The 92,425-nt window shown below is 55.8% G+C and carries 88 protein-coding genes (1 of these 88 only partly in view); 11 read left to right on the top strand and 77 right to left on the bottom strand.

The annotated features are described in order from the left end of the window. From GT003_RS03065 to GT003_RS03055, 3 genes are all read right to left on the bottom strand, one after another. A partial coding sequence (locus tag GT003_RS03065) for an AAA family ATPase (RefSeq protein ID WP_161694226.1) occupies positions 1 to 1,801 on the bottom strand: 1,801 nt, incomplete at its 3' end. Beyond that, positions 1,798 to 3,159 (bottom strand): metallophosphoesterase family protein, encoded by a 1,362-nt coding sequence (locus tag GT003_RS03060; protein ID WP_161694224.1) that lies wholly within the window; start codon positions 3,157 to 3,159, stop codon positions 1,798 to 1,800. The genes GT003_RS03060 and GT003_RS03065, both read right to left, overlap by 4 nt. Before the next feature lie 14 nt (positions 3,160 to 3,173). Beyond that, positions 3,174 to 4,316 carry a glycosyltransferase family 4 protein gene (locus GT003_RS03055; protein ID WP_161694222.1) on the bottom strand — a complete coding sequence of 381 codons (1,143 nt, stop codon included), beginning with the start codon at positions 4,314 to 4,316 and terminating at the stop codon, positions 3,174 to 3,176. Between the two features lie 447 nt (positions 4,317 to 4,763). On the opposite strand from GT003_RS03055, the gene GT003_RS03050 reads away from it, so the two are divergent. Continuing rightward, on the top strand, positions 4,764 to 5,963 hold the full coding sequence (locus tag GT003_RS03050) for a GGDEF domain-containing protein (RefSeq protein ID WP_161694220.1): 1,200 nt from the start codon (positions 4,764 to 4,766) through the stop codon (positions 5,961 to 5,963). Between the two features lie 141 nt (positions 5,964 to 6,104). Here GT003_RS03050 and queC read toward each other — a convergent pair whose 3' ends face one another. The 27 genes from queC to GT003_RS02915 form a co-directional block, all read right to left on the bottom strand. Next, entirely contained in the window at positions 6,105 to 6,806 is a 702-nt protein-coding gene (gene queC, locus GT003_RS03045; RefSeq protein WP_161694218.1) for a 7-cyano-7-deazaguanine synthase QueC, read from the bottom strand. A gap of 1 nt (position 6,807) precedes the next feature. Beyond that, positions 6,808 to 7,518, bottom strand: a complete 711-nt coding sequence (locus tag GT003_RS03040; RefSeq protein WP_161694216.1) for a 7-carboxy-7-deazaguanine synthase QueE — start codon at positions 7,516 to 7,518, stop codon at positions 6,808 to 6,810. Beyond that, complete coding sequence (gene queD / locus GT003_RS03035; protein WP_161694214.1) at positions 7,508 to 7,990, bottom strand: 6-carboxytetrahydropterin synthase QueD; 483 nt, start codon at positions 7,988 to 7,990, stop codon at positions 7,508 to 7,510. Before queD ends, GT003_RS03040 begins: the two co-directional genes overlap by 11 nt. 74 nt (positions 7,991 to 8,064) lie before the next feature. Next, positions 8,065 to 8,886 carry a PhzF family phenazine biosynthesis protein gene (locus GT003_RS03030; protein ID WP_161694212.1) on the bottom strand — a complete coding sequence of 274 codons (822 nt, stop codon included), beginning with the start codon at positions 8,884 to 8,886 and terminating at the stop codon, positions 8,065 to 8,067. A gap of 217 nt (positions 8,887 to 9,103) precedes the next feature. After that, positions 9,104 to 9,985 (bottom strand): ABC transporter permease subunit, encoded by an 882-nt coding sequence (locus GT003_RS03025; RefSeq protein ID WP_161694210.1) that lies wholly within the window; start codon positions 9,983 to 9,985, stop codon positions 9,104 to 9,106. 16 nt (positions 9,986 to 10,001) lie between these two features. Beyond that, positions 10,002 to 10,907, bottom strand: coding sequence for an ABC transporter permease (locus GT003_RS03020; RefSeq protein WP_161694208.1), 906 nt, complete (start codon positions 10,905 to 10,907; stop codon positions 10,002 to 10,004). A 44-nt stretch (positions 10,908 to 10,951) separates the two neighbouring features. Continuing rightward, on the bottom strand, positions 10,952 to 12,565 hold the full coding sequence (locus GT003_RS03015) for a type 2 periplasmic-binding domain-containing protein (RefSeq protein ID WP_161694206.1): 1,614 nt from the start codon (positions 12,563 to 12,565) through the stop codon (positions 10,952 to 10,954). Between the two features lie 433 nt (positions 12,566 to 12,998). Next, on the bottom strand, positions 12,999 to 13,451 hold the full coding sequence (locus tag GT003_RS03010) for an effector binding domain-containing protein (RefSeq protein WP_161694204.1): 453 nt from the start codon (positions 13,449 to 13,451) through the stop codon (positions 12,999 to 13,001). A 177-nt stretch (positions 13,452 to 13,628) separates the two neighbouring features. Beyond that, entirely contained in the window at positions 13,629 to 14,846 is a 1,218-nt protein-coding gene (fdhA, locus tag GT003_RS03005; RefSeq protein ID WP_161694202.1) for a formaldehyde dehydrogenase, glutathione-independent, read from the bottom strand. A gap of 137 nt (positions 14,847 to 14,983) precedes the next feature. Then, entirely contained in the window at positions 14,984 to 15,742 is a 759-nt protein-coding gene (hisA, locus tag GT003_RS03000; RefSeq protein WP_161694200.1) for a phosphoribosylformimino-5-aminoimidazole carboxamide ribotide isomerase, read from the bottom strand. An 81-nt stretch (positions 15,743 to 15,823) separates the two neighbouring features. Continuing rightward, a complete protein-coding gene (locus tag GT003_RS02995) occupies positions 15,824 to 16,243 on the bottom strand; it encodes a VanZ family protein (protein ID WP_161694198.1) in 420 nt (139 codons plus the stop codon). Positions 16,244 to 16,565: 322 nt separating this feature from the next. Continuing rightward, the gene (locus GT003_RS02990) at positions 16,566 to 17,066 is read right to left on the bottom strand and encodes a GNAT family N-acetyltransferase (RefSeq protein WP_161694196.1); all 501 of its coding nucleotides are present in this window, start codon (positions 17,064 to 17,066) and stop codon (positions 16,566 to 16,568) included. A 75-nt stretch (positions 17,067 to 17,141) separates the two neighbouring features. Next, positions 17,142 to 17,621 carry a TcaA NTF2-like domain-containing protein gene (locus GT003_RS02985; protein WP_161694194.1) on the bottom strand — a complete coding sequence of 160 codons (480 nt, stop codon included), beginning with the start codon at positions 17,619 to 17,621 and terminating at the stop codon, positions 17,142 to 17,144. A 38-nt stretch (positions 17,622 to 17,659) separates the two neighbouring features. Continuing rightward, positions 17,660 to 18,136, bottom strand: coding sequence for a GNAT family N-acetyltransferase (locus tag GT003_RS02980; RefSeq protein ID WP_161694192.1), 477 nt, complete (start codon positions 18,134 to 18,136; stop codon positions 17,660 to 17,662). A gap of 109 nt (positions 18,137 to 18,245) precedes the next feature. Next, a complete protein-coding gene (locus tag GT003_RS02975) occupies positions 18,246 to 18,845 on the bottom strand; it encodes a GNAT family N-acetyltransferase (protein ID WP_161694190.1) in 600 nt (199 codons plus the stop codon). Between the two features lie 52 nt (positions 18,846 to 18,897). Next, the gene (locus GT003_RS02970; RefSeq protein ID WP_161694187.1) at positions 18,898 to 19,506 is read right to left on the bottom strand and encodes a LysE family translocator; all 609 of its coding nucleotides are present in this window, start codon (positions 19,504 to 19,506) and stop codon (positions 18,898 to 18,900) included. A 401-nt stretch (positions 19,507 to 19,907) separates the two neighbouring features. Continuing rightward, positions 19,908 to 20,708 carry a Cof-type HAD-IIB family hydrolase gene (locus GT003_RS02965; RefSeq protein WP_170312099.1) on the bottom strand — a complete coding sequence of 267 codons (801 nt, stop codon included), beginning with the start codon at positions 20,706 to 20,708 and terminating at the stop codon, positions 19,908 to 19,910. Between the two features lie 15 nt (positions 20,709 to 20,723). Further along, positions 20,724 to 21,494 (bottom strand): pseudouridine synthase, encoded by a 771-nt coding sequence (locus GT003_RS02960; protein ID WP_161694185.1) that lies wholly within the window; start codon positions 21,492 to 21,494, stop codon positions 20,724 to 20,726. Positions 21,495 to 21,677: 183 nt separating this feature from the next. Beyond that, positions 21,678 to 22,142, bottom strand: a complete 465-nt coding sequence (locus GT003_RS02955) for a DUF309 domain-containing protein (protein WP_161694183.1) — start codon at positions 22,140 to 22,142, stop codon at positions 21,678 to 21,680. Continuing rightward, positions 22,143 to 22,946, bottom strand: coding sequence for a GTP diphosphokinase (yjbM, locus tag GT003_RS02950; RefSeq protein WP_161694181.1), 804 nt, complete (start codon positions 22,944 to 22,946; stop codon positions 22,143 to 22,145). It abuts the gene before it with no gap. Between the two features lie 15 nt (positions 22,947 to 22,961). Next, positions 22,962 to 24,062 carry a quinone-dependent dihydroorotate dehydrogenase gene (locus GT003_RS02945; protein WP_161694179.1) on the bottom strand — a complete coding sequence of 367 codons (1,101 nt, stop codon included), beginning with the start codon at positions 24,060 to 24,062 and terminating at the stop codon, positions 22,962 to 22,964. A gap of 343 nt (positions 24,063 to 24,405) precedes the next feature. Beyond that, complete coding sequence (locus GT003_RS02940; RefSeq protein WP_161694177.1) at positions 24,406 to 25,821, bottom strand: L,D-transpeptidase; 1,416 nt, start codon at positions 25,819 to 25,821, stop codon at positions 24,406 to 24,408. A gap of 102 nt (positions 25,822 to 25,923) precedes the next feature. After that, positions 25,924 to 27,522 carry a stalk domain-containing protein gene (locus GT003_RS02935; RefSeq protein ID WP_161694175.1) on the bottom strand — a complete coding sequence of 533 codons (1,599 nt, stop codon included), beginning with the start codon at positions 27,520 to 27,522 and terminating at the stop codon, positions 25,924 to 25,926. Positions 27,523 to 27,544: 22 nt separating this feature from the next. After that, entirely contained in the window at positions 27,545 to 29,386 is a 1,842-nt protein-coding gene (locus tag GT003_RS02930; RefSeq protein WP_161694173.1) for a FecR family protein, read from the bottom strand. Beyond that, entirely contained in the window at positions 29,383 to 31,284 is a 1,902-nt protein-coding gene (locus GT003_RS02925) for a CHASE2 domain-containing protein (RefSeq protein WP_161694171.1), read from the bottom strand. Before GT003_RS02925 ends, GT003_RS02930 begins: the two co-directional genes overlap by 4 nt. A gap of 174 nt (positions 31,285 to 31,458) precedes the next feature. Next, positions 31,459 to 31,695, bottom strand: a complete 237-nt coding sequence (locus GT003_RS02920; protein WP_161694169.1) for a ferredoxin — start codon at positions 31,693 to 31,695, stop codon at positions 31,459 to 31,461. 77 nt (positions 31,696 to 31,772) lie between these two features. Then, complete coding sequence (locus GT003_RS02915; RefSeq protein ID WP_161694167.1) at positions 31,773 to 33,059, bottom strand: DNA polymerase IV; 1,287 nt, start codon at positions 33,057 to 33,059, stop codon at positions 31,773 to 31,775. A gap of 251 nt (positions 33,060 to 33,310) precedes the next feature. Here GT003_RS02915 and cimA point away from each other — a divergent pair, with 251 nt between their 5' ends. Continuing rightward, the gene (gene cimA, locus GT003_RS02910; protein ID WP_161694165.1) at positions 33,311 to 34,924 is read left to right on the top strand and encodes a citramalate synthase; all 1,614 of its coding nucleotides are present in this window, start codon (positions 33,311 to 33,313) and stop codon (positions 34,922 to 34,924) included. A 111-nt stretch (positions 34,925 to 35,035) separates the two neighbouring features. Here cimA and GT003_RS02905 read toward each other — a convergent pair whose 3' ends face one another. Next, positions 35,036 to 35,617, bottom strand: a complete 582-nt coding sequence (locus GT003_RS02905; RefSeq protein WP_161694163.1) for a TlpA family protein disulfide reductase — start codon at positions 35,615 to 35,617, stop codon at positions 35,036 to 35,038. Between the two features lie 149 nt (positions 35,618 to 35,766). Between GT003_RS02905 and GT003_RS02900 the strand changes: the two genes are divergently transcribed. Then, positions 35,767 to 37,071: an MFS transporter gene (locus GT003_RS02900; protein WP_161694161.1), complete on the top strand. Its 1,305-nt coding sequence runs from the start codon at positions 35,767 to 35,769 to the stop codon at positions 37,069 to 37,071. 98 nt (positions 37,072 to 37,169) lie between these two features. Then, entirely contained in the window at positions 37,170 to 37,652 is a 483-nt protein-coding gene (locus GT003_RS02895; protein ID WP_161694159.1) for a M67 family metallopeptidase, read from the top strand. On the opposite strand, the gene GT003_RS02890 is transcribed toward GT003_RS02895, so the two are convergent. The 3 genes from GT003_RS02890 to GT003_RS02880 all read right to left on the bottom strand — a co-directional run bounded on the left by GT003_RS02890 (position 37,626) and on the right by GT003_RS02880 (position 40,930). After that, positions 37,626 to 38,360, bottom strand: a complete 735-nt coding sequence (locus GT003_RS02890; protein ID WP_161694157.1) for an exonuclease domain-containing protein — start codon at positions 38,358 to 38,360, stop codon at positions 37,626 to 37,628. The two genes, GT003_RS02895 and GT003_RS02890, sit on opposite strands and share 27 nt — an antisense overlap. 20 nt (positions 38,361 to 38,380) lie before the next feature. After that, positions 38,381 to 39,451: a DUF294 nucleotidyltransferase-like domain-containing protein gene (locus GT003_RS02885; protein WP_161694155.1), complete on the bottom strand. Its 1,071-nt coding sequence runs from the start codon at positions 39,449 to 39,451 to the stop codon at positions 38,381 to 38,383. A 108-nt stretch (positions 39,452 to 39,559) separates the two neighbouring features. Next, positions 39,560 to 40,930, bottom strand: a complete 1,371-nt coding sequence (locus GT003_RS02880; protein WP_161694153.1) for an ammonium transporter — start codon at positions 40,928 to 40,930, stop codon at positions 39,560 to 39,562. 365 nt (positions 40,931 to 41,295) lie between these two features. Here GT003_RS02880 and GT003_RS02875 point away from each other — a divergent pair, with 365 nt between their 5' ends. Both GT003_RS02875 and GT003_RS02870 read left to right on the top strand, forming a co-directional pair. Further along, entirely contained in the window at positions 41,296 to 41,778 is a 483-nt protein-coding gene (locus GT003_RS02875; RefSeq protein WP_239565628.1) for a MerR family transcriptional regulator, read from the top strand. Positions 41,779 to 41,805: 27 nt separating this feature from the next. Next, positions 41,806 to 42,486 carry a zinc metallopeptidase gene (locus GT003_RS02870; RefSeq protein ID WP_161694151.1) on the top strand — a complete coding sequence of 227 codons (681 nt, stop codon included), beginning with the start codon at positions 41,806 to 41,808 and terminating at the stop codon, positions 42,484 to 42,486. 177 nt (positions 42,487 to 42,663) lie between these two features. Here the strand turns inward: GT003_RS02870 and GT003_RS02865 are convergent, their stop codons facing one another. The 14 genes from GT003_RS02865 to cymR form a co-directional block, all read right to left on the bottom strand. Then, entirely contained in the window at positions 42,664 to 44,814 is a 2,151-nt protein-coding gene (locus GT003_RS02865; protein ID WP_239565629.1) for a methyl-accepting chemotaxis protein, read from the bottom strand. A gap of 239 nt (positions 44,815 to 45,053) precedes the next feature. Then, a complete protein-coding gene (locus GT003_RS02860; RefSeq protein ID WP_338045854.1) occupies positions 45,054 to 46,304 on the bottom strand; it encodes a peptidase U32 family protein in 1,251 nt (416 codons plus the stop codon). A 52-nt stretch (positions 46,305 to 46,356) separates the two neighbouring features. Next, positions 46,357 to 47,301 carry a peptidase U32 family protein gene (locus GT003_RS02855; RefSeq protein WP_161694147.1) on the bottom strand — a complete coding sequence of 315 codons (945 nt, stop codon included), beginning with the start codon at positions 47,299 to 47,301 and terminating at the stop codon, positions 46,357 to 46,359. Between the two features lie 84 nt (positions 47,302 to 47,385). After that, complete coding sequence (gene mltG / locus GT003_RS02850) at positions 47,386 to 48,516, bottom strand: endolytic transglycosylase MltG (protein ID WP_239565630.1); 1,131 nt, start codon at positions 48,514 to 48,516, stop codon at positions 47,386 to 47,388. A gap of 91 nt (positions 48,517 to 48,607) precedes the next feature. Then, positions 48,608 to 48,907 carry a DUF1292 domain-containing protein gene (locus GT003_RS32400; RefSeq protein WP_338045855.1) on the bottom strand — a complete coding sequence of 100 codons (300 nt, stop codon included), beginning with the start codon at positions 48,905 to 48,907 and terminating at the stop codon, positions 48,608 to 48,610. Positions 48,908 to 49,063: 156 nt separating this feature from the next. Next, entirely contained in the window at positions 49,064 to 49,375 is a 312-nt protein-coding gene (locus tag GT003_RS02840) for a DUF1292 domain-containing protein (protein WP_161694143.1), read from the bottom strand. A gap of 8 nt (positions 49,376 to 49,383) precedes the next feature. Next, on the bottom strand, positions 49,384 to 49,800 hold the full coding sequence (gene ruvX, locus GT003_RS02835) for a Holliday junction resolvase RuvX (protein WP_161694141.1): 417 nt from the start codon (positions 49,798 to 49,800) through the stop codon (positions 49,384 to 49,386). Between the two features lie 26 nt (positions 49,801 to 49,826). Further along, complete coding sequence (locus tag GT003_RS02830) at positions 49,827 to 50,087, bottom strand: IreB family regulatory phosphoprotein (RefSeq protein WP_090642134.1); 261 nt, start codon at positions 50,085 to 50,087, stop codon at positions 49,827 to 49,829. Positions 50,088 to 50,136: 49 nt separating this feature from the next. After that, on the bottom strand, positions 50,137 to 52,773 hold the full coding sequence (gene alaS / locus GT003_RS02825; RefSeq protein ID WP_161694139.1) for an alanine--tRNA ligase: 2,637 nt from the start codon (positions 52,771 to 52,773) through the stop codon (positions 50,137 to 50,139). A 523-nt stretch (positions 52,774 to 53,296) separates the two neighbouring features. After that, positions 53,297 to 54,367, bottom strand: a complete 1,071-nt coding sequence (locus GT003_RS02820; protein ID WP_161694137.1) for an AI-2E family transporter — start codon at positions 54,365 to 54,367, stop codon at positions 53,297 to 53,299. A 184-nt stretch (positions 54,368 to 54,551) separates the two neighbouring features. After that, a complete protein-coding gene (locus GT003_RS02815) occupies positions 54,552 to 54,746 on the bottom strand; it encodes a hypothetical protein (protein ID WP_090641631.1) in 195 nt (64 codons plus the stop codon). A gap of 3 nt (positions 54,747 to 54,749) precedes the next feature. Continuing rightward, the gene (locus tag GT003_RS02810) at positions 54,750 to 55,226 is read right to left on the bottom strand and encodes a PRC-barrel domain-containing protein (RefSeq protein WP_420831394.1); all 477 of its coding nucleotides are present in this window, start codon (positions 55,224 to 55,226) and stop codon (positions 54,750 to 54,752) included. An 83-nt stretch (positions 55,227 to 55,309) separates the two neighbouring features. After that, positions 55,310 to 56,473 (bottom strand): cysteine desulfurase family protein, encoded by a 1,164-nt coding sequence (locus GT003_RS02805; RefSeq protein ID WP_161694133.1) that lies wholly within the window; start codon positions 56,471 to 56,473, stop codon positions 55,310 to 55,312. Between the two features lie 19 nt (positions 56,474 to 56,492). Continuing rightward, positions 56,493 to 56,912 carry a cysteine metabolism transcriptional regulator CymR gene (gene cymR, locus GT003_RS02800; RefSeq protein WP_161694131.1) on the bottom strand — a complete coding sequence of 140 codons (420 nt, stop codon included), beginning with the start codon at positions 56,910 to 56,912 and terminating at the stop codon, positions 56,493 to 56,495. 301 nt (positions 56,913 to 57,213) lie between these two features. Here cymR and mnmA point away from each other — a divergent pair, with 301 nt between their 5' ends. Then, positions 57,214 to 58,311, top strand: a complete 1,098-nt coding sequence (gene mnmA, locus GT003_RS02795; RefSeq protein ID WP_161694128.1) for a tRNA 2-thiouridine(34) synthase MnmA — start codon at positions 57,214 to 57,216, stop codon at positions 58,309 to 58,311. A 95-nt stretch (positions 58,312 to 58,406) separates the two neighbouring features. Here mnmA and GT003_RS02790 read toward each other — a convergent pair whose 3' ends face one another. The 16 genes from GT003_RS02790 to GT003_RS02720 all read right to left on the bottom strand — a co-directional run bounded on the left by GT003_RS02790 (position 58,407) and on the right by GT003_RS02720 (position 78,091). Continuing rightward, positions 58,407 to 59,744 (bottom strand): hemolysin family protein, encoded by a 1,338-nt coding sequence (locus tag GT003_RS02790; RefSeq protein ID WP_161694126.1) that lies wholly within the window; start codon positions 59,742 to 59,744, stop codon positions 58,407 to 58,409. 274 nt (positions 59,745 to 60,018) lie between these two features. After that, positions 60,019 to 61,323 (bottom strand): replication-associated recombination protein A, encoded by a 1,305-nt coding sequence (locus tag GT003_RS02785; RefSeq protein WP_161694325.1) that lies wholly within the window; start codon positions 61,321 to 61,323, stop codon positions 60,019 to 60,021. 148 nt (positions 61,324 to 61,471) lie between these two features. Continuing rightward, entirely contained in the window at positions 61,472 to 62,836 is a 1,365-nt protein-coding gene (locus tag GT003_RS02780) for an Nramp family divalent metal transporter (RefSeq protein WP_161694124.1), read from the bottom strand. 270 nt (positions 62,837 to 63,106) lie between these two features. Further along, positions 63,107 to 63,772, bottom strand: a complete 666-nt coding sequence (locus GT003_RS02775) for a YdeI/OmpD-associated family protein (protein WP_161694122.1) — start codon at positions 63,770 to 63,772, stop codon at positions 63,107 to 63,109. Then, entirely contained in the window at positions 63,769 to 64,524 is a 756-nt protein-coding gene (locus tag GT003_RS02770; RefSeq protein ID WP_161694120.1) for a tRNA threonylcarbamoyladenosine dehydratase, read from the bottom strand. The genes GT003_RS02775 and GT003_RS02770 overlap by 4 nt, the downstream gene beginning before the upstream one ends. A 78-nt stretch (positions 64,525 to 64,602) precedes the next feature. Beyond that, positions 64,603 to 66,417, bottom strand: coding sequence for an aspartate--tRNA ligase (aspS, locus tag GT003_RS02765; RefSeq protein WP_161694323.1), 1,815 nt, complete (start codon positions 66,415 to 66,417; stop codon positions 64,603 to 64,605). Positions 66,418 to 66,474: 57 nt separating this feature from the next. Then, positions 66,475 to 67,725 carry a histidine--tRNA ligase gene (gene hisS / locus GT003_RS02760; RefSeq protein ID WP_161694118.1) on the bottom strand — a complete coding sequence of 417 codons (1,251 nt, stop codon included), beginning with the start codon at positions 67,723 to 67,725 and terminating at the stop codon, positions 66,475 to 66,477. A 674-nt stretch (positions 67,726 to 68,399) separates the two neighbouring features. Then, positions 68,400 to 68,558: a hypothetical protein gene (locus tag GT003_RS32085; protein WP_170312097.1), complete on the bottom strand. Its 159-nt coding sequence runs from the start codon at positions 68,556 to 68,558 to the stop codon at positions 68,400 to 68,402. 144 nt (positions 68,559 to 68,702) lie between these two features. Continuing rightward, positions 68,703 to 69,146 carry a D-aminoacyl-tRNA deacylase gene (gene dtd, locus GT003_RS02755; protein ID WP_161694116.1) on the bottom strand — a complete coding sequence of 148 codons (444 nt, stop codon included), beginning with the start codon at positions 69,144 to 69,146 and terminating at the stop codon, positions 68,703 to 68,705. A 42-nt stretch (positions 69,147 to 69,188) separates the two neighbouring features. Then, positions 69,189 to 71,375, bottom strand: a complete 2,187-nt coding sequence (locus GT003_RS02750) for a RelA/SpoT family protein (protein WP_161694114.1) — start codon at positions 71,373 to 71,375, stop codon at positions 69,189 to 69,191. A 206-nt stretch (positions 71,376 to 71,581) separates the two neighbouring features. Beyond that, a complete protein-coding gene (locus tag GT003_RS02745) occupies positions 71,582 to 72,094 on the bottom strand; it encodes an adenine phosphoribosyltransferase (RefSeq protein ID WP_161694113.1) in 513 nt (170 codons plus the stop codon). After that, the gene (recJ, locus tag GT003_RS02740) at positions 72,091 to 74,523 is read right to left on the bottom strand and encodes a single-stranded-DNA-specific exonuclease RecJ (protein WP_161694111.1); all 2,433 of its coding nucleotides are present in this window, start codon (positions 74,521 to 74,523) and stop codon (positions 72,091 to 72,093) included. Before recJ ends, GT003_RS02745 begins: the two co-directional genes overlap by 4 nt. A 53-nt stretch (positions 74,524 to 74,576) precedes the next feature. After that, positions 74,577 to 75,488: a cation diffusion facilitator family transporter gene (locus GT003_RS02735; protein WP_161694109.1), complete on the bottom strand. Its 912-nt coding sequence runs from the start codon at positions 75,486 to 75,488 to the stop codon at positions 74,577 to 74,579. Between the two features lie 66 nt (positions 75,489 to 75,554). Continuing rightward, the gene (gene secF / locus GT003_RS02730; RefSeq protein ID WP_338045856.1) at positions 75,555 to 76,487 is read right to left on the bottom strand and encodes a protein translocase subunit SecF; all 933 of its coding nucleotides are present in this window, start codon (positions 76,485 to 76,487) and stop codon (positions 75,555 to 75,557) included. Then, on the bottom strand, positions 76,477 to 77,742 hold the full coding sequence (gene secD, locus GT003_RS02725) for a protein translocase subunit SecD (protein ID WP_161694107.1): 1,266 nt from the start codon (positions 77,740 to 77,742) through the stop codon (positions 76,477 to 76,479). The genes secF and secD overlap by 11 nt, the downstream gene beginning before the upstream one ends. A gap of 88 nt (positions 77,743 to 77,830) precedes the next feature. After that, a complete protein-coding gene (locus tag GT003_RS02720) occupies positions 77,831 to 78,091 on the bottom strand; it encodes a post-transcriptional regulator (protein WP_161694105.1) in 261 nt (86 codons plus the stop codon). Positions 78,092 to 78,257: 166 nt separating this feature from the next. Between GT003_RS02720 and GT003_RS02715 the strand changes: the two genes are divergently transcribed. Next, on the top strand, positions 78,258 to 79,883 hold the full coding sequence (locus tag GT003_RS02715) for a putative polysaccharide biosynthesis protein (RefSeq protein ID WP_161694103.1): 1,626 nt from the start codon (positions 78,258 to 78,260) through the stop codon (positions 79,881 to 79,883). A gap of 61 nt (positions 79,884 to 79,944) precedes the next feature. On the opposite strand, the gene GT003_RS02710 is transcribed toward GT003_RS02715, so the two are convergent. Next, positions 79,945 to 80,733, bottom strand: coding sequence for a YetF domain-containing protein (locus GT003_RS02710; RefSeq protein ID WP_161694101.1), 789 nt, complete (start codon positions 80,731 to 80,733; stop codon positions 79,945 to 79,947). 390 nt (positions 80,734 to 81,123) lie between these two features. Here GT003_RS02710 and GT003_RS02705 point away from each other — a divergent pair, with 390 nt between their 5' ends. Together GT003_RS02705 and GT003_RS02700 are read left to right on the top strand one after the other, a co-directional pair. Then, entirely contained in the window at positions 81,124 to 81,525 is a 402-nt protein-coding gene (locus GT003_RS02705; RefSeq protein ID WP_170312096.1) for a TIGR04086 family membrane protein, read from the top strand. 111 nt (positions 81,526 to 81,636) lie between these two features. Beyond that, entirely contained in the window at positions 81,637 to 82,497 is an 861-nt protein-coding gene (locus GT003_RS02700; protein WP_161694099.1) for a phosphatase PAP2 family protein, read from the top strand. Between the two features lie 73 nt (positions 82,498 to 82,570). Here GT003_RS02700 and GT003_RS32975 read toward each other — a convergent pair whose 3' ends face one another. Beyond that, a complete protein-coding gene (locus GT003_RS32975; RefSeq protein WP_346266552.1) occupies positions 82,571 to 82,666 on the bottom strand; it encodes a hypothetical protein in 96 nt (31 codons plus the stop codon). A 71-nt stretch (positions 82,667 to 82,737) separates the two neighbouring features. Here GT003_RS32975 and GT003_RS33105 point away from each other — a divergent pair, with 71 nt between their 5' ends. Then, positions 82,738 to 82,866, top strand: a complete 129-nt coding sequence (locus tag GT003_RS33105) for a hypothetical protein (protein WP_420831397.1) — start codon at positions 82,738 to 82,740, stop codon at positions 82,864 to 82,866. Between the two features lie 59 nt (positions 82,867 to 82,925). On the opposite strand, the gene GT003_RS32965 is transcribed toward GT003_RS33105, so the two are convergent. The 11 genes from GT003_RS32965 to GT003_RS32810 form a co-directional block, all read right to left on the bottom strand. Then, positions 82,926 to 83,144, bottom strand: coding sequence for a DUF421 domain-containing protein (locus tag GT003_RS32965; protein ID WP_338045858.1), 219 nt, complete (start codon positions 83,142 to 83,144; stop codon positions 82,926 to 82,928). 94 nt (positions 83,145 to 83,238) lie between these two features. After that, on the bottom strand, positions 83,239 to 83,562 hold the full coding sequence (gene yajC / locus GT003_RS02690; RefSeq protein ID WP_161694097.1) for a preprotein translocase subunit YajC: 324 nt from the start codon (positions 83,560 to 83,562) through the stop codon (positions 83,239 to 83,241). Between the two features lie 18 nt (positions 83,563 to 83,580). Then, entirely contained in the window at positions 83,581 to 84,720 is a 1,140-nt protein-coding gene (tgt, locus tag GT003_RS02685) for a tRNA guanosine(34) transglycosylase Tgt (RefSeq protein ID WP_204798880.1), read from the bottom strand. 20 nt (positions 84,721 to 84,740) lie between these two features. Continuing rightward, complete coding sequence (gene queA / locus GT003_RS02680; protein WP_161694095.1) at positions 84,741 to 85,787, bottom strand: tRNA preQ1(34) S-adenosylmethionine ribosyltransferase-isomerase QueA; 1,047 nt, start codon at positions 85,785 to 85,787, stop codon at positions 84,741 to 84,743. Between the two features lie 10 nt (positions 85,788 to 85,797). Continuing rightward, positions 85,798 to 87,969: a SpoIID/LytB domain-containing protein gene (locus tag GT003_RS02675; protein ID WP_338045859.1), complete on the bottom strand. Its 2,172-nt coding sequence runs from the start codon at positions 87,967 to 87,969 to the stop codon at positions 85,798 to 85,800. Between the two features lie 59 nt (positions 87,970 to 88,028). Then, positions 88,029 to 88,475, bottom strand: a complete 447-nt coding sequence (locus tag GT003_RS02670; protein WP_161694094.1) for a thiol-disulfide oxidoreductase DCC family protein — start codon at positions 88,473 to 88,475, stop codon at positions 88,029 to 88,031. Further along, positions 88,475 to 89,530: a Holliday junction branch migration DNA helicase RuvB gene (gene ruvB / locus GT003_RS02665; protein WP_161694092.1), complete on the bottom strand. Its 1,056-nt coding sequence runs from the start codon at positions 89,528 to 89,530 to the stop codon at positions 88,475 to 88,477. Before ruvB ends, GT003_RS02670 begins: the two co-directional genes overlap by 1 nt. Before the next feature lie 19 nt (positions 89,531 to 89,549). Next, positions 89,550 to 90,182, bottom strand: coding sequence for a Holliday junction branch migration protein RuvA (ruvA, locus tag GT003_RS02660; protein ID WP_161694090.1), 633 nt, complete (start codon positions 90,180 to 90,182; stop codon positions 89,550 to 89,552). Beyond that, a complete protein-coding gene (gene ruvC, locus GT003_RS02655) occupies positions 90,179 to 90,682 on the bottom strand; it encodes a crossover junction endodeoxyribonuclease RuvC (RefSeq protein WP_161694088.1) in 504 nt (167 codons plus the stop codon). Before ruvC ends, ruvA begins: the two co-directional genes overlap by 4 nt. 300 nt (positions 90,683 to 90,982) lie before the next feature. Continuing rightward, a complete protein-coding gene (locus tag GT003_RS02650; RefSeq protein WP_161694086.1) occupies positions 90,983 to 91,660 on the bottom strand; it encodes a BofC C-terminal domain-containing protein in 678 nt (225 codons plus the stop codon). 129 nt (positions 91,661 to 91,789) lie between these two features. Then, positions 91,790 to 92,425, bottom strand: partial view of a LysM peptidoglycan-binding domain-containing protein gene (locus tag GT003_RS32810; protein ID WP_161694084.1) — the end only. Its footprint extends 1,050 nt past the window's final position; the window shows 636 of its 1,686 coding nt (coding positions 1,051-1,686); its start codon lies off the right edge, out of view; the stop codon is at positions 91,790 to 91,792.

Below are 92,425 nucleotides of genomic sequence, written 5' to 3'. Positions count from 1 at the left end.
GCAGCGCCGGCACCGCCAGAGCTGCCGCGGCTGCGCCGGCAGCGGCCGCCGCGACGGGCAGGCCGCTGGCCGCGAGCGCCGCAGCGCCGGCGGCCAAGACCATCGCCGCAGCGCCATACGCAGCGGCGGAGCCGCCAAAAGCGCGGCGCCCCGTATCTACAGGGGCGGCCGCTCCCTCGTGCTGCTCGCGCAGCAGCGCAAGCTCCAGCTCCCGCCAGGCCTCTTCGAATTGGCGCGCGGCATACCGCAACGCATCGCCCGTCTGCGGGAGCAGCCGGAAGATCTCCGCCAATGCCTCGTCCTCGTAGACAGCTGCCCCGCCAGCGCTTTCAGCTCTGTCAGCTCTGTCAGCTCTGTCAGCTCTGTCAGCTCTGTCAGCTCTGTCAGTTCTTTCAACTCTGTCAGTCCTATAAGCTCTGTCAGCTCTATCAGCCCTGTCTATCCAATCAACCCTTTCATCCCTATCAACTCCTGCTCCCCGACCGTTCGGCTCGCCGGCTGCCGCCAGCGATTCCCGTTCCGCGGCTAGCCCTTCGGCTGCCTCCCGTTCGCGGCCGTGCGCGGCCCGATATTCGGCCTCCGCAAGGCGGAGCGCTTTCTCCGTTTCCTGGAGCACGGTCCGATGCTCGCGCACCGCTTCCCGTTCCGCGACGCCGGCTAGAAACCCGTGCAGCGTGGCCTCGGTCCAAGCCGGCGATATGCGCAGCAGCAGCCGCTTCGCAGCTTCCCGGTGCTCGTCCATCTCGGCAGCAAGCTCCGCCGCGGACTGCCGCGAAACCGATACTTGCTCGACGGAAAGCATCAGCGCTTCGATCTCTTCCCTTCGCGCAAGCAGCGCCGCATCGACATGCAGCCGCCCGATCCGGTTCTCCAGCACGGTCGAGCGGTCGTTCGCTTCGCGAATCGCTTCGTACGCGCGCCGCATTTCGCCCGCCAGCGATTCCCAGCGGCTTCTGGCGTCCGCGGCCATGCGCGGAGCGTCATTCAACCCTTCGAGCTCCTGCAAGAACGTCAGCCGCCGGATCCAGGACGATCTGACTTCCACGGCCCGCTCCAGCAAGGCGGTTTGCCTGCGAAGCGAAGGAAGGCTTTCATCCGCTGCGGCCAGCTTGCGTTCCGTTTCGTCAATGCCCGCCGAAAGCTCGTTGAACGCCGCGATGCCATCTTCCAGCTTCCGCAGCTGCGCTTCCGTCTCGTCCAGCTCCTTCAGCAGCTTGCTGATCTGCTGATTGCTGCCCCGCGGCCTGAACAGCTCGTCCAGCCGACCCTGCAGCAGCTTCTCCGTGCCGGCGATCGCGCTCCCCCCGTTCCAGCCGGCGTGATACAGCTGTTTGCCGAGCTCGTCGCCCTCGAGCATGCCGATCGCCTGCAGCTCCGTCAACGTGATGGCAAACAGCTCGCGGAATACCCGCTCGCCGATGCCTCCCAGATACTGCCGTTCCCACTGCGCCTGCGTCAGCGTTTCGATAAGCTCTCCGCCCGCATCGCCAACCGGCTGGCCTCCCAATCGCCGCACCGCGACTTTGCCGGACGAGCTGCCGTACCTCTCCATGACATAAGGCTGGCCACTCTTATCGGCGAAAAACAAACGGCCGCCGTGGCGCCCGCCGTTCACGGGCTCCAGCCTTTCGGTTCGGCTGCCTTTATGGGCGAAGCCGAACAACATCGAACGAACGAAGCCGAGCATCGTGCTCTTCCCGGCTTCGTTGGGCCCGTACACGATCGTTACGGGGGCATCCAGGCTGCACGTGACATCGCTCAGCTTGCCGAATCCTTCGACATGCAGCTTATGTAATCTCACTTCGCTTCTCCTCCTTGTTCCAGAACGGCAGCGCCGACGGAATTCGAGGCGCTTGAATCCGGCTCGGCGGCCGCCAGCAGCCCCGCCGAGAGCTCCCTGGCCTTATCCAGCCAGCCGTTCGCGTGCCGTTCCATCGCGGAACGGACAAGCTTGCGCAGCTTAGGCGAACCCAGCAGCGGCAGCATCGCCTCTTCCATCAGCGATTGGAGCGCTTCTCCGCTCTCCGCTTGACGGCTTTCCCGGATCAGCTCGCCGATAAAGCTGTCTTCTTCCGCCAGGGCGGCAAGGTCGATCGGCGCCCCCGTGGACGCCTCCAGTTCGCTGATCCAGCACCAGCCGTACTCCGAGTTTCCTGTGGAAAACAATCCGGAACCGTTCTCGGCAATCCGCTCCCGAAGTCCCTCCAGCAGCTCTTGCAGCCGCTCCGAATCTCCTAATCTAGCATGCAGGACGCCTCTGCCGACAAGTGAGAAGCGCGCCATAATAGAACGCCCGCCGCAATCGGCGGCCGCTCGGCACACTTCGTCTTCCATGGCATCGAGCAATTCCTGCTCCGAAGTCAATCCCTCGATCGCGGTCTGCACGTTCAGCCAGCGAACCGAATCGAGCGGCACGAAGCGCAGCTCCGTCTCGCGCGAAGCGGAAACATCCACGACATAGCAGCCCTTCGCCCCGGATTCCTTCGCATGCCTTCCCTGCGTATTCCCGGCATAGACGACATGCGGGTATTCGTGCAGCACCGCCCTGATATGGATATGGCCAAGCGCCCAGTAATGAAAACCCGCGCCGACGAGCTCGTCCAGCCTGCAGGGCGCGTAAGGATCGTGACCGTCAATGCCGTCCACGTTGCCGTGAAGGAGCGCGATGCCGTAGCTGTCGTCCATTCTGGCCTTATAGCCTGCCGCCAGATTGGCCGTTACCGATCGCGTGCCGTACGAGATTCCGGTAATGTAGGCCGCGAGTTCACCCTGCCTCGTATAGGCGGGGACCTGCTCGACGCGTTCGGCGCCGAAGAAATACACGGAGTCTGGCCAGCGCAGTGCAGCCTGCTGACCGGACAACGGGTCATGATTGCCGTGGATGACAAAGAGCTGCACGCCGTGCGCGTGCAGCCTCTGCCATTCCTTCTGAAGCGCCAATTGGGCGCGCAGCGAGCGGTCGGCGGAATCGTACAGATCGCCGGCGATGACGACGAAATCGACCGCTTCCGCGATCGCGGCGTCAACGAGCCTCGCAACCGCCCGGAACGTCGACGCCTGGAGGGCTTCCCGAACGTGGGAAGGCGCCTCGGACAACCCGCGGAACGGGCTGTCTACATGCAAATCCGCGGCATGAATAAACCGAAATGGGACGCCCATGCTCTCCTTCTCCCTTACTCCGCTGCTTCCGGCTCTGGTTGAATTTCCGTATAAACCTGTTTCAGCTGCGCGATGACCCGCTGCAGCGAATAAACCTTCTTCGCTTTGTTCCAAGCGGCCCGAGCCATATTGTATCGGTAATCCTGATCGGATACGACCTTCTCCAGCGCATTGCACAGTGCCGTCGGATTCTCGGGCTCCACCAGCAAGCCGTTCACGCCGTCGTCGATCTGCTCGGCGATCCCGCCGACGTTCGTGCCGATAAGCGCCAGCCAGCATAACGCCGCTTCGGCGAACACGGATCCGAACGCTTCCGCTCGCGAAGGAAGCACGAACACGTCGAAGAACGGCATGAATTCTTCCGGGTGCAGCATGTAGCCGTAGAAGATAATATCGTCGTATAAGTTCAGCTCGATCGCCAGCTGCTCGAGCTCCTGGCGGCTCGGTCCGTCTCCGATGATATGGAGCACGAAGTTATGGCCGCGGGCCTTGAGCTCCGCGCAGGCATGCAGCAGCACATCCAGTCCTTTCGCCGGGACGAGCCGGCAGACGGTGATCAGCTGGACGACCGCGTTTTCATGCGAGATCGGCTTGAAGCGCTTCTCGTCGAAGCCGTTCGGGATAATCTGAATCCGGTCCGCATCCTTCACGTACGGCTTCAGATACGAACGGAACGATTCCGACGGCGTCAGAATCCGGTCCGCCTTCGCTTCCAGCTCGCCGTAGATGGCGGTCAGGAACCGATGCTCCATGCCGCCTTCGATGATCTTCCCGTTCAGGATCAACTCGCGCTCGAAGCTGGAATGGATCGTCATGACCAAGGGCGTATCCGGATACAGCTGCTTCATGACCAATGCGGAGATCGGATGATGCGCATGGATGATATCGTAGCTTTTCTTGATTCGCAGCTTCGTCCACCAGACGTAGTCGCGGTACGTTTGCAAATATTTATCGACGATGGGATTGCCCTCGTAATTCGTAATGTCGAAGGTCTCGAAGGCGACAGGCTCCTGCCCCTTCCCTCTGACTCGTCTCGGAAGCGAAAACAATTCCATTGGCCAGCCAAGCTTGTTGAATCTTTCTTGAATGTAAGGAACCATGGAGGACACGCCGCCCGGCTGCTCCGGGGGGAAAAACAGTGCCTGCAAAATATTCATCTCAAGCCCTCCCAAACCACTGCGATTTGCTTCTCGACTTGCATGAATCACGATAAACGAGATCCGTCCAGCCTGTCGAACCGCCGTTTGTGTCTGTTCATTATAGTGTTATTTCGTCCGCAATTCCAATCTTTCCTCTTCTCGCTGCCGGCAAAGCCGGAGTAAGGATTTCAAAGCCCTCTCATCCATTTTCCGATCGCGCGGTTGATATTAGTCGAGGTCTTCTTAAGGTATGAGAGATGCCATCAAACTAGAAAGCATCCGCGGACGCGAGGTCATATGACCGCAGCGGCAAGCGCCGGATGCAGGGAAAAATAATCCTAATCGCCCGACGTTTCTCGTCTATAAATATGATATACTAGAACATACGTTTCTGTATACTCACGAAAAATCGGCTTTTTGCCGATAATCAACCTTGTTCGCACTCTCATCTTAGGTGGTTGAATTATGACGTTCATTCATTGGCTAGCCGGCCTATCCGGCCACATTTTCGCATCCGCTTGCGTCATGACCATCCTCGTTCTCATGCTCTTCATGGCGGTCAAGCTGTACCAGAGCTATCGGCGCAATCAAACCTACCTCATGCTGATCCTCGTGCTGCTGGTGGTTCTGATTCAGAACGCGGCCGTGCTCGGCATCGCCTGCTCCGGCCGGACGACGGCTCCTTACTGGGAGCTAGCCAGCGTCTTCCTCGATCTGCTGACGTTTATCATCATCAACTTCGTATTCATGAAATTATATACGGGCCGTTCGGCCAAATTGAAAGGTTTTCCGTTCCTGCTCATGTTTGCCGGCCTCGCGCTCGTGACGGCGGCGCAGGTGGCGTTCACGCCGGACATCGCGCTTGCAAGCCCGGATGCGGATGCGGTTAATTTTCTCGCGGTCGACTTCTACGGTCTCATCTTGAACTTCGTGATCCTGCTGAACCTGCGCGGAATCGACCAGCGCTTCACCTACTCCGCCAGCCTGATCGTCTACTTCACGCGGCAGCTGAGCGTGATGGCCGACCATTACGTATTCCACGGCAAAGTGCCGATGCTTGTCATCTTGAGCCATCTGCTCCCGGTCGTCTACTATGCGCTCTTGTTCCTCCTCTTGTTCGAATGGGTGCTGGAACGGCTGCTGATGACCTTCCAATCGTCGATTACCGATGGGTTGACCAGCCTCTACAACCGCCGCCACTTCACCAAGAAAGCCGACCAGCTGCTTCGGGAAAGCAAGCGGATCGCGATCATCTTCTGCGATATCGACAATTTCAAGAAGCTCAACGATACGCAGGGCCATCATAAGGCGGACGGCGTCTTGAAGCAGGTGGCCGATATTCTGCGGGAAGAAACCGCGGGAATCGGCACGGCCGGCCGTTATGGCGGCGAAGAGCTTCTCGGCCTGATAGCCGCGCCGGGCATTAAGCCCGAGATCGTCGCCGAAGCGATCCGAAGCCGCGTGGAGAAGGAGACGATCGTTACGATCAGCGTCGGCGTCAGCGCCGCCCGCGACGGGGCATCCGTCGCCGAGATCGTCCGGCAAGCGGACGAAGCGATGTACCAGTCCAAGACGACCGGCAAGAACAAAGTGACGCTCCATGCCTCGATGCGAACCCGATCGCGCGCCTCCGACAGCCCAGCGAAACAGAACGCGCAGATGTGAGCGGGGTCGGCCGCCGGATATGCACGGACAATAACAAAAGACAGTCCCGGCTGCGAGCCATGAATGACTCCTCGCAGCCGGGACTGTCTTCGTATATGGGGTTCTAATCGCCTGCAAGCAGGCTGCATCGCGTAACGCATCTTAACGCGATTTGTACGGAATCGGATCGGTCGTTCCCGCTTCTTCGAAGCCCTTCAACCGCAGGCGGCAGCTGTCGCATTCGCCGCAAGCTTCGGCTTCGCCGTTATAACAGGACGTCGTCAAGCGGTAAGGGACCTCCATCCGCATGCCTTCGGCTACGATTCCCGCCTTGGTCAAGTCGATCAGCGGCGTTTCGATGGAAATCGGTTTGCCTTCCACGCCGACCTTCGTCGCGAGCGCGATGACTTCCTGCACCTTGGCGATGAATTCCGGCCTGCAGTCCGGATAGCCGCTGTAATCCAGCGCGTTCACGCCGATATAGATCGCCTCGGCGCCTACCGTCTCCGCATACGACGTGGCGATCGACAGGAACAGCAGATTGCGTCCCGGCACGTACGTCACCGGTATTTCGCCCGCTTCGCCCTGTACGGGCTCCGCGCCCGTCTTCGGCACCTCGATGCTGTCGTCCGTCAGCGCGCTGCCGCCGAACTCGCGCAGGAAACCGAGCTTAACGACTTTATATCTGTCGCCTGTTCCGTAGTATTCGGCAACGGCACGGGCATTCTCCAATTCAATGATATGGCGCTGACCGTAATCGAACGTCAGGGGATACAATTCATAGCCCGCTTCTTTCGCATATCCCATGCAGGTCGTGCTGTCTAATCCGCCGCTCAATATAATAACCGCTTTTTTCGTCGTCAAGTTATACACCTCTCTGGGCCGGGTCCCAAATGATTTTGTGCAGCTGCATGTTCAGCTTGACCCCCGTCAAGCCCGCAGCCAGCATTTTCTGAACAAGCTTCGCCGGCGGCATGCTCTCCCATACCGGACTGAAGAGCGCGAGCGCCTCGGTCGGATACGCCGCCAGCACCTTCACGGCGAAGTCGAAATCCGCGTCGCTCGCGATGACGAATTTCACTTCGTCCTGCGGGCGCAGCAGCGCGAAGTTGCCATGCAGCATCGCATCGTTCTCTCCGGAATCCGGCAGCTTGTAGTCCATGATATATCGCGCCTTCGGCGAACCGATCTCGCTCAAGAACGGTGCCAAATCAATGGCGCCGTTCGTCTCGACATGCACGTCCTTGATGCGTTCGATGCCGCAGAGTTCCTTCAGCAGGGCCGCGGAACGGCTGCCGTACAGCAAGGGCTCTCCGCCCGTCATGCAGATATGCTCCGCCTTGTACTGCGATTCGACCTGCGCGACGATCTCGTCGATCGTCATCGTGTTGGCCGCCTCCGCAGGCGGATAGCTGTATTTGGTATCGCACCAGACGCAGCGCAGATTGCAGCCGAACAGACGAACAAAAACGGTCGGAAACCCGGCACGCGTGCCTTCGCCTTCGACCGTTTCGAAAATTTCCACCATCGGCAGTCGGATCGCCCGCGGCGTTAACGCCATCTCGTTAACCGGCATGCTCGTCCGCCTCCATCAACGCCCGCGTGACCGCCGCATAGCTGGTCGGCGTCTCCCAAAGCCGGATCTCTTCGATGCGGACATTCGGATAATGGCCCTCTTCGACCAATGCGTCATGCAGCTGCTCGTACATCCATACGACCATGTTTTCCGCTGTCGTATTCATTGGCGGCAGTACCTCGTTCAAGTAACGGTGGTCCAGGACATCGATGATCCGCTCCTTGGCGATCCGTTTCATATCGGCAAAATCGATCGTTAAGCCGCGCTTGTCGGTCGTGCCGGACAAAATCGTTTGAAGCTTATACGTATGGCCATGGAGGCTCTTGCATTTACCTTCGTAGAGATGCAGGTGATGCGCGCTGTCAAAAGTAAATTCTTTGGAAACGAGCACCCGCCGGTTATGATAACGAAGCTGATGCTCTTCGATATCGGTCCCGAACTGCTGAATATGCTTGGGAATCTCGTACGTCACGTTCCACACCTTCCTCATTTTCCAATTGCAATATGCTATTATAGCACAATGTCAAGCGTGTATCTAGCATCTAACTATACCATTAATTGCCCCAGCATGACCGTCACGGCTTGGCCGACCATATGTACGCGTTCCCCGTGCACGGAGACATGCATCTCGCCGCCTCTAGCGGAAGCCTGATAGGCATGAAACTCGTTCTTCCGCAGCCGCTTCTGCCAGTATGGCGCAAGCGCGCAATGGGCGGAACCCGTTACCGGATCCTCGTCAACGCCGGTCGCGGGATAGAAGGCACGGGAGACAAAATCGTACGCTGCAGCAGCTTCGGCGGTCCCGCCGGTTCCGGCGGCCGCTCGGCTCGTGACGATCACGCCTCGTGCGTTCACGCGCGCCAGCATGCCGAAATCCGGCCGCAGCGTACGAACGGTCTCCTCGCTGTCCACCTCCACTAAATAGTCCATCCGATTGCGGCCGGTATAGCGCGGTATAAGGCCCAGCCCTTGAATGAGTTCTTCCGGAGCGGTGACCGGCGCGGCGGCCTCCGCCGGGAAATCAAGGCGAATGCCGCCCTCTTCCAGCGTTGCCGTCAACAGCCCGCTGTTCGTATAAAATCTCGCCTGCCGTTCGCGGTCCAACAGCCCGTTCGTCCATAAATAATGGCTGCTTGCGAGGGTCGCGTGACCGCAGAGGTCGACCTCCTGCGTCGGCGTAAACCAGCGCAGACCGAAGCTGCCGTCCTGCCTGCGGCGCAGAAACGCGGTTTCGGACAGGTTCATCTCCGCGGCGACCCGCTGCATCCATTCCGGCTCCCGTTCCTCTTCAAGCAGGCAGACTGCCGCAGGATTGCCGCGAAACGGCTCGCTCGTAAAAGCATCTATGATCGCAATTGCTAACGTCATATCCAGCGTCTCCTCTCGTTCCGTATACACTCCATTGTACAAAAATCCGTCCCTATTTCCTACTTCGTCGTGAGCAGGCATTCAGGCCGATCGGCAATGCCGTCGCATAACAAAAAGCGCGGCAGGGCGTTCCCTGCCGCGCTTGATTCTTGATTAGGCTTGATTCCTTGCTGCGCAATGCTAAGACTGCCGCCGCGCAAACGGACAAGTCCGCTCCTTACCCCTTCACGCTTCCGAGCCGTATGCCCGATACGAAATATTTTTGCAGGTAGGGATAGACGAGCAGCACCGGGATAACGGCGACGATCATTTGCGCGGACTTGATCGACCGATCGTTCAGCTTCGCAAGCCGCTTCGCTTCTTCCGGAGACATCGTATTGAAGTCGAATTTGATGACGATCGACTGCAAATACGTCTGCAGCGGATAATGGCTGACCTTCATGTAGATCATGCCGTCGAACCAAGCATTCCAATGACCGACGATGCTGAACAACGTCACGGTGGCGATGGCCGGCAAAGAGACCGGCACGTAGATCTGCCATAAAGTCCGCCAATGTCCCGCGCCGTCGATAAAAGCCGCATCCTCGAGCTCGGCGGGCACCTCGCGGAAGAAGTTAAGCAGCAGCACGATATTGAACACGCCGACCGCGCCGGGAAGCACGAGCGCCCAAACCGTGTCCAGCAGGTGCAGCTCTTTGACCAGAATGTAATTGGGAATCAATCCGCCGTTGAACAGCATCGTGAAGAAGAAAATCCACACGTACAGCGTCCGCATCCGAAGCTTGTCTCCGGCCTTGGACAGCGGGTAAGCCAGGATGATGACGAGCACGACGTTCAGCGTGGCTCCGATCGCGACCCGCTCCAGCGTCATGCCGAACGCATGCCAGAACGCTCCGCGCTCCAGCACGTACCGGTACGGATCGAGCGTGAAATGCACCGGCCAAAGCTTCACGAGCCCGCCCATCACCGCCGCCTTGTCGCTGAAGGACAAAGAGACGATGTGGATGAACGGAATGAGACAGCCCGCGCATGTCAACGTGAGCACGATCAGATTGAATAGATTGAAGATTCGGGTTCCGGTGGTCGAATGCACATGCACGCTGCCCACCCCTTCCTTAGAAGAATCGATACTTGAATAGCCTGTATGCCATGTAATAAGAGACCGTGATGAGCACGAAGGATACGCCGGACTTCATCAGGCCGACGCCGGCCGAAATGCTGTACTGCGATTGCTGCAGGCCAAGACGGTAGATCATCGTATCGATAATGTCGCCCGACGCGAACACCTGCGGGCTGTACAGGTTGAAGATCTGATCGAAGCCGGCATCGAAGATGCTGCCAAGACTCAAGACCATCAGCAGGACGATGATCATCCTCATTCCCGGAAGCGTCACATGCCAGGTTTGGCGCCAGCGGCCCGCGCCGTCGACCGCCGATGCTTCGTACAGCGTCGTATCGATGCTCGTGATCGTCGCGAGATAGATGACGCTGTTGAAGCCGAAATTTTTCCACACGTCCGAAGCCACCATCGTATACGGGAACCAGCTGTTCTCGCCCAGGAAGTACACCGGTCCCAGTCCGAACCACGACAGGATGACGTTCGCAAGCCCGGTCGACGGAGACAGAATGTCGATCATGATGCCGCTGAGAATGATCCAGGAGAGGAAGTAAGGAAAGTAGATAATGGTTTGGGTCACGCGCTTGAACAGCACCTGCTTCACTTCGTTCAGCAGCAGGGCGAAGACGATCGGGACGATCATGCCGAGAATGATCTTCATGACGGCGATGAATACCGTATTTCCGATGACCTGCCATATGTTCGGCATGGCGAAGATCGTCTTGAAATTCGCCAGGCCTACCCAGTTCTGATCTCCGAACAGCCCCTTCACCGGGTTGAATTGCTGAAAGGCGATGATGATGCCCATCATGGGAACATAAGCGAAAATCAGGAGCATCACGAGGCCGGGCACCAGCATCAGATGCAGCGGCAGCTCTCTTCGGTTCCCGTATCGCTTGAACATGGGCACGCCCTCCTTTCTTGGTTAAGTACCGACTCGGCCGAAGCTTATTTCGGCGCGTTGACTTCTTCCGTGATCTGCTTGCCGCCGAGCTTGTTCCAGCTGTCCACGAATTTATCGAAGCCGCTGTCCACGTCTTCCTTGCCCTGTACGATCGCCGTGATCGTCGTCGCTTCCAGCTCGCCCATGGAGCTCCAGCTCGTGACCATTGTCTGCGTCGGCGCTCCGCTGAACGCGCTCCAAATCACTTGATCCGGATACGTCTGATCGACGAAGGCAAACGGCGTATCCGTCGGACCGAACATCATGGACATGCCCGTGACGCCGTCCTGCATCGATTTGTAGAAGCCCTTCGCCACGCCTTTGAGCTGGTCCGTCGTGTTGTCCGCCACCGCTTTCTTGATATCCTGGTGACCGACGAGATCAAGCGAAGGCAGCAGCGTATGGACCGGTCCCATCGCCCACAAGGAATCGATATCGCCTTCCGACCAGAACTTCTCGAACTGGTTCGCGTCGCCGAACATCGTGTCGGCGTAAACGTTCAGCATCTCCACGACGAGCTCCGGATGCTTGAATTTCTTGCTTACGACAAGGTAGCCGTCCGTCGCGTTGTCGAGCGGGATATGCACGTCGGCGCTCTCGCTCGGCAGCGGAATCGTGATCCATTTGGCATTCTTGTCGTTATCCGACGTCTTCTCCACGCTGTAGGCGAGCCAGTGGGGACCGTAGAACATGCCGAGCTTGCCGGAGACGGCGCTTTCCATTTCCTTGGTCTCGTCCTTCGTGCCGAACTCCTTGTCGATCAGGCCGTCCTTATACATCCGCGCCAGCATGTCGAGCGGTTTCTTCATCGCGTCCAGCGTCGTTCCGTAGACCGCTTTGTCGTCGCCGTCCTTCGTCCAGAAGTCCGGATACGCGCCGAAGCCCCAGAACAAGCCGCGCGAGGAATAAAGAATGTCTTTGTTGAGACCGAGGCCGATCGTATCCGCCTTACCGTTCCCGTCCGGATCCTGCTTGGCGAAGGCCGTGGCGATGTCGTAGACGTCGTCCATCGTTTTCGGGCGATCCAGATTCAGCTTCTTCAGCCAATCCTCGCGAATCCATAGATGGCTGTACCCGTTCGTCGAAGGCATTTTCTGCGGGATGCCATAGATCTTGCCTCCGAACGTAGCCGGATCGAAGATGCTCTTCGTTTCCGCCTCGATGATGCTTTTCAGGAGCGGCGAAGCGTACTTGTCGTAAATCGGTCCCATCTCATAGATCGCGCCGCCTTCCGCCAGCTGCTTAAAGTCCGTTTTATCGTTGATCGGGAAGACGTCCGGCAGGTCGTCTGACGTAATCGCCAGCTTGAGCTTCGTGTTGTAATCGTTATACGGATACATCATTTTGTAATGCGTGACGACGCCGAGCTTCTCTTTGTACAGGCGCGTCCAACGATTGTCTTCCCAGGTTTCCCCGGTCTTCTTCGTCAGCTTCGCCATGTACTCCGCATTCGGATCGGCGCCGCTCCCGAATTGAATATCGACGGTTCCGCCATCCGCCGGTTCGTTGGAAACGTTTGCATTTGTTCCGTTGTCATTGCCGTTGCCGTTGCTGCACGCCGCCGTTCCCAGGATGAGGGCTGCTGCCAATATGGCAGCGGCCGCTTTCTTCTTCTGCATGCTCAATACCCCTTTCACTGCATGAAGTGTTATGGATGCTTGCTTTCAAGGAGTCGTATTGACAGCGCTGTCATTCACCTGTCCGAGGTTTCTTAGACTGTCTTGCGCGCTCCTCCGCGACCCATGATTGTGACTAGCATACACGATGTTTTTTAGATATACAACAGGTATACAATTTAAATACTTCAAATATTTTAATTCAAAATACGACATGGATAAATACGATAAACAGTCTGAAAGTATCCTTTATTTATTTCGATTTTTATTGTATACAATATGTATATGTTTTTATATGTACATAGTTGAATAGACCGAATTCCAAAGGTCTTAATGCCTATTCTCCGATAACGGTCAGCTCCGGTAGACGCACAAAAAAACACTGCCCCGCAGCGGCTAATGCAGCCTGCGGGGCAGTGTTCGTTCCATTCACGCGTTATTCTTCTTCAATCGGAATCAACAGTTCGACCTGTTCGGCTTCCAAATGCTCGTCGATATAAAAGATTTCCAGCGATACGGCGTTGTCTCGCTTCACCAGCTTCTGTTCGTTCATCCATGCCGTCAGCTGCTCGTAGCCTTCGCCGATTCGTTCGTTCGTGCAAACGGCCATGGCATAGGCGCGCTGCGGAATCGTGAACTGGACCATTCGCTGCGGCACCTGCTCCAAATGCGAAACCTCGAAGCATGCCCAATACGTTGCGAAAACCTCATTGCCGAAATAGGGGCTGTACAGGACCATCGTTTTGACATCGCCTTCGATTTCATGCTTTCTGGAGAGAAACTCACTCTGCAAATGAATGGCTTCGTCCGGAAACGTCGAATAGGGACCGCAATAGCTGATTCCAACCAGATTCATCGCTGGCTTGGTAATCAAAGTGCAATTATTCACCGCGAATGACCTCCTACACCAATTTCAATGCTTAAGGTTGACCCGTACCGATACCAGTTTACCATGATTGGCTTGCTGATTGGTACCCCTATATTACCAGCTGGCCCCAGCTGCTTGGGGGAATGGTGAATAATAAAAGCCACACGGTCCCGGGAAGGACCATGCGGCCTGCGTCGATTAACGTCTTACCGAGCCATGCGGGTCGATGACGAACTTCTTGGATGCGCCTTGGTCGAAAGCGTTGTAAGCCCCCGGAGCCTCATCCAAGGAAATCAGCGTCGCATTGACCGCTTTCGCGATTTGGGCGCGGCCGCTTAAGATCGCGCTCATCAGCTCCCGGTTGTACTGCATGACCGGCGTTTGGCCTGTCACGAACGTGTGGGACTTCGCCCAGCCGAGGCCGAAACGGATCTTCAGCGTTCCGATCTTCGCATCCTCGTCCACGGCGCCCGGATCGCCGGTCACGTAGAGGCCGGGGATGCCGAGTCTGCCGCCTGCCCGCGTCACTTCCATGATGGAATTGAGCACGGTAGCCGGCGCTTCGCCATGCGATTTGCCGTGGCCATGGGCTTCGAAGCCGACGCAGTCCACCGCGCAGTCGACTTCCGGCACGCCGAGAATTTGTTCGATTTGTTCCGCGAGGTTCGCATGCTCGCGCAGGTTCACGGTCTCGCAGCCGAAGCTTCTCGCCTGTGCCAGGCGTTCGCTGTTCAGATCGCCGACGATGACGACCGAGGCGCCGAGAAGCTGGGCCGAATGCGCCGCGGCAAGGCCCACCGGACCGGCGCCTGCGATATAAACCGTCGAGCCCGGGCGAACGCCCGCGCTGACTGCACCGTGATAGCCCGTCGGGAAAATGTCCGACAGCATCGTCAAGTCGAGGATTTTCTCCATGGCGCGGTCTTTATCCGGAAACTTCAGCAGCTGGAAGTCTGCATAGGGAACCATGACGTATTCGGATTGTCCGCCAACCCAGCCGCCCATATCCACGTAGCCGTACGCCGAGCCCGGACGATCGGGATTGACGTTGGAGCAGACGTTCGTATTGCGTTCCTTGCAGTTTCGGCAGCGTCCGCACGCGATATTGAACGGCACGGATACAAGATCGCCTTTCTTGATAAACTCAACGTCGCGGCCGACTTCGATGACCTCGCCCGTAATCTCATGTCCAAGCACCAGGCCGCTCGGAGCGGTCGTGCGTCCGCGGACCATATGCTGGTCGCTTCCGCAAATGTTCGTCGTGATGACTTTCAGGATGACGCCATGCTCGCATTTCCGCCCCACATTGAGCGGATTCACGCCAGGTCCGTCACGCAGGATCAGCTCCGGATACGAAATATCGCTTACGTCCACCTTGCCGGGTTCCACATAGACTACCGCACGATTTCCAGCCATTCGATCAGCCACTCCTCTTAACCATGGATTAAATTACTAGAGCAATCACTCTCTCATTGTAATCGCTTCCAGTAGGAAAAGCTATGCAAAAAAGCGCCAACCGGCTTCTTCGGCAGTTGGCGCTCATTCCATTCGGGCTATTCGCGGCCGCAATACGCCACGACTTCGTCATACGGCAGGGCGCCGCCGAAGATATCGAGCGCGCTGCCGATCGTGATATCCAGCTTGCCTGCGGTTAACCGCCGAAACAGATCCAGGTCCTCGAACGAACGCGCTCCGCCGGCATACGTCGTCGGGATCGTAACGCCTTGCGCAAGCAGCTCGATCAGGCTGGTCAATATGCCCGTGCGCTTCCCTTCCACGTCGACGGCATGGATCAGAAATTCATCGCAATACGATTCCAGCTCGCGCAGATGGCCGGCATCGACGACGAAGTTGCTGAACGTCTTCCACTGGTTCGTGACGACGAGCCACTGACCGTCCCGCTGCTTGCAGCTCAGATCGATAACGAGCCTGTCCTTCCCGACCTCGGCAACGATCCGCTGCAGATTATCCATGTCCAACTCGCCGTCGCGAAAAATATACGAGGTTACGATGACATGCGAAGCCCCCGCTTCCAAGTATAACGCCGCATTCTCGGCATGGATGCCGCCGCCGATCTGCAAACCGCCCGGATAGGCGCGAAGCGCCGCAAGCGCCGCATCTTCGTTGCCGCCGCCGAGCATGATGACATGGCCGCCGGTCAGTTTGTCCCGCTTGAACATGTCCGCGTAATACGCGGAATCATGCGTGGACACGAAATTTTCCACCACCTGCTTGTCGCTGCCGCCGAGCGTCTCGCCGACGATCTGTTTCACTTTGCCGTTGTGCAGGTCGATGCAAGGTCTGAATTTCATGGTTGTCCCTCTTCTCTGGAAATAATGCCGCACAGCAGCGCAGGCTTTGGCTTCTACAATAATGGTATCGCTTTGTTACGATCATAAGGCCGTCCGCTTGCGAATGAGATGCAGGCATGCGAAGCCTAACCACGCTCCGATGGTGTTCAGCAGGATATCGTCGATGTCGAAGCTTCCGCGCTGCAGCAGCAGTTGGAAGGTCTCGAGCAGGAATAAGACGCAGATGAACAGCATCGTGAACGAGAACAGCCGCATGCGGAGCAAATACGGGACGGAGAGGCCGAATGGCGCGAACACGGCGACATTGCCGATGATATTCACGATCCAATATTTGAACGGAAAGCTGTCCGCATGGACGAAATACAGCTTGATCGTCTGAAGCGGCATCACGTTGTACCGGTACCCCGGCAAGTTCGGATTCGTTCGTCCGAATCCGATAAACATCCAATATAAGAGTAACAGGCCATATGCCAACGTTATCAGTGCGATTGCTCGTTTCATCGCTTTCGCAGCTAACCTCCCAACCTGAAGCGGTCCGTCTCGCAAGGCGCGCTGATGTCCGCCTATTGGACAGCGCATCCCGCATTCTCGCGCTCGGAGATCGATAGATGAACGCAGTCGCGACGGTATCGGATCGATTCTTCCTGAATCGCGCGCCGCAAGGAAATCGGCATCGATGGAATAGCCAGTCCGCTCGTCCCCCCGCCAACTATAGCTATTCCGTGCTCGTTCAGTTCATGCCAGGTAAGAGCGTGCATGCCCGTAACTTTCCTTGATCCGCGGCGCGCGCGAAGAAGCTCGGTCCCGCATGTGCATCCCGCCTCTACTTCAGCTTTTTCTGATAACAAGCCAAATCGAGCCATCGATCGAATTTGTAGGCGATCTCTTCGTAATGCGATACCTGCTTGTACCCCAGCTTGGAGAATAACGCGATGCTGCCTTCGTTCTCCGTGCAGATGGTTGCGATCAGCGAGTGGAAATTCAGCTGCTTCGCCACTTCTTCCAGGAAGAGCATCGCTTTCTTGCCAATGCCCTTGCCGGTAAAGGCGGGCTCCAGATAGACCGTCACTTCCGCAGTGACGTTGAACGCAGGCCGCTTCTTATGCTGGGTCAGCAAAAAATAACCCGCATATTGTCCATCATAGAGCGCGACATAAGACCGGTATAGTTCCGAGAGGGGTTCGATCAGCTGCTCCATCTGCTCCGGCGTATAGGGATACAGATCGAAAGAGACCGTGGTCCGCTCGACGAAATAATTATAAGTTCCGCGGACCGATTCCAAATATCGGCTGTCATAGGGTTCAAACGCAATTCTGCTCGTCATGGTTGCACCTCGTCGCGTAAAATGGTGAAAACAGGCAGACAACGCTGCTTCCAGCCCGCCTGCCCGCCGATACGGCTATTCCCAGCGCTCGATGCTGAACACCTTAAAGGCGTTCGTCACGGGGTGCTGCTTCACGGTGTATATCCATTCGTATTCATTCACCATCGATTTGCCTTCCGGGTAATAAATGCCGATTTTCTCGATAATGTAAAACTTGTATTCGCCGTTGATTTTCTGAATATTCATGATCTGATACCGAATGAGCTTTTCCTTGATGTCTTTCCCGCTAAGCCGGCGAACGAGGCCTTGCTGCTCCTTGTAAAGCGGGCCTTCCGGGTCCAATAGACCTTCCACAAGCGAGAAGCGGTTCTTGTTGATCGCTTCAACCATGGACTCTTCATATGCATTCATGACATCGGACGCACCCGATGAATCTCTATAGTCGATTTGATCGCTTGGGACGGGGTCCTGTCCATGGCTGTCGTCCTTCACCGAACAGGCACCGGTCAGCACGGTCAGACTTAGCAGCATGCCGAGCATTGCTGTTCTGTACATCCTTGTAATCTCCCGTCTTTATGAATTGCATCCTCTTCTTACCCTTGAACGTTTCGTTCATAGATGAGAATGGGCTTGCCGTCCGGCAGGACGGCGGGTTTTACCGGGCTCGCGCCTTGGCTGCGCCAGAAGGCGTGCGCGGGATGGTTGTCTTCAAGAACGCCGAGGCGATGGGAAACAACCCCTCCGGCTTGCATGCGATCATCGAACCACTTCAATGCCGCACGCGCCAATCCCTTGCCTTGATGCGAGCCATGAATGACGAGCAGTCCGATCCACGTGCAGGAATCCTTCGGATTGATCATCAGGTACTCCAGGATTCCGGCAGGATGCTCCTGCATATGCATGACGTAGCGTTCCGCACCGGCGGCCTCGGCCTCCCGATGCTCCGCTTCGATATCTGCCAACGACAGTATTTCTTTATCTTTGGAAAGGCGGTTGAACAACGGGTTGGCATTCAATATCTCCCGTTCGGCCGCCAAGCTTTCATTCGAAGAGCGTTTAAAAGTCAGCATCTGGGGTGCACGCTCGCTTTCCTATGTAGTTCGGGAGGATGCACTTTCTATTCTAACATGAAACCGGGAAGGACTAAATGCCTGCGGCAAGGTTAATTATCGCGTTCCTTCAGCTGCCGGACGCCTGCGCGGCTGTCCAGGACGAATTCAGCAGCACCATGTGAATATGATCCTCCCATTTGCCTCCGATTCGCAAGTAGTCCCTGGCAAGCCCCTCATGGTGAAAGCCGAGCCGTTCGCATACTTTCAATGAAGCTGCGTTGCGCGGCATGACATTGGCTTCGATCCGGTGCAAATTCAGCCGCCCGAAGGCGAACGCCACGACATGCGACAATGCCTCCGTCATATACCCCTTGTTTCGGTGCCGGTGATCCATCCGATATCCGAGGTGGCAGGACTGGAATGCGCCGCGCACGATATTGTTGAGGGATACCGTTCCGATAAAATCCCCGTCGGGCGCATCAGCCGCCGTCACCCATAAGCGCACGCCATGCCCGTTTGCCATGCTGTGGATATCCTGCACGATCAATTCTCGCTGGATTTCCGCGGTGAAATAATCGTCCTCCCGGCTGGGTTCCCATTCGGCAAGCGACTCCCGATTGCGGGTTACGAACGCCAACGCGCGCTCGGTGCAGGATTCATCGATCACCTGCAGCCGCAAACGCTGCGTCTGTATCTTCAAGCGATGCCATTCATGTCCTGGAATCATGGGTCGTCTCTCCTTGTTCTATGGTTTCAGCGTCCCATGGGGACACAGCGGATTAAAACAGCATGACGTCGAACACCGAATAGATGCCGAAACCGAGCAGCAGCAAGCCGGACAACCGATTGATCCCGCGCATGGCCCCCGCGTTCAATGTCCGACGTATCGCGCCGACGGCAATGCTCAAGAACAGCCACCATGCCGCCGATCCGGCAAACACGCCGAGCACGAGCGCCAGCAGTCCGGGCAGCGACGCATCCATGACGTCTAATCCGGCAAAAATGCCGAGAAACGAGAGGATCGTAACCGGATTGGCGGCGGTCAGCAGAAACGTCGTTCCGTAAGCTCCGGCCAGGCTGCCGCTTCCCCCGGCTTCCGCGCTTCGTTCCCCGGCGGCAGACCGGAACGACCGATAGCCCAAAAAACATAGAAACAAGCCTCCGAGGATGGACGCCGCGGTTTGCAGGGCCGCTATTCTTGCTATAACCGCTCCGAAACCGAAAGCGGCGATTAAGCCGTACATTCCATCGGCGGAAGCTGCCCCAAGACCGGAGACAAAGCCGAAGCGCCTGCCTTGCGTCAACGTACGCTTCATGCACAGGATGCCGATCGGCCCGACCGGGGCCGCGATCGACAGGCCGATAAGCAACCCTTTCGCCAGCATCATCAAGTGGATAATCCCTTTCATCGTGGTAGATATAAGTGCCGCCGGGCGTTATTTCCCCATGATCCGCCTCGCGTGCAAGCATCTCATTCTTGGGGCAAATCTCCCGGGGCGAATGCCCAATTGTTGCCGATGCGGGCTTCTGTCCAATCCGCTCACGGCGATTATCATACAATAACGTATACCGAGTGCCGAGAACAACAACATGATCCACTAGCAAGCGGCGCCGGAAATACCATTTATGGGGAGGCAATTGCATGTCCGGTGTATTAGGAGGAAATTTTGCTGGCGTGATTCTGGTACTGTTCATTCTGCTGGTCATCGTATCCCGCGGAGTCCTGTGCTAATTCGATCTAGCCGATAATGAGAAAACCGTCGAGGGGATCCCTTCGACGGTTTTTCATTTATGTCCAGGCGAAAGCATGCAGCGCGTGCGCCACGCCGTCGGCCTCGTTGGAACGGGTCACGACGTTCGCCGCTTCCTTCACGGCCTCGGGAGAATTCGCCACCGCGACGCCCAAGCCGGCAAACGTCAGCATGCCGACGTCGTTAAAATAGTTCCCGATCGCCATAACGCGGCTCTGCTCGATGCCTCTGAGCTGCGCCAGCTGCCGGAGCGCCTTCCCCTTGCTCGCGTCCCTATGCTGCACGTCGATGAAATAATCGCCGCTTCGGATATGCTGCAAGCCATGCGTCCAGCCGTTCCATTCCGCCTCGACGCGGTCAAGCTCCGCTTGGTCCCCGAACAGCGTAAACTTCACGAGCCCTTCCGGGAGCGGATCGCCCGGGTTCCGCAAGACCGGACTCGCGCCGTATAACCGATACATCGCCTCGGCTTCCGGCGTGATATCTTCGATCAGCATCTCGAACGCCGTGTTCAGGTCGAAATGCAGCTTCGCCTCCAGGCAATAAGCCCGGAAACGCGCCACCTCCGCATTGTCGATGCTGTATTGATGCAGCACGGTACGGCTCGCCGAATCCACGGTAGCCGCCCCGTTATGCGTAATCATCGTTCCGGCCAGCCCCAGTTTGTCCAGGACGGGAATGGCGTTGGCCGGCCCTCTTCCCGTGCACAGCACGATCTCCGCTCCGCGGCCGTGCGCCTCGCGCACCGCCTCCCGGACGTTCGAGGTCAGCGTATGGTCATCCGTAAGCAGCGTTCCGTCTATATCCAGCGCAATCAAATCGTAGTTGATGTTCCCCATTGCCAGCCGTCTCTCCTATCCTTCATTTGCGTCAAGCGCGCCGCTTGACCGCACGTTCAGCAGCGCCTCCAGTTCCGTATCCGTGAGCAAACGGTATTCGCCAAGCTTCAGCTTCTTGTCCAGCGCCAGGGGCCCCATCGAGATACGCTTCAAGTAGAGGACTCGTTTGTCGACAGCCTCGAACATGCGTTTGACCTGATGGAATTTCCCTTCATGAATGGTCAACGTGATCCGGCTGTATACGCCGTCCGCCCGTTCTTCCTTCTCTCCGACGACAAGCTCGGCCGGCATCGTTGCGTACCCGTCGTCAAGCGTCACGCCTTGGCGGAAGGCAGCCTGATCGCTTTCGCCGACATCGCCGAGCACGAGCGCCTCGTAGGTCTTCGGCACATGCTTGCGGGGCGATAGCAAATCATGCGCCAGCTTGCCGTCGTTCGTCAACAGCAGCAGCCCTTCCGTATCCTTATCCAGCCTGCCGACCGGAAACGGCTGCAGCACGCGGTCTACCGGCTCCAATAAATCGATAACCGTACGATCGCGCGTGTCTTCCGTCGCCGATATGACGCCTTGCGGCTTGTTCAGCATGACGTAGATGGTTTCCTGATAGACGACTTCCTCGCCGTCGAAACGAACTTCGGCCGACTCCGGATCGATCGTTAGACCGAAATCTTTGGCGGTTAGTCCGTCTACCGTTACCCGGCCCTGCTTGACCGCTCGTCTTACTTCGCTGCGCGTGCCGAAGCCCATATTCGCAAGCAGCTTGTCCAGCCGCATTCTCTTCGCCATTCTCGATCCCACTCCCAATGCTGCCTCGATTCTTCACTCCATTGTATACTAAACGAAGTGCCTTCACCAACCCCGATCCGTACGGCACGCAAAAAAGGCTGCCGGCGCTTACGGCCCCGTCGAAAGGGTCCGAAAGACTGCCGGCAGCTCAAGAGAAACCGCCCCGCGCGCAATCGCGCGCTCTTAATCGTCTTCGGGATGCACGCGCTGCTCGTACGGAATCTCCGCAAGCGCTTTCGCGAGCGAGCGCAGCGCATCGTCCGTAACGACAAGCCGGAAAGCTTCGAAGGCCCGCGCTTCTTCGGCGGCAGCCGATGAAGGGCTGCGTGCCGGATGAGCGCGAAGGCGGTTCAAGCTCCCTGCGATATCGGCTCGGAGCTGCTTGAGATCAAGTCCCATCGTGACGTCAGGATACGCCGCCAGCTTGTTCTCCGCTTGGGAGAACAATTTGACCGCTCCAGAGAAATTATCGTTCCGCCAATGATGGAGACCGACCGCGGCCTGCAGCAATCCCTGATAAAGCGTGCTGCGCCCTTCTTCAAGCCAGAGCTCCTCCATCACCTCGTGGCATTCGAAATAATCGGCGTCGACGTTGAACAACACGACAAAATGCACGAACTTCTCGTCGTACGGATGCGATGCCGTCATCTACGTCGTGCTGTTCTTCTTCGCACGGCCGATCGCCGCTCGAATCTCATCGGACAGCCTCCTGATCTCGAATGCGTCTTCCTTCTCCCACAGTTCGTTGAAGCGGAGCTGGAACTGCACGGCTTCGCGAACGCGATTGAAGAAATACAATTCCTGAATATCGCTGAGCACGCTGGAGAACATGTTCGATTTCTCTTCGAAGTCCCGCTGGGCATCCAAAATTTCGTTACGGATGCTCGACATTTCCGTATCCAGCACCGACGCTGCCTCGGCCGCTTTTTTCAGCCGGCCGCGAACGTCTTCCGGGAGACTTTCTTTATACTTGTAGTTCAGCGAATGCTCGATCGTCGCCCAGAAATTCATCGCGAGCGTCCGAATTTGAATCTCCGCCAATACGTTCTTCTGGCCGATCGCCGTCTGAACGGGATATTCGATGATCATGTGGTAGCTCCGGTAGCCGCTGTCCTTGAAATTCGTAATATAATCCTTCTCGTAGACGAGCTTCAAATCCTTGCGCGAGCGTATCAATGCCGCAACCCGGTGAATATCGTCCACGAACTGGCACATGATGCGGATGCCCGCTATATCCTCGATGCCGGTATCGATCTTCTCCATCGGTACCGACAATCGTTTGGCCTTCTCCAATATGCTGGAAATCTTCTTCACCCGGCCGGTCACGAATTCGATCGGCGCGTAGGCTTCGCGATTCTTCAGCTCTGTTCGAAGCGTCTTTAATTTGACCTTCAATTCTTCCACTGCCTGTTCATACGGTTGCAAAAATAATCCCCAGTCTCTTCCGTCCATCCGGCCGCCTCCTGTCTAAGACCGATGATCTGCTCCTATAGCCTCTACGATCGTGGTAAACCCGTCCTTGCGCAATAATGCTTGCAATCCGTCCGTCAGCTCGCGCAAAAGCTCCGGCCCCCGATAGATAAGCGCCGTATAAATTTCTACAAGACTTGCGCCTGCGCGAATTTTATCGTATGCATCCGACGCCGTAAAGATGCCGCCGGAACCAATAATGGGCAGTTGTCCGCCCGTTAAGCGGTAGACCTCGCGGACGACCTCCGTGGAGCGCTCGCGCAAAGGCAGTCCGCTCATGCCGCCGGCCTCCTTCGCGTTCGGATGCCGCAGCCCTTCGCGGCTGAGCGTCGTATTCGATGCGATTATACCGTTCACGCCGCTAGCGACGATCGTTTCCACGGTATAGGCAAGCTGCTCGTTCGTCATATCCGGCGCGATTTTAACAAGCACCGGCTTGCGGGACGCGCCGCTCTTGGCGGCTTGCGCTCCCATCTCTTCCATTACCGTCTGAAGAAGAAGCTTCAGCTCGTCGCCATGCTGGAGCGCCCGAAGGTCCGGCGTGTTCGGCGAGCTGATGTTGACGACAAAAAAGTCGCCGTATGTATAGAGCTGCTGCAGGCAAGCGCGATAATCCTCGTGCGCGAGCTCGTTCGGCGTCGTCTTGTTCTTGCCGATGTTGACGGCGATCGGAATTCGGCGCTGCCCGGCGCTTGCGAGCCGTTCGGCCATCGCCGCCGCCCCGTCATTATTGAAGCCCATCCGGTTGATGAGCGCTTCGTCGCTCGGAAGGCGGAACAGCCGCGGCAGGTCGTTGCCGGCTTGTCCTTTCGGCGTCACGGTGCCGACCTCGGCGAAGCCGAAGCCGATGTTCGCGAACATGTCGACGGCCTTCGCGTTCTTGTCCAATCCCGCCGCGAGACCGATCGGGTGCGCGAAGCGCAGTCCGAACAATTCCATGGCGAGCGCCTTCGTCTCCCGCACGCCGTACATGGCGCGCATCATCGCGGGAATGCCCGGCACGCGGCTTGCCGTATGCAGTCCGTCAATGACTATATGGTGGGCTTTCTCGGCATCCATGCGGAAAAAGTATGGCTTGGCAAATTTCGTATACAACAAGGAAAAGTCACTCCGTTCTTCGTGTCAGCTCTATCGAACAGTTTAACGGTTTGAACACGAAAAAGAAAGAGTATCGCCGCTATCGCACCGTAAGCCGGCGCCGGCAAACCGCGGACAGGCAGTTGTCTCCGCGCAAGAAAACGATTACAATAAAACCATAATCCTATCTCCCGTGAAAGAAAGGTTGATCCCCATGAGCCAAGCAAAAAAAAGGCCGCCCATCATGAAATCCAAGCAGAAAGAACAAATCAATAAGAAAGCGCTCGTTTGGATCGGATCGATCTTTGCCGTCATCGTCGTCATCATGGCCGTACTGCTTATTATTGACAATTAAGCTCGCTTGTTAATCCAGCCAATCGTAAACCTTAGCGGAGTTCGTCTCGTCCTGGGCAGGCTGCAACCGGAAACGCGTTGCGATCGGCGCAGCTTGATCGGGAAGAACGCCGCTTTTTATGTTGACCTCCGTACCGAGGGGAACCAGATCGTAAAGTTCCTCCAGATCCTTGCGGGCCATCCGAACGCAGCCATGGGATTCGTCCTTGCCGATGCTGTCCGGTTCGTTCGTGCCATGAATGGCATATCGCGTATCCGACAGCGCCATGCCGCGGCTGCCGAATTCGCCATCTGAGCGGCCGTTCGGATCGCGCACCTTCTCGCTGATGACGAATTGGCCGGACGGCGTCTTCCCCCCTCCGAGCCCGACCGCGTAGCTGCGGACGATCACGTCTCCGCTGACGACAGCCAGCTGATGATTGCTCTTGTCCACGATAATCGAGAGCGGCTCCTTCGAGAGCGGCGCTTCGCCGCTTGCCGATACGCTTTCTCCCCCCGATTCGCCGGCATTCTGCTCACCGCTTCCCCCTTCGTTACCGGTTCCCCCTTGCGGACCGGTACCCGCCGCCGCTTCCGCCTTCATTACGTTCAGAAGCGGCGCGAACAGCGCCTTCATCGCCTTGGAGCTTCCCGATAGCATATTGCGTGGATATGGACGGACCAAATCTTCCAGTTTGGAGGGCCAGCTTGACGTCTGTTCGCGATAATGCGCGATCGCGCTGGACAGCGTCCATCTCAGCTCCTGACCTTTGCTCCAGGCCGTATAGCTTTTACGCGCCGACGTAGATTCGTCCGGCAAGCAGTCGCAAGCTTTGGCATCGAGAAGGCTGACGCCGGCACGACCCGTGCCTTGACGCTCCGTCTCCGCCAGGAGACGCGTATTTCCCGTCCATTTGCGCCATTTGCCATCCTGCTCGAGCGAGACGGCCAAGCCTTTTTCTTTCGTCTGACTTGCGCTGCGCAGCAATACGCCAAGCGCATTGCCCAGCATCGTGCCATCTCCGCCGGCCGGTTTCACGAACGCGATCCTCGGCCCGCTTCCCGGTTCTTGCCCTGCCGCTTGTTCGATTCCCGGCATTGGCTGCCGGTCCGCCGCTTCTCCGGCGTCTTCTTCGGAACTCGCCGTAGAGAATGCGAGCATGAGCGCGAGGATGACCAGCGCGGCCGCCGAAGTACGCGCCCCCAACAACAGACGCTTCCGCTTCCGGTTCCAGACGGCTAATATTTGCCTAGGCTCGTTCACCAGCGGATGCTGCTTGCGTTCATAGGCATCGTAGATGCTGCCGGACTGCAGGAAGCAATAGTTGGCCTTCGCTTCCTTTCCTTCCTGCATGTACTGCTTGCCTAACAAATACCACGCCATGCGATTATCGGGATGGTTCTGAACGTAACGTTTCAAATAATTCATATCGTCCTTCAATTCCATCATGCTGCCTCCTGTATCCGGTGCCGTTAGCTTCTATATCGGCAGAAGAGCCGTCCGGATATAATCCGGACGGCTCTTCTGGCCAAATGGTCTAGGTTTTCGCTAAAATTGCTTGTTGCGCAGCAAGACGGCGCGTACGTCCGACAGCCACTGCACGTCGAGCCCAAGCTCTTCGGCGAAGAAGCGTACCGGCAGGTATAGGCGTCCGCCGGCATTGAACGGCACGGCATTTATCCGGACGGTCTGCGGCGCGGATCCTTGAACCGTCTTGCCGATAACGGAAGAAGCGGCTTTCACCGTATAAGCCGTCGTGCCGAGCCGAAGCGATGTTTGGCCGCCGGCATAGTGCACGTTATAGCCGAGCTTCTCGGCCAGCACGCGGACCGGCACATAGGTGACTCCGTTCTTGATCATCGGATCGACATCGCCCTCGAGCACTTGGGTCCCGTACAACAAGTGTATGGTTTCATCCGCCTTGACGCCGGCCGGCACTTGGTAAGGAGCTGCCACGCGGATCGTGTTGCTGCCGCTGTCGGCGATTCCGATCGCGCCGCCGCCCAGCCATGCGACGTCCGTAGGATGATGAAGCAGCGCGCTTCCGGCAATACCGTCCACGCGTCCTACCTCGTCCGGCGTGCCCGCGATCGTGGTGACGGTTCCGTTCAAGAGGTACCGGACCACGTGGTTAAGCGAGTCGGCGATCAAGAGCCCGCCTTCAGGCGTCACGTCCAGGCCGCGGGGGGAGCGAAACTTCGCGACGCTCGCGGCGCCGTCCGCATAACCGCCTGCCGCATACGGCTCATTGGCCCCGTACGAGATAGAAGCTCCTGCCTTCAAGCCTGCGACCGTCGTGACGCGATCCGCAGCGAAATCCATGTAGCGGATGACATCGTTGCCCGTGTCGCTGACGTACAAGTTCCCTTTGCCGTCCAGCGCAAGTCCGCTTGGCTCGTTGAACAACGCCTTCGCGATCGGCCCGTCAGCATAATCGCCCGCGGCGGCTACGGATCCAGGGAAATATTCCACGATTCTGCTCGAGTGCGCATTCAGCGTCGTCACGATGCCGTCCTTGATCCGCCGGATCGCATGGTTGAGCGTATCCGCGACGTAGACGACGCCGTCGTCCGATACCGCGACATCCATCGGATGATTGAACTCGGCTGCCGCGCCCTTGCCGTCGGCGGCACCGAACAGACCGTTGCCGGCGATAGTCGTGACGCTGCCTTCGACATCGATTTTACGGATGGCATGATTGCCTGCATCGGCGACATACACGTTCCCTGCCGCGTCTCTCGCAAGACCGGAAGGAGCGTTGAAGGCCGCTTTGTCGGCCGCGCCGTCGAGCAGGCTGCCGAGAGGCGCACTCCCATCATCGTCCTCGAAATGAAAGCCGGCAGCCGTGCTCGCCGTACCGGGCGCGATGACCCGGAGCTGTTGGTTGTTCGTATCCGTAACGAGAAACGTTCCAAGCCCGGAATTGTAGAGCAGCGACGTTGGTTCCCGGAACGCGGATGCCTTGGAGCTGCCGTTCAATAGACCGTAGGCGCCCGAGCCGGCGATCGTACGCACCTCGTAAAGCGGCTTAAGCTTCATGACGGCGTCATTTCCGTTCCCCGCTGCCGCATAGCCCATGTTGGCCGACATGCCGAGCACGGCAGCCGACGCAGCCGCAAGAACAGCGAATTTCATTCGTTTCTTCATAGAAAGATTATCCTCTCGTCGATTAATTCACCCGCTGTACGCGTACAATCAAATCCTCCGCCGCGGCCATACCGATCGGTATGCCGTTTGCGTCGACCGCCGTGATAGAGCGAATATGGAACGGTACCGATACCGATGTCTCTTCCTGTGCCGGATGAACCAGGAACGGCAGCTTGACCATCACCGTTCCGTCGCTCACGGCAACCGGATCGCCGTTGAATTTGGCAACGGTGTAGATCAATCGGGATACGCTTGCGCCTGCGACTACGCGGAAATCATCCACGCTGTCGGCATTGGCGACAGACGTTCCGGGCGGTTCGACGTTGAATCCCGGCGCCAGCGCCCGATAATTCTTGGATGTCTCGGGGTCAGCGAACCGTTCTTGGTCGAAGGCTGCCTGCTCAGCGCTGTACTCCACTTCGATCTGGTAGCCGGCGATTCGGGAAGAGCTGCTCATGCCGCTGAACGCGACATTCAGTTCAAGAGGCCCCCCGTTCTGAAGCGGCGTCGTCTCGAGCAGCGGGTTCGCGAACTTCAAGCTTGCCTTCGCGCTGCTTCCTGAAGGCGGGGCCGAAGTGCCCCCTGTTCCCTTCGTCGCGCCGATTGGCGGCAGGCCGGCATTCAACCGTTCCTGGTTGAACGCCTGCTGCTGCGCGGCGGTCAGCGCTTGGAAGAACTGCAGCTCCGCCTGAAGGAGCTCCTCGGCGGCTTTTTGCATATTCTTCTCCAGCAGCTCTTCGGCCTTCTGCTTCGCAAGCAATGCTTCCTTCTTTGCCTCCAGCATCGCCGCCCTGACCGCTTCGTTTTGCCGTTCTGCCTCCAGCTGCATCTCTTTCATCAGCTGCAGCAGCAGGTCCTGCTGCTGCTTCTCGTTTTCCGTCAGGCTGAGCTGCTTCTCGATCGAGAGGTCGATGAGCGGTTTGCCTGCGGTTTTATTCATCTCATCGATCATGCTTTTATCGATTTTGTTCTTTTCGATCGCTTCCTTTGCAATCAGCGCAACGAAGCTGTTCAGATTCTGCGCGATCCGATTCAAATCTTCCTGGGACAGCAGCTGTCCTCCGAAATTATCTTTGTTCGGCGTCTTGCCGATTTCCTTCTTGGCCTTTTCCAGCGTCTCGTCGTTCTCATCCTTAATGGTCTTCGCGCTCTCGAGAATGGCGCGGAGGATTTCCGGCGTCGTGTCCTCCACGAGCTCATCGATGTTGACCGTGGATACTTGCGTCTTCAACCCGGCGGCGTCATGCGCCTCGGCGATCTGCTGACCCGGGTAGATCGTCTGGATCTTGTCGATCGGCTTTTTGCCGGCCGCATCCAGGCGATTTCCGTTCGTCCCGGCTTGGACGACGCCCGCCGCAAGGAACAAGTTCGTTAAGCCGGTCATAGGATTCACGTTCACGTAAAATTGCGTCCCCCGGACGCCCATGATCGAAGTCGGCGTCTCCACCTCGAATTGGTCGCTCGCGTTGGAGACGGACTTCACTTTGACCCATAAGGAACCGGCCCATACGCTCAGCTTCGTTTTGGTTCCGCCGGCGTCCTTCAGCTTCGAGAAATTAACGACCGAATTGGCCGCGATCGTAATGGAATCCTCATCGGCGCCGGCGCTCGATAGTTCCAGCACCGCCCCGCCGTCTTTTCCCGTCGCGATCTGGTCCCCTTCGTTCAGGCTCATACTCTTGAACGCCTTGAACGGCTTCGTTCCACCCGATTTCAACACGGTCACGCCGCCCTTCAGCGATTGAACGACCGCGATGCGCAATAGCTGCGCGGATGCATACTTGCCTCCGAACAGCGACGCCGGTCCGATGACCAGCAGGAAACACAGCGCCGTGAGCAGCGCGCGGCGGCTTCTCTTCCTCATGCTCCCTCTCCCCCTTTGAAATCCTCTAGCCTTCTCGTTGAACTTGTTTCTTCATGTCCCAGCACTTCCGTAACCGAAACGGGCTTTTCTTTTCCCTTGACCTTGATGTCGCCCACGAATGCCGTAGCAAACGAACCGGTCAATCGGTTCTTCGTCTCTTCGCTGATCAGAATTTGCCCCGGCTTCGCATTGGACTCCAGACGGGCAGCCAAATTGACCGTATCCCCGATTGCGGTATAATCCAGTCTCAGCATCTGCGAGCCGATATTGCCGACAACGGCGGCTCCGCTGTTAATGCCGACGCCGAATCGAACGGGCAGCCCGATCTCGCGCAGGCAGCGCTCCTCGAGATCGGCGGACTGGCGTTTCATTTCGAGCGCGGCGAGCACGGCCAGCTCGGGATGGTTCGGCTGCGAGATGGGAGCGCCGAAAATCGCCATCACGCCGTCGCCGATAAACTTGTCCAGCGTGCCGCCGTATTTGAATACCGCTTTCGTGCAGATATCCAAATACTCGTTCAACACTTGAATGACCTGCTCAGGCTCAAGCTTCTCCGACATCGGCGTAAAGCCGCGGATATCGACGAAGACGACGCTGATATCCCTTCTTTGACCGCCGACCTTGACCTCTTCGCCGGAGGCGAGCAGCTCGTCGACGACCGTCCTTGGCACGAAGCGGCCGAAAATATTCGTCACCCGCCCGCGTTCCTGACGCTCCGTTACGTAATGCTGCACGACCGACCATACGAACGCCGTCGTCATAGCGAGGAACGGATAGGTAAACATGATGAAGAATGACTTGAGCTGATACAGTTCCACCCAGGTCAAGACATAAGCCGCCGCCAGCGCAGCGAACACGATAAATGCCTTGAACCCGGTTACCCGCCCGAATACGAGCAGCGACAGCACCGTAAGCAGGAGGATCAGTCCGTAATTGACGGACGAACCCGCTTCGGTAAAAAATTTGCCCGCTACGAGCGACTGGACCATATTCGCGTGGATCTCGACACCGTACATCTTCAGCGTCGTGCTGAGCGGCGTCAAGTACTCGTCCTGCAGACCCGGCGCATACGGACCGATAAGCACGACGTCGCCTTGGTAATAGTCGGCCGGTACGCTGCCAGTCAGCACGTCGATGAAGCTTTGGGAATCGTATCCCGTATCCGCGCTCATCGCTTCGCGCGGTTCCGTATAGAACTGCGTCGCGATTTGGTTCCGATCGTCGACAGGCAGCCGTTTATCTCCGCGGTACCAGCCGTTCTTCGCCGCATTCCAGGCGATTTGATGCGATGCATCCAGCAACTCGTTCGCCAGCTTCACGCTGAATGCGGGAATCATCGCCCCGGCTCCGTCCTGCAGGCCGACTGTCAGCTTTCTAACCACGGAGTCGTCGTCCTGCATGACGTTGATATGGCCGATCTGATTCGGCCCCGCTCCGATCGTATCCGCTGGATATTCGACGGATTCCGTCTCCAACGCTCCCGCTCTGTCCTGCTTGGCCTTGAAATTGAAAACGACCGGCAGCAAGACGTTCTTATACTTCTTCATCGTCTCCGCCATCATTGCGTCGCTCTCGGGATCCTTGCCCGGCTCGGCGAGCACCACGTCGAGCGCGATCGCTTTCGCCCCCGCATCCGCGAGCATGCCGATCAACTGCGCGTAGAGACTGCGGTCCCACGGAAACTGCCCCAATCCATCGAGCGATGCCTGATCGATTTTGATCAGCTTGATATTGGCGTTCGGCGCCCGCTCCGCGTCCGATTGCTGCGTCACCCTGTCCTGAAGCTGCGACTCCAACCGATTCAGCGTTCCTCCCGTTCCCAACTGGCTGAGGAACGACCAGAAGAGACAGATCAGCACGCCGGCGGCCGCCGTTACGATCCATTTGCGCCCCCGCATATTTGCCCCCTACTCTCCATTCGCGCTTTACCAAAAACAGGCAGTAAAACTATCTATTATTCTAGTTGAGCAGAACCGGAATTGGCAATGACAATTGTCGAACAAACAAGAAAAATCCCATTCCCTGTCGAAACAGGAAATGGGATTCATCTGCATGTATGCTTTAGTGCGAGATTAGTAATTAAAAGGTGCATCTGCGATCTTGATGGAGTCCGTCGGGCAACCATCCGCTGCGTCTTGCAGGTCATCGTACAAATCCTCGGGAATCTCGGTGTTGCCATGGTTACCGTCGCTGCCGAAAATAACCTCTGCCAATCCTTCGTCGTCATAATCGTAAATGTCCGGTGCCGTTGCTCCGCATGCTCCGCAAGCAATGCATGTATCCTTCTCAACCCAAGTAAATTTCGACATCGTGGTTCCCTCCTATTAGTTGTAAGTTCTTGTAAGCTCAAAACTTACGTATATGCTACATCATAAGCAAACAACCCTCACTCATCACTATATAACATATGCTCGTCCCTTTGCAAGGATGTCCCTCGAATTCGTTTGTTGCGAATTAAGGCTGACGGATCGTCTCCGAGCATCCCTGCCGTTAACACCGCATCCTCTCCGAATTTGTCCCTCAACATATCCATCGTTTTGGTAAGCGCGGCTTTCTTCGGCTGCTCCGCATAATTGAATAAATCCAGCTGAACCGCGGTTTCGGTCTGCAGGGACAGGTTTTGAAGCGTAATGCCGAGCAGGCGGACGGGCTCGCCTTTCTTCCAGTGCTTATCGAACAGCTTGCAGGCTTCCCTGTGAATATCGGCCGCGTTATCCGTCGGTACGCCGAGCGTGACCGAGCGGTTGATCGTGGTCATGTCCGGCCTGCGAATGACGATCTGGATCGTCATGGCAAGCATCTTCTGATGCCGCATCCGCCTGCCCGTCTGATCCGCCAGATTGAGCAGGATGCGATGCGCTTCCTCGCGGTCGACGACGTCTTTCGGGAGCGTCGTCGTATGCCCGATGGACTTGTTGCGCTCACGTTCGGCATTCACGGGGGCATAGTCGAAACCATGCGAGGCCGCTTTCATCCAAGAACCCATGACGCCGAAATGCTTCACCAGCATCGCCTCGTCTGCGGCAGCAAGCTGGCCGATCGTCCGGATATTGAGCTTCGTCAGCTTATCCGCCGTTTTCCGGCCGATGCCGAACAGCATTTCGCAAGGCTTATGCCAGAGTATGCCGGGAACGTCGCGAATGCGCAGGACGGTAAAGCCGTTCGGCTTATTCATATCGGAAGCCATTTTGGCCAACAGCTTATTCGGCGCGATACCGATGGAACAAGGCAAATTCCACTCCGATGTGATCCGCTCTTGAATGGCACGCGCGATATCCAGAGGTTCGCCGAATGCCGATGAACCCGTGATATCCAAGTAGCATTCGTCGATGGAGACGGCTTCCACGAGCGGCGTATACTGCCTGGCGATCGACATGAAGCCCCTGGAATAGGTGCGATAGAGATTGAAGTCGGGACTGATCAATATCAGCTCCGGACAGCGCCGGAGTCCCTCCCGGACCGTCATGCCCGTCTTCACGCCCAGCGCTCGTGCCGTGTAGGAAGACGTGACGATGATCCCTTTGCGCAGTTCCACGCTTCCGGCGACCGCCGTCGGCTTGCCTTTATATAAATGAGGCTCCTCGGCCTCGTGAACCGAACAATAGAACGCGTTCATATCCAAATGAAGAATGACACGGCTTTTGGGAGGCGCCGTTTCCCGCTCCTTCGACATCGCTGCAATCATCCTCCCCCGGATTCGCCAACCGATCATATGATCGTATTTTCAGCATACCAATCGCGTCCCCTTACCGTCAACATTCCCTATCCTGCCGCCCTATCGAACATTTACGCCCTGCTTATCTAATGGTATAATAAAAAATTATGACTACGCTAAAAGGTTCATAAATATAAGTAAGCATGTACGCCAATCATGTTTTCTTGTATTCCAAAAAAACGATTCTGAGGAAGGGGGCTTCTGCATTCATGGGAAACACGATCTCCATATTCGATACAACGCTTCGAGACGGCACGCAGGGAGAAGGCATCAGTCTTTCCGCAGAGGACAAAGTAAAAATCGCCCAGAAGCTTGATTTGCTAGGCGTTCATTATATTGAAGGCGGAAATCCCGGCAGCAACAGCAAAGACATCGAGTTCTTTCAACGCGTCAAAGGCATGAAACTGAACGCCAAGCTGACGGCTTTCGGCAGCACGCGCCGGAAGAACAGCATCGCCGACCAGGACAGCAGCCTGCTGCGCATCGTGGAATCCGGCGTTCCTGCCGCGACGCTCGTCGGCAAGTCGTGGGACTTCCACGTGCACACCGCTTTGCAAACGACGCTTGAAGAAAATCTGTCCATGATTTACGATTCCTTCGCTTTCCTGAGACGCAAAGGCGTCGAGGCGATCTTCGACGCCGAGCATTTCTTCGACGGCTACAAGCATAACCCGGAGTACGCGCTTGCCGTTCTTCGCAAAGCCCAGGATGCCGGCGCCGACTGGATCGTGCTATGCGACACGAACGGCGGCACGCTTCCCACGGAGATTCATTCCATCGTATCCCGTATCTCCAACGAACTGAGCACGCCGATCGGCATACATACGCATAACGACTGCGAGCTTGCCGTGGCCAATACCCTCGCCGCCGTAGAAGCGGGCGCCCGCCAGATTCAAGGCACCATCAACGGTTATGGCGAGCGCTGCGGCAACGCGAATCTGTGCTCGATCCTGCCGACGCTTCAATTAAAGATGAACTATCGCTGCATCAGCGACGATCAAATGCAATCGCTGACGAAGACGGCCCGCTACGTCAGCGAGATCGCCAATGTCCATATGCCAGTCGCCCAGCCGTACGTCGGCAACGCCGCGTTCGCCCACAAAGGCGGGATTCACGTCTCCGCGATCATGAAGGATTCGAAGACGTACGAGCATATTCAGCCCGAGCTCGTCGGCAACAAACAGCGCGTCCTCGTATCCGAGCTGGCAGGCCAGAGCAATATCATCTCCAAGGCGCAGGAGCTTGGACTCGATATCAATGCGAACAACGAGAAGACGAAACAAATCATGGAGCGCATCAAAGACCTGGAGCATCAAGGCTATCAGTTCGAAGGCGCGGACGCCTCTCTCGAGCTGCTGCTGCGCGATGCGTTCGGCGAAATGAAAGAAATTTTTAAGCTGGAATCGCTAAAAATGCTCGTCGAGAAAACGAACGGCCACGGCATGAACGCCGAGGCGATCGTCAAAGTAAACGTGGACGGGCAAACCGTCTACATGGCCGCCGAGGGCAACGGCCCTGTCAATGCGCTCAACAACGCGCTGCGCAAGGCGCTTGAACAATACTACCCGAGCATCAACGACTTCCATCTATCCGATTACAAGGTACGGGTCATCGACGAGAAGGACGCCACGGCCGCCAAAGTTCGCGTGCTCATGGAATCGACGGATTTCAAAAACACGTGGAATACGGTAGGCGTGTCCAACAACGTCATTGAAGCGAGCTGGGAAGCGCTCGTAGACAGTATCCGTTATGCGCTGCTGACGAAGCTCAAGGTCGATAATCATGACGAGCCGCGCGAACAATTGGGACTCGTCAACCATTAGTAAATTCGATGCGACAAACGCAAAAGACCGCCATCCCTTCTATAAGAAGGTGGCGGTCTTTATTTGTTACTTATTTGTTACCGACAGGAGATGCCTGCCTCAAGAGAATCCTCAGGAGGCTTTGCTTGCAGCATTGCCGGAAGCTTTTTCTTCGATCGCGGCATCCAGCCACTTGTCGATCATTTCCTGCCATTTCGACTTATCGATGACGCCTTGGACACGTTCCCGAACAATACCGTTTCCGTCTACCAGCACGCTTAGAGGAAAGGAGTTCACTTTGTACAACTCCTGTGCATTGCCTTTCCGATCCATCAGAATTGGAAAGGTGAGCTTCTGCTGATCGACGAATTCCCTTGCTTGACGCTCTTTGTCAAGGCTCGTCGCATTAATGCCCAGAATCTGAAGCTTGCCTTTGTATTCCTTGGCTAACGCCTGCAGGTCGGGCGCCTCCATCTCGCAAGGATAACACCAGGAAGCCCAGAAGTTCACCAGCGTCAGCTTATCCTGCTTCCCGCCGATCGCGACGTTCTGATCCTTCAAATCCGGCAGGGTAAGCGTCGGGGCCGTGTAGCCTGGCTTTGGCCGTACATCCGAAGATGCCGCCAAGGCGTCGTCATGCTTGCCGTTATTTTGATAAACTGCGGCACCTGCTAGTATAAGCACGATGGCGAGCAGTATAAGGGATCGTTTCATAATGCGCCTTCTTCCCGAAAGTTGTCGATTTGCCTGTAATTCGTATTCGATTCCTCTATGTTACCACGATCGAGAATGGCAGCTCAAGTTCATGGGCACATTACCCTCGAGACCGGACGGTCAATTCATGGGTTTGGGGGCAATAGGAGATGAAGCATACGACGAAATCCCGCGGCGCGGCCGGCAATTCAGGCAAGGTACGGACGACGGAGAGCGGCGGTTCTTCGAAATCGCAGCCTAAAGGAAAAGGCGGCAGCAAGTGGCTGGAATATACCGCCCTGGCGACGGTCCCCCTTGTACTCGTACTCGGCAATTCCATGCTCGTGCCGATTTTGCCCGACATGGAGCGGAAGCTGCAAATTTCGACGTTTCAAGCCAGTCTTATCATTACGCTATTTTCCGTCGCGGCGGGCCTTATTATTCCGGTCTCCGGTTATTTGTCGGATCGTTACTCGCGCAAGGCCGTCATCCTGCCGTCGCTTGCGCTCTATGGCATCGCTGGCATCGGGGCCGGCATCGCTGCCGTCATGCATTCCTACAGCTTCCTAATCGCCGCCAGAGCCCTTCAAGGCATCGGGGCTGCAGGCACATCATCCATCGCGATGGCGCTGGTCGGCGACAAATACAAGGACGGCGAGGAAAGCGAAGCGCTGGGATTGATCGAAGCTTCCAACGGCGCCGGCAAGGTCGTCAGTCCGATCATCGGTTCCCTGCTCGCGCTTATCGTCTGGTACGCGCCTTTATTCGCGTTTCCCGTCTTCTGCGCCGGTTCGTTCGCGGCGATGCTGTTCCTGATCAAAGAACCGTCCAAAGAAGGCAAGGAGCAGGCGCTGCCGATCAAACAATACGTCAAGGACATCGGCAAGCTCTACCGCGAAAAGGGTAGGTGGCTGATCGGCGCCTTCATTTCCGGCTCCCTCGGCTTGTTTATCTTATTCGGCGTTCTCTTCCGTCTCTCGGACCTGCTGGAGAAGGCGCCGTACAATATCGACGGCGTGGCCAAAGGCGGCATTCTCGCCATTCCGCTGCTGTTTCTCGTCATCACCGCTTATATCACGGGTCACAAGATCAAAAACAACGGTCCGTTAATGCGCGTCTTGATGATCGTCGGACTCGGCGTGATGAGCGTCGCGCTGGCCGCCGCAGCGTTCTTCCATAAGAACATTTACTTCCTGATCGGCTTCGCCGCTTTAAGCAGCCTCGGGACCGGGCTTCTCCTGCCATGCCTGAATACGCTAATTACCGGATCCGTCGACCGCCAGCACCGCGGCATGGTAACGTCGTTGTACAGCAGCCTTCGTTTTTTCGGCGTCGCGTTCGGTCCTCCGTTGTTCGGCTGGATCGCCGGCAAATCGGACATGCTGTTGTATGGAATCGTCTCCGGACTATCGGTTGGCGCGCTGCTCATCATCGTGTTCCTCGTCCATCCGCCGAAACAAGCCGGCGACGCTTGACCTGCTCCTCCGGCTCTCCATATGCGCTATAATGACAAGGCGGGATGACACCGTCATCGACCGATGCATTCGCATGGAAGGGAGCAGTATTAATTGCTATGACGACTACGCCAATTTACGCCCAACTTACGCCTGAAGCTTACGAGCTGCTCGCCGAACTTTGCGCTGGAGCGCTCCCGCATGAAGCATGCGGCGTCTTATCCGGCGCATACGTCGACGTCAACGAGTCCGGCGCTTCGCTGCCAACCGCTCGTTTTCTACGCGTCACATCCGTTCATGCGGTCAGAAATGCAGCCCTCCGTCCCGAGAAGCAATTTTCCTTCGATCCGGCCGACTGGATACGCGCCCATTACGACATGCAAAAAAACCGACAAACGCTCGTCGGTTTCTTTCACTCCCATCCCGCCTCCCTGCCCGTCCCCAGCATAGCGGATCAGGCAGGCCTTCCGGCGGACGGCAGCGGAATTTCGTATTGGATCGTCTCCCCGCAGCTCGATGACGGCCGTCGTCTCCTCATTCAGCCGTATTGGCTGCAAGGAAGCAGGCTTTCGCCGTTAATGCTTGCTCAAATAAGCGTATAAGTCCCCTAACGTCACAACGTTCCGATCCAGCATGCGCCGCAAGTAATTCAGCCATAACTTTGCCGTCATGACCGAGTCCTCGAGCGCATGATGCCGCTGCGTGATGGCAATGCCGGCTTGATCCAGCAGATCATCCAAATTGTAATTGGTCCGACCGGGATCCAGCCATTTGGCGACCATCATCGTATCCAGCACCCGGTGCGTGAGATTCACCTTCGACGTGCGCCATAAAGCGGCGTTCAAGAAATGCTTGTCATGTCCGCTGGCATGCGCGATCAGGAGCCGCTTACCGATGAACTCCATAAAATCATGCAGCACCTGCATCAAGTCGGGCGCATCCTGAACCATCTCGTTCGTTATTCCGGTCAGCTCCGTAATATGCTTCGGCACCTTGCGCCTGGGATTGACCAGGCTGTAGAAGGATTGGTCCTCCATCAGTTGACCGCCCTTAAGCAGCACCGCCCCGAACGACAGAATCTCATCCCCGTTCGTCGGATAAAATCCGGTCGTCTCCAAATCGAAGACGACGACCTCCATCTCGCTAAGGGGCCGATCCATGATCGAATCCTTGCGCTGCTCCTTGGACATGGAGCGAATGAAAGCCATTTGCTGCGCATTCTGGGCGCCCATCATCGAAGCCAGCGCCGGCGTGATTCCGCCCATTTTGTACAAATGCCACATCCGGCCTACGCCTTTTTGCTCTTTCATGTTACTCCCCTCCGGGTGGTTTAGATCCGTCCCGTCGCTCGCTTCCGAACCTTCTTCTGCAGCTTCCTCACGATGCGCAGGCCGGCTTTAAGCTCTTCGATCAGCTCCTTGGTCAGCCTTGCGTTCGACAGCTTGCCGCCCGACGTATAGAAGCCGTCTTCCAGCTTGGAGGTCGTGAGCAGGCGCAGCCGCATAAACAATCGGAAGACCTCGGCATAGGCAGCGCCCTCGGCTTCGTCAAGAACCCCGTGCCGCGTCAAATCCTCGATGCGCGTCATTGTCGCCGTCGCCCGAATGCCGGCCTGTATGGCAAGCAGCCGGATCGCGTTGACCATCGGAATGTACGCGCCGTATTTCAAATCGAGGCTGCCCGCGTCTTCGCCGTAATGTTCCTTGAACAGCTGCCCGAATACGCCAAGCAGCACCTTATGCCGCATCGTGTTGTTCAACATGCTCTCCGCGATCCGATCGGTCGACAACATAAGCATGAAGAAATGTTCTTTCAGCGCTAACCATACGAAGGGCTGTCCTGCGACGATTCTGCAATCCGCTACGATCAGCAGATAGCGCACCCGCTCCCAGTCCGGTTCCTTGAACCATAGATCCAGCTTCCCGGTCCATTGCGACAACGACTGGCACCATAACGGATTCGAGCTGACGACCTCGCCTTCGCAAGGCGGATAGCCAAGCTGCTGAAGCGTCATGACGACCGTTTGCGCGAAGAGCCCGAAATAGCGGGCAACCTCCTCAAGCTGCGAAGGATCCTCCGGATCGGCATAGACAAGTCCGCTGTCCTGATCGCTGGTTAACGTTTGTTCCTCTCTGCCCCCGCTGCCGAACAACAAATACGCGTAAGGCACGGGAGGGGAACCTTCCCCCATCCGTGCCAGTTTCTCTTCCGAGAGGGCGACGGCACGCCGAATCAATGCGTCGTGAACCTCGTTCAGATCCGTATAAAATTGTTCGATCGGCCGTTCGAAAAGCAGAGGTCCCATATGGGCTTGAATTTGATCCCGCAAGCCGCGTAGTGCTGCAACATCGCCGGTATTGCCGATGCGTGCAAGCAGCTCCGCACGGACCGGGTCGCTCATGCTGCGCTCACCTCAATGTCAGGATAGCCAAGACGAAACCTGCACCAACGTCAGCCGACGAGGCGCAAGTCTCATGCTTGGATCTCTTGCTTTTCCGTCGAACCAAGCTTACATGTTTTGCTGCGCTTTTTTCATTTGCTCCGGATATCCGAACGTACCGTGCTCGGAAAGATCGAGACCGATAATCTCTTGCTCTTCCGTTACGCGAAGACCCATGACCACCTTCATGATGCCGAGCAGGATGAAGGAAGCGACGAGCGTGTAGCCTCCGCACACGAGGACGGATTCGACTTGGATCCACAGCTGATGCCAGTTGCCCGTGTCGATCAGGCCGCCTTCGCCGACGTTCAATTTCTTAGCAAGGACGTCCGTAGCGAAGATACCATTCGCGACCGTACCCCAAACTCCTGCCGCGCCGTGAACAGAAAGCGCGAAGATCGGATCGTCGACTTTGATTTTCTCGAAGAATTTAGCGCTGAAGAATACGAGCACGCCCGCTACCAGACCGATGACAACGGCAGCCCACGGATCAACGAACGCGCAAGTCGCCGTGATTGCAACGAGACCGGCCAAAGCGCCGTTCAATGTCGTCGTGATATCCGCTTTGCCGTTCACCAGCCAGGAGATCAGCAGCGCCGCTACCGCACCGCCCGCCGCGCCAAGCTGCGTGTTGAACGCTACGTAGCCGAAGAATCCGTCGCCTACGCTAAGCGCGCTTCCTGCATTGAATCCGAACCAGCCTACCCACAGGATGAGTACGGACAAAGCGCCGAACACTTGGTTGTGACCGAGGATTTCATTGGCTGAACCGTCTTTATTGAAGCGGCCGATCCGCGGTTTCAACAGAACCGTCGCGGCGAAGGCCGCGATCGCGCCCGTTAAGTGAACGACTGTCGAGCCTGCATAGTCTTGCGCGCCTTTTGTAAACAACCAACCGGTGGAGCTCCAGATCCAGTGCGAGATGACCGGATAAATAAGCGCCGTGAACAGTACCGTGAAGACCAGGTAAGCAGAAAGCTTGGCGCGTTCCGCAAATCCGCCCCATGCAATGGAAAGCGATACAGCGGCGAAAGCCAGCTGGAAGATAAAGAATACCGTCGAAGGAAGCGATTCGCCGTCTGCGGCAGCTACGCTTGGCGAGAAGAAGGCGCCGCCCCAGCCGACTACGGAGCTGATGGAATTCTCGGCATTGTCGGTACCGAAGGCGAATGCATAACCGACGGCCCAATAGACCAAGGTACAAAGACCCAGCGTGAAGATCGTTTTACCAGCAATATGACCCGCATTCTTCATTCGCGTCGAACCGGATTCCAACAGGATGAAGCCGCCTTGCATCAAGATGACCAGAACTGCTGCGACTAGAACCCAAATCGAGTTGAGACCCATGTTGAGCGTACCTGCGGACGGATCATCCGCGAACGCCATTGCCGGAAATAACAACGATAGGGCTCCTAAAGACAAAATTAACTTCTTGACCATTGCGACCACTCCCTAATGTAATGTTTCATAACATGATATGAAAGACTTAATGTCATTATAGTCAGAAGTCCTTGTTTTGACAATACGGTTTTTGTATTTCTTAGAAAAAAATCTAACATTCGTGTCCGTCTTGTAAGGTATTGTTAAGTTTTTTCACAACCTATCGCTAGAAACGGTTGATTCCCGGTATGAATCTTCGCCTTTCAACGAACCTAAGCCTCCTTTATCTCGTTAAACAAACGACATTCGTCTAGAAATGCATGGGGACGATTTTCCCATGTCAGGTTTTCTGCAAAGCAGGAATTGTCAAAGCATTACGTTTGACTGTATGGTTCAGGATTTGTATCATAGATACATAGGATTTTATGAACGTACATACCCGTCTTATAATGAAAGAGGTGTCTGCGATGTCTGAATTATTATTGTATCGGATCGGCGAATTGTCCAAACTGGCCGGCGTAAGCCCTCGCACGATTGATTTCTACACTTCTATGGGCCTTATCGAACCGGAACGCCGCTCAGCCAAAAATTATCGTTTATACAGTGATGAAACCTTATCGCGTCTCAAACGTATCGTACAAATGAAGCAAGATAAATATTCGCTGGATGAAATCAAAACGAGCTTGTCCGGCTGGGGGAAAGTTTCTTCGCACGAAGAGGTTTCCGAACAGCTCATCGAGCTTGAAATTCATCTTGAACAGCTGCAGCGCGAAGTCAAGGCGATCGAACCTGTGATCAGCCAATTAAAGCCCGGTCAGGCCAAACAGGTTTTCAAGCGGCTCATTCCGCAAACCGCCGCTTGCGTCGAGACGCTGATGCTGCTGCTGAACAAAGGCGGAATCATGTAGCATTCTAATCAAACGGAGGGAATTCGTATGTTTTTTCACCCGATGGACTTTCTGATTATCATCGCATTCGCCTTATCGATATGGGCGCAGTTCAGAGTAAGAGGCACGTTTAACCGCTGGTCGGAGGTTCCGACCGCGAGCGGCATTACCGGCTACCAGGCCGCGCGGATGATGTTGGATCGCAACGGACTCCATGACGTTCCGGTCGAGCCGGTTCCAGGCACCCTCTCGGACCACTACGACCCCATTCACCGCGTCGTAAGGCTTTCGGAGCATGTCTATTACGAAAACTCGATCTCCGGCGTTTCTGTGGCCTGTCACGAGGTCGGGCACGCCATTCAGCACAAAGAGCACTACCCGATGCTGGCCCTTCGCCACCGGATCTTCCCGGTCGTTAATTTCGCCTCCGGCGTAGCGCCTTTCCTGCTCATCGCAGGGTTCTTGTTCCACGCTACCGGGTTGATCGGACTCGGCATCATCTTCTTCTCATGCGCGGTCGCCTTCCAACTCGTAACGCTGCCCGTCGAATTCAATGCCAGCAGCCGGGCTCGCGATCTGATGGTCGCCGAAGGCTTCATCACGAACGACGAAGAACGCGGCGTCGCCAAAGTATTGAATGCCGCAGCATTAACGTACGTGGCAGCGGCGCTCATCTCGCTGCTTGAGCTGATCAAGTACATCATGATCTTCACCCAGCAACGAGAATAACGTTGGATGCAGGAAAAGGAGGGCAGCGAAAGCTGCCCTCCTTTTTGTATATATGCGATGACGAGCAAGGCTTACAACAATGTCAACAACTGGAGCTGCCCCAAAGCTGAATCGCTTCGGAGCAGCTCCTGTTTGTCATCGGTCTTATTGCATAAACGCATCTAAACTTCGGCCCGGCTAGGTGCGGAAACGGCTCAGCGTTTCTTTCAAGCCCGTTGAAACGGTTTCCAGCTTGTCCGACAAACGGACAAGGCTTTCGCTGATGTTCGTTTGTTCACTGCTGAGCGAAGCGACTTCCTCGGATGTCGCGGATGATTCTTCGGCAACGGCACTGACATTGCCCATGGCTTCGGACAGAACGAGCTGCGAACGCTCCAGCGTGCCGATTGAATTCGTCACGGTGCCGAGACGGCCTACAAAGTCGCCCATTTGTCCTTGTACCGTAAGGAAAATTTGATTGGCTTCTTTAACCGATTGAATCTGCTCTTGGAAGATCGGATAGGCATCGGATAGGACGCTGACCGTCTCGTCGATTTCTCTCTGGATCGTTTCGGTAATTTGACCGACTACATCGATGGATTGACGGGATTGGTCCGCCAGCTTGCGAATCTCGTCCGCGACGACCATAAATCCCTTGCCGGCCGTACCCGCACGCGCCGCTTCGATCGTGGCGTTAAGGGACAAGATATTCGTCTGCTTCGTCATGTTGTCCAACACTTCCAAAATCTTGCGAATGGAACGCGTTGATTCCTTCAAGCGGTCAACCTTCTCCACCATGGAACGCGTCATCTCTTCCGTCATGCCCGTTTTCTCGATTAGGCTGTTCATGTACACCGTACCTTGACGGCTCGCTTTCTCCACTTCGCTTGCGGCTGCGCCCATTTCTTGGTTGGCCGTCGTCACCTGCTGCATTTGCTGGCCGATCTCGCTGGTCAGATCGCTTCCCTTCTCCGCTTCGACAGCCAAGCTTGTTGCGCCGCCGGCGATTTCTTCCGTAGCGACGGCAATTTCCCGCGCCGATATGGCCGTTTTCTTCGAGGCATCCGACAACTCGCCTGCCGTTGCCAGCACGTCCTGCGCGGATTGATTCGACTGCGTCACAAGGATGGTAATCTGCGTCATCATTTGGTTGAAGCTTTGCGCCAACTGACCGATCTCGTCCTTCTTGTTAATCTTGGAGCGTACCGTCAAATTCCCGCGCTCGCCTTCGTTCATCAGGTTGCGGAGATTAACGAGCGGTATGGCAACCATGCGAATAACCAGAAGTCCGATCCCGATCGCCAGAAGCGCCGCAATGGCCGCGATGATATACGTCGCATTGCGGATTTGCTTCGCGTCTTCGACCAGCTTATCGACCGGCACCGTCCCTACGAGTTTCCAACCTGTGCTGTCGAATTTGTTGTACATGACCAACGACTCGTGGCTTTGCGAATCCCTGCCGGTTACCGAGCCCGATTCGGCTTTTTTGCCTTCGACCGGGAGCACGAACGGCGAAGCTTTACCCAGCTGATCCGTTTTCGCGCTGTAGATCAAATTATTGTTGTCGTCCTGGATATACACTTCGCTGCCATCGCTAAGCTTCAAATCGCTCAGTTGATCCGCTATTTCCTGCAGTCGGACCTCGATGAGGATGATAAAATTGCCTTCATTGCTTATCGTATTCTTCATGACGCGCCCCATGGCGAACGTCGGATCGTTCGAAGTGCCGCTGTACCCCTTGGCTTGACTTGGCAGCCAGGTAAGCCGTCCTGCTCCGTCAACGATAGGCTTCAGCCAATCCGACTTCTGCGCATCGGCAGTCGTCACGTTCGTGCTGCCGACCGTCACGGAATTGGCTTCCCCCGTAATCGGGATGATCGCCGCGCCGACAATCGTCTGATTGCCGAGAATGTACGATTGTATGGAGTCGCTAAGTTTCTTCATGATATCGAACTTGTCATAGTCATCGGTAGCTTTTTTGTAAGCCTGCAGATAATCCTGCACGTTTTTGTCCAACAGAATTTGCATGGACAACGCTTCGTAGTTTTTGAACATGAGATCCAGCTTGCCGTTCGATTGCGCGATCGCGACGGAACTCGATTCCGCGACTTTGTCTTTGAGGATCGATTTCGAGGTCGAGTAGGAGAATAGACCTACGACGAGAACGCACACGACGATCGCAAAGAAAATAATCAAAAACAGCATGAGTCCTACTGATTTGATTGGGTTTGAAATCTTCACATTTTTGATTCCATTGACGGACGACGAATAAAGCGCCTTCGCGTTTTCATTCAAGCTCTCGCCTTTAGCCTTCGATTGATTTTTTTCTTTTTTTGCCTTGACCTTCATTGCTGGACACCACCTGATCTAGGGATAGAGTTGCGATTTCGGATGAGCGTGATTGCGGTATGTGTCGCATGCTTACGTTGGAAAGCTTACGTCAATTCCATCATCCAAAAGCAAGTTTCGACAAATTGCATTATCCAATTTATCGGTATCCCGAAATGGTTTTGTTAGGATTAAGGAAAAAATCACGAAAAAAAACATCCTATCGAATGATCGACGAGGATGTTTCTAGGTCTAACGCATTATCGGACCCGCTTGCGCATCATGTCCATGGGCTTAACGGGCGATTCCGTCCTTATCACGACATGCTGCAGCGGATGTCTCGCCGCATCGAGGACGTTGCCGTCCGTGTCCGCGATCGCTTCGACGGTTTGTTTGAAGAAAGTCCCGTTTGGACCGAAGAACTCCACTTCTTGTCCAGGCTTGAAATGGTTGCGCTGCTGAATGACCGCCGTGCCGGAAGCTTCATCGTAGGAAACGACGACACCTGCAAAATCGTACGGCGCCGCTTTGTCTTCTGGCTCGTAAATATGATCTTCGGCCCCGGGCGTATCGTAGAAAAAGCCGGTATTGAGCGGCCGATTCGCGGCTTTCTGAATATCGTCCTGCCATACTTGCTTCAGCTCGTAATTTTCCGGATCCGCCATGTAAGAATCAATCGCTTGACGGTACGCGTTTACGACGGTCGCAACGTAATGAAGGCTCTTCATGCGGCCCTCGATTTTGAAGCTGTCGACGCCGACATCGATCAGATCGGGAATGTGCTCCAGCATGCAGAGGTCTTTCGATCCCATCGTGAATTGATCGGCTTCCATGCCTACCATCTGAATATCGTCTTCGTAGATGTCGTACTTCCAGCGGCAGGACTGACAGCAGCCGCCGCGATTGGAGTCGCGGTCCGTAAAGTGGTTGGACAGCACGCACCGTCCCGAGAACGAAGAACACATGGCGCCGTGAATGAACGCTTCGATTTCAACATCCACGTGCGCTTTGATTTGTTCGATCTCTTCCAGGCTGGCTTCGCGTGCCAGTACGACGCGAGGCAAACCCTCTTCCTTCCAGAACTGAACGGCCTGCCAATTCATGGTTGACTGCTGCGTGCTCAGATGGACCTCCAGCTTGGGAGCGACGCGCTGCGCCGTCTCGATAATAATCGGATCCGCGGCGATGATCGCAGCGATACCCGCATTTTCCAGCTCGCGGAGGTAATCCTCCAGTCCCGATACATCTTCGTTATGCGCATAGATATTGGTCGCCACGAACACTTTGGCGCCATATTGCTTGGCGAATTCGACGCCTTCCTTCATTTCCGCAAAGCTGAAATTGTCTGCACCCGACCGCAGGCCGTATTTCTGACCGCCGATATAAACCGCATCCGCTCCGTAATGGACGGCAAATTTCAATTTTTCTAAATTGCCGGCAGGAGCCAGCAATTCCGGCTTATCCAGCCGATTTCTTTTACCCTTATAACGATGGGCTGTTTGCGTTGTCACCATCCTCACCTCCAAGAACCTTCAAGGGTGACTTCTTACCGTGTTAAATAGATTAATACACCTGTTCTTTATAGAAAAATCCATATGACAGCTCGCGCGCCGGATTTTGCAGTTGGACGATGGACTCCAGCCAATCTTCATTAAACGCGTAACCAAGCGGGTCCGAGCAATATGCATCGATGGCCGAGCGATAAGCGCGCACGACAGCTTCATTGTATGCTATCGATTTTAACAGGCCTTCGATTCGAAAGCTATCGATATTAACTTCCATCAGCTCATGCAGGTTCTCGATCATGCAGAGATCGTCGGAACTCATAATATGGGTTCCGTTCGCATCCTCGTAGATCGGGAAACGTTCGTCCGGACGTTCCGACTCGATGAGATAGAGGCCATCTTCGCGTTTGCCGTGAACCGGAACGTTCTCTAACGCGCCGTCTTTGTTCTGATGTTCGAAATAATTGTGGACGAGCGGCCGCTTGGAATGGTAAATATTTGTCATGCCATGTACTTGCACTTGCACGGCGAGCTCGGTATTTTCTTTGACGCCGATAATCTGCTCCAAGTTCAGCTCCCGGGCAAGCACGACTCTCGACGCGCCGCGGCGGCCCCAATAATTGGCTGTCGCGTAGTTCGTGGACGTCATTTCGGCGTTCCAGTGCAGCTTCATCGCAGGCGCCGATGCGCGCGCCGCCATGAGCACGGCCGGATCGCCGAATACGACGGCGTCTACGCCGGCATCAGCCAGCGCTCCGATATAATTCGGCAGCGTGTCCACCGTCGCATTATCCATGACGTTGTTGACCGCCGCGTAGACGGAAACCCGATTCGCATGCGCCAGCTTCACGGCTGCCGCCATAGCGCCGATATCGAATTCGCCGGGAAGCCGCATGCCGTACCTGGCCTCGCCTACTACGAACGCATCCGCACCCGCTTCGATCAACCGCTCCATGTCGGCTAAAGAAGCTGCATCTATTAGCAGCTCCGGCTTTGTTGCCATTTGTAAATCCTCCTAACGTTTGTTGAGCGAAGGCTTGATCATTAAACCGGCAAAGACATTCAATTACGGCTTCGTAAGCACATGCTATTGCTTTGCCGTTTGATTGCTCTTCGCGATGTTCTGATTATGCTGCTTGAGCGTTTCGGCAAACAAATGCTCATGGCTGCCGTCTTTCTTCGTCACGTAGTAATAATAATCCGTTTGTTTCGGGAACAGCGCCGCTTCGATCGACTTGATGCTCGGCGAAGCGATCGGTCCCGGGGGAAGTCCTTTGATCTTGTACGTATTATACGGACTGTCGACCTGCAGATCCGATTCCATCAGCCGTTCCTTCTGCTTGTCGAGCAGATATTGCACCGTCGCATCGATTTGAAGGGGCATCCCCTTCTTGATCCGATTGTATATAATACCGGCTACGATCGGCCGCTCCTCGTCGACGACGACTTCCCGTTCTACAAGGGAAGCGATGGTCAGCATCTGATGGAAGCCGACGCCGTTCTGTTCAAGCGCGTCTTCCCAGTTCTCCGGCAGCGTGTCCAGCTTGCGGTCCAGCTCCTGCAGCAGTCGGTCGATAATCGCGTCTTGCTTCGTATCCTTCGGCAGTTCGTACGTCTCGGGAAACAGATAACCTTCCAGCCGGTGGCGAAGCTTGTTGTCGGTCGGAATATGAGTCGACGCTTCCGTATCCGGCCATGTCTGGACCTTATCGGCTGCCGCGATGAACGAAGTTTTGTCTCCGAAACCGGCCTCGCTCAGCTTGTCCGCGATTTGTTCGACGGTCAGCCCTTCCGGAATCGTGAACTTGATCGTCTCCGCCTTCACGACCTCGCCGGCATTCAGCTTCGCGATGATCGCCTGCTTGTCCATCCCCGGTTTCATCTCGTACACGCCAGCCATGAACTTAGGACCTTCATGCTTATAACGCAAATAGTATTTAAACAAAAATGCGTTACGAATAATGCCCTGCTCTTCAAGCGTCTCCGCGAATGTGAAAGGAGAAGTTCCCTTCTTCAACTCGACTTGCACGGCGTCGCCTGAGGACGTCGGGCGCAAACCATTCCAAATATATAAATACGTACCGCCCACAATCAGGATCATCAAGCTGAGAAGCGTGGTTATAACCCAAAACGTAATGCGCCCTTTACCCGGCCCCGCTGGCCGCATGTCGTCGTTAGCCGGCCAAGCGCCGTCCGGCTGATGCTTTGATGGACTCAAGCAACGATCCCCCGTTTCTCATGTCTGCGCGGAAAAAGGGCGGTCAGCGCCGCCCCTTCCCGTCCTCTATATTTCAGCCGGCGCTTAGCAGTTAAGGCTGCTCGTCGCCTTCGAACATTAAATCATCATAAGCTTCCGCGACGTCTTCCCATTCCTCGTCATCTTCGATGGACTCCAGCTCCGGTTCGGAACCTTGGTTCAACACGATGCGGAAGAATGCGATTTCATCTTCCTTCTGCATGCTGTGCGACTGCAAGCCTGCATAAGAGCGTTCGCCAAGCTGGAATTCGGCGATGATTCGGAACGGTTCGGTCTCGCCCGACTCCCCGATCAAATCAACTTCCGTCCCATAGATCGGATCCAAGATGGAAATCCGTTTGATTTCAGACACGTGCAGTACTCCTTTCAGCCCGGGGCTGACATGTATTCTGAATCGAGGATGCTGGATAATGTCGCATTCCCTATTCGAAGATGTTGGCGAATGCTGCATTCCCTGTATTACGACAGTGAACGCAAACCAATCGCCCTATGCAAACCAATCGCCTTCTTAATCGTTATCGTCAATCTCGGCCAGAAGCGTGTTGAAGGTTTCTTCAACCATGTTCCACTCTTCTTCGTCCTCGATCGTATAGAGCTTCAGATCATCGCCGTCTTCTTCGTAACGGAAGGCATAGACTTCGTCCGCGTCTTCATCCTGCTCGTCCTCGGAATCGACGTTCAGCGGAACGACCATCATATATTTCTGATCGGAGCCGTCAACCTCGAACTTCATGACTACCTCGAATTCTTCTTCGTTGCCTTCTTCATCCGGAATGTAGATGATTTCTGGCTCTTCGTACTGCATGTTGTCCTTTGTCATCGTTACCCTCACCTTTTCGTTTTAGAATCGAGATAATTTTGCAAAATGAGCGTCGCCGCCATTTTGTCCACCACTAACTTTCGCTTCTTCCGGCTGACATCCGCCTCAATAAGCGTGCGTTCTGCGGCAACGGTTGTCAGCCGTTCGTCCCAAAGGTGTACGGGTACATTTAGCTTCTGCTGTAAATGTTGTGCGAATGCGATGCAAATTTCGCCACGCGGTCCGATGGTGCCATTCATGTTCTTCGGTAATCCGACTACGATCTCAGATACTTCATGTTCCTGCACGAGCTTCGCAATGTCGTCGTCCTCGCGATTATCGCGGCGTTTCTCGACGACACCGACGCCCTGCGCGGTCCAACCGAATGCATCGCTGACGGCAACACCGATCCTGCGGTCGCCGTAATCCAAACCCATTAGACGCATGCGGATGGAACCTCATTTCTATTCCCTTATTTGCTGTGCTGGCTAAGGTAGGAGCGCACCAGCTCTTCAATCAATTCATCGCGCTCTTTCCTGCGGATCAAGCTTCGGGCATTGTTATGCCGAGGGATGTATGCAGGATCTCCGGACAACAAATAACCGACAATTTGATTGATGGGATTATAATCCTTCTCAAGCAGCGCGTCGTACACGGAAAGCATGATCTCTCTCGAGGACGCTTCCCCTTCCGCCTTCACGTCGAATTTCATTGTCTTGTCCATCGAATTCATCGCCAGCACCTCACTTTCCAAGTCGCTTGACAGCCGATTTATACCCTTATCATATCACATTTGACTGCGCAAGAACCAGTTCTTCGGCAATTTGGAGCGCTGCTGCTAGTTTGGAAGGATCTTTACCGCCGGCCTGCGCCATATCCGGGCGGCCGCCGCCGCCGCCGCCGCATGCCGCCGCGGCTTCCTTGATGATTTTGCCTGCATTGAAACCTTGCTTCACCAGATCGGGCGATACGGCGGCGACTAAATTGACTTTATCTTCCGAGGCGGCGCCTAGCACGATAATCGAGCTGACGAGCTTCGTCTTCAATTCGTCCACGATTCCGCGCAGGGCATCCATCGAAGGCGCGTTCACTTCGGCCGCCAGCACGGTCACGCCGCCGATCGTTTTCGCCTGCGTTTCCAGCGAACCCGCTTCGATGCGGCTCAATTTGCTTTGCAGCGATTCGTTGTCGCGCGTCAGATCCTTCACTTGAGCATGGAGTCCCTCGATGCGCTTCGGCACGTCGCTCAAATTCGATTTCAGCAGAACGGCTGCTTGTTTCAGCACATCGAGCTGACCTTCCATGTACAGGTAGGCATGACGGCCGGTTACCGCTTCGATCCGGCGCACGCCGGAACCGATGCCGCTCTCGCTGACAAGCTTGAACAGTCCGATTTGGGACGTGTTCGCCACGTGGCAGCCGCCGCACAGTTCCAAGCTGTAATCGCCCACGCGCACGACCCGCACCACTTCGCCGTATTTCTCGCCAAACAGCGCCATGGCGCCCATCGCTTTCGCTTCCGCCAGCGACTTGTTGTCGATCTGCACCGATGTACCGAGCCAAATTTGCTCGTTTACGCGGCGTTCGATTTCCGTCAGTTCTTCCGGCGTAATGCTTCCGAAGTGGGAGAAATCGAAGCGCAGCCGTTCTGGCTCAACGAGCGAACCCGCTTGGTTGACATGCTCGCCGAGCACGTCCTTCAGCGCGCGGTGAAGCAAATGCGTCGCCGTATGGTTCTTGATCGTATCCTCGCGCGTCGCGGTCGTGACGACCGCTTGAACGGAATCGCCGACTTTGACGGTTCCGCGCTCAACGATGGCATGATGAACCGGCTGGCCATGGGGTGCCTTCGTCACATTGTCGATCGACAGCGTAAAGCCTTCGCCGGCAATCGTGCCGCTGTCGCCGACCTGGCCGCCGCTCTCGGCATAGAAAGAGGTACGGTCCAGGATAACCAGTACATGGCTGCCCTCGCCGGCTTCTTGAACGAGCGAATCGCCATCGACGATCGCCAGAACCTTCGCCCCGTCTACGGTAAGATCCTGATAACCGACGAATGCCGACTTCTCCGTAAAGTCAGCCAGCGGCCCGCCTTGCACGTTCATGCCGCCCGTGTCCTGGCGCGCTGCGCGCGCACGCGTGCGCTGCTCCTCCATCGAAGCATCGAAGCCGTCGCGGTCAACCGTCATGCCATGCTCGGCGGCATAGTCTTCTGTCAAATCGAACGGGAAACCATACGTGTCGTACAGTTTGAACGCATCCGGTCCGCTAATAAGGGACTTGCCAAAGGCTTTAGCCGACTTGACCAATTCGCCTAACAAAGAAAGACCGTCCGAGAGGGTCTCGTGGAAACGTTCCTCTTCGGTCCGGATGACCTTCTCGATGAATTCGCGTTTCTCCACGACTTCCGTATAGTAGGCGCCCATGATCTCGGCGACGACGGCTACAAGCTCGAACAGGAACGGACGATCGACGCCGATCGTCTTCCCGTAACGAACCGCGCGGCGAAGCAAACGGCGGATGACATATCCGCGGCCTTCATTGGAAGGCATGACGCCGTCGCCGACTGCGAAGGCTACCGTCCGGATATGGTCGGCAATGACCTTCAACGCGATGTCATGCTCCGGGTTCGTGTGGTAGGACACGCCGGCAATCTCGCAAGTGCGGTCGATAATCGGGCGGAACAGATCGGTGTCGAAGTTGGAGTCCACGTTTTGAAGGATCGACGTGAACCGCTCCAGGCCCGCTCCCGTATCGATGTTTTTGTTCGGCAGCGGCGTGTAACTGCCGTCTTTATTATGATTATATTGCGAAAACACGAGGTTCCATACTTCGAGGAACCGTTCATTTTCGCCGCCCGGCCAGCATTCCGGATCGCTCAAGTCGCCGAATGCGTCGCCGCGGTCGTAGAAGATCTCCGTGCACGGACCGCAAGGGCCTTCGCCGATATCCCAGAAGTTCTCTTCCAGCTTATAGATGCGCGCTTCCGGCAGGCCGATCTTCTCGTTCCAGAAACGGAACGCTTCCTCGTCTTCCGGATATACCGTCACGGACAGACGCTCCGGATCGAAGCCGATCCACTGCGGGCTCGTCAAAAATTCCCATGCCCACGTGATGACTTCTTCCTTGAAATAGTCGCCGATCGAGAAATTGCCCAGCATTTCAAACATCGTATGATGGCGGCGGGTTTTGCCGACGTTCTCGATATCGTTCGTGCGAATGCATTTCTGCGAATTGGCGATGCGCGGATTGTCCGGAATGACGCGGCCGTCGAAATACGGCTTCAGCGGCGCCATGCCCGCATTGATCCACAGCAGGGATGGATCGTTATGCGGAACGAGAGACGCGCTCTGCTCGATTTTATGGCCTTTGCTTTCAAAAAAAGCGAGCCATTTGGAACGGATTTCACTAGCTTTCATGTTCGAATCAGCCTCCACAATGTCGAATAAAATAAAAAAACGCCCCTAAAAACAGGGACGAATCATTCGCGGTACCACCCTGGTTATTGCGCGGTCCGACGGAGCGCTGCCCTTTGAGGCGGCTAAGCAGGTCCAACACAATCTCCTTGTAAGGACGATAACGGGTCCACCGGCGAAGTTCGTTCACACTCCGAAACCAGCTTTCGATCATCCTTCGCCCTTAGAATTCTCACAGCCGACGCGTCGTTCCAATAGCGGAATGCCGCATGTCCAACCTCTCGGTCGTACACGCAAACCAATCCGTAGCGGAATGCTGCATGTCCAACCTCTCGGTCGTACACGCAAACCAATCCGTAGCGGAATGCTGCATGTCCAACCTCTCGGTCGTACACGCAAACCAATCCGCTTGCGCGAAGGAATTCTTTCTCTGTTGGCGGTCTATGATCTACTTCAGTTTCATCGTCGTTTTCACGTATGCAAATAACCTAGATAAAAGAAGAATATCAGCAAACCTGCCGCACTGTCAAATGGTCTTCCTGCGAACGTAATACGCGAAGATATGCTGCACGATGACTTTAAGCGCCGCAAAGATCGGCACGGCCAAAATCATGCCCACGATGCCGGCCAGCTCGCCGCCTACGAGCAAGGCGAAAATGATCGATAACGGATGCATGTGCAGCGTTCGACCGACGACTTGAGGAGAAACGACGTTGCCCTCGAGGATCTGGCAGACGCTGTTCACGATAACGACCATCAGCATCATCTTGAGCGACACGGTCGAAGCCATCACGAGCGCCGGAGCCGCGCCGAAGAACGGACCTAGATACGGAATGATATTCGTTACCGCGACGACGCTGGCCAGCAGCAGCGGGTAGGGCATGCCGATGATGAGATAGCCGATGTAAGCGAGCGTGCCTACGATGACGCACACGATGAATTGCCCGCGGATATAACTTCCCAGTGCATTGTCGATGTCCTTGAGCAGCCTTACGGCATGCTTGCGGTGCGGCTTCGGCACGTAGGTCAGCAGCGTCCGCTCGAATACCTCGAAATCCTTCAGGATGTAGAACGCCAAAAACGGAATAATGAACGCGATAAAAACGACGTTCAGCATCGCCCCGATATTATTGATGAAGCTGAAGATGGCATCCGAGCCCTGCTTCTCGAGCTTGTACAACGATTTATTGATCCCCGAGCGGAAGCTCTCCGGCAGGAAAGAACTGTTGTTGAGGCCGTCGACGATATTCTGGGCTTTCATCGACAAATCCGGCATATGACGATTGAGCTCCTGCAGCTGATCGATGAACATGGGGATTGCATTCATCAAGATAACGGTCAATCCGGCTAAGAAAACCGCATAGATGAGTAGTACCGCCATCGTCCGGGGCACTTTGCGTTCATTCAGCAGGCTGACGATCGGATTGAGCACGTAAGAAATAATCATGGCGATCAAGAACGGAGCGAGCACCGCCCGCAAGAAGACGTAGATATGAAGGAATACCGGCTTCACCAACAGAAGCAGATACAGGGCCGCCAATCCCATGATGAGATACAAGAGCCATGCAAATATCCGGTTATTCGTAAACCGTTCCAAGGCCGCATCCCTCCCTTGTTTCAACCTTACGTCCGCGCTTAAACAATCCAAGTCCGCATCCGATATAACTGGTATTACAGTATATGTACAAGTTGCCGGAATCATCCCGAGCGTGCGCGCGGACGCAAAAAAAAGACGACCTCTGCAGGCCGCCTTCCCAAATAACCGGGTGGAACGCTTCGATTTAGTTCGCGTGCACCTGCGGCATTTCGTCTTCAAAGAACAAATCGTCCAGCGAGCTTAACGTGCCGTCTTCCTCGACTTGATAGACGGACATCTTCTCGCCGTTCACCGTCAGTTCGATGAAGCAGCCCCAACAGTAATACTGGTGCGAACCGATTTTTCCGATATCCTTTGAACTGCAATTTGGGCATTTCATAGCTCATTTCTCCCTAATATCCGTCTCAGAAACAGCGACCGGCGAGAGGTTGTCCTCGCTTCCGGCCGGTACTATAATGACAGCATTGCCTAGCATGACTTCGTCAGCTTGAAGCGGAGCAGGAAGCCACTTGCGGCCTTCCATGATATCCGCTATGAAACCATCCGTCAACTCATAGCCTATTATTTGTGTACCCTGTATATCGCTAAAATAAACATCCGATACGCGTCCAAGTTGTTCGCCATGAGCGGTAATGACGGGCAAATCCTTCAATCGTACGGTTCCGGTCAAAAAGGAGCGCTGCACTGCCGCCGGTTTGGTCCGTTTCACGGATGCTTCGTTCATGACGATAACGGCATCTTCTCCGCAAACCAAAACTTCGTTCCACGTGACAGCTTTCATCGATGTGAAGAAACGCCTGCCAGCATCCAAAATGATGCCGCCCAGTTCCCAATGCTCATCGAACCAAGCATCCTTCACGTGTCCGACATGCTTGCCGGCGTTCATCTCAATGACAGGCAGTCCAATCAGATGCTGTAATCGCAGCAATTTGGCAAAGCCTCCTAGGCATTAGTACGAATGCGGCTCGTAAAGGTTGCAATTTTTTTTGCCGCGCATTCGAGTTCCTCCATAGTATTTCCCAAACCGAAGCTAAACCTTACAGCAGATTCCAATCGCTCCCGCGAGATCCCCATGGCCTCCAGCACATGGGAAGGCTCGAGCGCGCCGGCCGTGCAGGCCGAACCGCTGGAAGCCGCAATGCCGGCCAAATCCAAATTCATCAGCATCGTCTCCGAGCTGATGCCCGGAAAGCTGAGATTCACGATATGAGAGGCGCTTGCCTCGCTTGCCGCCGGGTGGCCGTTAACGACCACATGCTCTTCGCCGAATAGGTCAATCATCCGTTCTATCCATGTATAACGAAGCTTGTCCAACAAAGGTTTCCGATTCGCGAGCGAATTCACAGAATGTTCAAACGCAGCGGCGAATGCTGCGATGCCGGCAACGTTCTCGGTGCCTGGTCTGCGCTTCCGCTCCTGGGAGCCCCCGTGAAGCAATGGCACGAGCACCGTCCCTTTGCGCACGAATAAAGCGCCTACGCCTTGCGGCCCGTTGATCTTATGGGCGGAGAAGCTCATAAGATCGACAGGCAGGCTGCGAAGATCGATGGGCAGCACGCCGAGCGCCTGAACGGCATCGACATGAAAAAGAACGCCTCTAGACCGGGCGAGTTCGCCGATCTCCGCGATCGGCTGAATCGTTCCGGTCTCGTTGTTGACATACATGACGCTAATCAGCGCCGTATCGTCCGCGATGGCATCCGCAATATGTTGAACATTAACGGTACCCTGCTCGTTCACCGGCAGCACGGACAATCGAAACCCTTCGCTTTCAAGAGATTCGCAGGCATGGAGAACAGCGTGATGCTCGGTCGCAAGCGTTATAATATGGGACTTGCCGCGTTTTCGCGCGGCCCTTGCGACACCGATGATGGCCATATTGTCGCTCTCCGTTCCACCGCTCGTGAACACGAGCTCTGCCGCCGTGCAGCCGATGCCGCCGGCAATAAGGTCACGGGAACGATTGAGCAGGCCTCTGGCCGAACGGCCATTGCCGTGAATGCTCGAAGCATTGCCTACCGTTCCGGTATACACGTCCATCATCGCCGCGGCTGCATCGGGGTGCATCGGCGACGTGGCCGCATGATCGTAATAAATCCGTTCCATGGCAATCATCCTTAAATCCTTAAATATAGAACATGTAAGAGTCCTGCTGAACCTCTTCCTTGTACGTTACGAGGTCCGCAAGCGTCGTCGAGTCCAGCACTTCCGCAATGCTGTTGCGGATTCGAAGCCACAGGTTGCGTTTGGCCGGATCGTCTTCTTCCGTAAAATCAACGGGCGAAATCGGTCCCTCCAAAATACGGATGACATCGCCGGACGTAATCGACTGCGGTTCCTTCGACAGGATATAACCGCCATAGGCGCCGCGAATACTCTTCACGAGACCAGCATTTCTGAGCGGGGCGATCAGCTGCTCCAAGTAATGCTCCGAGAGCTGGTTGCGCTCAGCAATGCTCTTCAATGATGTGGGACCTTCTCCGAATTTAGCGGCCAGCTCCATCATAATCGTAAGCCCATAACGGCCCTTAGTAGAAATTTTCAATTCGAGCACCTCTTCTCCGACGAAAACGAAATCTTATTTAAGGTCGCTGCCTGAGAACAAACGCGATCGCCGTCTTTCTGAACGACGGAAGGCGTTTCTTCTTAATAGATTACAATTCATGGTATTCCCATATCATATCTATGTTAACATAACCGCGCAACAAATTGTTGATAAAACGATGACACTTTCATGAAAATCGGTTTGGAAGTGACCGGTTAAAGTGTGCTACAATAAAAACTTAAGCGCCCTTTCCCCTCCTTATCATTGGAATGGGGCTGACATTCAAGGTGGTGGACATTTTATGAGCAATTCCAATACTCGCGTCGTCGTCGGCATGTCGGGCGGCGTCGATTCGTCCGTAACCGCTTTGCTGCTCAAACAGCAAGGGTACGACGTGATCGGCATCTTCATGAAAAACTGGGACGACACGGATGAATTCGGCCATTGCACGGCCGAAGAAGATGCGGAAGACGTGCGCCGCGTCTGCGATCAAATCGGCATCCCTTATTATACGGTTAATTTCGAGAAAGCGTATCATGACAAAGTGTTCGCCTACTTCCTGGACGAATACCGGAACGGCCGCACGCCGAATCCGGATGTCATGTGCAACCGCGAAATTAAGTTCGGCGATTTTCTGCAGAAAGCGCTGGAGCTTGGCGCCGATTATTTGGCCACCGGCCACTATGCCCGCCTGGAGCGAATCGCGGACGGCGAATCGAAGCTGCTCCGCGGCGTGGACGCCGGCAAGGATCAAACGTACTTCCTGCACGCCCTGCGCCAGGACCAGCTGGCCAAGGCCATGTTCCCGATCGGTCATCTTCCGAAACCGGAGGTCAGAAGGATCGCCGAGGAATTCGGCCTTGCGACCGCCAAGAAGAAAGACAGCACCGGCGTTTGCTTCATCGGCGAACGCAACTTCAAGCAATTCCTGAGCGGCTATCTTCCCGCGCAGCCGGGCCCGATGGTCGATATCGTCACCGGGGAAACGAAAGGCCGCCATGACGGCCTCATGTACTATACCCTTGGACAGCGGCAAGGCTTAGGCATCGGCGGTTCAGGAAGCGGGGAACCATGGTTCGTCGCCGATAAAGACTTAAAGGAAAACATCCTCTACGTCGTTCAAGGCGACGCGCATCCCAGCTTGTATTCGACGGGACTCACGGCAACCGGAATCAACTGGATCTCGCCGGTGAAGCCGGAAGGCAATTTCACGTGCACGGCGAAATTCCGTTACCGTCAGCCGGATCAGCAGGTTACGGTGACCTTCCGGCCTGACGGATCCACAGCCGACGTCGCGTTCCTGCAGCAGCAGAAAGCGATCACGCCCGGACAGGCCGTCGTCTTCTTCGACGGTGACGTCTGCCTCGGCGGCGGTACGATCGATGTCGTCCTGAAATAAGACTTAAACATATAACAAGAGGCGTTCGATTGATATCGAACGCCTCTTGTTTATTTTCGCATGCTATTCCGCGTCGACGTTCAACGCCTGCGGATTCAGCCGGTCTCTGCCTGGACCTCGGTTTCCAGCAGCAATTCTTCTTCGACTTCCTCGACCGTCCGCTTGCGAAGCTGAATGCGCGAGATGCGCAAATGATCGGTTTCCTCGATCGTAAACTCGAAGCCGACGGGATGCACGATCCGCTGTCCTTCGGAAGGCGGATTCTCGATCTGCGCATACATCCAGCCGCCGATCGTATCGTAATCGTCGCTTTCGATCTCCGTGCCGAAGTAACTGTTCACCTCTTCGATGAGCATCATTCCGTTAATGGAGTGGCTGCCGTCTTCCCTTGGTTCGATATCCGCGCGTTCCTCGTCGAATTCATCCTGGATCTCGCCGACGATTTCTTCCATGATATCTTCCAAGGTGACAAGACCCGACGTGCCGCCGTACTCGTCGATGAGGATGGCGATCTGCGTCTTCTTCTTCTGCATCAGCTTGAGCAGCGTGCTGATATGCATCGAATCCGGCACCGTCGTCATGGAACGGGTAATATGACGAATGTCATGAACGCCCTGGTGCGTTACTTTCAACAAATCTTTTATATGAATAAAGCCGATAATGTTGTCTTTGTCCTTGTCGCATACGGGATAGCGGGTGTGCATTTCCTTCAGGGCGATCGCCTGGTTCTCTTCGAACGACAGGTTCGCGTACAGACAGATCATCTCGGTGCGCGGAATCATGATCTCCCTGGCATGCGTCTCGGCAAAATCGAATATATTATCGACCAGTGTAAGCTCTGTATTATCGATGAGTCCGGATTTGTGGCTTTCCTTCATGAGAATGCGGATTTCTTCTTCCGTGTGCGCAGACTCATGCTCGGCGGCAGGTTCGATTCCGACGCTCATCAGCATTCGGTTCGCCATGCCGTTCAAGAGATAAATGAACGGGTACATCACTTTATGAAACACGATCAGCGGGAGAGCCGTCCACAACGTTACGTTCTCGGCTTTACGAATCGCATAAGTCTTGGGAGCAAGCTCGCCAAGCACGATATGAAAAACGGTAATGACGGAAAAAGCGATAATAAACGATATCGTCGAGATAGCGACTGGACTGAAATGCATTTTTTCGAGAATCGGCTCAATGATATGCGATATGGTAGGCTCCCCCACCCAGCCGAGTCCGAGCGATGCGAGTGTGATGCCAAGCTGGCAGGCCGACAGATAAGCATCCAAATTCGTCGTCAGCGCGGACGCGAAGCGCGCCCGGCGATTGCCGTCCTGGACGAGCGTGTCGATTCGGCTGCTTCTTACTTTAACCATGGCAAATTCAGCGGCAACGAAAAATCCGTTCAAAAAGACGAGCACCAAGATGAGCAAGATGCTCCACATTATGGGTAACGGGTCACTATTCAACGATTCCCTGTTTGCCGTTCGCGCCTAAAGCCGCAATCACGACCAACAGGTGCACCTCCTTCAGGGAATAAAAATTATAAATTTCTTTTATAATACTACATTAGACGATGTCGTCTCTTTCCGTCAAATGCCGCCATCCCACCTTCTGGCCCGTATTCGGGTTTTACTCATGTTTATTCCGCGATGGTCGGCCTTTATGCGCTGTTTTCGAGCTCCTGCTACCGATCTTGCTTTTTATAAGCGAAAGAGGCTATTTTCTCCGCTCTTGGTTTTGGCGAATTTTATCTTCCATCCCTTGCTCCGTGGCCTTATAGAACTTCTTATGGGCGATTCGTTCGGGCAAATAAACCTGCTTCACGTAGTGGCCCGGGAAATCATGAGGGTACTGATAACCGACATGGCCCAGCCGTTCGGCACCGCTGTAATGCGTGTCCCGAAGGTGAAGCGGCACCTCCGCCGAGCCCAAGCTTTCGATCGCCTGCATGACGCTGCCGATCGCGACTGCGGCAGCATTGGATTTGGGACTTTCCACGGCGAACAGAATGGCCTGGGCGATGTTGTACTTGGCTTCCGGCCAGCCGATCTTATGATAGGCGTCCATCGCGGCGACGGCTTGAACCATGGCTTGCGGATTGGCAAGCCCGATATCCTCGCTGCAGGCCACGATCAGCCGCCGGACGAAGGTCATGGGATCCATGCCCAGCTTCTCGACGGCGTAGAGGAACCAGAACAACGCGGCGTCGCTTGAGCCTCGCACGCTTTTGTGGAAGGCGGAAAGAATGTCGTACTGCGTGGATTCGTCGGCGCGAATCGTCGGCTTGCGGATCGATTCCTCGGCGACCTCCAGCGTCACCTCGACGCTGCCGTCCGGCTGCGAAGGCGTCGTCACGGCTGCCAGCTCCAGCGCATTGAGCGCTCTGCGTATATCCCCTCCGGCCATGCTCGCGATATGCTGCAGCGCTTCTTCCGCGACGTTCAGCTTCATGAATCCCAGTCCCCGCACGGAATCCGTCAATGCGCGCCGCATCGCTTCCAGCGCATCCTCCCGCGTCAGGGACTCCAATTGAAACAAGGTCGACCGCGATAGCAGCGCTCCGTTCACGTAATGAAACGGGTTTTCCGTCGTCGCGCCGATGAAGACGATGATTCCCTGTTCCACGGCAGGGAGAAGCGCGTCCTGCCTGGAAGAATTGAACCGATGGACCTCGTCCAGGAAAAGAATCGTTTTGCGCCCGTACATGGACTTGGTCATCTTCGCTTGGTCGATCACGGCGCGGACGTCCTTCACGGAAGCATCGACCGCGTTTAATTTGACGAAATCCCCTTGCGTGCGTTTGGATATGATATGCGCAAGCGTCGTTTTGCCGCACCCCGGCGGGCCGTAGAGAAGGATCGAGGACACTTGGTCGCCTTCGATCGCCCTTCTCAGCAGCTTGCCCGGTCCGACGACTTCGCGCTGTCCGATATATTCATCGATCGTTTGCGGACGCATGCGGTCCGCAAGCAATTTCGCTTTAGGCTGTTCTTCTTCCTGATGATAGGTAAACAAGTCCATTTCCATCCCGTTCCTTTCCCAATCAAAGTTCATCATATCATACTAGCACACACGTTCGCCATGCTGACGGGAAGACGCAAGAAGCCCTCTCCGCTGGAGGGGACTCCTTCGGGAGGGCTTCAAACGATGCCTATTTGATTCCGTTCGATCAACCGGTAAACGTCTGATACAGCAAGTAAATATTGAGCCCTGCAATGACGACCGCCACGAACCAAGCCAATATCTTCATCCACATTTTATTGGCGAAGACGCCCATTTTCTTCTTGTCGCTCGTAAACTTCACGAGCGGAATAACCGCGAAGGACAGCTGCAAAGACAGAATGACTTGGCTTAGAATGAGCAGATCCGTCGTGCCTTTGGCTCCGTACAGCCAGGTGACGATGACGGCAGGAACGACCGCGATCATCCGGGTGATCAATCGTCTCAGCCATGGCTTGAGCCTCAGGTTCAGGAAGCCCTCCATGACGATCTGGCCCGCAAGCGTGCCCGTCAGCGTGGAGTTCTGCCCGGAAGCCAGCAGCGCGACGCCGAACAAGACGCTCGCCGCGGCCGTTCCCAGCATCGGCGACAGCAGATGATAAGCATCCTGGATCTCCGCGACGTCCGTGTGTCCCGACGTATGGAACGTCGAAGCCGCGATGATCAGAATGGCCGCATTGATGAACAAGGCGAAGAACAATGCGATGGTGGAATCCCAGGTCGCGTATTTGATCGCTTGGCGTTTGCCGAGCTCGGTTTGGTCATATTGCCTGGTTTGAACGATGGATGAGTGCAAATACAAATTATGCGGCATGACGGTTGCGCCCAAGATGCCGATGGCGATGTAGAGCATCGTCGGGTCCGAGACGATTTGCCCGGTCGGTATGAAGCCTTGCATGACCTCGCCCATCGCAGGCTGGGACCAGAACATCTCGATCAGGAAGCAGCCCCCGATCGTGACGATAAGTACGATAACGAGCGATTCAATGAATCGGAATCCTTTATTTTGCAGTAGCAGCACGAGGAGAACGTCCAGCACGGTCAAGATGACCCCGGCTACCAGCGGTATGCCGAACAGCAGATTCAAGGCGATCGCCGACCCGATGACTTCGGCGAGGTCGCAAGCGGCGATCGCCAGCTCGCACAGCACCCACAAGCCCATCGCGACGGGTTTGCTGTAATGATCCTTGCAAGCCTGTGCAAGATCGCGGCCCGTAACGATACCGAGCTTGCCGGCCAGGGCTTGAAGCAGGATCGCCATAAGATTGGAGAGCAAGATGACGGCGAGCAGCGAATAGCCGAATTTCGATCCGCCGGCCAGATCCGTCGCCCAGTTGCCGGGATCCATGTAACCTACGGCGACCAAATAGCCCGGACCCGCGAATGCGAGAAATTTACGAAACCATGAACCGTGTTTCGGAATTTTCATCGAACGGTAAACCTCAGGGAGCGAACTTTGAGTTCTCGATTGTCGCCAGCCGCTTTCTTGGGCAGCTGGCGCAGCTGGTGCAGCTGCAGGCTGATTGGTGCTCATTGCCTTTCACCTCTTCGTATTCGTCGTTAAGTTAATCTGTCGTGAAGGTAATCAGTTAATACCTACAAATATGCAGGCATGAAACCATTGTTTCCTATTTTCATTGTACACCTCCAAAAAAGTTTGTCAAAGGCAACTTTTGTTGACTGGGACAAATTTGATGGCCCAGACAAAGAAAAAATCAATACGAACATAAAAACGCAAAAAACAGGCCGCCGGAATCGATGATGCCTCGATCCGATCAGCCTGCTATCGTTGAATAAATGTTGGTTATCCTTGCGGCTTGTCCGATGGACGCTTCAGCTGCTGCTGCAGCTTCGCCGTCATCTCGCTTATCCGCTTGGCCCGCGTCACTTCCTGCTTCGCTTCGTTAATCCAGCGAATATACTCTTTGCGATGCGACTGCGCAAGGTCCGCGAAGAACGATTCCGCTTCCGGCTCCTTGGCCAGCGCCGCCTTTACGTCATCCGGAATAACGAGCTCCTTTACCAATGTCGTACCCGCCGTTCGGCTGGCATCCGCAGCGCGGCTCGCCCTTGCGCTCGTCTGCACCATGCCGACGGGACGGAAACGCATAGCCGACCATGTGTCGTCGACGGACACCAGCGATACGCCCTCCCAGCCCTCGTCCTTGACCACTCTCCAGCCGCGGTCGCGGTTGATGTCGGTTCTGATCTTGGAAGTGCCCTTCGGATAGCAGATCCAGAGGAGCCCGTCCTTCTTCACGGCCTTCAGCGCTTTGGGCGCATGCTCGGTCAAGCTCTTGATATTCTTGGCAAACAGCATCACGAAATCGTAAGTGCCGGCATCCATCTCGCTGAACGGTTCGGCATTCTCGGCACCGAGCGCTTCCTTGTAGGAGTCGTCGGGCGCTTCGAGCAGCGCGATCCGCATTTCCAGCGAAAGTCTTAGTTTGTTCATCAATTCTACGTTCATATCGGTTGGCCTCCTGCTGCAAGCAAATCTTTTACGACGGCGCCCACCATGATCAGTCCCGCCACGGGCGGAACGAACGCGTTGCTGGCAGGCGGCTGCTGTGCCTTACGGATATCAGGCGCGTTATCGGGTACGATCCGCTGCGTGACATCCTCGCGCGGTTTCATCGGTTCCTCGGTGGAGAAGACGACCTTCACGCCTTTCTTGATGCCTTCCTTGCGCAGCTTCTGCCGAACGACGCGAGCGACGGGGTCCATCGACGTCTTGGAAATATCCGCGATTTGGAATCTCGACGGGTCCATCTTGTTCGCGGCCCCCATGCTCGAGATAACGGGAATGCTGCGCTCCAGGCATTGTTTGATGAGGTGGACTTTATAAATGATCGTATCGGATGCATCGACGACATAATCCAATTCGTATTCGAACAGCTTCTCGTAGGTCTCCTCGGTATAAAACATCCGCAGCGAAATCGCGTCGCAATCGGGGTTGATCAACTTAATCCGATCGCGCATCAGATCCGCCTTCGGCTGGCCCACAGTCGTCGTCAGCGCATGAATCTGGCGGTTAATGTTCGTAATATCGACGACGTCCTTGTCGATCAGAATAATGCGTCCGATGCCGGTACGTGCCAGCGCTTCCGCCGCGATGGCCCCGACGCCGCCAATGCCGAGCACCGCTACGGTGCTCTTCTTCATGATATCCAATCCCTCCTGGCCGATAGCCAGTTCCGTACGGGAAAATTGATGCAGCATGCTTCATTCCACCTCCTTGGGCGATAATAACGAATCCGGCTTCCGCCCGCCTGATAGGGGACGAAAGCCGGGAATGGTTTAGTTTTGCGGTGCGGGAGCAGCGCCCGCGGCGGCTGCCTCCGGCTGTTTGGCTGCCTTCTGAATCGTACGGATGTGAAGCTGCTGCAGCTGCGAGATATCCACCTCGGAAGGCGCATCGCTCAGCAAGTCCGTCGCGCTTGCCGTCTTAGGGAACGCGATCGTCTCGCGTAGGTTCGTGCGGCCCGCAAGCAGCATGACCAGACGGTCGAATCCGAATGCGAACCCGCCGTGCGGAGGCGTGCCGTAATCGAACGCGTCCAGCAGGAAGCCGAACTTCTCATGCGCTTCTTCCAGCGAGAAGCCGAGTGCCTTGAACATCATCTCTTGCACGTCGCGCTTGTAGATCCGCATGGAGCCGCCGCCCACTTCGTAGCCGTTCAGGACCAAGTCGTACGCTTGCGCGCGGATCTCCCCCGGATTCGTCTCGAACAGCGCCACGTCGTCGTCGTTCGGACGCGTGAACGGATGGTGTTCCGCCACATAACGTTTGGCTTCTTCGTCGTAGCCAAGCAGCGGGAAGTCCACGACCCACTCCAGCTTGAACTTGGATTCGTCGATCAGGCCAAGCTGCTTGCCGATCTTCAGGCGCAGGTTGCCTAGTACGTCCGCGACGACTTTCTTCTTGTCGGCGGAGAAGAGCAGCAAGTCGCCTTCCTCGACGCCGAGGCGCTCCGTCATGGCAGCGATTTCTTCCGGCTTGAAGAATTTCACGATCGGACCGCGCCATTCGCCTTCCTTCACCGTTACCCATGCCAAGCCTTTGCCGCCGTAACGCGCAGCGAACGGCTGCAGGTCGTCAAGCTCCTTGCGGCTCCAGCTCGCGCAGCCCTTGGCGTTCAGCGCCTTCACGACGCCGCCGCTGGCCGATACGGACGCGAATACTTTCACGTCGCTCGCGGCTACGATATCCGTGATATCTTCCATTTCCATGCCGAAACGCAGGTCCGGCTTATCGGAGCCGTACTTGTTCATGGCATCCGCATGCGTAATCCGTTGGAACGGACGCGGAATCTCTACGCCGACCGTTTCAAGGAACAGCTTCGCAACGAGCTCTTCCAACAGTTCGAGCAGCTGGTCCTGCGACAAGAAGGACGTCTCGATGTCGACCTGCGTAAATTCCGGCTGACGGTCGGCGCGAAGATCTTCGTCGCGGAAGCAGCGCGCGATTTGATAGTAACGTTCCAAGCCGCTGACCATCAGCAGCTGCTTGAAGATTTGCGGCGACTGCGGCAGCGCGAAGAATTCGCCCGGATGCACGCGGCTCGGCACGAGGTAATCGCGCGCGCCTTCCGGCGTGCTCTTCGTCAGAATCGGCGTTTCCACGTCGATGAAGCCTTGACCGTCGAGGTAGTCGCGGAATACTTTTGCCGCTTTCGAGCGAAGCAGCAGCGTCTTCTGCATTTCCGGACGGCGCAGATCCAAGTAACGGTATTTCAAACGCAGCGATTCGTCGACTTCGACGCCGTCTTCGATCGGGAACGGAGGCGTCTTCGCCGCGTTCATGATCTCGATCTCTGTCACGCGGATTTCAATCTCGCCCGTCGCGATATTCGTGTTGACCGTCTCGGCGTCGCGCTCCACGACTTGGCCGCGAACAGCCAACACGTACTCGTTGCGCGCGCGGTCCGCGATCGCAAGCGCGTCGCCGGAGAAGTCCGGGTTGAAGACGATTTGTACGATTCCCGTACGGTCGCGAAGGTCGATGAACATCACTCCGCCAAGGTCGCGGCGGCGCTGTACCCAGCCATTCAGTGTTACGGTTTGGCCCACTTCAGATTTCGTAAGTGTTCCGCATGCATGCGTTTTGAGCATCGTCATGATTATTCGACTCCTTTTATAAGTAAATGAATGGTATTCATCTCATCCGGCTTAGTCGCCGATGATCGCGTCGGCCAGCGCTTCCAGCGACACGAGCTTCTGCTCGCCCGTTGCCATATGCTTGAGGGTGATTTCTCCCCGCTCCAGCTCGTCGTCGCCGAGAATAGCCGTAAACCGCGCTTGCAGTCTGTCGGCCGACTTCATCTGCGCCTTCATCTTGCGCCCTTGGTAATCCCGCTCGGCGGCGATGCCGCGCATGCGCAAGCCATGCAGCAGTCGAGTCACTTCGCGATCCGCCGCTTCGCCTAATGCGACCATGTACACATCGACTTGATGCAGATTGTCCAGCTGCGCGCCTTGGCTCTCCAGCAGCATGACGGTTCGCTCGAGACCGAGGCCGAGGCCGACGCCCGGTTGATCCGGTCCGCCGATGTCGGCCACGAGGCCGTTATATCGGCCCCCGCCGCCGATCGTATCGATTGCCCCGATGCCTTCCGCCTTGTATTCGAACGCCGTATGCGTGTAGTAGTCAAGACCGCGTACCAGGCGAGGATTAATGACATACGGAATGTTCATGCCCGTTAGATGCCCCTGCAGCGCTTCGAAGTGTGTCCGGCATTCTTCGTCGAGACTGTCCAATATGGAAGGCGCCCCTTCGAAGTGATGCTGGTCCACCTTGCAGTCCAATACCCGAAGCGGATTGCGGTCCATGCGGGACTGGCAGTCCTTGCAGAGAATTTCGCGCTTCGGCTCGAGGAAAGCCAGCAGTCGCTCCCGGAATGCAGCGCGAACCGCAGGCGTGCCGACCGAATTGATTTCCACCCGAACGTCCTTCAAACCGACCTCCGTATAGAACGCATACCCGAGGGCAATCACTTCTGCATCCAGCGAAGGATCGACCGCGCCGAGCGCTTCTATGCCGAACTGGTGGAACTGCCTGTACCGCCCAGCCTGCTGACGCTCATAGCGGAACATCGGACCGATATAATACAGCTTCGTCAGATCCGGCTCACCGTACAGCTTGTTCTCCACGTAAGCGCGGACGGCGCCAGCCGTGCCTTCCGGACGAAGCGTCAAGCTGCGGTCGCCGCGGTCGGTGAAGGTATACATTTCTTTCTCGACGATATCCGTCGTCTCTCCGACGCCCCGTTTGTACAATTCCGTCATCTCGAATATCGGGGTGCGGATCTCGCGAAAATTGAACCGCCGGCAAATATCGCGCGCGACGCGCTCGACGAATTGCCATTTCTCAACGGCGCCCGGCAAAAAATCCTGCGTGCCCGGTGGCTTCTGAAAGGCCATTGCAGCTTCCTCCTTAAACAATCGAAATTCAAAAAAAGCTCCCGCCCTCCGCCTTGTTCAGGCAAAAGGGACGAGAGCTTGTCATGTACAAAGCAATCGTGGTACCACCCACATTCCGAAACGCCCGCCGTATCGCGTTCATTTCGCTTTACCCGGTTAACGCCCGGCTACGCAATACGGCTACTGAGCGCGTGACTTCAGCTGCAGGTTCGCCGTATGTCCTCCAGGAGGTCCGTTCGCTCAAGCACGCCGAGGATTCTTACAGCCAAGGAATCCATCTCTGAATCGGTGCAGGTAGAGCGAAACTGTCCTATCAACGGATCGACACATTATTTCGTATATTCTATCATTCCAGTTTTGTCCTGTCAATATACATCCGCCCGAAAAAAACAGGCACGGCTTCATCCGGACAGAAAAAAACCTACAAACGAGTTGTAGGTCCATCAATAATATATTCAAAAAAGGGGGTCGAGGTCTATTATAGGCTTAGCATGTTAGAGAATCATTGAAAATAAGTTACAGTTTCATTACAAAAAATAAAGCGATTTCTTACACGACTCATACAGCTTCTTCCCTTCCAGCATGTCTTCTTAGAGATTCTTTCCTAGAGCTTCTTTCTTACAGCTTCTTTCTTAGAGCTTCTTTCTTAGAGCTTTTTTCTTACAGCTTCTTTCTTACGGCGTCTTCCTCGGTATTGCCGCCGCTCTGCCTAGTTCCCCGCCCGCCTCGATGTTCGATTCCTCTCTTGCCAGCATAATCGCCTCTTGGCGATCGGCGTTCAACAGCCGCCTGGACGTCCTCTCGAGTCCTTGCTCTTTACGCGATTGATGCATTCCGCATTCGACCTCCACTATTACCGCGCTGCGCGAACCTGTTTGCCCGGCTGCCAACTCGGTGTTGTCCGCTCTAGTGTGCCCCGATTCGGATCTTTCAAAACGAAAAAGGACGGCATGAATGCCGCCCTTCTATTCTCGACGCTAGGTTTTGCTGTCGATGATCAGCGTGACCGGTCCCCAGTTGGTAAAGGATACGTCCATCATCGCTCCGAACTTGCCTGTCTCTACGCGAAGGTTCAGCCGGCGGAGCGCATTGTTGAATCCATCGTACAACGTCTCGGCTTGCTCCGGCCTCGCAGCCGCCATGAAGTTCGGTCGGCGCCCCTTGCGGCAATCGCCGTAGAGCGTAAACTGGGAGACGGACAGGATTGCCCCTCCGATATCCGTCACGGACAAATTCATTTTCCCGCTGTCGTCCTCGAAAATACGCAAGCCTGCGATCTTGTCGGCCATCCACCGAATATCGGCTTCCGTATCCTCATGCGTGATGCCGACAAGCAGAACGAGACCTTGGTCGATGGTACCGACCTTCTCGCCTTCTACAACGACGTAGGCTTCCTTGCTGCGCTGCACGACCACTTTCATGATGCTTCTTGCTCCCCTGCATGATCTGAATTCGCAATTTCGTTATTGCATGATACGGTGAACGGAATAGATATCCTTGACCCGCTTGATGCGCTCCACGACAGATTGCAGATGCTCGATGTTGCGAATGAGCACCGTCATATGAATCATCGCCAGCTTATTCTTATCCGAACGGGCGGACACTTCCGATATGTTCGTCTTGATCTCCGATACGGCCTGGAGCACTTCGTTCAGCAGACCTGAGCGGTCATGGCCCGTAATTTCGATATCGACGCTGTAGTTCGCCTCAACCGACTCTTCCCACTCCACTTCGATCATGCGCGCAGCTTCCTCGCCGTCGGCGCTTGACGTCAGGTTGGTGCAATCCGCTCGGTGAACCGATACGCCGCGGCCGCGAGTTATATAGCCGACAATGGTATCTCCCGGCACCGGGTTGCAGCATCGCGCGAAACGGACGAGCAGGTTATCCACGCCTTTAACGGAAACGCCGTGCGTCGGACGCGTCTTGCGCATGGAAGGCGACGACTTTACGACTTCCTTCATTTCGCTCGTCAGCTCGATTTGATTAGCCTCTTCGGCTTCCTTGCGCATCTTCTCCGTCAGCTTGGTGCAAATTTGAGCGGCGGTAATGCCCCCGAATCCGACCGCAGACAGCATATCGTCGATATCGTTGAAGGTATATTTATAGGCTGCTTCCTGCAGCTGGGCATCCGACATGAAGCTCGACGGTTCGAGTCCGAGACGCTTCAGCTCGCGCTCGATCGCGTCCCGGCCTTTGATGACGTTCTCTTCGCGGCGTTCTTTCTTGAACCACTGCTTGATCTTGCTCCGCGCATGCGAAGACTGCGCGATTTTGACCCAATCCTGGCTCGGTCCGTACGAATGCTTGGAGGTCAGGATCTCCACGATATCGCCGGTCTTCAGCTTATAATCGAGCGGCACGATGCGGCCATTGACCTTGGAGCCGATCGTTCGGTTGCCGACCTCCGTATGAATGCGGTAAGCAAAATCGAGTGGCACGGCGCCGGCCGGAAGCTCGAACACCTCGCCCTTCGGCGTAAACACGAAAACAAGGTCGGAGAAGAAATCCATCTTGAGCGATTCGACAAATTCCGAGGCATCGCTCGCTTCATGCTGCAGCTCGATGATTTCCCGGAACAGCGTCATTTTATCCTCGAACGATCCGCTCGGGACGACGCCGCCTTCCTTATACGCCCAGTGGGCGGCGATACCGAACTCGGACGTCTTATGCATCTCCCACGTACGGATTTGCACTTCCGTCGGTTCGCCGGTCGGACCGATGACGGTCGTATGCAGCGATTGGTACATATTCGCCTTCGGCATGGCGATATAGTCCTTGAAGCGGCCCGGCATCGGCTTCCACAGCGTGTGGATGATGCCGAGCGTGGCGTAACAATCTTTGATATTCTCAACGATGATGCGGATCGCGAGCAGGTCGTAAATCTCGTTGAATTGCTTGCTGCGCGCGGTCATCTTCTTGTAAATGCTATAAATATGCTTCGGACGGCCGGAGATATCGCCATCGATGCCCATATCGTCCAGCTTCTCGCGAATGCGGCCGATAACGTCGTCGATATACTGCTCCCGCTCCGCGCGCTTCTTCTTCATCAGATTGGCGATGCGGTAATACTGCTGCGGATTCAAGTATCGGAGGGCGATGTCCTCCATCTCCCATTTGATCGCGGAAATACCGAGCCGATGCGCGATCGGACAGAAGATCTCGAGCGTCTCGTACGCGATCCGGCGCTGCGCTTCTTCGGATTGATATTTCAGCGTGCGCATATTGTGCAGCCGGTCGGCCAGCTTGATCAGAATGACCCGCATATCCTGCGCCATCGCGACGAACATTTTGCGGTAATTCTCGTTCTGCTGCTCTTCTTTGGAGCGGAACTGGATCTTCTCCAGCTTGGTAAGCCCATCCACGACGGCAGCGCATGCCTCGCCGAACCGGGAGCGGACTTCCTCCAGCGGGACGGTCGTATCTTCGACCACATCATGAAGGAGCGCCGCAATAATCGACAATACGTCCATCTGCATATTGACGAGGATTTCGGCGACGGCAACGGGATGCAAAATATACGGTTCTCCCGATTTGCGCACCTGCCCGTGATGGGCCTGATCGGCGAATTCGTAAGCTTCCGAGATCCGTACCAAGTCTTGTTCCTTCATATAGGTTGATGCCTTATCGAGTAGCTGCTCTATGCCCATGAATGTCCCTTTCCGGAAAAGCACGCGTCTGCGCGGCGCCTTGGCTCTCCAAATCATTCAAAATCATGAAATGGTCCGACGTGATCGTATTGCCCGAGTTTTTCCTATTATTATGCCTGTTTTCAAGCCTTTCCGTCAACCTCCGCAATCGAGAACGCCGGACGACGGAAGCTTGAGCTCCCATGTCCGGCGTTTGGCGGTTCTTATTAATACGTGACGAGCGAGAAAATGTCGATGTCTCCGAGCTTGCTGCGGCCGTCCAAGTAACCGAGTTCGATCAAGAATGCCGCCCCCACGACCTCGCCGCCGAGCTGTTCGATCAAGTTGATGGTCGTGGCAATGGTTCCGCCCGTCGCGAGCAAATCATCGGCGATAAGCACCTTCTGGCCCGGCTTGATGGCATCCTTGTGAATCGTCAGTTTGTCTTTGCCGTATTCCAAGTCGTAGCTGGCTTCGACGACTTCGCCCGGAAGCTTGCCGCTCTTGCGGATCGGCACAAACCCGACGCCCATTGCGACCGCGAGCGGAGCGCCGATAATGAAGCCGCGCGCTTCCGGTCCCGCGATCAGATCGATCTGCTTGTCTTGAATCGCTTGTTTGATTTCATTGATGGCTGCTGCATATACGACGCCATTGTTCGTCAGCGTCGTGATGTCCTTGAAACGGATGCCCGGCTGCGGAAAATCGGGGATCACGCGGATATGTTCTTTGTAGTTCATGCTTGGAGGACTCCTTCGTTTTGTTCGTTACCTTCATTTTGATCGATGCTGGCTTGAACCGCAAGCCAATCCGTCAACTGCTTCACCGGCATGCCGAGAACGGCATCGGATTCCGCCGAACGCCGCCCTTCGCGGTATTTCCGCGAGAGCGTCAGCTCCTTCTTGCCCGTTACCGCGCTAAGCTCGATCGTTCCATTCGCGAGACTGATAAATTCCAGTTCCTCGAACACGCTCAGCATCAAGTCGATGCTTGCCGCGGAACGGCTCAGCTTCCCTGCCAAGCGTTCCCGGCTGCCCGCATCCGGTATCGGGCATTCGCGCCGGAGCAGCTGGTACAGCTGGCCGAATTGCTCGCGCGTCGGAAACGGTCCCGGCTCCTTCCGGACTTCATACAGAAGGTGAACGGATTCAAGCCCTTGGCACGCTTCCACTGCCTTCGACAGCATCTCGGCCGCCGGCGGTTTGCCGTGTACGGCCAAATGGCGACATTGTACACTTTGCCCTATAAGGGCGCCATATGTCAATAGGCGAAATCCTGGAGGGAGCTTGACGCGATCCGATCGTTCAGCCGCTTCCGCCCAGGTGTCGTTCGGTACGAGCAGCACCCCCTGAGCCCCCGCAGCGAACCCAGTCGAGGCAAACAGCCGCTCCAACGACGAGAAGGACTCGCATTCCGGATCATTGCGCTTATCGAACAGCTGAATATGAGGAACGCGCAAATCGCTGAGCATGAACTGCGCTTTACGCTGACCGTTCCATTCATTGATTGCCAGTTCGCCGACAACCTCGACAGCCGCTCCATTGGCAAGCCGATCCGCGAGATAGCCATAACCGAAACCGACGGCATCCAGCATTTTACCTTGTCCGGCGAGTGCAAGCTTCAAATGGGTATGCTCCTTCCCCATCGTTTTGCGATCCGCAAGCGTGATACCGGTGAGCAGCAGCTTCGGCGAGGCGTTTCCCGCCCCGAAAGGCTCCAGCTTCGACAGCTGCTCGCGCACCTTCAGCGTCGCATCCTCCATCTTGCAGGCCAAATCGATCGTCATCTTCGGAATCCAGTCGTCCGCCTGCAGCCATTCTTCCGCCAGCTGCGAAAGTCTCTCTTCGAACGGCATCAAATTGTCGCGGTGCAACGTCATGCCCGCAGCCGCCTGATGGCCGCCGTAATGATCGAGCCACTGCTCGCATTCGGTGAGCGCGGCATGCAGGTCGTAGCCTTCGATGGAACGCGCGGATCCTTTGCATTTGCCTGTCTCCGCATCCATGCCGAGAATGATCGTCGGCTTGTAATGCTTCTCGACCATCTTGGAGGCCACGATGCCGACGACGCCCGGATTCCAGCCTTCGCCGGCCAGCACGATGACGGAAGGCTCGCGTATCCCCGCTGCCTTGGCGGCTTCGCACTTGGCTGCCCACATCGCTTGCGCTTGCTGCACGATCTCTTCGACGATCCCTTGACGCGCTTTGTTCAGGATATCGAGATGCAGCGCTCCGGCAGCCGCTTCTTCGTCGGAGACGGAGGTAAGCAGGGCAACCGCGCTATTCGCATGCTCCAGTCTGCCGGCCGCATTGATTCGCGGCGCCATGCTGAAGGCGATGTGCGTCGCCAGCAATGCCGGCAGTTCAACGCCGCCCACCTCGGCCAAGGCTCGGAAGCCAGGCTTGTCCGATTGGCGCAGCTGTTCCAGCCCGAAACGTACGAGCACCCGATTCTCGTCCGTGAGCGGCATGAGATCCGCGATCGTACCCAGCGCGACAACGTCCGTCCATTCCAGCGGTGGTTCACCCAGGAGCGCCGTCGCCAGCTTGAAAGCGACGCCAACCCCGGCCAAGCCTTTGAACGGATAATCGCAGTCTTCCTGCTTCGGATTCACGATGGCATAAGCGGCCGGCAATTGATGCGGCGGTTCATGATGGTCGGTGACGACGACATCGATGCCAAGCCCTGCCGCATAAGCGATCTCTTCCACCGCGCTGATACCCGTATCGACGGTGACGATCAAGGTTACGCCAGCCTCCGCAGCTGCGTCGAGCGCCTTGTTGTTTAACCCATAGCCCTCGAGCGTCCGATGCGGAATGTAATGATCGAAATTCAACTCCAACCTGGTAAACAGATAGGTCATCAGCGTCGTAGAGGATACGCCGTCCGCGTCATAGTCCCCATAGATGCGGATCCGCTCGCCGCGTTCCCTGGCAAGCGAGATCCGATCGACGGCTTCTTTCATCCCTTTCAGCAGAAAGGGGTCGTGCAGGCATTCCGCTCCGCCGTCCAGAAACTGCCTTGCGGCGTCCACGCGGTCATACCCGCGCTGCACCAGCAGTCTGGCGACGAGCGGCGTAAGGGACAGGGAGCGGGCGAGCGCGGCTGCGCGCGCTTCGCCTTCCACGTCCAGCGATGCGAGGTTCCAGCGTGTTTTCGATTGAAGCAAGTCGCTTGTCACCTCTCTTCTATTTTTGATATCAAAAAAAACGAACGCTGCTGCTATTGCAGTAGCGTTGTCAATTGTTCCTGATTGGAGTCGTGATTTGTCTTGTACGGATAGCCTGGATCATAGGGCTCGACATGCACGGTTACTTCCGTCATGTGATTGAAACGTTTCATGAGGAATTCCCGGACGCGCTTCGCGATTTCGTTGCCTTCGAGCACCGAGATGCGCGGGTTAACGCTGATCACCACTTCCGCGACCGCATAATGCCCATGCTCCCGCGCGCGAAGCACTTCGATGTCGATGACGCCTTCCATGCGAAGAACGACGGCTTTGAGCTCCGATAGATCCGAAGGCTCGACTTCCAGGAACCGGCTGCGCATGACCGAAGCCGAAGCGACGCGGTAACCGCTGCTGAACACGATCACGACGATGATCAGCGAAGCAGCCGGATCGAGATAATACAGCAGATGCAGACCCAGCGGATGGCCGAGCATCGAGCCGCCGGTGCCAACGAGCGCAGCCAGCGAAGCGTAAAAGTCAATCCCCCGTTCTTTCGTGGAGAAGCCGACTTCCTTCAGGATGAATACTACGAGGACGACCGCTGCCGCCGGCCAGCTTGGACTTTCGTCGACGCCGTCCGCAATCGACTTAATGGCGGAAATTCCGATCTCGAGACCGACGATCATCAGCAATAGGGATGCCAGCACGCCGGTTGCAGCCTCCGAACGTCCCCGTGAAGCGGGAACGGGCGCATCGGGCGTACCGAATTGTCTGCACCGGCGGATGCCGGTCAAGGAGACAAACGAGGCGGCTGCCTCGGAAGCCGAACGGCAGGCATCGGCAAGCAGCGATTTGCTGCCCGCCATAACGCCAACCCCGGCTTTAACCGCTGCGATGCAGACATTGCCGATAAGTCCGGTCCATGCTGCAGACTCCGCCTTGGCATAACGTTGGTTCGCTGTCATGGACGCCTCCTGAATGATGTAACGTGGTACTTCTTTAATGAATGCCGCTTTCTACTATCTAGCTTACTACGATGCAGCCGGAGACTTGACATTCGTTTTTGGTTTTTGTCTCCGTTTCATCGCGAGCCAGAGCGGGCTGGCAATGAAGATCGAGGAATACGCGCCGCTAATCAAGCCGAATAGGACCGCCAGCGAGAACATCCGAATCGATTCGCTTCCGAAGATCAGCAGGCATACCGTGGCGAAGAGAACGGTCATGACCGTATTGATGGAACGAGACATCGTCTGCCAAATACTCGCGTTAACGACATTGGCAATGTCGTCGTTCGTCTTCAGCTTGGCGAACCGCAAATTCTCCCGAACCCTGTCGAAGATAACGATCGTATCGTTGATCGAGTAACCGATAATAGTCAGAACCGCCACGATAAACGGCAGGTTGACCTCCAGCTTGAAGATCGAGAACAAACTGATAACGATGAACGCATCGTGAAGCAGGGCGACGATGGCCGCGATCGCGAAGCGCCATTCGAAGCGGATGCTGACGTAGATGACGATGCCGATGCTGGCGACCAACACGGCTTTGAGCGCGTTGCCTTGCAGCTCCTTCGCGATCTCGACGTCAACGGTGTTGACTTCCATGGACGCGCCTTTGTCGAACTTGTCGGCGATGCCTTGCTTTAATGCCTTCTCTTTCGTATCCGTCAACACGTCGTCGAAACGAAGCGTCACGCGCTTCGCGCCGAATGTCATGCCGGGCGTACCGAAGTCATTGTCCTTCAAGTACTGTTCGAGAGCGGCTTTTTGGCCGCTGACGTCCTTCTGGAACGAAATGTCTACGCTGGAGCCGGCCTTGAAGTCTACGCCGTAGTTCAAGCCGTGATAGAGAAGCGTGGCGATGCCCAGAATCGTAATAATGATCGAGAAAATAAAGAAGTAACGGGCTTTGGCGACAATGCTGAACCGCTTGTCCGACACGTTATCAAATGCTTTATAGTGCACGTACTTCACTCTCCTTTACGCCGAAGTTGGTTTTCTTCTTGACCACACCGCTGCGGACAAGAAGCGTGAGGAGCAGGCGAGAGAAGAAGACGTTGGTTAATACGCTCAAAACGATACTAAGCAGCAGGATGACGGCAAAGCCTTTAACCGAACCCACGCCGATAAAGAACAGCACGAGCGCGGCGATCGCCGTCGTAACGTGAGCATCGATAATGGTCCGGAAGGAATGCTTCGAACCCGATTTCTGCGACGACATGATGCTCTTGCCGCTGCGCAGCTCTTCTCGGATCCGCTCCGCCATAATGATGTTGGCGTCGACGGCCATCCCGATACCGAGAATGAAGGCGGCGATACCCGGCAGCGTCAGCGTGGCGTGAATGAGATTGAAGCCAAGCAGCAGCAGCCAAATAAAGATGATAATGGAAATGCTGGCGATTACGCCGGGCAGGCGATAGAAGATCATCATGAATAACAGGATCACGACCGTTGCGATCGCGCCCGCTTCGACGGTTTCGTCGAGCGACTGCTTCCCGAGCGTAGCGCCTACGCTCTGCGTGTATTTCTCGGTCAGCTTCAGCGGCAGCGCGCCGAGGTTGATTTGGTCTCTCAAATCGTTTGCTTCATCGCGCGTAAAGGTGCCGTTGATGACGGCATCGGAACTATTGATTTCTTGTTCGACGTTCGGAGCGGAAATCTGCTCTTCGTCCATGAAGATGGCAAGCTGATTATTCGGAGCAAGCTTGGCCACTTCGCGCGTGACCTCCGCAAATTGCTTCGCGTCTTTGAGCTTGATCGTGATTTCGTATTGATTCAAGTTCGTTTGAACCACGTCAGCGCCGTTTTGCTTGAAATCGCTGCCGTGAAGCTCTACTTTACAGTATCCGGCATCGGCCGCGCAGCCGCGGGTGCTGCGGAAAGTCAGTTCCGTCGGCTTCTTCAGGACATCCCTTACTTTGGCTTCGTCCGTCACGCCCGCGATTTTGGCACGGATGCGGTTAGTTCCTTCGGTCGTAATTTCCGGCTCGGCAACGCCGGTTGCATTGGCGCGCGCCTCGAGGCTCTTCGCCGTTTCATTCAATGATTCCTTGGTTACGGTCCCGCCGGCTTCGATCGGCTCGGCTTCGTACAAAATCTCGAATCCGCCTTTCAAATCCAGGCCAAGCTTTACATCGTCCACGACCCACTTGGACAAGCCTGCAACGACGCCAAGCGTGACGACGACGATGAGTACAAACGCTAACAGTCGACGATTCATAATACCCTCAGTTCCCCCTTAAGTGCTCTGTTCAATAGTCCTATTATACCGATGGCTCAAAAACGAGTCAAAAAAAAGAGCCCACTTGTTAAAAATGGGTCCCTTTATACGCGCTCAGCGTAATAAAGTTCATAAATCTCGTCACTTTTAACGAAAGTATGTCATTGACGACTTGATGTCTGGCAGGCTCTCCGGTCTTGGCGTATTTCTCGCTGACGCAGTGCCACACTTCGCCTCCGGTAACGTAATCGTAGCCGAACAGCTTGAATTCGTCTGCCTTGCTCTTGCATAAATATTCGATGGTCGCGACCCAATCTTCATCCGATAACGGACTATCGTCATATTCCATCCCACGACCCCCTCACCTAGATGTCTCTCCAACCCTTTACATTCGCTGTCCATGTCGACATTCCTGCCGGTACGCCCCCTTCTCCAAAAAATGACTGCATGGAAGAGGACATGCCGCGCATAAGCATGAAGATAGGACATGTTCATGGTAGAGGGAGAGGAACCCATTGACCAAGCAAACATTTATAAAAGGAGCCTTGATCCTGCTGGCTGCAGGGATCGTCAATCGCATCCTTGCCTTCGTGCCCCGCATCGCGCTGCCTCGTATCATCGGCGCCGAAGGCGTCGGCATTTATCAGCTCGGCTATCCGTTTCTGATCGTGCTGCTTACGCTGATAACGGGCGGTATTCCGCTCGCGATCGCCAAATCGATCGCCGAAGCGGAATCGCAGGGGAACGGCAGCCGCGTCAAACAGATTTTCCGCGCCGCCATGTCGTTGACCGTCATCCTTTCGGCGGTGCTCACCGTCCTGTTCGTATGGATGACCCCCTGGATCTCGACCCATCTGATGACGGATCCGCGCGTTTTCCAAACGTTCCGGATGATGAGCCCGCTGCTGCTTATCATTGGCATCTCCTCCGTCTACCGCGGTTATTTCCAAGGCAAACACAATATGATCCCGACCGCGTTATCGCAGACGATGGAGACGATCATCCGAATCATATTCGCTTTGTTGTTCGCGAAGTGGCTGCTGCCCTACGGCTTGGAATGGGGCGCGGCGGGCGCCATGCTTGGCGTTGTGGCCGGGGAGGTAGCCGGGTTCGCCGTCCTCCTGCTCCAATTCGCCGTGGACCGCAAGAAGCCACCGGCTCCGATCGCGGACGGTTCGGACAGCCATGAAGCCGAGCAGCAGCTCCATCCTGCAGGGAAGAAGAAGTCCTACGGGCTGACCAAATCCGAGCCGAAGCGCCCCGACACCGTCATGCGGAGGCTGATCAACCTCTCTGTCCCGGTGACCGCCAGCCGCATGATCGGCTCCTTCTCTTATTTGCTGGAATCCATCCTTACTGCGCGCGCTTTGCTGGTAGCAGGAATTGCCACCGGCGCCGCAACGGCGCAATACGGCGCGCTTCAGGGCATGATTATTCCCATCTTGCTTCTGCCTACGGCTTTAACCTATTCGCTTGCCGTTTCCCTCGTTCCGTCCTTATCGGAAGCCGCTGCCAAGGGAGATCGGATAACGATCCATAAAAGGCTTCATCAATCCATGAGGCTTTGCCTCGTCACCGGCGCCCCGTTCGTCGTCGTCATGCTCTTATTTGCAGAGCCGATCTGCCGCGTACTGTACGATCACGCCGAAATCGCCCCCATGCTCAAATGGATGGCTCCGGTCGGCATGTTCATCTACATGCAGGCGCCGCTTCAGGCCGCCCTCCAGGCGCTCGATAAACCGGCAACGGCGCTCATGAACACTTTTATCGGAGCGGTCGTGAAGCTCGTACTCATCGTACAACTTGCTGCTATGCCCTCTCTCGGCATCTACGGCGCGCTCATCGCCATTAACGTGAACATCGTCCTCGTGACAGGACTGCACTGGATCAGCGTAGCGCGATTGACCGGTTTTCGCATGAAAGGTCTCGATTTTCTTAAAGTAGGTGCGGCCATGCTCGTGATGGGCGCCGCCTCTGTCTGGGTCATGAATCTTGGGGCGCTGCCCGCCATGTGGCAGAATCTGTTCTCGGCCTGTTTGGCCGGCGTCATCGTCTATTTAATCCTCATGGTCGTACTCCGTATCATCGACCGGCATGATGCGGCGAGGCTTCCGATCATCGGAAGATGGTTCCGGACATGAAAAAACACCGGCTGGCGCCGGTGCATGTGACAGTGAGCAGGCGAGTTGAATCGCAGACTGTTTAACGGTTGTAAGGTCCTTTCCTGTGCTTGATATCGATAAACAGCTCTCCCCGATGATCGATGGTGCACAGAAATACCTGTTTCGCATCGACGATGCCGCGCTGCTTTAACTGATTGTTCAGCCAAAATCGATCTTTCTCCAGCTTCTCCAAATTATGCTTTTGGATCTCGCCGTCCATGATTAATGGCACCGGTAAATTTTCGAACCTGTAGTTGCGCGGGAACGTTTTATGCAGACGCGACCCATTATTTCTTGATTGGCTTTCGCTCTGTGTATTGCGATTGCCCGCTTGGTTTTCGTCTTGGGAATCCCGATCGTCACTATTTTCTTGAGACTCACCCTTATCCTTCTGGACGATGGACAGCTTGCCCGTCGTCTCCAAAATCGCAAACTCCACATCGGCGATGTTCGTCTTGTTTTCCCGGAATTGCAGCAGCAAATCATCCAGGTTGTAACGCTGCTTGCGCATCGCATCCCGGTTTATTTTGCCTCGATCGACGATAACCGCCGGTTCGCCGTCGAACAACGTCCGCATTCTGCGCGATCGTAACGACAACAGCGCGATACCGATCTGTATGACAAGCAGGATCACCATCGGCAAAATGCCGTCCATGATCGGCCGATCCGTATCCTCGATCACGAATACCGCGATTTCCGCAATCATGACGGAGATGACCAAATCGAAGACCGACAGCTTGCCGATTTCCCTTTTCCCCATCATCCGCATGATTAAGAACACCACGAAATAGATGAGAAGAGTACGGAATAACAGCGTCCAGTATTCCATCAGAACCGCCCTCCCTGCGTAAAGGTACGACTATTGTCACCGGATGGTCTGCGTGTCATACGAATGGAAAGATTCGAATTATTGGGAATAAGGCGGATTGGTTTGCGTTAAGGCGATTGGTTTGCGTTCGCGTCGCGAGACGGGAATGAAGCATTCCCCTACTTCCTCGAGAATGCTTGGCGATTGGTTCGCGTCGCGAGACGGGAATGCAGCATTCGCCTACTTCCTCGAGAATGCTTGGCGATCAAGGAATGCAGCATTCATCCACCGCTACAATCCACAAAATCCACCTTTCCGCCATTATGAAGCTGGACAAGGTACTAATCCCGCCAGCTCGGCCATATGTTGTAATAATCAATGGACAAGAAGACGAATAAGGAGGGAACCATAATGAAACCGATCAACGCGATGAAAAACGTCCCGAAAGCGCATATGGCCTCACCGCTGCTTTCGGGTATTCTGTATGCATCGATTTGGCTGGCCGCGGGAGCGCTGCTGCTGTCGGTGCTTCTCCGGTGGGGCAGCATGCAGGAGAACGAGCTGCCGACGTACAGCCTGGTCATTCATGGCTGTTCCGCATTGGCCGGCGGCTTCGTATCGGGCAGGCGCTCGCACGAACGCGGCTGGTACTATGGCGGTATGCTCGGCGTCGCATACGCAGTCCTCGTCCTGCTCATCAGCTTTCTGGCCAGCAATACCGGCTTCAGCGGCAAAACGTTAACCATGCTGATCGAGACTCTGCTTTGCGGCTCTTTCGGCGGAATGATCGGTGTCAATACGAAACGGTCCTAACCCTATCCCCAGCATCCTCCACGACCTTGTAAATTGTAATCATCCCTGCAAAATGTGTTATACTATATCGGACCGTAACGACGTAAACACCTTAGGGGGATATTAAGAATCATGACTTTGTTTGACAACATGACTACGGTCGCGATCTATACGACTTTGACCGTAATCATTCTGATTTGGTACGGGACGAAAGCGAATCCCTTCAAGATCGGCGGACTTTTCATTAAAGAATTGATCGTTGACCGCAAATACGCGCTGCTGTTTTTCTCGCTCATACTCATCCTGCTCTGCAACAAGTTTGAGATGCGCATCGAAAAGCATATTACGAAAACGTACGATTTTTCCCGCTTCTTCCAATCCATCGAGGGCAGCTTCGTCGCGAACGTGCAGCATACGTTCCAGGCCGATTGGCTGACGACGTTCTTGTCCTTCATGTATATCGTCGTTCTTCAGGCGCTGATTATCGCTTCCGTCGGCATTTATACATACCTGAATCCAAACAAAGTCATGTTTCGCGCGATATGCTTCGCGATCATGTTCAATTATTTGATTGCCATTCCGTTCTTTTTGTTCTTGCCGGTTAGCGAAGTTTGGCATCAAGATCCGAACGTGAGCTTCCTTATGCTGAAGGTATTTCCGGATTTCGAGAATCAATACCGCGCGTTGTCGGGTCTGGATAACTGCTTCCCGAGCCTGCATACCTCGATCTCCGTTACGATCGCCATACTTGCCGTCCGTTCCGGAATCAAGCGCTGGGCTTGGCTCTGCTGCATCAGCGCCGTGATTATTATCTTTTCGATATTTTACCTCGGCATTCACTGGCTCATCGATATGTGCGGCGGACTTGCGCTCGGAACGTTCGCTTCCCTGATGGGCATCCGTCTCAGCACGGTAAAATGGTCGCTTCGCGGCCGCCGCGGCACGGTTGTTCCGCCGGCTCCCGTCAGCTATTTGCGGGAAGACGCAAAATAAGAGTCCCTTCATTGAAAAGACCGCAGCATCCAGGCATCTCGCCTAGGGCTGCGGTCTTTGCTTTAATAATAGATTAACGGCCGCACCTCATCGTCAGCTGCTGCAGCTGCTTCGAACAGGCGGCGTATTGCCGTTTCTCCTTCTCGTCCGTCGTCAACAAACCGTACATCTCCTTATCGGCTTCGCATTTCTTCAAAGCTGCAAGCAGCGAGGCTTGACCGTTAGGGAGCTAATTACGGCTTGCGGCTCGTGCTCGGGCTGTACGCGAAGGCCAAGTATCTTGGGCGTGAGCGGCTGATTCTCCTCTTTCCGTATACCGTTTATCGCCCCGCTTACTTCCATGACGGCAAATTAGACGTCAGCGATTAAGAAGACATCCTTACGCCTCAGACTCTCCATCAGTTAGTCTGTCGTGAGCGAAAGCATGCTTAAATACCAATGATTCTCGCTTCCAAAGAAACGTAGCCCGCGAGATTACCGATCGTAATCCCCGTGATGCATTCGAATACGGACAATTCCGTCACCTGACGCTTACCTAGCACCTTCGTCAGCAGCAACAAGAAAAGAACAGCCGTCAGCGTACGCAGCACGATCTCCAGCCATAAATGCATATGTTCGTTCCATATCGATCCCGGTGTCGTCATCATAATATTTATCAACATGCTGGAACTATGAACCATGCTCGCAAAGGAAACCACAACAAGAAACCCGGCAGCGCATGCGCTGCCGGGTTTCTTCCGCTTACCCTTTAATTTCTTCGGCTTTCTCTTCCTTCACCATGACCGGCGCGGATGTAGCCGCGACGGCGCTGGAGGAAACCACCGAGTTAATCGCGCTACGATCGAACGTAACCCGGGTGGAATCGTTCACGCGCAGGACGACGATATCGTCCGTAAGCTCCATGATCGTACCGTGCATGCCGCCGATCGTGACGATCTTGTCGCCTTTCTTGATCGCGCTCAGCATGGAATTGCGAGTCTTGGATTTACGTTGCTGCGGACGGATCAGAAGGAAATAAAACACCGCAAACATAAGAATAAACGGAATTAAGGATGCTGCTCCCATTTCATTTCACCCCTTTCCTTAGAATCCTTTGTCGTTCTCGAATAAACCGTACTTGTCGAAGAAGGAATTGCGGAAATCAAGCAACCGGTCTTCCATGATCGCTTGCCGTACGTTCCTCATCAGTTCAAGCAGGAAATGCAAATTATGAATGGTTGTCAGGCGGATACCGAACGTCTCGTCCGCTTTAATCAGATGGCGGATGTAAGCGCGCGAGTAGTTCGTGCACGTATAGCAGCTGCACTCGGGATCCAGGGGACCGAAATCGTCCGCGAATTTGGCGTTGCGGATGACGAGGCGCCCCGAGCTGGTCATCGTCGTTCCGTTGCGCGCGATCCGAGTAGGAAGTACGCAATCGAACATATCAATACCGCGAATCGCTCCGTCGAGCAACGCATCCGGCGAACCGACCCCCATCAGATAGCGGGGCTTGTTAGCCGGCAGCAGCGGAACCGTACAATCCAGTACATTGTACATGAGATCTTTCGGTTCTCCGACGCTAAGACCTCCAATAGCATACCCCGGGAAATCCATGGAAGTCAACTCGGCCGCGCTCTGGCGCCGCAGGTCCTCGAACATGCCGCCTTGTACAATGGCGAACAATGCCTGGTCATGCGGGCGGCTGTGAGACGCAAGACAACGTTCCGCCCAACGGGTCGTCCGTTCCAGCGAGTTCTTCACGTAATCGTACTCGGCAGGGTAAGGGGCGCATTCGTCGAACGCCATCATGATGTCGGAGCCGAGCGCGTTTTGGATCTCCATCGCCTTCTCCGGCGAGATGAACATCTTGTCGCCGTTCAAATGGTTGCGAAACTCGACGCCCTCTTCCTTGATCTTGCGCATATTGCTCAAGCTGAACACTTGGAAGCCGCCGCTGTCCGTCAGAATCGGACGATCCCAGTTCATGAACTTATGGAGACCGCCGGCTTTGCGCACGATTTCGTGTCCCGGACGGACGAACAAATGATAGGTGTTGCTCAGGATGATATGCGCGTCCAGCGTCTTCAATTCTTCGGGACTGACCGTTTTGACGGTAGCCTGCGTTCCGACCGGCATGAATGCCGGCGTTTCGATGACCCCGTGCGGTGTATGCACGCGGCCGAGCCTTGCCCCCGTCTGCTTGCAGGTTTTTATTAATTCGTAAGTAATTGCCACTATGATCTCTGCCTCTTTCTGCGTTCCTAATAAATAAACATCGCGTCGCCGAAGCTGAAGAAGCGGTACTCGCGTTCCACGGCTTCCTTGTACGCTTGCATGATGGCCGAACGTCCGGCCAAAGCACTGACGAGCATGACCAGCGTTGATTTGGGAAGATGGAAATTCGTCAGCAGCGCATTGACCAGCTTGAACTCATAGCCAGGGAAAATAAAGATATCGGTCCACCCGCTGCAAGCCCGTAACTCTTCATACGCAAATCGGGCGGCAACGGTTTCAAGCGTTCTTGCGGAAGTTGTTCCGACTGCGACGATCCGTCCATTCCTTGCCTTCGCGCTGCGCAGCATCGCTGCCGTTTCTTCGCTCAGCTCGTAATATTCGGCATGCATCGTATGCTCTTCGATCGTATCGACCGACATCGGCCGGAACGTACCCAAACCGACATGCAGCGTAATGTAGCCGACTTGAACGCCTTTACGCTCGAGCTGCTCGAGAAATGGCTTCGTGAAATGAAGCCCTGCCGTCGGCGCCGCAGCGGATCCTTCGTGCTTCGCGTAAACCGTTTGGTAACGTTCGCGGTCGCTCAATCGCTCTTTGATATACGGCGGAAGCGGCATCTCGCCAAGTCGGTCCAGCAGTTCGTTGAAGATGCCCTCATAGCGGAATTCAACCACTCGCGCACCCTGCTCGCCTACGTCTACGATCTCGGCCTGCAGCAGCGGCGAGCCGCTGCCGTCGGCGCCGAAGCTCAGCTGAGCGCCGACTCTGAGCCGTTTGCCCGGCTTCGCGAGCGTCTCCCAACGGTCGCCAGACAGCTGCTTCAAGAGCAGCAGCTCTACTTTTGCGCCCGTATCGGACTTAACTCCCAGCAGCCTGGCAGGCATTACGCGCGTGTCGTTTAAGATCAGCGTATCGCCCTCGTGGAGCAGATCAGCCAGCTTCGTAAACAGATGGTGACCGATTTCGCCGGTCGTTTTGTTCAGCGTAAGCAGCCTGGACGACGTACGGTCTGCCAGCGGCGTCTGTGCAATCAGACGTTCCGGCAGTTCAAAATCAAATTCGTTTACATTCATGGGTTAGGTATCATTCCTTAACGATCTTCGCGTCTTTGTAGTAGTATTGCATAATATATTTGTAGTCATACCCAAGTCCTGCCAATCCGCGCGCACCGTATTGCGACAATCCGACGCCGTGTCCATTGCCGGAACCGACGAAGCGGAATTCGGGTTCCTTCGTCGCGGCGCGAACGGTACCGCTGCCGTTCACGATAAAGTAGTTGGGAGCCGTCAGCTCCTGCTTCTTCCCGTCTCCGCCAAGAATGTACATCGCACTGCCGTCGGCGGGTTTCTCGGTCGTTGCTCCGCCCGATCCCGCGATGGTCAGCCTGGCGGTTTCGTCGATCTTGAACAACGTGCTTGGCAGTCCTCCGAATGCGGAGCGGAATGCATCCGGCGTTTTCACGCTTAATGCTTGTCCGTTCGCCGTGATTTCCGTCGGTCGTCCGGAAGGTCCCTGCTTACTGATCTCGAGCGTGCGGATTGGGCCGGCAATCGGCTTGCTCAGCTTGCCCTGCGTGAGCTTCAGCAGCTCCGCGGCGGAATACGTGCCGCGCACCCATGACATTTCATTGGACTGGGTCACTTTCTCTAAGGAAACGACTAGCGCTCCTGCGTTCACCGTATCCACCACCGGCACGGTATCCTGAACGAGCGGAATCGGGCGAACCTTCGTGCCTGCGCTCTTCACGCGCAGCACGGCTTGTCCGCCGGCCGACTTCTGTCCGCTGTCTTCAAGCAAATCCTCGCGGATATAACCGACGAGATTATTGGGCGTCACGACGCGATACCACTTGTACAATCCATTCTCCGAAGAGGTGTCCGGACTTTGCACGCTTTTCAAGTAATCGAAGCTGCTGCCCCAGATTTCTTGCGCATCCGCCGTGAAACCGCCAGCGCTGGAGGAGAAGACGGTATTGATGACTTTCCCGCCATACATGGCTACTTCGCCCTGCGTCGCTTCGACGGCCGCGATCGTCGCCGCCTTCTCCGAGCCGATGCCGCCGTAGGCTTGGCTGAGCGTCGTATCCACCACATGCGCGATCTGAAAGCCAAATCCTTGGTACAGCGCGTACGTGCGGGCAGCCACCGCCTGCGCCTTCAGCGCTTCAGCCGGCCAGGAAGCCGGCATTTCCGCGCCTACGACGGCGGATATGTATTGCTCGAACGGCACTTCGTTGACGACCGCCATCCGATTGCCGAGCCCGCTCACTTCGAACGCGCCGCGGTAACTGCGGCCATAGCGCTCCGCCAGCTTGATGCCCGTGTCCGCCGTCGTTTCCAACCACAGCTTGGCACCGGTCAGAGGTACGGAATAGAGCGACGCCGGCGGCTTGGAGACGGACTCTGCAGTCGTGTAATCGTCGCGGATGAGCACATACAAGGACTTGGGATCCGTCGGAGTCGGCGATAAGCCCGACTCGGCTTGCTGCGCTTTCGTTCCGAGCGCACTCAGCGCCGCCTGGTCGCTTTCCGAGCCCAGCAGCACCGTGTAGACGCCTGCGGCCGTTCCGGACTGCTTGATCGCCGCATAAGCTTCGATGCCGGAAGCAGCCAGCTTCTGCGCGGCTGCGACGGCTTCGTTCTTGGAAGCGAAGATCATGCCGGATTCAAGATGAAGCGGCCCCATTAAATCGGCTTTCGCGGCCTTGCCGGCATATCCGGCAATCGTGCCGTCCTTCAGCCATTTGTCCCCTGCCGCACCCGCTGCGGCCGCAGTCGCATACGAGCCCTCCGAGATTTGATAGACTTTACCGCGTGCATCATTTAAACCGATCATCATGCCTGATCCGCCAAGTGCCTTGAGGCGCTTCACGACGGCCGTTGCAGCCAGATAGTCCGTTGTCTCCAGCACAATGGGCTTATAATCGTCCATGGTGAACCGAACCGTCTCATCGCTCCCCGACACGAACATCGGAACGACGGAAGAAGGCAGCCGCATGCCGACCTTCATGCCGCCGGTTGAGCTGAATGTCGCCGTCGCCGTGTTCAAGGCATACTTGCTCGTATTCATGAAAATACCGACTCGGATCGTGTCCAGCTGCGGGACGGCCGCCCCCTCGGTAGGGTGCGAACTCCATACGGATAATGCGATGACACCGGCCCCAAAGACCGCAAGCGTTCGTCTAGCATTCGGCATCGCGAGCAGTCGCCAAGCCGATCCCCTGTTCCCGTCGTTATGAACGTTTACGCCATTCACGGCTATTCGTCCTCCTTAAAGTTTTGCGCAGCAAAACTACTTCGTAAGCATCGGCTCGCTTAATCCCTTTTGGGCAGCGCGCATGCGCCGTCATGACAACTGTCGTCCGTCTTTCCAAACCATTCATACCGCCGGCCCGCTATGAAGCGGTAAGCAAAATCCGCCGCTCCGCGTAGACCGGGCACTTTATATAACGGCGCAAGCCATCGAAGCCCGCGCACCGTTCTCAAAATACGAACGACGCCCGCGGCACCGGCATGCATCGTGCCATCCATTTCCACCACATGCATTTTCGTCAGAAGCTGTTCTTCGGTTACAGCTGAAAGCTCGGGAATCGATTCATACGTTTCCTCGAGAGACTGAACGGGAATAAACCGCAAAATCGCGGTCGACTGAAGCTCTTTCAAACGGCGAACGCTGGCTAAACATAAATTGCAGGTACCGTCATAAAGTACGATCAGCTTCTCGCGCCTCTCTTCTTCAGCTTGTTTCCTTCTAGAGCCCATTAGACGAAGCCGCCTCCTTCTTCCTTCACGTCTCCCGCATCGCCTATTCCGGCGTTATCTTGGGGAACGGGCAGTCCCAAATGGCGATAAGCAAGCGGGGTTACCATTCGCCCGCGAGGCGTCCGCTGCAGGAAACCAATCTGCATCAGATACGGCTCGTATACATCCTCGATCGTCTGCCCTTCCTCGCCGATCGTCGCGGCAATCGTATCCAGTCCGACAGGGCCGCCGCGATAAATCGTGATCATGGCGCGCAGCATCTTATGATCGATGCTGTCGAGCCCGAGCGGATCCACTTGGATAAGCCCGAGCGCGGAACGCGCCAGCTCATGCGTGACGATGCCGTCCCCGCGCACCTGCGCGAAATCGCGCACCCGCTTCAAGAGGCGGTTCGCAATCCGCGGCGTACCCCGGGAGCGCATGGCGATTTCCTGCGCCGCTTCGCCGATCACGCTGACGCCGAGAATTTCCGAAGCGCGCGTGACGATATACGCCAGTTCGTCGACCGTGTAAAATTCCAGCCGGCTGACGACGCCGAACCGATCGCGAAGCGGAGCCGACAGCAAGCCGGCGCGCGTCGTCGCCCCGATCAGCGTGAACGGCGGCAGCTCAAGCCGAACCGATCGCGCGCTTGGGCCTTTGCCGATCATAATATCAAGCGCGAAATCCTCCATCGCCGGATAGAGCACTTCCTCCACCGTGCGGTGAAGGCGGTGAATCTCGTCGATGAACAGCACGTCGCCTTCCTGCAGGTTCGTCAACAGCGCGGCCAAATCGCCCGGCCGCTCGATGGCCGGCCCGCTTGTCGTCCTCAGATTGACGCCGAGCTCGTTCGCGATAATGTTCGACAGCGTCGTCTTGCCAAGTCCGGGCGGTCCGTAAAGCAGCACGTGGTCCAGCGCCTCTTTGCGCAGCTTCGCCGCTTCGATAAACACTTTCAGATTGTCTTTCACTTGCGACTGGCCGATATATTCGGACAAATAGCGGGGACGCAAGCTAAGCTCCACCGCTTGATCTTCCATCATGAGGTTGGCGGAAATAATCCTCTCGTCCATTCACGCTTGCCCCTCTCCACTAACCTTTGAACAACTGCTGAAGCGCCCGCTTCATGAGCGCGTCTACCGACTCGTTCGGAATGTCCGTCCCCTTCATCGACTGCCATGCGCGGTCGAGCTCGGCCGCCGTATAGCCCAGCGTCATCAGCGCCTCGCGCGCCTCGCGCCAGATTTGGCCGCCTTCCGCTTCCGCGGCTCCCGATCCCGGATCCTCCAGCATGATGCCCGCCGCAGCGAAACTGAATCCGCCCGGAATCGCATCCAGCTTATCCTTCAAGTCAAGCACCATGCGCTGCGCCGTTTTCTTCCCGATGCCCGGCAGCTTCGTCAGAAACGTCAAATTCTCCTGCTGGATCGCGGCGGCGATCGTCTCCGGCTTGCCGCCGGCCAGGATGCCAAGCGCTACGCGCGGTCCGATACCCGAGACGTCCAGCAGCTTGCGGAACATCGCCTGCTCGTCGCGGTTTGCGAATCCGAAGAGCAGCGCGGCGTCTTCCCGAACGTGATGATGCGTATAAATCGTAATGATGTCGTCGTTTTTGGCGAACGCGTACGGATTCGGAGTGAAAATTTGATAGCCGATATCATGGACGTCCACGACCACGAATTCCGTATCGAGATGGACGACCCGGCCCCTAACATAATCGATCATGAACGGTTCACCCCATTGATTTTGTTCGCCAGCACGGTTGAGTGCGCATGGCAAATCGCCACCGCAAGCGCATCCGCGACGTCGTCCGGCTTGGGAATGGCGCTCAGCTTCAGCAGCATCTTCACCATCTCCTGCACCTGCCGCTTCTCCGCTTTACCGTAGCCGACGACCGCTTGCTTCACTTGAAGCGGCGTATACTCCATGACGGGAATCCCCCGCTGGGCAGCCGCCAAGATCACGACGCCCCTGGCCTGGCCGACCGAAAACGCCGTCGTGACGTTGCGGTTAAAAAACAGCTTCTCGATGCCAAGCGTGTCTGGTTTATAACGGTCCATCAGCGCGCAGGCAGACTCGTAGACCTGCTTCAAACGCTCTTCCTGCGGCGTACGCGCTTCCGTCGTGATACATCCGTATTGCACGGGAACGAGCTTGCTCCCGATTTTGTCGATGAATCCGAAGCCTACGATGGCGATACCCGGATCTATGCCTAATACTCGCAAAGCTTCTTCTCTCCCCACGCCAACCGCGATTATTAGCTTGCCTTACAGCCGAAACACCCAGCTCCGTCCTTGGCGTCAGCGCGTCCTGCACCGGTCATCCACGCGTTACGGAAGACGATCCGCCTAGAGGCGTACGGACACGAACCAAAAAACGGCTTCCTCCCATTATATCAAATGATGGAACGAATGAGAACACGCGTTTTGTCCCAGCCGGCACCATCCGGACGAACAAGCAAAAGGACGGCTGCCCGTTGCAGCCGTCCTTCGTCCAAACCTGACCTTTATCAATCTCCGAACGCTTTAGTACGTTCGTTTCATAACCTTCTGCGTGCGCGCGACCGCATAGTCGCTGTACGTCGAAAGCACGCTGTTGAACGCGTCCTTATCCGAGATGCGAATGCCGTTCTCCAGCTCTTCTACCCGTTCCTTGGGCAGGCTGCTCTCCATATAGTTCACGTCCAGCTGGAAGAACGTCCGCATGACTTTCTCTTTCTTAGGCTCGCCGTCAAAGAGAGACAGTCGTCCAAGCTTGTCCAGGCCGAAATAAGCGCTGCGTTTGCACGATTCCGACAAATCGTCGATCCGCTGCTCCATGACGACCGCACCCTGCTCGTCCACTATCGCCGTCCATTCGTGGTGCTGTTTCATCATGCGCAGAGCATCCGCGGAGCTCAAAACGCCGATCGTCTCCGATTCCACGCCGCAAATGTATACGCGCCGGAGCTTAACCGTTACCTTCTCCTGCATATCGGACAGCGCATCGATGACGCTGCTGCCGCCGCCTTCCGGCTGCTGCCGCACGACTGGAGATTCAGCTTGCGGAACGTCTTGCGGTTCGGCGCCTGCACTACCTTCCGCGGCCGGCGACAAGAACAGGCACGCCGTCGATAAAAGCATGCCGCATGCCAGCTGCCAGATCGGCCGTTTACCGCGTTTCAGTTTCTGTTTCACTTTTCGCCAAAGGCTGAATATCATCATATGGGTTTCCCCCATTTTCTTTTTTTGTTAGTCTGTCACTTCGACTGGGGAATTATGCATGCGAACGCGGCGCATAATAAAGCCCCGCACGCATCGCTGTTCGATGCATGCGGGGTCTGCTGCTTGTTATTAACGGTTAATCCAAGGCAGACTGTCACGGCGCTTCGGTTTCAGGGTACGCGCTTGGCGAATGACGGCCTTCTTGGCCGGCTTCCGGCCAGCGGCGGACTTGCTCACCTTTACCGGTTCCGACTCCACTTCGAAATCCTCTTCCTCGCGTTTCTCATGGCAGCCGCAATTGCAAGGCTTTTTACCCGTCGTGTTTACTGGCGAGACTTGGCCGTTGCCTGCATATCCGTAGGTATACTGCGGTCCCATATTTGCTGGCGATACCATCGACGGATTATAGCCGCCGTAGCCGTAGCCGCCCATCGGTCCCGTGTTTTCCGGCGATACCATCGACGGATTGTAACCGCCGTAGCCGTAGCCGCCCATCGGTCCCGTGTTTTCCGGCGATACCATCGACGGATTATAGCCGCCGTAGCCGTAGCCGCCCATCGGTCCCATGTTTTCCGGCGATACAAAGCCAGGCCCGCTATTCTCGTCGCTAGCCGGGCTTACCATCGGCGAACCCCAGCCGTAATTCGGTGCTCCCCATGGAAGGCCTGCGCCGCCTTCGGGCGATGCTGCAGCAGGGCTTACGGCCGTAGGCTGTTCATAACCATAGCCGCCCGTCATTGCCGGCGATACCATCGTTGGCTGTTC

The sequence above is a fragment of the Paenibacillus sacheonensis genome (assembly GCF_009909195.1).
Taxonomy (GTDB): Bacteria; Bacillota; Bacilli; order Paenibacillales; family Paenibacillaceae; genus Paenibacillus_Z; species Paenibacillus_Z sacheonensis.
Note: the sequence above shows the minus strand (reverse complement) of the source record. Positions and strands in the feature narration are given on the sequence as shown.

Coding starts and splice junctions, on each gene's coding strand:
- GT003_RS02735 (WP_161694109.1), bottom strand. CDS start 75,488: ATGACAGCGAACCAACGTTATGCCAAGGCGGAGTCTGCAGCATGGACC.
- GT003_RS02650 (WP_161694086.1), bottom strand. CDS start 91,660: ATGATGATATTCAGCCTTTGGCGAAAAGTGAAACAGAAACTGAAACGC.
- GT003_RS02865 (WP_239565629.1), bottom strand. CDS start 44,814: ATGAAGGTCAAGGCAAAAAAAGAAAAAAATCAATCGAAGGCTAAAGGC.
- aspS (WP_161694323.1), bottom strand. CDS start 66,417: ATGCTCAAAACGCATGCATGCGGAACACTTACGAAATCTGAAGTGGGC.
- GT003_RS02960 (WP_161694185.1), bottom strand. CDS start 21,494: ATGGCGAAGAGAATGCGGCTGGACAAGCTGCTTGCGAATATGGGCTTC.
- queA (WP_161694095.1), bottom strand. CDS start 85,787: ATGAATGTAAACGAATTTGATTTTGAACTGCCGGAACGTCTGATTGCA.
- hisS (WP_161694118.1), bottom strand. CDS start 67,725: ATGGCCTTTCAGAAGCCACCGGGCACGCAGGATTTTTTGCCGGGCGCC.
- GT003_RS02895 (WP_161694159.1), top strand. CDS start 37,170: ATGACGACTACGCCAATTTACGCCCAACTTACGCCTGAAGCTTACGAG.
- GT003_RS03020 (WP_161694208.1), bottom strand. CDS start 10,907: ATGTTCAAGCGATACGGGAACCGAAGAGAGCTGCCGCTGCATCTGATG.
- GT003_RS02815 (WP_090641631.1), bottom strand. CDS start 54,746: ATGAAATGCCCAAATTGCAGTTCAAAGGATATCGGAAAAATCGGTTCG.
- secD (WP_161694107.1), bottom strand. CDS start 77,742: ATGAATCGTCGACTGTTAGCGTTTGTACTCATCGTCGTCGTCACGCTT.
- GT003_RS32085 (WP_170312097.1), bottom strand. CDS start 68,558: ATGCATCAATCGCGTAAAGAGCAAGGACTCGAGAGGACGTCCAGGCGG.
- GT003_RS02955 (WP_161694183.1), bottom strand. CDS start 22,142: ATGACGGCATCGCATCCGTACGACGAGAAGTTCGTGCATTTTGTCGTG.
- GT003_RS02780 (WP_161694124.1), bottom strand. CDS start 62,836: ATGAGCACCAATCAGCCTGCAGCTGCACCAGCTGCGCCAGCTGCCCAA.
- GT003_RS02925 (WP_161694171.1), bottom strand. CDS start 31,284: ATGCGGGGGCGCAAATGGATCGTAACGGCGGCCGCCGGCGTGCTGATC.
- GT003_RS02670 (WP_161694094.1), bottom strand. CDS start 88,475: ATGGGCTCTAGAAGGAAACAAGCTGAAGAAGAGAGGCGCGAGAAGCTG.
- GT003_RS02775 (WP_161694122.1), bottom strand. CDS start 63,772: ATGAACGTAGAATTGATGAACAAACTAAGACTTTCGCTGGAAATGCGG.
- GT003_RS02935 (WP_161694175.1), bottom strand. CDS start 27,522: ATGAAGAAACGAATGAAATTCGCTGTTCTTGCGGCTGCGTCGGCTGCC.
- ruvA (WP_161694090.1), bottom strand. CDS start 90,182: ATGATCGATTATGTTAGGGGCCGGGTCGTCCATCTCGATACGGAATTC.
- GT003_RS02840 (WP_161694143.1), bottom strand. CDS start 49,375: ATGACAAAGGACAACATGCAGTACGAAGAGCCAGAAATCATCTACATT.
- GT003_RS02920 (WP_161694169.1), bottom strand. CDS start 31,695: ATGTCGAAATTTACTTGGGTTGAGAAGGATACATGCATTGCTTGCGGA.
- GT003_RS02990 (WP_161694196.1), bottom strand. CDS start 17,066: ATGACGAGCAGAATTGCGTTTGAACCCTATGACAGCCGATATTTGGAA.
- cimA (WP_161694165.1), top strand. CDS start 33,311: ATGGGAAACACGATCTCCATATTCGATACAACGCTTCGAGACGGCACG.
- GT003_RS02790 (WP_161694126.1), bottom strand. CDS start 59,744: ATGTGGAGCATCTTGCTCATCTTGGTGCTCGTCTTTTTGAACGGATTT.
- GT003_RS02900 (WP_161694161.1), top strand. CDS start 35,767: ATGAAGCATACGACGAAATCCCGCGGCGCGGCCGGCAATTCAGGCAAG.
- alaS (WP_161694139.1), bottom strand. CDS start 52,773: ATGAAAGCTAGTGAAATCCGTTCCAAATGGCTCGCTTTTTTTGAAAGC.
- dtd (WP_161694116.1), bottom strand. CDS start 69,146: ATGAAAGTGGTCGTGCAGCGCAGCAAGGAAGCCTACGTCGTTGTAGAA.
- GT003_RS02885 (WP_161694155.1), bottom strand. CDS start 39,451: ATGAGCGACCCGGTCCGTGCGGAGCTGCTTGCACGCATCGGCAATACC.
- GT003_RS02745 (WP_161694113.1), bottom strand. CDS start 72,094: ATGAACTACAAAGAACATATCCGCGTGATCCCCGATTTTCCGCAGCCG.
- ruvB (WP_161694092.1), bottom strand. CDS start 89,530: ATGGACGAGAGGATTATTTCCGCCAACCTCATGATGGAAGATCAAGCG.
- GT003_RS03015 (WP_161694206.1), bottom strand. CDS start 12,565: ATGCAGAAGAAGAAAGCGGCCGCTGCCATATTGGCAGCAGCCCTCATC.
- GT003_RS02890 (WP_161694157.1), bottom strand. CDS start 38,360: ATGAAAGAGCAAAAAGGCGTAGGCCGGATGTGGCATTTGTACAAAATG.
- GT003_RS02995 (WP_161694198.1), bottom strand. CDS start 16,243: ATGAAACGAGCAATCGCACTGATAACGTTGGCATATGGCCTGTTACTC.
- GT003_RS02700 (WP_161694099.1), top strand. CDS start 81,637: ATGACTTTGTTTGACAACATGACTACGGTCGCGATCTATACGACTTTG.
- GT003_RS03055 (WP_161694222.1), bottom strand. CDS start 4,316: ATGAATATTTTGCAGGCACTGTTTTTCCCCCCGGAGCAGCCGGGCGGC.
- GT003_RS02750 (WP_161694114.1), bottom strand. CDS start 71,375: ATGGGCATAGAGCAGCTACTCGATAAGGCATCAACCTATATGAAGGAA.
- mnmA (WP_161694128.1), top strand. CDS start 57,214: ATGAGCAATTCCAATACTCGCGTCGTCGTCGGCATGTCGGGCGGCGTC.
- GT003_RS32965 (WP_338045858.1), bottom strand. CDS start 83,144: ATGATGACGACACCGGGATCGATATGGAACGAACATATGCATTTATGG.
- GT003_RS02875 (WP_239565628.1), top strand. CDS start 41,296: ATGAACGTACATACCCGTCTTATAATGAAAGAGGTGTCTGCGATGTCT.
- GT003_RS02915 (WP_161694167.1), bottom strand. CDS start 33,059: ATGTCGAAGGAGCGGGAAACGGCGCCTCCCAAAAGCCGTGTCATTCTT.
- GT003_RS02785 (WP_161694325.1), bottom strand. CDS start 61,323: ATGGACTTGTTTACCTATCATCAGGAAGAAGAACAGCCTAAAGCGAAA.
- GT003_RS02720 (WP_161694105.1), bottom strand. CDS start 78,091: ATGGAATATGACGATAGTCCGTTATCGGATGAAGATTGGGTCGCGACC.
- GT003_RS02830 (WP_090642134.1), bottom strand. CDS start 50,087: ATGAATTCGATGGACAAGACAATGAAATTCGACGTGAAGGCGGAAGGG.
- yjbM (WP_161694181.1), bottom strand. CDS start 22,946: ATGGACGGAAGAGACTGGGGATTATTTTTGCAACCGTATGAACAGGCA.
- ruvX (WP_161694141.1), bottom strand. CDS start 49,800: ATGCGTCTAATGGGTTTGGATTACGGCGACCGCAGGATCGGTGTTGCC.
- GT003_RS02705 (WP_170312096.1), top strand. CDS start 81,124: ATGAAACCGATCAACGCGATGAAAAACGTCCCGAAAGCGCATATGGCC.
- GT003_RS02970 (WP_161694187.1), bottom strand. CDS start 19,506: ATGATGCTGGCGAAAGGGTTGCTTATCGGCCTGTCGATCGCGGCCCCG.
- GT003_RS02905 (WP_161694163.1), bottom strand. CDS start 35,617: ATGAAACGATCCCTTATACTGCTCGCCATCGTGCTTATACTAGCAGGT.
- GT003_RS02880 (WP_161694153.1), bottom strand. CDS start 40,930: ATGGTCAAGAAGTTAATTTTGTCTTTAGGAGCCCTATCGTTGTTATTT.
- GT003_RS32975 (WP_346266552.1), bottom strand. CDS start 82,666: ATGTACGGTTTGTTGACGACGGACGAGAAGGAGAAACGGCAATACGCC.
- GT003_RS02805 (WP_161694133.1), bottom strand. CDS start 56,473: ATGGAACGGATTTATTACGATCATGCGGCCACGTCGCCGATGCACCCC.
- GT003_RS02870 (WP_161694151.1), top strand. CDS start 41,806: ATGTTTTTTCACCCGATGGACTTTCTGATTATCATCGCATTCGCCTTA.
- GT003_RS03040 (WP_161694216.1), bottom strand. CDS start 7,518: ATGCCGGTTAACGAGATGGCGTTAACGCCGCGGGCGATCCGACTGCCG.
- GT003_RS03060 (WP_161694224.1), bottom strand. CDS start 3,159: ATGGGCGTCCCATTTCGGTTTATTCATGCCGCGGATTTGCATGTAGAC.
- GT003_RS02930 (WP_161694173.1), bottom strand. CDS start 29,386: ATGAGGAAGAGAAGCCGCCGCGCGCTGCTCACGGCGCTGTGTTTCCTG.
- GT003_RS02975 (WP_161694190.1), bottom strand. CDS start 18,845: ATGATTCCAGGACATGAATGGCATCGCTTGAAGATACAGACGCAGCGT.
- GT003_RS02855 (WP_161694147.1), bottom strand. CDS start 47,301: ATGGCAACAAAGCCGGAGCTGCTAATAGATGCAGCTTCTTTAGCCGAC.
- fdhA (WP_161694202.1), bottom strand. CDS start 14,846: ATGGCTGGAAATCGTGCGGTAGTCTATGTGGAACCCGGCAAGGTGGAC.
- yajC (WP_161694097.1), bottom strand. CDS start 83,562: ATGGGAGCAGCATCCTTAATTCCGTTTATTCTTATGTTTGCGGTGTTT.
- GT003_RS02965 (WP_170312099.1), bottom strand. CDS start 20,708: ATGGGGAACATCAACTACGATTTGATTGCGCTGGATATAGACGGAACG.
- GT003_RS02980 (WP_161694192.1), bottom strand. CDS start 18,136: ATGCTGACTTTTAAACGCTCTTCGAATGAAAGCTTGGCGGCCGAACGG.
- GT003_RS02940 (WP_161694177.1), bottom strand. CDS start 25,821: ATGGAATTGAAGGACGATATGAATTATTTGAAACGTTACGTTCAGAAC.
- hisA (WP_161694200.1), bottom strand. CDS start 15,742: ATGAAATTCAGACCTTGCATCGACCTGCACAACGGCAAAGTGAAACAG.
- GT003_RS03030 (WP_161694212.1), bottom strand. CDS start 8,886: ATGACGTTAGCAATTGCGATCATAGATGCTTTTACGAGCGAGCCGTTT.
- GT003_RS02985 (WP_161694194.1), bottom strand. CDS start 17,621: ATGTACAGAACAGCAATGCTCGGCATGCTGCTAAGTCTGACCGTGCTG.
- GT003_RS02710 (WP_161694101.1), bottom strand. CDS start 80,733: ATGGAATACTGGACGCTGTTATTCCGTACTCTTCTCATCTATTTCGTG.
- GT003_RS02770 (WP_161694120.1), bottom strand. CDS start 64,524: ATGCTGCATCAATTTTCCCGTACGGAACTGGCTATCGGCCAGGAGGGA.
- GT003_RS03050 (WP_161694220.1), top strand. CDS start 4,764: ATGACGTTCATTCATTGGCTAGCCGGCCTATCCGGCCACATTTTCGCA.